The organism is Geobacillus sp. E263 (assembly GCF_007197795.1).
Classification (GTDB): Bacteria; Bacillota; Bacilli; order Bacillales; family Anoxybacillaceae; genus Parageobacillus_B; species Parageobacillus_B toebii.
On the sequence record NZ_CP041632.1, the window covers coordinates 2190991 to 2306333 of the forward strand.

Annotated in this window: 110 protein-coding genes and 6 pseudogenes (2 of these 116 only partly in view); 3 read left to right on the forward strand and 113 right to left on the reverse strand. The window is 42.2% G+C overall.

Annotated features, from left to right (window positions below; translation table 11 throughout):
- Positions 1–84: the final stretch of a glycine betaine uptake BCCT transporter gene (locus FNL97_RS11215; RefSeq protein WP_143415818.1), read on the forward strand. 1428 nt of this gene lie to the left of the window's left edge; the window shows 84 of its 1512 coding nt (coding positions 1429–1512); the start codon falls outside the window, past its left edge; it ends in the stop codon at positions 82–84.
- Between the two features lie 53 nt (positions 85–137).
- On the opposite strand, the gene FNL97_RS11220 is transcribed toward FNL97_RS11215, so the two are convergent.
- The 6 genes from FNL97_RS11220 to FNL97_RS11245 form a co-directional block, all read right to left on the reverse strand.
- Entirely contained in the window at positions 138–368 is a 231-nt protein-coding gene (locus tag FNL97_RS11220) for a hypothetical protein (protein ID WP_041269619.1), read from the reverse strand.
- A gap of 54 nt (positions 369–422) precedes the next feature.
- A complete protein-coding gene (locus FNL97_RS11225; RefSeq protein WP_143415819.1) occupies positions 423–911 on the reverse strand; it encodes a bactofilin in 489 nt (162 codons plus the stop codon).
- Positions 912–1042: 131 nt separating this feature from the next.
- Positions 1043–1741 carry an ABC transporter ATP-binding protein gene (locus FNL97_RS11230; protein WP_097354355.1) on the reverse strand — a complete coding sequence of 233 codons (699 nt, stop codon included), beginning with the start codon at positions 1739–1741 and terminating at the stop codon, positions 1043–1045.
- Entirely contained in the window at positions 1738–2550 is an 813-nt protein-coding gene (locus FNL97_RS11235; protein ID WP_015863542.1) for an ABC transporter permease, read from the reverse strand. The genes FNL97_RS11230 and FNL97_RS11235 overlap by 4 nt, the downstream gene beginning before the upstream one ends.
- Before the next feature lie 51 nt (positions 2551–2601).
- On the reverse strand, positions 2602–3120 hold the full coding sequence (locus tag FNL97_RS11240; protein WP_015863541.1) for a nitrous oxide reductase accessory protein NosL: 519 nt from the start codon (positions 3118–3120) through the stop codon (positions 2602–2604).
- The gene (locus FNL97_RS11245; protein WP_015863540.1) at positions 3117–4394 is read right to left on the reverse strand and encodes a right-handed parallel beta-helix repeat-containing protein; all 1278 of its coding nucleotides are present in this window, start codon (positions 4392–4394) and stop codon (positions 3117–3119) included. Before FNL97_RS11245 ends, FNL97_RS11240 begins: the two co-directional genes overlap by 4 nt.
- A gap of 413 nt (positions 4395–4807) precedes the next feature.
- Here FNL97_RS11245 and FNL97_RS18740 point away from each other — a divergent pair.
- A pseudogene (locus tag FNL97_RS18740) lies at positions 4808–5046 on the forward strand (GMC oxidoreductase); the annotation flags it as partial.
- Between the two features lie 382 nt (positions 5047–5428).
- Here FNL97_RS18740 and FNL97_RS11255 read toward each other — a convergent pair.
- The 4 genes and pseudogenes from FNL97_RS11255 to FNL97_RS11270 all read right to left on the reverse strand — a co-directional run.
- Complete coding sequence (locus tag FNL97_RS11255; protein WP_143415820.1) at positions 5429–6445, reverse strand: C40 family peptidase; 1017 nt, start codon at positions 6443–6445, stop codon at positions 5429–5431.
- 302 nt (positions 6446–6747) lie between these two features.
- Positions 6748–8571, reverse strand: coding sequence for a potassium transporter KimA (kimA, locus tag FNL97_RS11260; protein WP_143415821.1), 1824 nt, complete (start codon positions 8569–8571; stop codon positions 6748–6750).
- A gap of 803 nt (positions 8572–9374) precedes the next feature.
- On the reverse strand, positions 9375–10259 hold the full coding sequence (locus FNL97_RS11265) for a YitT family protein (protein ID WP_062678177.1): 885 nt from the start codon (positions 10257–10259) through the stop codon (positions 9375–9377).
- A gap of 153 nt (positions 10260–10412) precedes the next feature.
- A pseudogene (locus tag FNL97_RS11270) lies at positions 10413–10541 on the reverse strand (ISNCY family transposase); the annotation flags it as partial.
- A gap of 69 nt (positions 10542–10610) precedes the next feature.
- On the opposite strand from FNL97_RS11270, the gene FNL97_RS11275 reads away from it, so the two are divergent.
- Complete coding sequence (locus FNL97_RS11275; protein ID WP_073967901.1) at positions 10611–10775, forward strand: helix-turn-helix domain-containing protein; 165 nt, start codon at positions 10611–10613, stop codon at positions 10773–10775.
- Positions 10776–10835: 60 nt separating this feature from the next.
- Here the strand turns inward: FNL97_RS11275 and FNL97_RS11280 are convergent.
- From FNL97_RS11280 to dprA, 103 genes and pseudogenes are all read right to left on the reverse strand, one after another.
- Positions 10836–11072: pseudogene (locus tag FNL97_RS11280) on the reverse strand (site-specific integrase); the annotation flags it as partial.
- 116 nt (positions 11073–11188) lie between these two features.
- Positions 11189–13048: a DNA mismatch repair endonuclease MutL gene (mutL, locus tag FNL97_RS11285; protein ID WP_143415822.1), complete on the reverse strand. Its 1860-nt coding sequence runs from the start codon at positions 13046–13048 to the stop codon at positions 11189–11191.
- 13 nt (positions 13049–13061) lie between these two features.
- Positions 13062–15644 carry a DNA mismatch repair protein MutS gene (gene mutS / locus FNL97_RS11290; protein WP_143415823.1) on the reverse strand — a complete coding sequence of 861 codons (2583 nt, stop codon included), beginning with the start codon at positions 15642–15644 and terminating at the stop codon, positions 13062–13064.
- 385 nt (positions 15645–16029) lie between these two features.
- Entirely contained in the window at positions 16030–16458 is a 429-nt protein-coding gene (locus tag FNL97_RS11295; RefSeq protein ID WP_286173366.1) for an acetone carboxylase subunit gamma, read from the reverse strand.
- Between the two features lie 140 nt (positions 16459–16598).
- Positions 16599–16826: pseudogene (locus tag FNL97_RS11300) on the reverse strand (transposase); the annotation flags it as partial.
- Between the two features lie 140 nt (positions 16827–16966).
- Positions 16967–17515, reverse strand: coding sequence for an outer spore coat protein CotE (locus FNL97_RS11305; protein ID WP_015863531.1), 549 nt, complete (start codon positions 17513–17515; stop codon positions 16967–16969).
- Positions 17516–17693: 178 nt separating this feature from the next.
- Positions 17694–18131 carry a YlbF/YmcA family competence regulator gene (locus FNL97_RS11310; RefSeq protein ID WP_015863530.1) on the reverse strand — a complete coding sequence of 146 codons (438 nt, stop codon included), beginning with the start codon at positions 18129–18131 and terminating at the stop codon, positions 17694–17696.
- 1 nt (position 18132) lies between these two features.
- Positions 18133–19704, reverse strand: coding sequence for a tRNA (N6-isopentenyl adenosine(37)-C2)-methylthiotransferase MiaB (miaB, locus tag FNL97_RS11315; RefSeq protein ID WP_062678182.1), 1572 nt, complete (start codon positions 19702–19704; stop codon positions 18133–18135).
- Between the two features lie 184 nt (positions 19705–19888).
- Positions 19889–20755, reverse strand: coding sequence for a 2-oxoacid:ferredoxin oxidoreductase subunit beta (locus FNL97_RS11320; RefSeq protein ID WP_143415825.1), 867 nt, complete (start codon positions 20753–20755; stop codon positions 19889–19891).
- Between the two features lie 2 nt (positions 20756–20757).
- On the reverse strand, positions 20758–22494 hold the full coding sequence (locus tag FNL97_RS11325; protein ID WP_143415826.1) for a 2-oxoacid:acceptor oxidoreductase subunit alpha: 1737 nt from the start codon (positions 22492–22494) through the stop codon (positions 20758–20760).
- A 201-nt stretch (positions 22495–22695) separates the two neighbouring features.
- A complete protein-coding gene (locus FNL97_RS11330; RefSeq protein ID WP_143415827.1) occupies positions 22696–23619 on the reverse strand; it encodes a dipeptidase in 924 nt (307 codons plus the stop codon).
- Positions 23620–23711: 92 nt separating this feature from the next.
- Positions 23712–23972, reverse strand: a complete 261-nt coding sequence (gene spoVS, locus FNL97_RS11335) for a stage V sporulation protein SpoVS (RefSeq protein WP_015863525.1) — start codon at positions 23970–23972, stop codon at positions 23712–23714.
- Positions 23973–24085: 113 nt separating this feature from the next.
- Entirely contained in the window at positions 24086–24880 is a 795-nt protein-coding gene (locus FNL97_RS11340) for a TIGR00282 family metallophosphoesterase (protein WP_015863524.1), read from the reverse strand.
- A gap of 83 nt (positions 24881–24963) precedes the next feature.
- Positions 24964–26520 (reverse strand): ribonuclease Y, encoded by a 1557-nt coding sequence (gene rny / locus FNL97_RS11345; RefSeq protein ID WP_015863523.1) that lies wholly within the window; start codon positions 26518–26520, stop codon positions 24964–24966.
- A gap of 460 nt (positions 26521–26980) precedes the next feature.
- Positions 26981–27745 (reverse strand): annotated as a pseudogene (gene recA / locus FNL97_RS11350) (recombinase RecA); the annotation flags it as partial.
- Between the two features lie 130 nt (positions 27746–27875).
- The gene (gene ltrA, locus FNL97_RS11355) at positions 27876–29693 is read right to left on the reverse strand and encodes a group II intron reverse transcriptase/maturase (RefSeq protein ID WP_143415828.1); all 1818 of its coding nucleotides are present in this window, start codon (positions 29691–29693) and stop codon (positions 27876–27878) included.
- A gap of 841 nt (positions 29694–30534) precedes the next feature.
- A pseudogene (locus tag FNL97_RS11360) lies at positions 30535–30822 on the reverse strand (recombinase RecA); the annotation flags it as partial.
- Positions 30823–30985: 163 nt separating this feature from the next.
- Positions 30986–32236 carry a competence/damage-inducible protein A gene (locus tag FNL97_RS11365; RefSeq protein ID WP_062678187.1) on the reverse strand — a complete coding sequence of 417 codons (1251 nt, stop codon included), beginning with the start codon at positions 32234–32236 and terminating at the stop codon, positions 30986–30988.
- 36 nt (positions 32237–32272) lie between these two features.
- A complete protein-coding gene (gene pgsA / locus FNL97_RS11370; RefSeq protein ID WP_015863518.1) occupies positions 32273–32851 on the reverse strand; it encodes a CDP-diacylglycerol--glycerol-3-phosphate 3-phosphatidyltransferase in 579 nt (192 codons plus the stop codon).
- A gap of 56 nt (positions 32852–32907) precedes the next feature.
- On the reverse strand, positions 32908–33792 hold the full coding sequence (locus FNL97_RS11375) for a helix-turn-helix domain-containing protein (protein WP_081188547.1): 885 nt from the start codon (positions 33790–33792) through the stop codon (positions 32908–32910).
- A 24-nt stretch (positions 33793–33816) separates the two neighbouring features.
- The gene (locus tag FNL97_RS11380) at positions 33817–34608 is read right to left on the reverse strand and encodes a DUF3388 domain-containing protein (protein ID WP_015863516.1); all 792 of its coding nucleotides are present in this window, start codon (positions 34606–34608) and stop codon (positions 33817–33819) included.
- A gap of 132 nt (positions 34609–34740) precedes the next feature.
- Positions 34741–34989 (reverse strand): DUF3243 domain-containing protein, encoded by a 249-nt coding sequence (locus FNL97_RS11385; protein WP_062678189.1) that lies wholly within the window; start codon positions 34987–34989, stop codon positions 34741–34743.
- 61 nt (positions 34990–35050) lie between these two features.
- Entirely contained in the window at positions 35051–35767 is a 717-nt protein-coding gene (ymfI, locus tag FNL97_RS11390; protein ID WP_015863514.1) for an elongation factor P 5-aminopentanone reductase, read from the reverse strand.
- Positions 35768–35807: 40 nt separating this feature from the next.
- Positions 35808–37100 (reverse strand): EF-P 5-aminopentanol modification-associated protein YfmH, encoded by a 1293-nt coding sequence (yfmH, locus tag FNL97_RS11395; RefSeq protein WP_015863513.1) that lies wholly within the window; start codon positions 37098–37100, stop codon positions 35808–35810.
- Between the two features lie 2 nt (positions 37101–37102).
- Positions 37103–38383: an EF-P 5-aminopentanol modification-associated protein YfmF gene (gene yfmF / locus FNL97_RS11400; protein ID WP_143415829.1), complete on the reverse strand. Its 1281-nt coding sequence runs from the start codon at positions 38381–38383 to the stop codon at positions 37103–37105.
- 153 nt (positions 38384–38536) lie between these two features.
- Positions 38537–39496, reverse strand: a complete 960-nt coding sequence (locus tag FNL97_RS11405; protein ID WP_143415830.1) for an ABC transporter permease — start codon at positions 39494–39496, stop codon at positions 38537–38539.
- Entirely contained in the window at positions 39497–40567 is a 1071-nt protein-coding gene (locus FNL97_RS11410; RefSeq protein ID WP_062753333.1) for an ABC transporter permease, read from the reverse strand.
- Positions 40564–42093, reverse strand: a complete 1530-nt coding sequence (locus tag FNL97_RS11415; protein ID WP_062678192.1) for an ABC transporter ATP-binding protein — start codon at positions 42091–42093, stop codon at positions 40564–40566. Before FNL97_RS11415 ends, FNL97_RS11410 begins: the two co-directional genes overlap by 4 nt.
- Before the next feature lie 129 nt (positions 42094–42222).
- A complete protein-coding gene (locus FNL97_RS11420; RefSeq protein ID WP_143415831.1) occupies positions 42223–43314 on the reverse strand; it encodes a BMP family lipoprotein in 1092 nt (363 codons plus the stop codon).
- A gap of 90 nt (positions 43315–43404) precedes the next feature.
- A complete protein-coding gene (locus tag FNL97_RS11425; RefSeq protein WP_143415832.1) occupies positions 43405–44136 on the reverse strand; it encodes a GntR family transcriptional regulator in 732 nt (243 codons plus the stop codon).
- Positions 44137–44337: 201 nt separating this feature from the next.
- A complete protein-coding gene (locus FNL97_RS11430; protein ID WP_062678194.1) occupies positions 44338–46638 on the reverse strand; it encodes a DNA translocase FtsK in 2301 nt (766 codons plus the stop codon).
- Positions 46639–46745: 107 nt separating this feature from the next.
- Positions 46746–46970: a YlzJ-like family protein gene (locus FNL97_RS11435; protein ID WP_015863505.1), complete on the reverse strand. Its 225-nt coding sequence runs from the start codon at positions 46968–46970 to the stop codon at positions 46746–46748.
- Positions 46967–47704 (reverse strand): ClpP family protease, encoded by a 738-nt coding sequence (locus FNL97_RS11440; protein WP_015863504.1) that lies wholly within the window; start codon positions 47702–47704, stop codon positions 46967–46969. Before FNL97_RS11440 ends, FNL97_RS11435 begins: the two co-directional genes overlap by 4 nt.
- A gap of 109 nt (positions 47705–47813) precedes the next feature.
- On the reverse strand, positions 47814–49481 hold the full coding sequence (locus tag FNL97_RS11445; protein ID WP_015863503.1) for a ribonuclease J: 1668 nt from the start codon (positions 49479–49481) through the stop codon (positions 47814–47816).
- A 151-nt stretch (positions 49482–49632) separates the two neighbouring features.
- Positions 49633–50505, reverse strand: a complete 873-nt coding sequence (gene dapA / locus FNL97_RS11450) for a 4-hydroxy-tetrahydrodipicolinate synthase (protein ID WP_015863502.1) — start codon at positions 50503–50505, stop codon at positions 49633–49635.
- A gap of 12 nt (positions 50506–50517) precedes the next feature.
- Positions 50518–51765 carry an aspartate kinase gene (dapG, locus tag FNL97_RS11455; RefSeq protein WP_062678196.1) on the reverse strand — a complete coding sequence of 416 codons (1248 nt, stop codon included), beginning with the start codon at positions 51763–51765 and terminating at the stop codon, positions 50518–50520.
- A gap of 31 nt (positions 51766–51796) precedes the next feature.
- Entirely contained in the window at positions 51797–52843 is a 1047-nt protein-coding gene (asd, locus tag FNL97_RS11460) for an aspartate-semialdehyde dehydrogenase (RefSeq protein WP_062678197.1), read from the reverse strand.
- A 124-nt stretch (positions 52844–52967) separates the two neighbouring features.
- A complete protein-coding gene (locus FNL97_RS11465; protein ID WP_015863498.1) occupies positions 52968–53564 on the reverse strand; it encodes a dipicolinate synthase subunit B in 597 nt (198 codons plus the stop codon).
- Positions 53565–54467 (reverse strand): dipicolinic acid synthetase subunit A, encoded by a 903-nt coding sequence (dpaA, locus tag FNL97_RS11470; RefSeq protein WP_062753339.1) that lies wholly within the window; start codon positions 54465–54467, stop codon positions 53565–53567. It abuts the gene before it with no gap.
- A gap of 140 nt (positions 54468–54607) precedes the next feature.
- Complete coding sequence (locus FNL97_RS11475) at positions 54608–54847, reverse strand: YlmC/YmxH family sporulation protein (RefSeq protein ID WP_015863496.1); 240 nt, start codon at positions 54845–54847, stop codon at positions 54608–54610.
- Between the two features lie 107 nt (positions 54848–54954).
- Complete coding sequence (locus tag FNL97_RS11480) at positions 54955–56196, reverse strand: M16 family metallopeptidase (protein ID WP_143416323.1); 1242 nt, start codon at positions 56194–56196, stop codon at positions 54955–54957.
- 13 nt (positions 56197–56209) lie between these two features.
- On the reverse strand, positions 56210–57175 hold the full coding sequence (locus FNL97_RS11485) for a polysaccharide deacetylase family protein (protein WP_143415833.1): 966 nt from the start codon (positions 57173–57175) through the stop codon (positions 56210–56212).
- An 89-nt stretch (positions 57176–57264) separates the two neighbouring features.
- Entirely contained in the window at positions 57265–59403 is a 2139-nt protein-coding gene (gene pnp / locus FNL97_RS11490) for a polyribonucleotide nucleotidyltransferase (RefSeq protein ID WP_062678200.1), read from the reverse strand.
- 158 nt (positions 59404–59561) lie between these two features.
- A complete protein-coding gene (rpsO, locus tag FNL97_RS11495) occupies positions 59562–59831 on the reverse strand; it encodes a 30S ribosomal protein S15 (protein ID WP_015863492.1) in 270 nt (89 codons plus the stop codon).
- A gap of 90 nt (positions 59832–59921) precedes the next feature.
- The gene (gene ribF / locus FNL97_RS11500; RefSeq protein WP_143415834.1) at positions 59922–60905 is read right to left on the reverse strand and encodes a bifunctional riboflavin kinase/FAD synthetase; all 984 of its coding nucleotides are present in this window, start codon (positions 60903–60905) and stop codon (positions 59922–59924) included.
- A 39-nt stretch (positions 60906–60944) separates the two neighbouring features.
- Complete coding sequence (gene truB / locus FNL97_RS11505; protein WP_143415835.1) at positions 60945–61853, reverse strand: tRNA pseudouridine(55) synthase TruB; 909 nt, start codon at positions 61851–61853, stop codon at positions 60945–60947.
- Positions 61854–61928: 75 nt separating this feature from the next.
- Positions 61929–62309: a 30S ribosome-binding factor RbfA gene (gene rbfA, locus FNL97_RS11510; RefSeq protein ID WP_015863489.1), complete on the reverse strand. Its 381-nt coding sequence runs from the start codon at positions 62307–62309 to the stop codon at positions 61929–61931.
- 15 nt (positions 62310–62324) lie between these two features.
- Positions 62325–62603, reverse strand: a complete 279-nt coding sequence (locus FNL97_RS11515; protein WP_015863488.1) for a DUF503 domain-containing protein — start codon at positions 62601–62603, stop codon at positions 62325–62327.
- Complete coding sequence (gene infB / locus FNL97_RS11520; protein ID WP_015863487.1) at positions 62600–64798, reverse strand: translation initiation factor IF-2; 2199 nt, start codon at positions 64796–64798, stop codon at positions 62600–62602. The genes FNL97_RS11515 and infB overlap by 4 nt, the downstream gene beginning before the upstream one ends.
- A 19-nt stretch (positions 64799–64817) precedes the next feature.
- The gene (locus FNL97_RS11525; RefSeq protein ID WP_062678203.1) at positions 64818–65120 is read right to left on the reverse strand and encodes a YlxQ family RNA-binding protein; all 303 of its coding nucleotides are present in this window, start codon (positions 65118–65120) and stop codon (positions 64818–64820) included.
- Positions 65110–65400, reverse strand: a complete 291-nt coding sequence (gene rnpM, locus FNL97_RS11530) for an RNase P modulator RnpM (protein ID WP_015863485.1) — start codon at positions 65398–65400, stop codon at positions 65110–65112. The genes FNL97_RS11525 and rnpM overlap by 11 nt, the downstream gene beginning before the upstream one ends.
- 12 nt (positions 65401–65412) lie before the next feature.
- Positions 65413–66561, reverse strand: coding sequence for a transcription termination factor NusA (gene nusA / locus FNL97_RS11535; protein WP_015863484.1), 1149 nt, complete (start codon positions 66559–66561; stop codon positions 65413–65415).
- 24 nt (positions 66562–66585) lie between these two features.
- The gene (gene rimP / locus FNL97_RS11540; RefSeq protein WP_015863483.1) at positions 66586–67059 is read right to left on the reverse strand and encodes a ribosome maturation factor RimP; all 474 of its coding nucleotides are present in this window, start codon (positions 67057–67059) and stop codon (positions 66586–66588) included.
- Between the two features lie 330 nt (positions 67060–67389).
- On the reverse strand, positions 67390–71697 hold the full coding sequence (locus tag FNL97_RS11545; protein WP_143415836.1) for a PolC-type DNA polymerase III: 4308 nt from the start codon (positions 71695–71697) through the stop codon (positions 67390–67392).
- A 118-nt stretch (positions 71698–71815) separates the two neighbouring features.
- Positions 71816–73519 carry a proline--tRNA ligase gene (locus FNL97_RS11550; protein WP_015863481.1) on the reverse strand — a complete coding sequence of 568 codons (1704 nt, stop codon included), beginning with the start codon at positions 73517–73519 and terminating at the stop codon, positions 71816–71818.
- A gap of 76 nt (positions 73520–73595) precedes the next feature.
- Positions 73596–74855: an RIP metalloprotease RseP gene (rseP, locus tag FNL97_RS11555; protein ID WP_015863480.1), complete on the reverse strand. Its 1260-nt coding sequence runs from the start codon at positions 74853–74855 to the stop codon at positions 73596–73598.
- Positions 74856–74873: 18 nt separating this feature from the next.
- A complete protein-coding gene (gene dxr, locus FNL97_RS11560) occupies positions 74874–76019 on the reverse strand; it encodes a 1-deoxy-D-xylulose-5-phosphate reductoisomerase (protein ID WP_015863479.1) in 1146 nt (381 codons plus the stop codon).
- Between the two features lie 20 nt (positions 76020–76039).
- On the reverse strand, positions 76040–76834 hold the full coding sequence (locus tag FNL97_RS11565) for a phosphatidate cytidylyltransferase (RefSeq protein WP_062678206.1): 795 nt from the start codon (positions 76832–76834) through the stop codon (positions 76040–76042).
- Positions 76835–76839: 5 nt separating this feature from the next.
- Entirely contained in the window at positions 76840–77616 is a 777-nt protein-coding gene (uppS, locus tag FNL97_RS11570; RefSeq protein ID WP_062678207.1) for an undecaprenyl pyrophosphate synthase, read from the reverse strand.
- 143 nt (positions 77617–77759) lie between these two features.
- A complete protein-coding gene (gene frr / locus FNL97_RS11575) occupies positions 77760–78317 on the reverse strand; it encodes a ribosome recycling factor (protein ID WP_015863476.1) in 558 nt (185 codons plus the stop codon).
- Positions 78318–78319: 2 nt separating this feature from the next.
- Positions 78320–79042: a UMP kinase gene (pyrH, locus tag FNL97_RS11580; RefSeq protein ID WP_115657214.1), complete on the reverse strand. Its 723-nt coding sequence runs from the start codon at positions 79040–79042 to the stop codon at positions 78320–78322.
- Between the two features lie 88 nt (positions 79043–79130).
- On the reverse strand, positions 79131–80015 hold the full coding sequence (gene tsf, locus FNL97_RS11585) for a translation elongation factor Ts (RefSeq protein WP_143415837.1): 885 nt from the start codon (positions 80013–80015) through the stop codon (positions 79131–79133).
- A gap of 168 nt (positions 80016–80183) precedes the next feature.
- Positions 80184–80891: a 30S ribosomal protein S2 gene (rpsB, locus tag FNL97_RS11590; RefSeq protein WP_143415838.1), complete on the reverse strand. Its 708-nt coding sequence runs from the start codon at positions 80889–80891 to the stop codon at positions 80184–80186.
- 159 nt (positions 80892–81050) lie between these two features.
- Positions 81051–81521, reverse strand: a complete 471-nt coding sequence (locus tag FNL97_RS11595) for a hypothetical protein (RefSeq protein ID WP_143415839.1) — start codon at positions 81519–81521, stop codon at positions 81051–81053.
- A 9-nt stretch (positions 81522–81530) separates the two neighbouring features.
- Entirely contained in the window at positions 81531–81776 is a 246-nt protein-coding gene (locus FNL97_RS11600) for a hypothetical protein (protein ID WP_015863471.1), read from the reverse strand.
- A gap of 21 nt (positions 81777–81797) precedes the next feature.
- Complete coding sequence (locus FNL97_RS11605) at positions 81798–82562, reverse strand: FliA/WhiG family RNA polymerase sigma factor (protein ID WP_015863470.1); 765 nt, start codon at positions 82560–82562, stop codon at positions 81798–81800.
- 43 nt (positions 82563–82605) lie between these two features.
- Complete coding sequence (locus FNL97_RS11610; RefSeq protein WP_198008024.1) at positions 82606–83064, reverse strand: chemotaxis protein CheD; 459 nt, start codon at positions 83062–83064, stop codon at positions 82606–82608.
- 38 nt (positions 83065–83102) lie between these two features.
- Positions 83103–83735, reverse strand: coding sequence for a chemotaxis protein CheC (locus tag FNL97_RS11615; protein ID WP_041269852.1), 633 nt, complete (start codon positions 83733–83735; stop codon positions 83103–83105).
- 48 nt (positions 83736–83783) lie between these two features.
- Positions 83784–84221 (reverse strand): chemotaxis protein CheW, encoded by a 438-nt coding sequence (locus FNL97_RS11620; protein WP_015863467.1) that lies wholly within the window; start codon positions 84219–84221, stop codon positions 83784–83786.
- A gap of 31 nt (positions 84222–84252) precedes the next feature.
- Positions 84253–86280 carry a chemotaxis protein CheA gene (locus FNL97_RS11625; RefSeq protein WP_062678211.1) on the reverse strand — a complete coding sequence of 676 codons (2028 nt, stop codon included), beginning with the start codon at positions 86278–86280 and terminating at the stop codon, positions 84253–84255.
- Positions 86246–87343: a protein-glutamate methylesterase/protein-glutamine glutaminase gene (locus FNL97_RS11630; RefSeq protein WP_015863465.1), complete on the reverse strand. Its 1098-nt coding sequence runs from the start codon at positions 87341–87343 to the stop codon at positions 86246–86248. The genes FNL97_RS11625 and FNL97_RS11630 overlap by 35 nt, the downstream gene beginning before the upstream one ends.
- A gap of 7 nt (positions 87344–87350) precedes the next feature.
- On the reverse strand, positions 87351–88220 hold the full coding sequence (locus tag FNL97_RS11635; RefSeq protein ID WP_015863464.1) for a MinD/ParA family protein: 870 nt from the start codon (positions 88218–88220) through the stop codon (positions 87351–87353).
- Positions 88217–89335 (reverse strand): flagellar biosynthesis GTPase FlhF, encoded by a 1119-nt coding sequence (gene flhF, locus FNL97_RS11640; RefSeq protein ID WP_015863463.1) that lies wholly within the window; start codon positions 89333–89335, stop codon positions 88217–88219. The genes FNL97_RS11635 and flhF overlap by 4 nt, the downstream gene beginning before the upstream one ends.
- A complete protein-coding gene (gene flhA, locus FNL97_RS11645) occupies positions 89332–91371 on the reverse strand; it encodes a flagellar biosynthesis protein FlhA (RefSeq protein WP_015863462.1) in 2040 nt (679 codons plus the stop codon). The genes flhF and flhA overlap by 4 nt, the downstream gene beginning before the upstream one ends.
- A gap of 19 nt (positions 91372–91390) precedes the next feature.
- Entirely contained in the window at positions 91391–92473 is a 1083-nt protein-coding gene (gene flhB / locus FNL97_RS11650; RefSeq protein ID WP_143415840.1) for a flagellar biosynthesis protein FlhB, read from the reverse strand.
- On the reverse strand, positions 92474–93247 hold the full coding sequence (fliR, locus tag FNL97_RS11655; RefSeq protein WP_015863460.1) for a flagellar biosynthetic protein FliR: 774 nt from the start codon (positions 93245–93247) through the stop codon (positions 92474–92476).
- A 6-nt stretch (positions 93248–93253) separates the two neighbouring features.
- Entirely contained in the window at positions 93254–93523 is a 270-nt protein-coding gene (gene fliQ, locus FNL97_RS11660) for a flagellar biosynthesis protein FliQ (protein WP_015863459.1), read from the reverse strand.
- 14 nt (positions 93524–93537) lie between these two features.
- Positions 93538–94206 carry a flagellar type III secretion system pore protein FliP gene (gene fliP, locus FNL97_RS11665; RefSeq protein ID WP_015863458.1) on the reverse strand — a complete coding sequence of 223 codons (669 nt, stop codon included), beginning with the start codon at positions 94204–94206 and terminating at the stop codon, positions 93538–93540.
- Positions 94199–94864, reverse strand: a complete 666-nt coding sequence (gene fliZ, locus FNL97_RS11670) for a flagella biosynthesis regulatory protein FliZ (protein WP_015863457.1) — start codon at positions 94862–94864, stop codon at positions 94199–94201. Before fliZ ends, fliP begins: the two co-directional genes overlap by 8 nt.
- 20 nt (positions 94865–94884) lie before the next feature.
- Entirely contained in the window at positions 94885–95244 is a 360-nt protein-coding gene (locus tag FNL97_RS11675; RefSeq protein WP_013401257.1) for a response regulator, read from the reverse strand.
- 22 nt (positions 95245–95266) lie between these two features.
- The gene (fliY, locus tag FNL97_RS11680) at positions 95267–96472 is read right to left on the reverse strand and encodes a flagellar motor switch phosphatase FliY (RefSeq protein WP_143415841.1); all 1206 of its coding nucleotides are present in this window, start codon (positions 96470–96472) and stop codon (positions 95267–95269) included.
- Positions 96462–97466: a flagellar motor switch protein FliM gene (gene fliM / locus FNL97_RS11685; protein ID WP_062678219.1), complete on the reverse strand. Its 1005-nt coding sequence runs from the start codon at positions 97464–97466 to the stop codon at positions 96462–96464. The genes fliY and fliM overlap by 11 nt, the downstream gene beginning before the upstream one ends.
- A 30-nt stretch (positions 97467–97496) precedes the next feature.
- The gene (gene fliL / locus FNL97_RS11690) at positions 97497–97922 is read right to left on the reverse strand and encodes a flagellar basal body-associated protein FliL (protein ID WP_097354733.1); all 426 of its coding nucleotides are present in this window, start codon (positions 97920–97922) and stop codon (positions 97497–97499) included.
- Positions 97919–98137, reverse strand: a complete 219-nt coding sequence (locus FNL97_RS11695) for a flagellar FlbD family protein (protein ID WP_062753388.1) — start codon at positions 98135–98137, stop codon at positions 97919–97921. Before FNL97_RS11695 ends, fliL begins: the two co-directional genes overlap by 4 nt.
- A 45-nt stretch (positions 98138–98182) precedes the next feature.
- Positions 98183–98992 carry a flagellar basal body rod protein FlgG gene (gene flgG / locus FNL97_RS11700; protein WP_143415842.1) on the reverse strand — a complete coding sequence of 270 codons (810 nt, stop codon included), beginning with the start codon at positions 98990–98992 and terminating at the stop codon, positions 98183–98185.
- Positions 98993–99014: 22 nt separating this feature from the next.
- Positions 99015–99437, reverse strand: coding sequence for a flagellar hook assembly protein FlgD (gene flgD, locus FNL97_RS11705; protein ID WP_062753391.1), 423 nt, complete (start codon positions 99435–99437; stop codon positions 99015–99017).
- An 11-nt stretch (positions 99438–99448) separates the two neighbouring features.
- Positions 99449–100672, reverse strand: coding sequence for a flagellar hook-length control protein FliK (locus tag FNL97_RS11710; protein ID WP_143415843.1), 1224 nt, complete (start codon positions 100670–100672; stop codon positions 99449–99451).
- Positions 100669–101322 carry a MotE family protein gene (locus FNL97_RS11715; protein WP_143415844.1) on the reverse strand — a complete coding sequence of 218 codons (654 nt, stop codon included), beginning with the start codon at positions 101320–101322 and terminating at the stop codon, positions 100669–100671. The genes FNL97_RS11710 and FNL97_RS11715 overlap by 4 nt, the downstream gene beginning before the upstream one ends.
- A gap of 3 nt (positions 101323–101325) precedes the next feature.
- A complete protein-coding gene (fliJ, locus tag FNL97_RS11720; RefSeq protein WP_015863448.1) occupies positions 101326–101769 on the reverse strand; it encodes a flagellar export protein FliJ in 444 nt (147 codons plus the stop codon).
- 5 nt (positions 101770–101774) lie between these two features.
- Positions 101775–103055 (reverse strand): flagellar protein export ATPase FliI, encoded by a 1281-nt coding sequence (gene fliI, locus FNL97_RS11725; protein WP_062753396.1) that lies wholly within the window; start codon positions 103053–103055, stop codon positions 101775–101777.
- 10 nt (positions 103056–103065) lie between these two features.
- Positions 103066–103854, reverse strand: a complete 789-nt coding sequence (gene fliH, locus FNL97_RS11730) for a flagellar assembly protein FliH (RefSeq protein WP_015863446.1) — start codon at positions 103852–103854, stop codon at positions 103066–103068.
- A complete protein-coding gene (gene fliG, locus FNL97_RS11735) occupies positions 103838–104857 on the reverse strand; it encodes a flagellar motor switch protein FliG (RefSeq protein ID WP_015863445.1) in 1020 nt (339 codons plus the stop codon). The genes fliH and fliG overlap by 17 nt, the downstream gene beginning before the upstream one ends.
- A 12-nt stretch (positions 104858–104869) precedes the next feature.
- Positions 104870–106453 (reverse strand): flagellar basal-body MS-ring/collar protein FliF, encoded by a 1584-nt coding sequence (gene fliF, locus FNL97_RS11740; RefSeq protein ID WP_143415845.1) that lies wholly within the window; start codon positions 106451–106453, stop codon positions 104870–104872.
- 32 nt (positions 106454–106485) lie between these two features.
- Positions 106486–106785, reverse strand: a complete 300-nt coding sequence (fliE, locus tag FNL97_RS11745; protein ID WP_041269615.1) for a flagellar hook-basal body complex protein FliE — start codon at positions 106783–106785, stop codon at positions 106486–106488.
- Between the two features lie 22 nt (positions 106786–106807).
- Complete coding sequence (gene flgC, locus FNL97_RS11750) at positions 106808–107260, reverse strand: flagellar basal body rod protein FlgC (protein WP_062753402.1); 453 nt, start codon at positions 107258–107260, stop codon at positions 106808–106810.
- Positions 107261–107262: 2 nt separating this feature from the next.
- Positions 107263–107655 carry a flagellar basal body rod protein FlgB gene (gene flgB / locus FNL97_RS11755; RefSeq protein WP_143415846.1) on the reverse strand — a complete coding sequence of 131 codons (393 nt, stop codon included), beginning with the start codon at positions 107653–107655 and terminating at the stop codon, positions 107263–107265.
- Positions 107656–107908: 253 nt separating this feature from the next.
- Positions 107909–108688, reverse strand: a complete 780-nt coding sequence (codY, locus tag FNL97_RS11760; protein WP_143415847.1) for a GTP-sensing pleiotropic transcriptional regulator CodY — start codon at positions 108686–108688, stop codon at positions 107909–107911.
- Between the two features lie 28 nt (positions 108689–108716).
- Entirely contained in the window at positions 108717–110114 is a 1398-nt protein-coding gene (hslU, locus tag FNL97_RS11765; RefSeq protein ID WP_062678229.1) for an ATP-dependent protease ATPase subunit HslU, read from the reverse strand.
- A gap of 19 nt (positions 110115–110133) precedes the next feature.
- Positions 110134–110676, reverse strand: coding sequence for an ATP-dependent protease subunit HslV (gene hslV, locus FNL97_RS11770; protein WP_015863438.1), 543 nt, complete (start codon positions 110674–110676; stop codon positions 110134–110136).
- A gap of 33 nt (positions 110677–110709) precedes the next feature.
- Positions 110710–111612: a tyrosine recombinase XerC gene (gene xerC / locus FNL97_RS11775; protein WP_015863437.1), complete on the reverse strand. Its 903-nt coding sequence runs from the start codon at positions 111610–111612 to the stop codon at positions 110710–110712.
- A gap of 39 nt (positions 111613–111651) precedes the next feature.
- Positions 111652–112974: an FADH(2)-oxidizing methylenetetrahydrofolate--tRNA-(uracil(54)-C(5))-methyltransferase TrmFO gene (trmFO, locus tag FNL97_RS11780; protein WP_143415848.1), complete on the reverse strand. Its 1323-nt coding sequence runs from the start codon at positions 112972–112974 to the stop codon at positions 111652–111654.
- Positions 112975–112992: 18 nt separating this feature from the next.
- Positions 112993–115068, reverse strand: coding sequence for a type I DNA topoisomerase (gene topA / locus FNL97_RS11785; protein WP_015863435.1), 2076 nt, complete (start codon positions 115066–115068; stop codon positions 112993–112995).
- A gap of 100 nt (positions 115069–115168) precedes the next feature.
- Positions 115169–115343, reverse strand: the end of a protein-coding gene (dprA, locus tag FNL97_RS11790) for a DNA-processing protein DprA (protein WP_143416324.1). It continues 710 nt past the right edge of the window; only the last 175 of its 885 coding nucleotides appear in the window; its start codon lies beyond the right edge, outside the window — the gene reads right to left on this strand; the stop codon is at positions 115169–115171.

Genomic DNA, 115343 nt, shown 5'->3' on the forward strand with positions numbered 1-115343 from the left:
CCGTTTGCGATCATTATGATTTTGATCGTCATCTCATTAATTCGTTCGTTTCAAAAAGAACCGATTGCCAAAAAAAGAGTATAAATAAAAAGCGGATGCCGTGTATTGCCGGCATTCGCTTTTTCATTACGCGAAATTTATTCCTTCCCGACCTGCACCTTGCCGCTTTGTGCGGCATGCATCGATGCGAACCGATCGTTTGGCATGAAAAAGACGAACAGAAGTGTCAGCGCTGCGGGAATTAGGCTCCATAAGAACGTATGCGCGATGGAAGAAGCCAACGCGGCCGTTATTTTTTCGAGTATAGACGCTGGGATATGGGCGCGCGCTTCCGGCGAAAGAATCGCATGAAGGGCATGAATGCTCATGGACGGAACCCTGTTTGCCATTCCGTGAAACGCTTCTTTTAATCGATCCGTAAATTATGATCTTCTTTTTGCTTTCACGGTCGCTTTTTCGTCTTGTTGAAAGCTTGTGTGATACTCAACAAGATCAATGTTGCAGCCTGGACCAATGATGATGCGGTCGCCTCTGACAATTTTGGCGTCAGTGTGTTCTAAATAAATGCCATTCCCTTCAATCGTTTCCACTTTTAACTTTGCCGAATCGGGAGCAAATCGTTTTAAAAAGTGAAGAATACTCAATGCTTTACTCCGTTTGACTTGAATCGTTTTCCCGCCAATTTCGGCGATGCGGCTATCCGCAAAATGGAGGTACAATTCGACCTGCTCGGCGTTTAAGGTGCCGCCAACCTCCACCACACCTTTGACAGAAAAAACGTCCGCCTCACAATCGCGGAACACTTTCATTTCTCCGTAACCATGAATTGTTCCTCCTGTTACATCACCATCCACATGGGCGGCGCCGCGGAGATGAAAATCGTATGCCGAAGCATTTCCGCGTAGATTCATTTCCCCCCAATAGCTTGATCGTCCCTCCCTCTATAAAAATATCGATTTTCTCATTTTTTAATCCTTACTTCTGGACTAAGTAACAGTCTTTTAAAGGGAAAGATTACTACGGCTGAGAACTCTCAACAGCCTCATATTTGACGATGCAGCTGCAGCAACTGCAAGGTTGTCTCTTCCTTATTACCTGTATTTCTTATACGCTTGACCACGGATCCGTCTCTCATGAATAGAATATGGTCCCCCACCTCGGCGGCAACATCCATCATATGGGTTGAAAAAATAATAATGGTTCCGCTTTCTTTCATTTCTTTGAGCAGATTCACAAATATGTTGACCCAGAATGGATCCAGACCGTTTGTCGGTTCATCCAGTAACAGCAGTGCAGGTTCACCCAACAATGCTTGCCCGAATAAAAGCCGCTGACGCATTCCTTTCGATAAATTTTTCACCAGTTCTCGCTTTTTCTCCGCTAGGCCTATCCTCTCGAGGATTTCCTGTACTTTTGACTTTCTCGTTTTCCGCAACGCAGCATAAAAGGAAAGGAACTCTTGGACGGTCATCATTTGCTGAGCATAAAATTCATCCGGCATGTAACCGATCTGTGAGACATATGCATTTCTATTTTTCTGTAAACTGATATCGTTTAACATTACTGTCCCGGACGTCGGCGCCAAAATACCTGCTAAAATATGAAGAAGCGTGCTTTTTCCGGCACCATTCCCGCCGCATAAGACTATGCATTCTCCTTTTTTTGCTTTCAATGAAAATGCGGAAAGAGCAACTTTTGTTTTATATGTTTTTGAAACCTCCGAAACCTGCAATGAGGTCATTGCACTTTTCTCCTTTCAAGCTTCCATGCGGAAAGAATGAACAAAAAAGATGTGTAAATGAACACATATAAACCTAGTATTCCCCATGCCGCTCCTTTCTGCAAAAATGTGACAAGCCCATCGTAGGATTGCCCAAAAACGGCTCCTCCGCCAAGTTGAACCACAAATACAATACGCAGCAATTCTGCTGGATTACAAAACAGAGCAATTTTTAGAAGCGGCACAATCATTGGATAAGGCACCAAGCCAAGAATAGCGATAAGGGCGGACGGCCATATCATAATCAAGAAGAACCAAACTCCAACAGAAAGTGTTAAAGCTTGCCACCTTGTCGCAACGAACACACCTAGGGCCAAACCGATCACAAGAAAGAAAAAAATTAATGATATAGCAAATATATAGAGAGCCAGCACCCATTTTACAGACAAAACACTTCCGCTAATCAGACCGACTGCAAGGCTCGTACCAAAGCTTAACGTAAATACAACAGCTTGTGCTGTAAATTGTCCTGCAAGTTTTCCTATTAAATAGGAAGAAGTCGACAATGGATACGTGCATAGCAGACGCCACTGTCCATTTTCCATCTCGTTTGCGATAGTAAATGAACCGCTGATAAGCATAAACAACGGCACAATATATAGCACCAAATTCGCGATGGTTCCTGTCATGTTTGTATATCCAGTTAAAGCAGGCGTATTCCGTTCCAACAGAAATATGAGAGACAAAACACCTACCCAGAGCAATACAAGCATGTAGGAAGAACGCTGTCTTATCGTCATGCGCCACTCAGAGTACCAAATGTTCCACATACGATCCCTCTTTCCTGTGAAAAAGGACAATCAGAACGATTGTCCTCTCTATTAATGCGAATGGTTCATATCCATATTCTTGCCATGCTCTTTTTTCATCTTCATCATCATTTCTTTGTTTCTTTTCCATTTATGATCTTCTAACTCTTTATATGTTAATACTGTACCTTTGTTTTTAGATACAAAATTTTCTGCATCTTTTTTATCTTTGAAAGAAATCACGTTGTAAGCCATAGGGGTCCGAATAGACTTATTGTATACATAAGTAGCTTTGTCCGCCTTAATCCAATCTTTTGTATTATAATCACGAACAAACATTTCTTGTAATTTTTCATCCTTATGCTCGCTTATCCATTTATACATACAGCCGATATCATCGAATACAAGAGCTTTTCCATTCTCAAGAATGACTTCAGTAGCAAACTGATTATCCATCACTGCCATATTACAAACTGCGCATTTATCATTTTTCTCATCAATGGATATTGGCTTAACTTCCTTTTTGCCGCAACCAGCTGCCGCTAATATCAAAACTGCTAACATGGTAATCAATATACCTTTCCACTTCATCTTCTTTTCCTCCCAATTATAAATAAACTCATACTTCCCACAAACATACTGGCACTCACCGCACCCAGCAGCATTTTGGATGGCGCATTTATCCTTCCATCATATACAACCGGTTTCATAAGAGGCGCGTCATCTGTCATGACCTCATTATCCGGGCTCTTCAACAATTTTTGCAACACAATCATGCCCGGCGCTTGGAAAAACAGCTGATATTCTGGTACATCATTCGTCAGCGTCAAGAAAAACGGATCAGCTCTATACGGTATGGCACTAACCCCTGATCCAGTTGCATCAAGCTTTAAAGACGCATCCCAATAATTATGCACAATCGCATTTTCAGAGCTTTTTATCGCCTGTGCCTCATTCACATTTCCAATAAATGTATTATCAGATACGGTATTTGCGTTCGCATTTTTGAATTGTATGCCAATGAAATTGCCTCTAACTTCATTGGCTAAAATGCGGTTATTTCTAGCATTCTCCGCATAAACACCAATCCGATTATAAGAAATCTTGTTACGAATAGCTTCTGTTTCCGATGCATCATACAGCAACAGCCCCTGCGCATTTACGTTCCGGTTGTTGAATATTAACTCATTCTCCTCAATTTTTGTTCTCTTCGTTCCCATAACCATGGCACCTGTAATATTGTCTCTAGAAACGTTATTCTTCACAGTTACGTTATCAGAAAACATAATATGTATGCCGTAACGTGAATGTCGGATAGAGTTTTGAGTTATCTGGTTGAAGTTGCTGTTTTCCATGTAAATCCCGTCTCTTACTTTATCAATACGGACATCATGGATCATATTCCAATCTGAATCCCATAAATCAATCCCGTTTCCTTTCTGCTCGCCTTTAACAGAACATCCTTCAATAACTGTATTGCTAGCTTGGTCAAGCTTTATGCCAAACTGCTTCGTCCTGATATGAAGATTTTCTAATCTATGGCCCTTGCCTGTAACATAGATTGCTTCCGTATCCTCCGCGTTGCTGCATTGTTCCACATTTATATTTCTCAATGTAACGTGTTGACCATGTATCGTGATAACAGGTTCTTTACTGCAAGAACGAATAGTAACTTGTCCTATACCTTCCAAAGTAACAGGCTTGGAGAGGACAATCGTTTCATTATACACGCCGCTTGGCAACTTCGCAACTCCATGCGCAGGGGCTTTATCAATTAGAGACTGCAAATTGCCTTCTGCATAGCTGGTCAGCGGTAGAGTCCATAAAACAATAAAAAAGAGAAAAGAACGATAATACTTTTTCATAGACTGATCCCTTTTTCTCATAATCTGTATTTTCAAGATGAAGCATAACAAATAATTATGTGAGATTTATGAAATATTTATGTATATTTTCTGACAGGATGCATTTATAATCGAAAAATGTTAAATGTTTTTAAAGGGGAAGACGGAGGAGGCGCCGCCTTCAATTATTTGGACTCCCAACACCATCGTTTGTCCCTATTCAAGATGTCATTATTAATAATTGGGATTTTGATCCGAAAAAATCAAGTAATATAATGAGTATTGGAATTTTCGACATTAATCCTAAAAGCAGGGGCACGATTATGGTCGCCCATAGCGATCCTGAGGCTTATCCATCCGTTGATCTTAATCCGCTGTGAAATCCTGATGACTTAGATTTTATGGTGGATCAGTATATTCAGGTTTTCAATATTATGAAGAGAGCTCGTAAACTAGATCCGGACGGCATTTATAAGGTTGTATACCCTCCTGGAAATATATTCCATTTAACTAATGAGGTAGAAAAGCGAAACTTGCTTGCTAATTATGTCAAGGCCTCTTATCATAATCTCGCACATTTTGGTGGGCAATGTAGAATGGGTAGGAATGTTCAAGAAGGAGTTGTTGATGGATTCCTGAATGTCTTTGGTACCAAAACCTTAAAGTCGCTGATCTTTCCATCTTCCCTATTTTACCAGATGGTAACACTTCCATGCCTGCCCAGATGATCGGTTTAAATGCGGTACGATTTATTCGAGAGGATCCTGACCCATATGTGGTGGATGATGAGGAATTGGAAGATGTTGAATGATAAGAATGAAGATGATAATAGAAAAGAAGCTCTTTCTGTTTTGGAAAGAGCTTCTTTTCTTGTTGAGAAAAATTATCTCAACGGCTGTTGACATAAGACTTGTCAGAAGAAATCAGTATCACAAAAAAACTCCTGTCATCCAAGCGGGATCGACTTGTCCGATTTTACTGTTTATACATTGTTGATACATCAAAAAATCGAGTGTAAAACCTATGCGATTTTACACTCGATTGCTTTTCATAGATTAATTGATTACACGGACTGCCTTCACAAAACGTTCTTGCCAATAAGAAGAATTAATCGATGCATAAGAAACGCCTTTAGAAGTTGAAGCATTTAACATTTGGCCGTTACCCGCATAAATTCCAACGTGATTGATCGTTCCATCGAAGTCTGTATCAAAGAAGACTAAATCTCCTTTTTGAAGCTGATTGAAAGAAACCGTCGTGCCTGCTTGTGATTGTGCTGTCGAAGTGCGTGGCAAAGAAATTCCAGCTTCACCAAACACCCGCATAGTAAAAGATGAGCAATCAAATGCATCTGTGCGAGATGGGCTGGCACCATATAAATATTTAGCACCTAAATATTTTTCTCCAATTTGAATGATTCGATCGGCCAAAGAAGAATTCACAGCTTTTGTGCTATTGGAAGGAGTGGTAGACATCGAACCCGGGGAAGATTTAGAAATTTTTTGATTGGAAGATTGAGCAGGAGCTTTTTCTCCAGCAACTTTAATAGATTGTCCCGCTCGAATAAAATTAGGATTTGTAATTTCCGGGTTTAAAGCGAGCAATGAACGAACTGTTGTATGAAACATTTTAGCGATGCCAGAAAGAGTATCTCCTTCTTTAACGATGTAATAACCGCTAGCACCTGATTCCTTAGTAGAAGGAACTGAAGCTGATCCTGACAAACGAATAGTTTGGCCTGCCTTAATAAAATTTGGATTAGAAATTTCGGGATTCATCTTTAATAACGCAGCAACAGTCGTATTAAATTGCTTTGCAATTTTACTTAAGGTGTCGCCAGCCTTCACTACATATGTATCTTCTTTTTCGTTAACTTTTAATATTTGGCCAGGGAAAATAAAATCAGAAGTTAAATGATTCATTTGTTTTAATGTTTCTACAGTAGTGTTGTATTTTTTCGATATTCCCCAAAGCGTATCGCCTTTTTGGACGGTATAATTACTAGCGAAAGCAGTTTGGCCCGCTAATAAAGAACTTATGATTGTACCTGTAAGAATAAATGATTTTTTCATTTTGCGCTCCCCCACAGATGTATTTTTGGTATTCGTTTCTATGACGTCAATCATTATATTTAAAAAAAGTTGCTAATCTATAACAAAAAGAATAAGAAGTGGTTACAAATCTATTACAGTTACATTACAGGTTAAAAATATCATTTTGTTTTCAGTATCTTTTTCCTAGTAATTATTATTTTTGGATTAAATAGAAGTTTTATCATTTTAACCAAGAATACTTCCGTCTCTGAACGAAGCCATTAATAAAAACGGGGATGATCATTCAGCAATCATCCCCGCATGCAATCGAATATGAACTTCTACTTATAAAGCCGATAAGGAACTGTGGAGACAATCACATTTTTCTTATATAGAAGGTACAATCTCAACAAAACGCTGGATTGGTTATGCAAAAAGTTATGCCACCCTTTTTTCGGTATAAATTGAGGAATCAAAACCGTTACTGTATAATTTCTTTCCTCTGCCTTGCTTTCAATCGTATCCACTAGCTTGGAAATTGGCGTGATAAGATCGCGATAATAAGAAATTAGTGTAACAAGGCGAACGTCTGGCCTCCATTTCTTCCATTTCTCTTCCATTCGAAGCATGCTTTCCCGGTCAAATCCCACATATACAGCCAATACATAATCCCCAATGGCTTGGGCGTAATTTAACGATTGCTCTACTACCTTTGTGATTCCCGCAACAGGTACAATGACGACATTTCCTTCTATTTTATCCGGAATCTCATTTGGATTGACCCGCAGTTGTTCTGCCACAGCATCATAGTGCTTATGGATTCGGTGAAAAACAAATACGATTATCGGAAGAAATACAAGCACAGACCATACTTGAGCAAATTTTGTGATAAAGAAAATGCACAGTACAGTTAGTGTAATGATCGCTCCCAGCAAGTTCACAAGCAGCTTCGGGACCCACCCCGCCGGTTTTTCGCGCACCCATTTGACAATCATTCCTGTTTGCGACAAAGTGAAAGGAATGAATACGCCAACCGCATACAAAGGAATGAGCTGTTCCGTTTGCCCTTTAAAAACGATAATCAGCAAAATAGAAGCAAGACCAAGCGTGATGATTCCATTTGAATATCCTAAGCGGTCGCCGCGGATAAGATACATTCTTGGCATGTATTTATCGGATGCCAGATTATATGCCAGCAGCGGAAATGCGGAAAACCCGGTATTTGCAGCCAAGACTAAAATAAGGGCAGTTGTTCCTTGGATAAAGTAATACATAAAGCCTCTTCCAAACACTTCGGAAGCGAGTTGGGAGACAACCGTCTCTTCCGCTTTCGGAGCAATTCCATACCAGTATGCTAAAAAAGTGACTCCTACAAATAGAAAAGCGAGAATGAACCCCATCATCACTAACGTTTTAGCAGCGTTTTTTGCCGCCGGTTCCTTGAAATTTGGAACGGCGTTGGAGATCGCTTCTACCCCTGTCAACGCAGAGCAACCAGATGCAAACGCCCGAAGCAACAAGAATAATGTAATTCCAGGCACCGCAGTACCGATCGGCGTATGTAAGGTAGACGGTGCTTGTCCATTTATAATATGAAAAATCCCAACAATAATGAGAATTACGAGCGCCAACACAAACAAATAAACGGGATATGCCAAAACGGAAGCGGATTCGGTTACGCCTCTCAGATTAAGAATAGTGATAAACACAACCAGTGCGACAGCAATTCCTACTGTGTGTTGATGCAAAACTGGAAACGCGGATGTAATGGCATCCGTTCCTGCAGACAAGCTTACTGCCACGGTTAGAATATAGTCGACCAATAAAGAGCCTCCAGCAATGAGCCCCGGATTTATGCCTAGGTTCGTTTTGGAAACGACGTAAGCCCCTCCTCCATGCGGATAAGAGTAAATGATTTGGCGATACGATAAAATAAGCGCCACCAATAGAATAAGAACTCCAATCGCAATAGGAATGGAATACCAAAATGCAATAGCTCCAATCGACGCAAGAACAAGCAAAATCTGTTCCGTACCGTACGCAACCGAAGATAGAGCATCAGAAGATAAGACAGCCAATGCCTTTAATTTGTTCAGCTTTTGTTCTCCTAGTTCGGTTGATTTCAACGGTCTGCCAATTAAAAATCGTTTTAACGACGAAAACATATATGCACCACCAGTATGTAGAATTTCCATAAGAATATTATCATTTTTCTCAGAAAATGAATAGCCTTGGCTTCATTATTTTCGATCATCTATAGAACGATGGTAGATTACTTAAATTAGTAAATTAAGATAACCGGAAGACTCTCCCCAGTAAATATTTGGATCATTTTCGTCCTGCATATATCCTGTTTGATAGATTCTAAATATTCTCTCGGGGAAGAGCCTTTAGCAATTTCTTGAAACTTAATTTTTCTCATCCTGTTCCCTCCTCGGATTTTTAATTTTTCCATACTTATCACCCTTAATTAACAAAAAATTGCTATTATGTTTTTTCTTTCATATATTTTCCAACAACATTTAATAAAACACGAAATGACTGAATAATATCCAGTGATGGATCGCTTGCTTCACCATTTTTTATCCATACAAATATTTTTGCCTTTTCAAGTTTGCCATAATACTCTTCACTAAGTTTGGACTTATTCTTTTTTAGCCAGTTTATTCAGAAAACTCCATTTCGTTCGCTCCTTTATAAAACTCCATGCTTTATCCTAAAAATAAAAGCGCCGCCCCGATCGGAGCGACGCCCTGCTTCAAACAAAATATCCACTAAAAGTCTGCGTTTTTCTACCAATTAACAAGAAGCTTTAATATAGCCTTTTATTAATGACTCGCTTAGCACCTATATATCGGTCTTTCCAATATTTATCACTCATTTTAACAACTTTTACACCTTTTGATGTTGCACCAATAAACGTACCGTTTCCGTAATTTTGTTCGATTACATTTTAGAAAAAGACACCTTAATGAATATCTCTTTTCTTAAAACGTCCACCGCGTACTTCAGCCATATCTGCTATAGCTAAAAAAGCATTTGGGTCATTTTCTTCGACAATTTCTTTAAGTTTGGCCTCCTCAAGACGGGTAATCACACAAAATATCACTTTTTTACCGTCACCAGAGAATGCTCCTTCTCCGCTTAAATATGTAACACCGCGCCCTAATCGGTTCATGATAGCATTCCCAATGGCTACAGGATTATCACTAATAATCCATGCCGACTTCGATTCATCTAATCCTTTAATGACAACATCAATCGTTTTAAAAGCAATCACATAGGCTAAAATTGAATACATTGCTCTATCCCAAGTGTAAACAAACCCAGCAGCACCAAGAATAAAAATATTAAAAAACATGATGATCTCGCCAACAGAGAAAGGGAGTTTTTTGTTCATGAGTATAGCGAGTATTTCTGTGCCATCCAAAGCGCCGCCATAACGAATGACAAGCCCTACGCCCGTACCTAGAATCATTCCGCCAAAAATGGTAGCTAATAAAAGGTCGTCTGTGAAGGCTGGAATAGGATGAAACAGAGAAGTAAAAATGGATAAAACGATAATCCCAAACAATGAGGAGATAGCAAAAGTTTTTCCAATTTGTTTATAACCCATAAAAAAGAACGGAAGGTTTAAAAGAAAAATAAAAATTCCAAGACGAAAACCCGTAATATGTGAAAGCATAATTGAAATGCCTGTTATGCCTCCATCGATAATGTTATTAGGGACTAAAAAGATTTCAAGTCCTACTGCCATTAAAACAGCCCCGATGAAAATAGCAGTTGCTCTTTTAGCGATTTTAGCTTTAGATAACCGTTGATGTTGAATCTGCACCTTGCTCAATTCAGTCATGTTTTTCCTCCTTTTTCTATAAAATGGATCTGTACATTTTTTTATTATAACAAAAACAGATAGTTCGTTAAATTCATGATTGCGCATATTATGTTCCTTCTCCCCTTGCGCAACAAATTTTACTAAACTGTTTAACTATTATAATTATCCAAACACTGGCGTCCTTCCTGTCACATGCGGTGTTTCTGGCAACGACAGAGAGTCAATATATCGAAATAAGGATGCTAAAAGTGGATCCATTTCGTAAGACCATGCATGTTCGTTGTTTAAATGGAAAATCATGATAGTGCCCACCTCTTGGAGAGTTGTTTTTTGGCTACTGTATATGATTTCCAAGGTGGTGGATTTTTTATGTGCATTTATGCATTCGTTATGCGTTTTGCAACACGTTCTATATTGAAAAATGGAAAGGCAAAAGCGATTCGATTATCAACTTTAGATGCGATTTGTAAGGCTTTAGAATGTCAGCCTGGAGATATTTTAGAATACAAAAGCGACGAAGACACTCAAGGATAATAAAGAGGCACAAATCATGAGAGCCCTAAAACAACTCGTTCGTTCGCACAACCAACTTTGTTAAAATTTCAGCAACGCCTCCACCGCATCCGCCAAATCACTATAGCTGTCTTTTAAGTATCGAGATGTCGTGGCGATATTGCTATGGCCGGCAAGCCGCCGTACTTTCTCAATGTCATTGTTCGTGACCTTCAGCATTCACTGCCAAAACGTATAGAGCGTAAGTTTTTTATTCGGCAGGCTGTAGCTTTCAATCATTCGCTGGATGCCCCGTACCGAAAATTTACTGTATTTTTGCTTGCATACACAATTCCCCAGAAAGCAATCCGTAAAGTAATTTGTGCTTACAAGCAGGGCAAACGGAAAAATAAAGCGCAACACCTTGATGGAACAAGGATGTTGCGCTTTTATGTTTACATTACCCGCTTAAACATTTTCTCCAGCTCATACGTGGAAAAATGGATGATGATTGGGCGGCCGTGCGGGCAGGTGAATGGATCAGTCGTTTTGCGCAGTGATTCCAAGAGTGCGAAGATTTCGTCATCGCGCAAATACTCGTTCGCTTTAATCGAACGTTTGCAGCTCATTAAAATCGCTGCTTTTTCACGAAGCTGCTTAATATCGACTTTTTTCATATCGATCACTTGCTGGATCATTTCTTCAATAATCGCCGCTTCTTCCCCTTTTGGAAACCACGATGGGTGGGAGCGGACGATGAACGTATTGTGCCCGAACGGTTCTAAAAAGACGCCGCATTTCGCCAATTCTTCACGATGTGCGTCAATTAGCACATATTCATCTGTCGGATAATGAAACGTAAGCGGAACAAGCAATTCCTGCACTTCGTTTATTACTTCGCCAACTTTTTCGCGAAAATATTCATACTTAATGCGCTCTTGGGCGGCATGCTGGTCAATGATGTAAAGCCCTCTCTCATTTTGCGCCAAAATGTACGTTCCGTGCATTTGCCCGATTGGATAAAGCGGCGGAAGCCGGTCATTCACATGCTCTTGTTCGTCTGATGATTCCGTTTGCTCGTCCATTTCGACTAGTTCATCATCGACATCATTTTGTTTTGATTCTACTGTCGGCAAAAACGAAGGGATTTCCTCCTTTGGTTCTTGCACTGGACTTGATTGCTTTGGCTCATCTACTTGTTTTGGTTCATCTACATGAACGAGTGGAGAAACAAATGGTTCTTTAACGACATGTTCAAACGTCCAAGCCGTTTGTTCTGCTTTTGGTTTTGGAATTTCTTTTTGCTTGATCGTCATCTCAGGAATAAGCGTCCGCGCTTGAAGCGCCTGGCGAATCGCTTGGGTGACGAGCTCGTTTAATTCCGCTTCTTTGCTGAAACGTACTTCTAATTTTGCCGGGTGGACATTGACATCGACTAAAATCGGATCCATCGCAATCGATAAAAATACAATCGGATAGCGGCCGATCGGCAACAGTGTATGATATCCCGCTTCGATCGCTTTTGCGAGCGGAATGTTGCGCACATATCGCCCGTTGACGATCGTGGAAATGTAATTTCGCGAAGCGCGCGTCACTTCTGGAAGCGAAATGTAGCCTTGAACAGTAAAATCGAGCGATTCCGCTTGAATTGGAATCATCTTTTTCGCGACATCCATGCCGTAAATCGCGGCAAGCACATGGCGCACATCGCCGTTGCCGCTCGTGTAAAGCAGCTGCTTCCCGTGATGGCGCAGCCGAAACGAAATATCAGGATGTGCCATGGCAAGGCGATTGACGACATCGGTGACATGACCAAGCTCAGTATGAATCGTTTTCATATATTTTAAACGGGCCGGGGTGTTGAAAAACAAGTTAGATACGGTAATATCGGTTCCCTTGCGGCTTGTTGTCCGTTCGTGTACAACGAGTTTTCCACCTTTTAGAACCACTTTCGTCCCTGGACCGTCTCCCGTGCTTGTTTTCATCTCAACTTCCGAGACGGAGGCGATGCTCGGCAGCGCTTCGCCGCGAAAGCCAAGCGTGCGGATGCGAAACAAATCGTGCTCATCTTTAATTTTGCTTGTCGCATGTCTTTCAAAAGCAACGAGGCAATCATCTCCTTCCATTCCGTCCCCATTATCGATGACGCGAATTTTCGCTAGTCCTGCTTCTTCTAATTCAATTTCAATAATGGTGCTATTGGCGTCAATCGCGTTTTCAACGAGCTCTTTAACGACGGAGGCAGGACGCTCGACGACTTCCCCTGCGGCGATTTTATTGGACAATTGGTCATCGAGCTTACGAATTTTTCCCATCGCTATGCCTCCTTTACTTTAATAGTTTTTGAATTTCGTATAATTTGTTTAACGCTTCAAGCGGCGTTGTTTCCAACAAATTGACTGATTTTAATGCCTCAAGCGCCTTTTTCTCTTTTTTCGATAGATGGGATTCTTCTTTTGAAGGCTGCTCTTCGGCAAACATGCTGAGCTGTTCGAAGACCGCCTCGTTCTTGCCGCTTGGCTGTTCTTTTCGCTGTTCTTGCTGCTCAAGCTCGGCTAAAATTTCTTTGGCGCGCTGAATGAGAGAAGCCGGAAGCTCAGCAAGCTCGGCGACATGAATACCGTAACTTTGGTCGGCTGGTCCTTCTTCAATTTTATGAAGAAACACGACTTTTCCATTTTCCTCAACGGCTCTCACATGAACGTTTTTCAGCTTGGCAAGCGATTGCTCCAGATCCGTTAATTCATGATAATGTGTGCTAAATAACGTTTTCGCGCCAATATGATCATGAATGTATTCGATGATCGCTTGCGCCAATGCCATCCCATCGTACGTGGACGTGCCGCGTCCGATTTCATCAAACAAAATTAAGCTGTTTTGTGTCGCGTGAACGATCGCATTGCGCGCTTCGAGCATTTCGACCATAAACGTACTTTGCCCAGATACTAAATCATCCGCCGCACCAATTCTCGTAAACACTTGGTCAAAAATTGGGAGGACTGCTTTCTCTGCCGGTACAAAGCAGCCAATTTGCGCCATAATGGCAGTAAGGGCAATTTGCCGCATGTACGTGCTTTTTCCGGACATATTCGGTCCCGTAATTAACAACAGTTCCCGCTCTTTATTCATATAACAATCGTTCGGTACATACGTTTGCGCCCCAAGCACTTTTTCCACTACTGGATGGCGGCCCGCTTGAATGATCAGCTCACGATTATCGGAAAACTGCGGTTTTACGTAATGACGCTCTTCGCTTACAGTCGCAAACGACTGCAAGACATCGAGTTCGCTAATCGTTTTCGCTAATGATTGCAAACGCGGAATATATTGTTTTACGCGTTCGCGAATGTCCACAAACAATTCGTATTCTAGTTCGATGCTTTTTTCTTCCGCTTCTAAAATGAGCGCTTCTTTTTCTTTTAATTCCTGGGTAATAAAACGTTCAGCGTTTGCTAGTGTTTGTTTTCGCTCATAACGTCCCTTTGGCAACAAATGAAGATTCGCCTTCGTCACTTCAATGTAATAGCCGAACACGCGGTTATAGCCAATTTTTAATGATTTAATCCCGGTTAATTCCCGTTCTTTGCTTTCTAGCTGGGCAATCCATGCTTTCCCATTGCGGCTTGCATCGCGATAACGATCAAGCGTTTCGTTATATCCGTCTTTAATGATGTTTCCTTCTTTGACGGACAATGGCGGATTTTCTTGAATCGACCGCTCTAATAGATCGACAAGTTCCGAACATGGATCGAGTTTGTCGGCAAGCTGCTTCGCTTCATCATCTGAAAGGTTTTCAACAATATCTTTTAACGCCGGGATTTGCTGAAGCGATTTTTTCAGTTGAATTAAATCGCGCGCGTTTACGTTTCCGTAGGCAACACGGCCAGCGAGGCGCTCGACGTCGTACACTTCGCGAAGACGTTCGCGCAGCTCCTGCCGTTCAAAATAATGATGGATCAGTGTTTCGACCATATGTAAGCGCCGTTCGATTTGTTTGCGATCCAAAAGCGGGCGATCAAGCCATTGTTTCAGCAACCGTCCGCCCATTGCCGTCACTGTTTCATCAAGAAGCCACAACAGCGAACCTTTCCGCCCTTTGGAGCGAATTGTCTCGGTTAATTCCAAATTTCGCTTCGAATACAAATCGATTTTCATATAATGATCGACTTGATACACTTGAACAGACTGCATATGATCGAGGCGCCGTTTTTGTGTGCGAATAATGTAATGAAGCAGACGGCCGAATGTTATTTTTAGCTTATCTTGCTGAAGCGCTTCGACGATCGACGTAAATCCTTCAGGAATCACTGTCTCATCCTCGTATGAAATCGTCACATCATAGCGTTCCTTTAATAGCTGCTGATACTGTTCTGGGAATTGAGAAGAAATGACAATTTCTTTCGTACCGATCGCATATAGCTCATTCATCACATCATCCAATGAAGCAAGAAGCGTTATGCGATTTTCCCCTGTTGATAAATCCGTATAAGCAAAACCATACGTACCATCATCAAACATGGTCACCGTCGCCAAGTAGTTGTTTTCTTTATCTAACAGCCCTTTCCCTTCCATCACTGTTCCAGGGGTAATGAGCTGAACGACTTCGCGGCGGACGACCCCTTTTGCCGTTTTTGGATCTTCGACTTGTTCGCAAATCGCGACTTTATATCCTTTTGAAATCAACTGTTCAATATATCCTTGCGCCGAATGATACGGGACGCCGCACATCGGCACCCGTTCTTCGCCGCCGCCATCACGGCTTGTCAGCGTAATTTCCAGTTCCTGCGCCGCTTTGATCGCGTCGTCAAAAAACATTTCGTAAAAATCGCCAAGGCGAAAAAATAAAAAGGCATCTGGATATTGTGCCTTAATGTCCAAGTATTGCTGAATCATCGGCGTATATGTAGCCATCGTTCTCCTCCAACCTTGCAAATTTACGTTTTACCAATAAAATTAGCGGCCACCCTGTCATTTTGGCGTTTCCATCCGTGTATCGCCATCAACATAAAGCCGCTTAATTCCGCGAAATCTTGTTTTCTATGTATCTAGTTTCGAACCAATATGGAGATTTTTTTGAATACATTAATGCATCTGCGTTTCAACACGTTTCATTATAACATATTTTAAAGAAGAAAAAGAGAAAGTTCAAATTCTGGCATCGCTAAAGCGTTAAGCAGTCCGGCAGCTCCTATGTCCACCTTTCTAATAATGAGCTTCTCCCTTGCATTTCATTTCAGAAAATTGCAATGCATAAAAACAGACGGCAGCTTTTCGCCGCCGTCTCTGTTTTTTATTTTTATTTCGCCTGCGGAAGCGGGCGCTTTAACCATTCTTTATAGAATGTATCGATATCAGGCTCGAAGTCTTTGATGACCGGATACCACGGTGTCACCGCTTCTACCTCAAGCTGTGTTGCGCAGCCAGGGCAATAGTACTCGCGAAGCACCTGCCATTCCGGATCTGGCGCCATCAATTTCGGATACAGTTCCGCCATTTTTTCTACTGTATCACGAACATAGATGAGCGCATGAAGCTTCCAGTTGTCGCTTGCCTCGCAAAATTCATATCCACAATCACATTTTACGATGCGCCGGCCATCCGGCTTTTGCACAATATAGAGATGAAGGCCGGCCGGAAGCAAAATCGGATCATCCCACGGCACCCTTTCTTGAAGGATGCTAATATATTTGTCAAATCGGTCAGTGTCTTTATAATTGGAGAGCATTTCTTTTAATTTGACAAAATCTATCGTACCGTCGATTAATTCCTCTATCGTCTTGCGATCGTATTTATCGTATTTTTCCGTATTTTCACTTCATTTCAACTTATTAGGTTCATCACCAAAAGATGTACTTGATTTTTACGTTAAAATGTGATAGAGGTCTCTAGACGGACACGCAAAGTAAAACGCTGGATATTTCGATACCCATATCCTCGCCTTTTGATCAATTTTATTTTGTTGTTGATTCCTTCCATTGGACCATTTGAGTAAGAAAAAAAGATGCAAGAAAGCACTGCGTCTCTTCGGGTGATGAGTGCCTTGGCAATACTGCGTACGGCGGCACAGTCGCTAAAAAGGTACCGGTCAAACCATGGTTGATGGTTTGGTCACCTTTACCATACAGGAAATTTCGCATTTTTTGTACCCTTGATCAGAAAACAACCTGATTGTCAAGTACATTTTGTGGTGAAGAGCCCAAAAAAAAAAACTAGGAAGATCTTTCTTCCTAGTTTTACTCTTCATCGCCGAGAAGCAAATCTGGGCTTAAATCTTCTAGTTCTTCATCTAGGTCACCGTAGTCAAAATCATCGTCATCATTGCCGCAGCCGTCTGGATGGATCGCGACACATATTTTCGTTTCCCCAATGACTTCGGAAATAAATTCGCGTTCTACATCGACCACAATTTTATTTCCGTTTGGCGAAATGGTGCATTCTAGGCAGTTCGGCTGCTGAATGACGCGAACGATAATGTCTGTATCATCGCTAATAATATCATCATCGTCACGGTATTTTAATTTCACCACATCCGCATATGTTACTGTTTCTGTGACAACTTCTGTTTTTGTATTGTTGTCGTATGAATACCAAACGTTAACGTCATATTTCCCATGGATTTCTACTGTCTTGTCACATTTTTTCGCATCGTAACGATGGTTAATAATCCAGCATCCTAAAATGCTTGATGGACGATTCGGAGCAGTAATCGTATGAGTAGATTGCGTAAATTTACGACCTTTCCCGACGACCGCCTTTGTAATAATTTCTCTGTATTCAGACATATAAGAAACCCTCCTCAAATGAATCTTCATTTCATCCTATGCATGATTTCGCCTAATGTGCACATAAGTTTATAAATTATTCCTTATAGTTCATTGTATGCAGGGGCCCCGTATGATGTGCCTACTTTTTCCGCAATAAAAAAAAACGCCCTTGAAAACCAAGGACGTCAGTCAAATTTTAATGACAGCCGCAGCCGCCGTTTCCACTACAGCGTATTTGCGCACCTGTCTCCCCGCGCAACACGTTGCCGCCTGTTGATGCGATAATCTCATCGGTCACGGTATTGGAGATGGTAGAAGCGACTAATTGGAGCAGATCATTCACTTCCGTTTGTGATTGCTGGAATTCGCTAACGATCGGAATTTGCGAAAGCTCTTCGTAAATCGCGTCAATTTGTGCTTCTACTTTTTTCAGCGCTTCATATTTCCCGTAATGTTTTAAGTTGACTGCTTGTTTTTGCAATGATTTAATTTGCTCGATCATCGCGCGCACTTTTTCGTTTTGGTGTATTTTTTCTTCCGCGCGTTTAAAAAAATCAACTTCTTCTGTCTCGGCAATCATTTTGGCGAGTTCTTTCGCCTGGGCTAAAATCTCGTCACGTGTATATTTTGCCATCTCATTTCACCTCGATCGCTTCTTCTACCATTTCCCCGTTTAATGTCCATGTTTTCGCTTCGGTAATCCGCACTTTGACAAGTTTGCCAATCGCCGATTTCGGACCGATGAAGTTGACAAGCTTGTTTTTCCGCGTGTATCCAGCAAGGACATCCGGGTTGTTTTTGCTCTCGCCTTCAACTAATACTTCGACAACTTTCCCTTCATATTCCTTCATTTTTCGCGCTGAAATTTCATTGACAAGCGCGTTTAGCCGCTGCAAGCGTTCTTTTTTCACTTCCATCGGTACATTATCAACCATTTTTGCCGCCGGTGTGCCTTCACGTGGTGAATAAATGAACGTGTATGCAGAATCAAATTCGACTTCGCGGTAGAGCGACAGCGTTTCTTCAAACTGCTCTTCCGTCTCGTTCGGGAAGCCGACAATAATATCCGTTGTTAACGCAACGTCTGGAATCGCTTCTTTAATTTTGCGAACAAGCTCTAAATATTCCTCACGCGTATATTTCCGGCCCATCAATTTCAATATTTCCGTGCTGCCGGATTGCACTGGCAGGTGAATATGCTCGACTAGATTGCCGCGTTTGGCGAGCACTTCGATTAAACGATCGTCAAAATCGCGCGGATGGCTAGTCGTAAAGCGAATGCGCGGAATATCAATTTTACGAAGTTCGTCCATCAAGTCGCCAAGACCGTATTTCATATCGGTGAAATCTTTCCCGTAGGCGTTGACGTTTTGGCCAAGAAGCGTAATTTCTTTATATCCTTGGGCGGCGAGATGGCGCACTTCTTGAATAATGTCTTCCGGACGACGGCTTCGTTCTTTCCCGCGCGTATACGGAACGATACAGTACGTACAGAACTTATCGCAGCCGTACATAATGTTTACCCATGCTTTAATGTTGCCTCTGCGCGCTTTTGGAAGATTTTCGATCACATCGCCTTCTTTTGACCAAACTTCCACAACCATTTCTTTTGACATGTATGCTTCATGTAAAATGTATGGAAGGCGATGAATGTTATGCGTACCGAAAATCATGTCAACGTATTGATATTGTTTCAAAATTTTATTGACGACCGATTCTTCTTGCGACATACAGCCGCATACCCCAAGAAGCAAATCCGGATTGTTTTGCTTCAGTGGCTTTAAGTGGCCGAGCTCGCCGAACACTTTGTTTTCCGCGTTTTCGCGGATCGCGCACGTATTCAATAAAATGACATTCGCATCTTCTGGGCGGTCAGTCGGCTCATATCCGAGCGCCATAAAAATTCCTGCCATTACTTCAGTGTCATGTTCGTTCATTTGACAGCCATACGTGCGAATATAAAACTTGCGGCCTTCGCCCATGCCGCGGAATTGCTCCGGTATAGTGAAGTCTTTAACATATTTTACTTCTTCTTTTCCGCGTTTTTTCGCTTCTTTTAAATTTGGCGGAATAAATACGCTAGTAAAATATTTTTCGTAATCTTTGCTCGTTTTTTTCTTTAACGCATCCAAAGCGGATTTTTTGTCCGTTGGATGATCAGCTGTTTGAATTTGTCCTGTTTGTTCTAAACGTTGTTTTTCGTTCATAATAATCTCCTTTCTATAGCTATAGAAAACAATTGTTTCCTTTTCATCATACACATTATCATAGTATATAATTGATCACAAATTTAAACAATACTTTTCTTATTCAGCTTAACACTGAACAAATTATCATAACAAAATCACTCCCAACTAGGCAATACCTAATTGGGAGTGAATCATTTCCAAATTACATAAATTCAGAAATTAATTCATCGAATTTTTCTTTGCTTAGTTGAAGATCTGCCTTCGTAAGCGGTGTTTCGCTATAACCGTGAAGCAGTTCTTGATACGATTTTTGTTCTTTATTTTGATAAATCAGCCCTGTTACTAATCCTTTATATTTCATTACCGTTTGCATTGCCATGATGCGGTCCGATGGATCATACCCCTCAATCTCGCTTACTTTCACAAGGTTTTCTTTAAACCAGTCATATGTGTTTACCTTATTATAGGTAACACATGGACTGAATACGTTAATAAGCGAGAACCCTTTATGTTTAATCCCCTCTTCAATTAAGCTCGTTAATTCTTTTAAATCGCTCGAGAAGCTTTGCGCTACGAACGTTGCGCCAGCGCTTAGCGCGATTTCCATAATCGAAAGAGCCGGTTCGACCGAACCTTGCGGAGTGCTTTTTGTTTTAAATCCAACATCGCTTCTTGGTGATGTTTGCCCTTTTGTTAAGCCGTAAATTTGGTTGTCCATCACAATGTAGGTAATATCGATGTTGCGGCGAATCGCATGAATCGTATGCCCCATCCCAATGGCAAATCCGTCACCGTCACCGCCGGCAGCAATGACCGTTAAATTGCGGTTCGCCATTTTCACACCCTGAGCAAGCGGTAAAGCCCGGCCGTGAGTACCGTGAAATCCGTATGAATGAATGTATCCGGAAATACGACCGGAGCAGCCGATTCCAGAAATAACTGCTAATTGATGAGGTTCAAGCCCGACGTTTGCCGCGGCGCGCTGAATGGCAGCTTGAACGGAGAAATCGCCACACCCTGGACACCAGTTCGGTTTTACATCGTTACGAAAGTCTTTAAACGTCGCCATATTTATAACAACTCCTTGCATTTTGTATAAACTTCGTTCGGCAAAAATGGATTACCGTCATATTTCAATACACTAGAAATTTTTTCAGCATGTCCAACATTCATTTTAAGAATGTTTGCAAGTTGGCCTGTTGCATTTTGCTCAACGACGACGACTTTTTTCGCTGATTCGACAAGCGGCAACACTTCCTCCGTTGGGAACGGATGAAGAAGACGAATGTGCGCGTGATTGACTTTCACGCCGTCTTGCTCAAGACGGTCGATCGCTTCTTCGATCGCACCGCGCGTAGAGATAAAACCAACAACTAATAAATCCGCTTCATCGTGTTTAATATTTTTATGAACTGGTGTATTGAATTTAATATGTTTTAATTTGCGCAAACGCTTATCCATCTGTGCTTTCCGGTTTGCCGCAACTTCAGACGGTCTTCCTGTTTCCGCATGTTCTACTCCTGTTACATGGTGGATGCCGTTTGGCGTCCCAGGAAGTACACGTGGAGAAATGCCATCTTCGGTAATTTCGTAACGTTTAAAATTATCTTTTTTCTCTAACGGCGGAAGTTCTTCTTTTACTAGTTTGCCACGGCGAATTTCAATTTTATCGTACTCTAACGGTTCAACCGTTTGTTTGCCAAGGGAGAGTTGCAAATCAGATAAAACGATCACCGGACATTGATATTCTTCGGCAAGGTTGAACGCTTCCACCATATCGTAAAACGCTTCTTGCACTGTGCTTGGCGCCATGACGATTTTTGGAATTTCACCGTGCGTTCCGTAAATCATGGCCATTAAGTCAGATTGTTCTTGTTTTGTCGGCAATCCTGTACTTGGACCGCCACGTTGTGTATCAACGATGACAAGCGGTGTTTCGGTCATTCCAGCAAGCCCGATCGACTCCATCATAAGAGAAAGACCTGGACCTGCTGATGCGGTGAATGCCCGCACGCCAGCATAGTTGGCACCAATCGCCATCGTACATGCGGCGATTTCATCTTCCGTTTGAATGACAGCTCCTCCTAGTTCCGGAAGTTTTTTAATTAAATATTCCATAATTTCTGAAGCCGGAGTAATCGGATATGCCGCCATAAAACGCGCACCGCCGGCTAATGCGCCCAATGCAAGCGCGTCGTTGCCGATCATGAACATCCGCTTTTTCCCATCCGCTTTTTCTAATTTCATTGTTTGAACATGATCACCGAGCTGTTCTTTCATATACTGAGCCCCTGCTCGGATCGCTTCCATGTTCTTTTCGACAACTTGCTGGCCTTTTCTTCCGAAAATTTCTTGTACCACTTCTTGATATACGTTAATATCAAGGCCAAGAACTGCGCTTGACGCACCAACAGCGACCATGTTTTTCATAAGCGATGTTCCTAAATTTGTCGCGATATCTGTAAACGGAACTGCATATAACGTTACATTTTGACCTTCCGGAATCGTTGGGTTAAACTTCGCATCAGCGATCACGATGCCGCCATCACGAAGTTCATGAAAATTAAAGTCAATCGATTCTTGGTCAAACGCCACTAATATATCAAGATCATCGGCAATCGAACGAATTGGTGTTGTACTTACACGAATTTTATTATTCGTATGACCGCCTTTAATCCGTGAAGAAAAATGACGATACCCATATAAATAATAGCCTAGGCGATTTAACGCAATGGAGAAGATTTCACCGGTACTTTCAATTCCTTCTCCCTGCTGTCCTCCAACTTTCCATGAAAGTTGACTAATCATTTCTTACACCCCTTTAAGTTCGGTCAAAATTACAATTATAAGTGTAGCACTTTTCCAATAAAATCACTAGACTTGCAGGCAATGATTTTCACAAAAATTTAAACATATAAAAATATATCAAATGATTTCATTCTAGGCCTATATGAAAAAAATGCAACCTTACTTATAAAAACTCTTTTCTATTGCCATCAATCTCTTATTTTACTGCGGCAAATGGTCATAAAAATTGCGAAATAAAAACCGTTCTACCTCATCTTCTGAGTAGTGCTTTTGCAGCTCGTTGACTAAATTTGTATAGCACCGCACATTTTCGAGTCCTTTTGCCGTTTCTTCCATTCCGTCAAAATCAGAGCCAAACCCAACGTGCCTTGCTCCCCCGAGTGAACAAATGTGTTCCAAATGGCGGAGAACGTCAGAAATCGCCGCTTTTTCTTTTTCTTTCGTTAAAAAGTACGGAACGAACGTAATTCCAATCATCCCATTTTTCTCAATCAACGCGCGAATTTGCTCATCTCGCAAATTACGCGGATGTGGACAAAAGCGATATGTATTAGAATGAGAAGCAATCGGAAATTGCGCGATTTCCATCACGTCCCAAAATGCTTTTTCCGATAAGTGGGAAACATCGACCCAACGTTTTGCCTCGTTAAGATGCCGCACCACTTGTTTTCCGAATTCCGTTAATCCGGCACCGCGCACTTCCCAAGAACCATCTGCTACAGCATTGGACCAATTCCATGTAAGTCCAACGGACGAGACACCAAGGCGAAGCAATGTTTTTAATTTTACAAGGCTTGTCCCAATCGCATCGCATCCTTCAAGCGTTAACATCGCCCCAATTTCATTTTCTTCCAATGCGTCAATATCGCGTTTCGAACAAACAAATTTCAACATTGGAAATCGCTCAATCATTTGTTCAAAAAAAATGTCTATCATTTCTAGCGCAACCGTAAAACGGGCTTCTTCCGGAACAGTTTCCGGTATGTAAATGGCAAAACATTGAACTTTTATTTTCGCCTCTAGAAGTGATGGGAAGGTGACATGAAGACTTTTGCCATCTTGGAACGATAAAGACCGATCCATCCATAATTTCATCAGTGCGTCACAATGCGCATCGAAAATCATACATATCCCCCTTTATAAAGTAAAATAACCTGCCTGCCTTCCAATAGAAGGCACAAACAGGTTATGTTTCTATCATAAAAGCGTTACTACTATTAACGAGGTTCTACAATTAATTTAATCGCCGTACGTTCTTCCCCATCAATAATAATATCCGTAAATGCAGGAATACAAATAAGGTCCATGCCGCTCGGTGCCACAAATCCTCGTGCAATAGCTACTGCCTTAACGGCTTGGTTTAATGCACCTGCGCCGATTGCTTGAATTTCTGCTGATCCGCGTTCGCGCAATACCCCGGCAAGTGCACCAGCTACAGAGTTAGGATTCGACTTTGCTGAAACTTTTAATATTTCCATTTCTAGCTCCTCCCTCATTTCCTCAAAAATAGTTCTACTGTTACTATATTCACTGTTTTAGCGAGTATTCCTGCTAAGTTTATAAGTATTTTTAAAAATTCCTAAAACAATGACTATTCTAAATAAGGATTGTCATCATTTATCACAATTCTTTCGATCTTATTTGCTCGTCCCGTTTTCTCATCAATATCAATGAGCACAGCGTTTAATTGGCTTCTCCCCTCTTTTACCTCAAAACGAACGGGTAATGAGGTTAAAAATTTCCGCAACACCGCCTCACGATCCACTCCTAAAATTCCATCATACGGACCGGTCATCCCAACATCAGTAATATACGCCGTTCCTTTCGGTAAAATACGAGCGTCGGCAGTTTGAACGTGCGTATGTGTACCAACAACTGCAGAAACACGTCCATCCAAATACCAACCCATCGCTTGCTTTTCACTTGTTGCCTCCGCGTGAAAATCAATCAAAATCATCGGCGTGCGCCTGGTTGCTTCTTCAATTAGCTCATCTGCTTTTTTAAATGGACAATCGATGGCGGGCAAAAACGTTCTCCCTTGCAAGTTAATAACAGCTACTTCCATTTGCTCTACTTGTACATATACAATCCCTTTTCCTGGGACACCTTCCGGAAAATTAGCCGGCCGTATTAATGACTTTGCATCATCGATAAATTCAAATATATCGCGTTGATCCCATGCGTGATTGCCAAGCGTGACGACATGGGCGCCTTGCTCAAGAAACGTACGATAAATTTTTTCCGTAATTCCTTTTCCGCCTGCGGCATTTTCCCCATTAATGACAATGATGTTCGGTTTATGTTTTTCTTTTAACTTTGGCAAATATTGTTCTATCATTTTTCTTCCCGGTGAACCGACAACGTCGCCAATAAACAAAAATTTCATTGTATATCCCTTTCTAAGCTGAAATCTAACTAGTTCAAGTTTGGCACAAAATATAAAAAAAATAAAGTGGCAATATCGCCACTTTATTTTGCATATTCTACCGCTCTTGTTTCACGAATAACGGTAACCTTAATGTGTCCCGGATAATCGAGTTCCTCCTCGATCCGTTTACGAATTTCCCGCGCCAATCGATGCGCTTCTAAATCATCAATCATATCCGGCTTCACCATAATACGCACTTCTCGACCTGCTTGAATCGCATATGATTTCTCCACACCTTCGTACGATTCAGCGATTTCCTCCAATTTTTCGAGGCGGCGAATATAGTTTTCCAATGTTTCACTGCGCGCTCCCGGTCTTGCCGCAGAAAGTGCATCAGCCGCTGCAACGAGCACGGCAATGACGGAAGTTGGCTCCGTATCACCATGATGGGAAGCGATGCTGTTAATGACAACCGGGTGTTCTTTATATTTTGTCGCCAATTCTACACCGATTTCAACATGGCTTCCTTCCACTTCATGGTCAATCGCCTTGCCAATATCGTGCAGGAGGCCAGCACGTCTTGCTAACATTTCATCTTCGCCAAGTTCCGCCGCCATCAACCCGGCTAAAAACGCCACTTCAATTGAATGCTTCAAGACGTTTTGCCCGTAGCTTGTCCGGAATTTGAGGCGTCCTAAAATTTTTATTAAATCCGGATGTAACCCGTGAACGCCAACTTCAAAGGTGGTTTGTTCGCCGACTTCACGAATATGCTCATCCACTTCACGTCTTGCTTTTTCGACCATTTCCTCAATTCTTGCCGGGTGAATGCGTCCATCTTGAACAAGTTTGTCTAAAGCAATTCTAGCCGTTTCACGGCGGATTGGATCAAATCCCGATAAAATAACTGCCTCCGGCGTATCATCGATAATTAAATCAATACCGGTGAGCGTTTCAAGCGTACGAATATTCCGTCCTTCACGACCAATGATCCGGCCTTTCATTTCATCGTTTGGCAAATTAACGACAGATACGGTCGTTTCGGCGACATGGTCAGCCGCACAGCGCTGAATCGCCAGCGATAAAATTGCTTTTGCTCTTTTATCCGCCTCTTCTTTCGCGCGGGTCTCGGCTTCTTTCACCATCATTGCAATTTCATGAGATAGCTCTTTTTCGACACGCTCCAAAATAACTTGGCGTGCTTCTTCGCGTGTTAGACCAGAAATTCGTTCCAATTCCATTTGTTCCTTTTGAACGAGCTCTTCCACTTTGCTTTCCATCTGTTCAATATGTTGTTGTCTTTGATTCAGTGCTTCCTCTTTCGATTCTAAGAGCGCTTCTCGTTTATTCAGCGCCTCATCTTTTCGGTCAAGATTTTCTTCTTTTTGCAGCAATCGGTTTTCTTGTTTTTGCAACTCGCTTCTTCGATCGCGAATTTCACGTTCAACCTCTGTACGAAGTTTATGAATTTCATCCTTTGCTTCAAGAAGCGCTTCCTTTTTCAGCGCATCAGCTTCTCGTTTCGCATCTTCAATGATTTGGTTTGCAGCTGCTTGTGCACCGCCAATTTTCGCTTCTGCAATGGATTTTCGAATAAAAAAGCCGACAACGGCACCGACAACTAAGGCAAGCAAAGCGGAGATGATGATTGACCCCATTTTTTTCACCTCCTCTTGCTATAAAATTATTTCGAAATAACTGTCGGCATGTACGTTGTTACAAACGTTTCAACATACAGTACCATACTTACTGACATCGAAATCAGCAACACATATATCCGCCCATTAGCCGAACGTATGCGCCGCTAAAGCCGATCAAGCGAGAACTTTCTTTCCATTTTTCATGCGGACGCGCTCCAGTTTCTGCTAAATGTTTACAGACAATAAAAAAACATCATTAGTGTTTTTATACAGTTGGCTCAATCCAAAATACATTCATGTTTTGTGCATGAGCCACTTTCATTTAGCCGGAGTCACGGACTTTCGTGGCTGATTCTTTGTATAAAATATACATGTTAATTTTAAAGGTGGCAAAATTTATTGTCAAGATATAGAAGTTTCTCCCTGTCACAAATCAGAAAAAATAAAAAAGAGAGGAAACAGCATTTCCTCCCTAGGTTTAGTCTTCTAAAAATCCAAGCTCCTCTTGTTGCGTCTCGTTTGCGTTGTTCGAAACAGAAGGCGATTCAATTCCGTAATGTCTACGGATTTCTTGTGCAATTTCTTCAGCGATATGCGGATTTTCTTTTAAAAACTGTTTTGCATTTTCACGTCCTTGACCTAGACGCTCGTCTTTATACGAATACCAAGAACCGCTTTTTTGCACGATATCCAGCTCTGATGCCATATCGATGATTTCGCCTTCTCGGGAAATTCCCTCTCCGTACATAATATCTACATCAGCCGTTTTAAATGGAGGGGCAACTTTATTTTTTACTACTTTAATTTTTGTTTTATTTCCAACCATGTCATTGCCCTGTTTAATTTGTTCGGCACGGCGCACTTCTAAACGGACCGAAGCATAAAATTTTAGAGCTCGGCCGCCTGGTGTCGTCTCCGGATTTCCAAACATCACTCCGACTTTTTCGCGAATTTGGTTGATGAAAATAGCGATTGCCTTTGATTTATTAATCGCTCCGGATAATTTGCGCAATGCTTGTGACATAAGACGCGCTTGCAAACCAACGTGGGCATCGCCCATTTCTCCTTCAATTTCCGCTTTCGGTACAAGCGCCGCAACAGAGTCAATAACGATAATATCAACCGCGCCGCTTCTTACTAATGCCTCGGCAATCTCCAATGCCTGTTCTCCTGTATCCGGCTGGGAAAGCAACAACTCATCGATGTTTACGCCTAGCTTTTGTGCATAAACTGGATCAAGCGATAGCGATAGGTAATAGTCACCCTCGGCATTACCCGGAGGGGCTATTTTCCCCCGCTTCACACCGTGCGTGCGAGTTTCCCCGCACACGGCGTTCCATCGAGTACCCCGGTTACTAATTACACCCAAGACTTCACCCGTGTATATACTTCCTATACTTTTCTAATTTCTTTATCGCACTAGCCTTTAGGTGGCTAATGTCTGATTTATCTATGTCCTTTTTGTGGATTAGTGTATGGCATTTGTCGCAGACCGTTGCGAGGTTGCTTACTTTGTTTATCTCGTCCAGCGAAAGTCTGTTGTTTATGTGGTGTGTTCTAGTATTGAAAGGTTGTAGGATATCGCCACATATCTTACATTTTCCTTTGTCTCTATTAAAGGCATAACATCGGTTCATAAAGAATTCGAAGTTGTAAAGTTGGCTGGACTTAACTCCTTGAATTAGGTTAAGATACCCACTGTCTAATAGCCATTGTGCTCTGACTGCAAGTGGTTTCTTGCCTGTGTTTTGGAGTCGAATCTTTCTGCCTTCCGCTGTGTAAGGTGTTTCTTTTTGATTCTTTTGATTTGCTTTAATCCAAGTTGCGAATCCGATACTCATTATACCGAGCCATTTCCCTTTTATTTTGATTGCGGGTACTTGTTCGGTTCTGTCTGGGTACAAAGGTGCTAAGTTATAGCACTCATTGGCAGGTATCCATTTTGCTCCGTATTTCTTAATTGCTTTGTAAGACGTATATTTAAGGATTTCCCTGAACTGTCTTACGTCTCTGTTAATACTGGGAGCACTTGAGTAGTAATTGATGATTCCTCTAATTTTACTATTTATTCGGTTGATGTCTGTCACGAGCCACTCTTGATTGCTGACGAATTTTAATTCGCGCAGATCTTTCTTGATCTGCTCAACTTTTCTCTTAACCTTTTCTGTGTCTGCACTCGCATATCCGACGTATTTTCCATTCTTACCGTGAGGTAACATTTTGATTTTGAAACCTAGGAATTTCATAGGTTTCTTTTTGATGTTAGTTATGAGTGTTTTGTCGTCAGATAGCTCAAGTTTTAGGTTTTCCTTCAGGTACTTCTTGATTCGATATTTCCACTTTTCTGCGTTTTCCCTGCTGTCAGTGAATAGTACCCAGTCATCAGCGTATCTTACATAAAACTCGGGTCTGGTTATGGTTGAATGGTTCCTGAGTGAATTGAACTTTGATGTGCGAATGGCGGTGCCATTTCGCATTTTCTTTTCTTCCCACTCTCTAGTTATCCATTGGTCGAGTTTATGAAGATACACGTTAGCTAATAGAGGGGAGATTATTCCACCTTGCGGCGTACCTATTTCATTTACTTTGGTTTCTTTCATAACCCCTGCTTTAAGCATTGCTTTGATGATCATAAGCATACGTCTGTCCCGTATACCCATATGCCAAAGTTGCTTGATCAGGATCGTGTGATTTACATTGTCGAAGAAACCTTTAATATCTCCCTCTATTACCCAGTTGTACCCTATGCGATTGCATATAAACACGCATCTTTCAATAGCTTGTTTCGTATCTCTGTAGGGTCTGAACCCGTATGAGTGTTGAAAGAATTGTGCTTCAAGGATTGGCTCGATTGTCATCCTTACGCATTCTTGGATTGTTCGGTCTGCGATTGTTGGAATGCCTAGGGGTCTCTTTTTCTTTTTCCCGGGTTTTGGAATGTACACCCTTCTGATTAATTTGGGTTTGTAATTCTTGAAGCATCTTTTGACGAAGTTTATAACTTCGTCGTAGTTTTGCGTTAGTATGTCGTTGATGGTTTGTCCATCTGTACCCGCTGTTTTACTTCCTTGGTTTGCTTTGATTTTATGGATTGCGGATACGATTACGACATCACTACTCGCTATTTCGACTAACCCTTTGAACCTCGGGATATCCCCTTTTTCTAAGCATTCCTTTGTGATTGCGTACATCTTATCTTGTAGGTCACGGAACTCCTGTTCCGACCTCGGGCTGATTAGTTCTTGAAACGTGTGTTTGATAGTATCAAATCCTTTCCGTCAGGATTTGTACCATACACGTTGTTAATCAGTTTTGCTCATCGAAATCCTTGCGGATTTCCTCACGGCTTCCTAATCGACGTCTGGGGTTAGTAACCAAAAGGTACTCGACTATGCCCCTTCGCTCCGCAGGCATTACCCTGCTTCATCACTACTACGGGCTGCTGCCCCACCCCTTCAGCAGTCATTTCCTACTGCTTAGTGGCATCGGGGTGCGCACCCCTTAACATCCACTGGGGTGGTTCACCTGTACCGCACCACCTATCCTTACATACTCCCTTAGGCCCCGCCTCTGACCCGTCAGCCACCTTTTCGTCCACGGTTGGAGGACTCAAGGCAAAGATCCTCTGTGGGATCAATCCAGATCGAGCAAACACGAATACTCGATCCGGGGCTGAGCCTCTCTAAGGAGGTGAGCACCTTCTTTATTCGGTGCTCCATGCCTTACGAGCCGTACTTCCGGCGGTTCGTTCCAACGCACTCTGCGTTCTCTGGCCATAGGAGTTTTATGGACCCCCGGCTACTTCGCTAACCACTTCTCAGGTCTGCTTTTCGCCGTCCTCTCCGAGCTTCGCACGGTAATGTTGCGCACCATTACCGCACGTCGGGGTATTAGGGCAGGAATGCCAACCTTCATTCCTGTCTCGGACTTTCACCGAGCTCTCGGTGGTGCAGTTAGGACCTACTATAATTCGGTCCCGCTAACTTTTCGTATGGTGTTTCCACCATACTTGGGTTAGCAACAGGTCGCACCGTGCTCCGCATCAATAAACGCAGCTTGTCCCCCCTGTTTTTGCACTTCGGCAATCGCATGAAGCGCAACTGTTGTCTTCCCGGAAGATTCAGGCCCATATATTTCAACAATGCGTCCACGCGGATATCCGCCGACTCCTAAAGCGATATCCAGTGCAAGCGATCCACTTGATATAGTGGAAATTTTCCGGTCTGTTTGTTCTCCAAGTCTCATGATCGAGCCTTTTCCAAATTGCTTTTCGATCTGTTTTAACGCCTGTTCTAAGGCGGCTTGACGATCTTGATTCACTAACAAACTCCTCCTTTTTCTCAACTACTTATACTATACCGTTTTTTAGGGCTGTTGCCAAGAAAAAAATCGAACGTCCATTCGTTTTTCTTGTGGAGAAAATAGAAACATTCTCCATTTGTGATGAAATAAAAAGCGGGGGAACATCAAAGAGGAAAGGCAGCTACCCTTCATATGCAGCCGCCAATTTTTTTAATATAATGGAGCAACCATATTTCGCGGTACGAATTCGAATCGCATCACGCTGACCGGGTAATGCAAGGGCATAGACTTCTGTCTCGTTTTCAGGGGTGGAAATGCCAATATATACAGTGCCGACTGGCTTTCCTTCAAGCGGGTCTGGTCCTGCTACGCCTGTAAAACTGATGCCAATATCAGCATGACAAAGTGTGCGGACATTTTCCGCTAATAGCTGCGCACAACGTTCGCTTACTGCTCCATCTGTTGTCAAAACAGAAGCAGGAACGTGAAGAACTTTCTCTTTTACTTCATTGGCATAGCAGACAACTCCGCCGCGGACAACTTGAGAAGCGCCGGGAATGGCCGTTAATTCGGTTAAGAAAAGTCCGCCTGTGAGGCTTTCTGCCGCCGCGATCGTTTTCTTTTTTTCCTTCAACATCTTCACGGTCTTTTTAAACAACGTTTCGTCATTATAGCCATAAAAATAGCGGCCGACGCGCTCTAAAATCGCTTGTTCCGTTTTATCTAAAAGTTTTTTTGCTTCGATTTCGGAATGGTGTTTCGCGGTCAAGCGCAACGCTACTTCTCCGTCACCAGCAAGCGGAGCAATCGTCGGGTTTGATTGTTGATCAATAAGATCTTCAATGTCTGTTTCCAGCTGCGACTCACCGATTCCGAAAAAGCGTAATACACGCGATTCAATGCGCTCATGACGGCCAAGCTGTTCCATTAAAAACGGTCGGCCATATTTGAGAAACATCGGCTGCATTTCTTTTGGAGGGCCGGGAAGAAGCATATACGTAATTGAATTCAGCGTAATTGCCATTCCAGGTGCCATTCCGTGTTCGTTTTTCAATATAGTAGATCCTTGTAATACAAGCGCCTGTTTTTTATTATTTTCTGTCATGGTCCGGTTTGTGCGGGCAAAATATGCTTCAATGGAACGAAGCGCTTCCTCATCGATCACAAGCTCGCGCCCTAACAGGCGGGCGATCGTTTCTTTCGTTAAATCATCTTTCGTCGGCCCAAGCCCGCCAGTAAAAATAATGAGTTCGGCACGCGCCTGCGCCACTCTTACCGCCTGTTCGAGCCGGCCGGCATTGTCGCCTACAACGGTATGAAAATAGACATTGATTCCAAGTTCAGCGAGCTTTTCAGATAAAAACTGTGCATTCGTGTTGGCAATCTGCCCAAGCAATAACTCAGAGCCGACAGCAATAATCTCCGCATTCAATGAAAATGCCCCCTTTGTTTGACTGCATACATCTTTCTACTTTGAATGCAAAAAAGCATGTTTATTTTTCGCAAAGTAATCCCATCCGGACCAAATCGTAAAAATGACTGCAACCCAAAGCGCTAAATCGGCAAACGGAAATGAAATAAGAGAAAAAGGGAAATTATGTAAAAGAAGGGCGGAAATGGCGACAATCTGCGTCCATGTTTTAATTTTACCAAGCATGTTGGCAGCCATTACTTCCCCTTCTCCTGCAAGCACAAGCCGAAGCCCCGTAACCGCAAATTCACGGCTAATGATGATGATCACCATCCATGAAGGAGCGGCCTTTAGCTCAACAAGTACAATGAGCGCTGCCGATACAAGCAGTTTATCCGCAAGCGGATCTAAAAACTTTCCTAAATTAGTTACTAGCTGATATTTACGGGCATAATATCCGTCAATCCAGTCAGTTGTCGAGGCAATAATGAAAATAAGCGCACCAATCAGATGGGCAATTGGCAGCGTGTCTGTTCCTATTTTCACGCTGCCCCATCCAAACGGAACTAACATGACAATCAAAAATAACGGTATTAGCATAATTCTTGCTACTGTTATTTTATTAGGTAAATTCACTCTGAATACCTCCGCTAGCAAACATGTGAAAAGAGCCATCTACAGGAAAGATGACTTTATGATTTTTTAAAGATAAATTTCATTTTTTGATATACTTCGTCTTTTGGGTCCATTGGATAGGTGAAAGGTTGTCCATTTACTTTTATGTCAACATCGAGCGTTCTCCCGATTTTTACAAACACTTCCGCCTCTGCTGATAAGTCAAACGTTTGCGTTTGCCCGTTCGTTAAATTTCCTTTGAAAAAGGAGTGGCCTTTTGTATTATATACCTCTACCCAAGAGTTTCCTTTTGACGTCAATTCAATAACAAATTCGTTTGTATTTGTTAATTCGATTGTCGATAAATTACCGCGTGTTTCGACAACAGTAAGCGTCGCAGCTGAAGAAGGTGATTTTTCCGTTTCTTTTTCCGCTTTTGGTTGTTTGTCCTCAGCTTCTTGTTTTTTCTCTTTTTCTTCTTTTTTCGCTTTTTCAAGCGGTGAATTTTTCGAGCGTTCTACCTCCGTCGTCTCCCCGGCAATTTGATTTTGCGGTTTGTCCTCTGCGTTATTTTGTTGCAAAAACAGCCAAATCACAACAGCAATGCCGACAATCCCTGCAGCAATAAGCAATTTTGGAAGCAAATCTAACCATTTCGTGCTGTTCGGTGAAATTTGTTGCCGCGTTTTTACTCGCGATAATTGCTGAGGGATTTCTTCATCATATGATTGTGGAATATCTTGTTTGTACTGTTCAAATATTTCGTCCGGGTCAAGCCCAACTGCTTCGGCGTATTGCCTAATGAACGCCCGAACATAAAAATTCCCCGGCATAATCGCATAATTTCCTTCTTCAATACCGATTAAATAGCGCTTTTGAATTTTCGTCATCTCTTGCAACTCGTCCAAACTAATGTTTTTCGCTTCTCTTGCTTCCTTCAAACGTTTACCTAGTTCCGTCAACGACAAACACCTTCCATTTTTTGATTAAAAATCAAATTCTGAAAAAACATCGTTTCCAAACAGTGACGGCTGATCAATGACATCGTACGTAATCTCTTCATTTGGATCATGGCGCAACTCAATAATATAGTCAAAATCATCAAGAGTGTATTCAGTATGGCGGACAAAAATATCTGGGTGTTCCACCACTTTTGTCGCCTCAAGGCGCATCAGTTCGCGAATCAGTTGCCAATGTCTCTCATTTGCCCGCCGAGTAGACACGATGGCGTCAATAATAAAAATATTATCTTCGCTATATTCGCCTTCGATCAGCTGGCTGCGCACCGTCTGCTTAATCAGCGTTGAGGATACAAAAAGCCATCGTTTATTCGCACAAACACTTGCCGCAACGATCGACTCGGTTTTGCCGACGCGCGGCATTCCGCGGATGCCAATAAGTTTATGGCCTTTCTCTTTAAAAATTTCCGCCATAAAATCAACAAGCAGCCCGAGCTCGTCACGAACAAAGCGGAACGTTTTTTTGTCATCGGCATCCCGCTGAATGTAGCGGCCGTGGCGGACGGCAAGGCGATCAAGCAGTTTTGGCTGGCGCAGCTTCGTCACTGTAATATTATCCATCGTTTGCAAAATGGTAGACAATCGTTCGATTTGTTCGTTATTATCACAAAGTAGAAGCATGCCGCGCCGCGAATCGCGGACACCGTTAATCGTAACGATATTAATAGACAGCATTCCTAATAATGAAGCAACATCGCCTAACAAACCCGGGCGATTAATATGTATCTCATATTCCAAATACCACTCTTGCTTCCCCATCCCGTCTTTCCTCCCTCATCCTTAATGCCCGCACAAACTCCCTATGATAAATTCATACTACTATAATATCGAATGGAAAAGCAACAGAAAAGGGACTGGAATGAAAAAAGAGAGGGAACCCCTCTCTACACGTTATTGTTGTTGCACTAATTTTACCATCATGTTGGCGATAGCATGCTGCTCTTGTTCGTCTGCAACCTTCCAAAGGTCCGCAAGCAACCGTTCTTCCGGGTTTTTTGGATCTACTTGTTTTGCTAGGTAATCACCGATTTGATAAGCGATGTCTGAAATCACTTGTTGGCTTAATCCTTGTTGCTGCGCTTGTTCAAGACGATTTGCCAGGAAGTCTTTCCATTGTTCAAAGTTATCTAATACAGACATATGTTTAACCTCCTTCATCTTCGTTTCAAGGATAGTTTGCCTGCTTTTTGATAAAATATACTTAACAGTACCAACCGCCATTGACGGAAATAATTTGTCCCGTTATGTATGAAGCAGCATCGGAAAGCAAAAATGACACTGTTTTCGCAACCTCATCGGGTGTGCCAATACGCCCGATCGGAATATCGTCCGCAATGGATTGCAATTCCTCATCACTGAACCGGCGCAACATATCTGTATCAATGGCCCCTGGAGCGACGGCATTCACACGAATTCCGCTGGGCGCCACTTCTTTTGCGAGCGCTTTTACAAACGCATTTTGTCCGCCTTTGACCATGGAATAGACGACTTCGCAAGAAGCACCTGTAAGTCCCCAAATCGAAGAAATAACAACGATGTTTCCCCGCTTATTCGCAATCATCCGCGGCAGTAGTTTTTTCGTCAATAAAATCGGACTTGTCACATGAAGCTGAACCATTTTCCTAACAAGCTCATCGCTCATATCCGTAATGAGACCGTAATAGCTGTTTCCGCTATTATGAATAATGACATCGATGGGACGATTGATTTGAGAAAGAAGCATGCTTGCTCCATTTTCATCCGAAAGATCCGCTTGGACAGGAATGACATGGACATTTGCTAACTCGTTTTTCAGTTTTTCTACTCGTTCATACCGGCGATGATAATGCAAAAAAAGCCCGTAACCATCAGAAGCAAGTTGGCGGGCGATGCTTGTCCCAATTCCTCCGCTTGCTCCAGTAATAAGCGCATATTTCATGATAATCCCCCTAAAAAAGCACCCTCCATAATGAAGGATGCTACTTTCTTTCTTTTGGAACAACTTGGCATACCGCAATTTGGGATTCGCGGAAACATTGTTTTGCAATTTGATCCATCTGTTCGATCGTTAATGATTGTAATACTGGAATAACATCAAACAAGCTTACTTCGTTAAATGCGTATCGCGTAAACTGGTTGGCGATATATTCTGGAGAGTTAAGCGAGCGTAAAAACGCACCGATTTTTTTCTTTTTCACTCTCTCTAATTCTGATTCTGTCATGGAATCACCGGAAAACGACAACAATATTTGTTTCACTTCTTCGCTAAGCCGATCTGGATCGCTCGTATCCCCGCCGACCATGGCAAAGCCAAATTCCCGCTCTTCTGTATAATCGTACATAAATGTTTCATCAATAAGCCCAAGCTGATACAACCGTTCATAATGCGGCGAACTTTTTCCGAATAAATAATCTAACAAAACATTGAACGCTAACTCATGAATTAATTTTTCTTTACCGGCTGGGTGAACAGTTGGCGCCTTGATTCCGACAAGACATTTACTCGTTTGCACGTGCATCGGAATGACTTTCTTTTCTTCCGCTCTCTCTTTCGGTTCATCGTACACAAAGCGCTGAATCTCACTAGCTTGCGGAAACGATTTTTTTGCTTGGTTATCGCGAATTTGCTGCATTATTTTTTGTTCATCGACCGGCCCGACGATAAAAAGCAGCATATTGCTCGGATGGTAAAACGTTTCGTAACATTCATATAACAATTCTTTCGTAATATGAGAAATGGATTCCACCGTACCGGCAATATCAATTTTCACCGGATGGTTTTGATACAAGCTTTCAATGACGCCGAAATAAACGCGCCAGTCCGGATTGTCATCATACATGCGAATTTCTTGGCCGATAATTCCTTTTTCTTTTTCTACCGTTTGATCGGAAAAATATGGGCTTTGCACAAAATCGATGAGCGTTTCTAAATTTTTTTCCACATTTGCTGTACTCGAAAACAAGTAGGCCGTACGCGTAAACGTGGTGAAGGCGTTTGCGGATGCTCCTTGTTTACTGAACTGCTGGAACACATCGCCATCTTCTTTTTCAAACAGTTTATGCTCTAAAAAGTGAGCGATTCCATCCGGCACCTGCTTCATCTCGGTCTTTCCGAGCGGAACGAATTGATTGTCGACCGATCCATATTTGGTCGTAAACGTTGCGTACGTTTTATGAAACCCCTTTTTTGGCAAAATGTACACATCTAAACCGTTTTCCATTTTTTCATAAAACAGTTGTTCTTGCAGCTGTTCGTATACAATTTTCTCCATAATTATTCCGCTCCCTCCATTCCGGTCAGGAAGTAAATCGTGTCGAGCTCGACCTTGCCCGCAACGCGCACGATTTCCTCCCGCGATACGCGATCTGCACCTGATAGCCATTCTTCAATTGGCCGTTTCCGCTTTGAGACAACGTTATGGTAAAGCACTTCCACCAATCCGCGCGGCGTATCGATCGTTTCTAATAATTGATTGCGAATAACCGCTTTTGTTTGCGTGATTTCTTCATCGGTAAAATCGCCGTTTTTCATCGCTTCCATTTGTTTTTCAATAATTTGCAACGCTTTTTGATAATTGGACGGTGCGATGCCGGACATCACCATTAATAACCCTTTATGGCTTTCTAAACGCGAAGCGGCGTAATACGCTAAACTTGCTTTTTCACGAACATTGATAAACAATTTCGAATGAGAAAAACCGCCAAAAATGCCATTAAACATTTGGAGCGCGTAATAGTCATCGTCTTCATACGTGACATTCGTCCGATAACCGATGTTCAATTTTCCTTGTTTGACATCTTGTTTTTCGATCACTTCATTTACTTTATCACGCGTTTTAGTTGAAACTATTTCTCTCACAGATGCGCGAACCGTGCGGTTTGGCAGTGAAAAATGCGATGCAACTGCTTCCAATACGGTCTCTTCTTGTACATCACCAATGACGTATAAATCGATTTCGTCTTCTTCCAGCGTTTTTTTATAATATTGAAACAGCTGCTCTGCAGTAATGCGATCCACATCGTCTAGCTCGCCATTCGCGTGCAGGGCATACGGTTCTCCTTTGCACATTTCCTGAATAAGCCGCAAGTTGGCATACCGCATTTTATCGTCGTACACGGCTTGAATACGCTGCTTAAGCGCTCGCTTTTCTTGCGCGACAATGTGATCGACAAACCGGCCGTCTTGCAAAGCGGGACGAAGAACAACATCGCTTAACAGCTTGAGCGCTTTGCGAAGAAGCGGAATTTTCTCTTGTAAAAACACTTCGTTTGCCACATCGATTCGAATCGTAATAATATGGCTTTCGCCTTTTTTCGATAAATCCACATTTAATGTTGCGCCATACAGTTCATCTAAATATGTGCGCAATTGTTTCACACTTGGGTACTCCGCCGTGCCGCTTTGAAGCACATACGGCAAAAGCGCGCGTAACGTAACCGTTTCTTTTGTAAGCGGTGCTTTCATTTTCCATACAAGTGTATTTGTTTTATATTTATCGGTCGGAATTGTATGGACGTTCATGTTTTGGATTGTCGTTATTTTTTCATTGATCAATCGAACTCCTCCTTTGTAAACTTATCGATATTTTTATTGTTGTGTTCATCATATCAACAATATACCTTTCACAAAACATAAAATGCAAATAAAAGCAAAAAAGAACTCGAACTTTACGATCGAGTTCTTTTTTCACGATTTTCATTACGTCTTTTACCGTTTTCCTTTAATATAAGGCGTACCTAAAGCTTTCGGTGCTTCCGCGCGCCCGATAAAGCCGGCAAGCGCTAAAATCGTTAGCACATATGGAGCAATCAGCAAATAAACCGTTGGTACATCTTTTAAAAATGGAAGCGTTTTTCCAACTATACTTAAACTTTGTGCCAAACCAAAGAACAACGCCGCTCCCATCGCCCCAATCGGATGCCATTTTCCGAAAATCATCGCCGCAAGCGCCATAAAGCCGTGCCCGGAAATCGTCGCATGGCTGAAATCGCGCGAAATGATCATCGCATACACCGCACCGCCAAGCCCACCTAACGCTCCGCTGATCATAACGGCAATATAGCGCATTTTCGTCACATTAATTCCCATCGTATCCGCTGCCATCGGATGTTCACCGACTGCGCGAAGACGAAGGCCAAACGGCGTTTTGTAAATGACATACCATACGACAAACGCCAAAATAATCGCCAAATATGATGGAATGTACATATTGGAGAAAAAGAGCGGCCCGATCACCGGAATATCACTTAATACCGGAATGTCTATTTTATCAAATCCAACTTGAATCTGATCGGTTTGCCCTTTTCCGTATATTTTTTTGACTAAAAAGAGCGACAATCCAAGTGCTAAAAAGTTAATCGCCACACCGCTAACCACTTGATCAGCGCGAAACGAAATAGATGCAACGGCATGAAACAGCGAAAAAATAGTGCCGACAACCATCGCAACGAGTAAAGCGAGCCATGGGGTAAGCGCTCCAAATTTATCAGCAAACGTTAAATTGAAAACAATGCCAATAAATGCTCCAATGGTCATTAACCCTTCTAAACCAATATTCACAACGCCTGATCGTTCGCTAAATACGCCGCCAAGCGCTGTAAAAATAAGGGGAGCAGCAAAGAAAATGGAAGAAGGAATAATTACTTGCAATACTTCATAGACGCTCACTTATTCCGCCCCCTTTTTCAAACGAGATAGTAATAAACGAATGACATAACTTGACGCGACAAAGAAAATAATGAGTGCAATAATAATATCCACTAGTTCTGTTGGCACACCAGCGCTTGACGGCATTTCAAGCGCCCCAACTTTCAACGCGCCAAATAATAATGCTGATAGCAATATTCCAAATGCGTTGTTTCCGCCAATCAGCGCCACAGCAATTCCATCAAATCCTACACCGGTAAAACCGGCTTTCACGGAAATATTTCCGAAAGTGCCGAGACCTTCCATCGCCCCAGCGATTCCAGCGAATGCTCCAGAAATGATCATGGATAAAATAATATTTGCTTTTACATTCATTCCTGCATATTGAGAAGCATGCTGGTTAAACCCAACAGCGCGCAGTTCAAATCCTTTTGTCGTTTTTTCAAGAAGAAACCACATAACGACCGCACCGATGATCGCGAAAATAATGCCATAATGTACGGAAGAGTGATATGTAATGGATTCTAAAAACTCCGAACGAAGCGATGCGCTTTCATGCACAGGCTTTGATTTAAACCCTTCATCCGATAAAACAGAGCGAATAATAGCGTTTGTCACATGAAGGGCAATATAGTTCATCATAATGGTAACAATCACTTCATGGACTCTTAAATACGCCTTTAAAATCCCTGGAATGAGCGCCCATATCGCTCCTGCCAGTGCTGCCGCTAAAATCGCCATCGGCAGGTGAATGACCTTTGGAAGTTCAAACGATACACCGACCCATACCGCCGCAAGCCAGCCAACAATAAGCTGACCTTCTACACCGATGTTAAACAAACCGGTACGGAAGGCAAAAGCAACTGCAAGACCTGCTAAAATATAAGGTGTCGTTTGTCGAATCGTTTCTCCAATGTAATATGGATCGCCAAATGCACCGTATAGAAGAGACGAATATCCGGCGAGCGGATTATAACCGCTTGCGATCATTACAACTGCACCGACAATCATCCCTAACAATACGGCCAATACAGGAACAACAAAGGCAGACGATGTGGAAACAAAAAATTTTTTAAGTTCACTCAACTTCATGAAGACACACCTGCTTCCTTCCGTTTACTTCCCGCCATTAATAATCCGAGTTCTTGCTCTGTCGTCTCTTTCGGATCAACGATGGCAACAATTTTTCCTTCGTAAATAACAGCAATACGGTCACTTACATTCATGACTTCATCTAGCTCAAATGAAACAAGAAGCACCGCTTTTCCTTGATCACGCTGTTCAATTAAACGTTTATGAATAAATTCAATTGCCCCAACATCCAGACCGCGTGTTGGCTGTGCGGCAATAAGCAAATCTGGATTTCGATCTACTTCCCGGCCGATAATCGCTTTTTGTTGGTTCCCGCCAGACAGGGCGCGCGCTTTCGTAAATTCGTCCGGCGTGCGCACATCGAATTCGGCAATAAGCTGACGCGCTTTGTCGTAAATCGCTTTAAAATTTAAAATTCCGCGTTTCGAATATGGGGATTTGTAATATGTTTGCAGCACCATATTTTCCCCAATTGGAAAGTCCAGAACAAGGCCATGTTTATGGCGATCCTGCGGGATATGGCCGACGCCTGCTTCGGTAATTTTTCGCGGCGGAAGGTTCGTAATATCGCGGCCGTTCAACAAAATCGATCCCGATTCCACCTTAACAAGCCCTGTAAGCGCCTCAATCAGTTCTGTCTGCCCGTTGCCGTCTACCCCTGCAATACCCACAATTTCTCCAGCATGCACCGTTAAGTCTAAATGATTGACGGCAGCCACGCCGCGCGCGTCTTTTACGACTAAATCTTTAATTTCCAGCACTGGTTTGCCTGGCTGTGCTGGTTTTTTTTCTGTTTTAAACTGCACTTCGCGGCCGACCATAAGAGAGGCAAGCTCATTTGGATTTGTTTCTGAAACATTTAAAGTAGCGATTCCTTTTCCGCGGCGAATAACGGTGACACGATCGCATACTTCCATTATTTCCTTTAACTTATGGGTAATTAAAATAATCGATTTTCCTTCTTTCACCAACTTTTTCATAATTTGAATCAGTTCATGTATTTCCTGCGGAGTCAACACTGCCGTTGGTTCGTCAAAAATTAAAATGTCCGCCCCGCGATATAGCGTTTTTAAAATCTCGACGCGCTGCTGCATGCCAACCGAAATATCAGCGATTTTCGCCGTCGGGTCTACCGCAAGACCGTACCGTTCCGACAGTTCGCGTACTTCTTGTTCTGCGCGCTTTATATCAATGATTCCGCCTTTTTTCGGTTCACTGCCTAAAATAATGTTTTCCGTGACTGTAAACGTATCAACAAGCATAAAATGTTGATGCACCATGCCAATCCCAAGTTCATTCGCAACGTTTGGATCAGTAATGTTTACCTTTTGGCCCTTTACGCGAATCTCGCCGCCATCCGGCTGATAAAGGCCAAACAGCACGTTCATGAGCGTCGATTTTCCTGCTCCGTTTTCCCCTAAGAGCGCATGAATTTCCCCCTTTTTTAACTGCAATGTAATGTTGTCGTTTGCGACAAAATTGCCAAACACCTTTCGAATGTTCAACATTTCAATAACATATTCCAAATAAATTCACTCCTTACTTAAGCAAGGTAAAATCATAAAATGGAAGGATGCAATATCCGATTGCAGCCTTTCATTTTATGATTTTTGGCGAATAAAAAGGCTAGCGTAACCACTAGCCTTTTTATTCAATTATTTTAAGGATGCTTCAAACTGTTTGTATTCTTTGCGAGTCATTGGAACTTTTACTTCGCCTTTGATGATTTTTTGCTTCCATTCATCAACTGCTTTTAACACTTCCGGCTTAATGTTGTCTTGTGTAGGCGCAATGCCAACCCCGTCTTCTTGAAGACCATATTCAAGCGTTTTTCCGCCAGGGAAATCGCCTTCTTTTGCTCGTTTTGCCAAGTCATATACAGCCACATCAACTCGTTTCACCATGGATGTTAATGTAACGTTATATGTTTTTCCGTTTACTTTCACAACACCTTCTGGAGATTGGTCTTTATCCACACCGATTACCCAAATTTCACGGTTCGGGTCTTTCTTTTTCAAGTCTTTTGCTTCAGAGAACAAACCATTTCCTGTTCCGCCAGCGGCATGATAAATTACGTCAATGCCGGAAGCATACATGCTAGATGCAATCGCTTTTCCTTTATCCGCTTGGTCAAATGCACCGGCATATTGCACTTCGACTTTCGCTTTCGGATTAACAGCTTTTACTCCTGCAAGGAATCCGCTTTCAAACTTCTCAATTAATGGAATTTCCATGCCGCCGATAAATCCGATTTTGTTCGTTTTTGTTGTTAAGCCGGCAACGACACCAACAAGGAATGAACCTTCATGCTCTTTGAACGTAATGCTAGCTACGTTTGGTTGTTCAACAACCGTGTCAACGATCGCAAAATGCTTTTTCGGGTTTTGTTCAGCAACTTCTTTTACTGCATCTCCCATTAAATATCCAATTCCATAAATCAAATCAAAGTCGCTGCGCACAAGCTTATTTAAGTTTGTCGGATAGTCAGTATCGCTTGATGATTGTAAATAATCATAACCGCCTCGGCCTTTTTTCAAGCCATTCTCTTTTCCAAATTTTTGCAAACCTTCCCAAGCAGATTGGTTGAAAGATTTGTCATCAATACCGCCAACGTCTGTTACCATCGCAACACTAAACGTGTCTTTGCCTTTGTCACCAGCATTATCCCCCCCTTGTCCACCGCATGCACTTAACAGTGTACCTGCTGCTAAAACAAGGGAAAGGGCGAGTCCAAATCGTTTTTTCATTACAATACCCCCTAATCCATAAAAAAATTGTTGTGCTTTCTGACTTATTATAAAATCATCCCTATATTTCTATGTATGGATGTCACCTCCTTAAAAACTAAGGCGTTTTCGAAGTACATGAAAGCTGATTTTGTCAGAACGGAAATAGTTGATGGAATAAAAAATCGGCTCATCATTTTTATCAAAATGCATTTGCTTTAACACAAGAAGCGCAGTTTCTGGCTCACATTGCAAAATCGGCGACACTTTCTCATGGTAACCGAGCGGTTCAATGCGAGCTACAGCATAAGCAATATCGCGATTCGCCTGATTGTGTAAGTTTTCAAAAAGGGATTCTTGCTCATAGGAAATTCCTTTTGGTAAATATTTACATAAAATTTTGTCTATACAATATACAACAGGCTCCCCGTCAGCTGTACGGACACGTTCAATCAAAAGAATGTCATCGTCCGCCGAACATTGAAATCTCCGGATGTCATCTTCCGTCGGCTGTTGAATGGAAGAAGATAAAAAAATCGTTCCAGGTTTTCGACCTGCCTGCCGAATCATATCAGTAACGCTGCTTAACTGCTCGATCCCCGATGTAAACAGCGGTCTTGCATTGACGAACGTTCCAACACCATGCCGGCGAATAATCACGTTTTCTTCCTCTAAAACACGCAATGCCTCACGCAATGTTGCACGGCTGACACCTAGTTGTTTCGCTAATTCAAATTCCGATGGGAGCTTTTGTTTTTCTTTATACACGCCTGTTTGAATATCACGCTTAATTCGATCAATCACTTGTAAATATAGGTGACGGTTGTCTGACTTGATGGACATGAAAAAATCCCCCATTTTTCATTTCAACAGATATCAGACCTCTGACGTTAGACATGTAGACTCTTCGAGATTACTATACCATTTTTTTTGGGATAAATAAATAGTAAATAAAAATTTTGTCGAAAAAAGCAAAAAACGATTGATAACGTTTTCAATGTGATATATTTTTTAAAAGAGCAGGCAACAAGTTTGCCTGCTCCCCTATGATGTTTTTACATTTTCTTTTGGAATAAGTACAGCGCGAGGTTTACTTCCTTCATAGGGGCCAACAACTCCACGTGCCTCCATCGCATCTATGAGACGAGCCGCACGATTATAACCGATGCGAAAGCGCCGTTGCAGCATGGAAACCGAAGCACTTTGCATCTCTACAACAAGCCGAACCGCTTCATCATACAATTCATCGTCAAATTCCTCGCTCTCACCATTCTCTTCGCTGACCATCATCTCTTCATAATATTGTGCTTTTTGCTGGGAAATAACAAAATCGACAACCTCTTCGACTTCTTCATCGGAAACAAACGCTCCTTGGACACGAATCGGTTTGGAAGCACCCATCGGCAAAAACAGCATATCGCCACGGCCCAGCAGTTTTTCCGCTCCCCCCATATCCAAAATAGTCCGCGAATCGGTTTGGGAAGAAACGCTAAAAGCGATCCGTGACGGAATGTTTGCTTTAATGACACCTGTAATGACGTCAACCGAAGGCCGCTGCGTTGCAATAATTAAATGAATTCCTGCCGCGCGCGCCATTTGCGCCAAGCGCGTAATCGAATCCTCTACATCGGAAGAAGCAACCATCATTAAATCTGCCAGCTCATCAATAATAACGACAATATAAGGAAGAAGCGGCTGTTTTCCTTCCGATTCTTGATTATGGCGCTGCACGTATTCATTATACCCTTCGATATTTCGTGTGCCTGTATGTGAAAATAATTCATATCTTCTTTCCATTTCTTGAACAACCTTTTTTAACGCTTGTGACGCTTTTTTCGGATTCGTCACAACCGGAGCCAACAAATGCGGTATTCCGTTATACACGCTTAATTCTACCATTTTCGGGTCAATCATCATTAATTTTACTTCATGCGGCTTTGTACGCATAAGCAAGCTTACGATAATTCCATTAATGCACACACTTTTCCCGCTTCCCGTTGCCCCGGCAATTAATAAATGCGGCATTTTGTTAAGCTCAGCTGCAACGACTTCGCCAGAGATGTCACGGCCTAGCGGAATTAATAGTTTCGCTTCATGTTTGTAATGATCGATCGCTTCTAACACTTCTCTTAAAGAAACGGTCGCAATTTCTTCATTTGGAACTTCAATGCCGATCGCGGATTTTCCGGGAATCGGCGCTTCAATACGAATGTCTTTTGCAGCTAGCGCAAGGGCAAGGTCGTCGCTCAAACTAACAATTTTGCTTACCTTCACCCCTACGTCCGGATATACTTCATATTTCGTTACTGCAGGGCCAAGATGAACTTGGGTTACTTTCGCCTTTACACCGAAGCTTTGAAATGTTTTTTCCAGCTTGCGCGCATTTGCATAAATGTTTGCATGATCTTTCGCTTGGTTTGATTGTTTTGGAAGATGGAGCAGTTCAAGAGGCGGAAGTTGATAATCAATATTTTCCATTTCCGAAAACGCTAACGGCCCAGACGCCTCTTCCTCGATGTCTTCTGCGTTTTCCTGCTCTCGTTCTTGTTCTATCTCATTCGAACGCGCGGCAGTAAAATCAGAAATAATCGGCGGAGGAGAGAGCGTTTCTCCTTCTTGTATGATCGGCTCCTCTTCTGTGCTGTCATGTTGCTTGTCGGGTTGTGGAGTTCTTGTTTTTTGCCGTTTTCGTCCCTGCTTTTTACCGCCCCACTGTTTTATATCCGCAACAAACGCCAGCCATTGCTCCTTGAGAAAAGAAGCGATTATGATCACCACTTTTCCCACTGTTTCACTCAATGATTTTCCGGTAATGAAAACAGCCCCGATGATAAAAAGAAAAAAACAAATCCATTTTGTTCCAAGTTCATCAAATAATTGATAGCTTGCCGCGAAGAAAAACGCCCCGACCATCCCGCCGCCTAAATCAGTATTCGCCGATTCTCCCCGCACTTCGTTCCAAAACAACTCCCATGTTGTTCGAATGATGCTAGGGTCAAATTGCCCGCGTCGGGACAACAAATCGAATAACGTTTCGTGACTTAGTAATAAAAGCGCGGAAACGATAATATATAAACCGAGAAGAATGCGATGAGTAAACGAAGGCCATGCACGCTTCCAAATGATATAAAACGACAATATAAATAAGGCTACAAACAGCAGCATATACCATTCTCCAAAGAAAAAACGCGCAATAAATACGAGCGTCTTTCCAACTAGCCCAAGACGCGCCATCGCGATGACGGAAATCGCTAACATCGTAAGACCAAGCAATTCAAATTGAAATGCTTCTTTCCAATGTTGCTTTGACCGTCTTGATTTTTTCTGTCGTTTCCGTTTTGCCACAACTATTCACTCCAATAAACAAACTGAAAGATTGGAAAAAAGCAGCCATACTTGGCTGCTTTTTTCCGTTTGTTTATTAATTATATCACGAATGAACATGGAATTCATTACGATGTTGTGGAAGAAATCGTAAATCTCGTTCCTGGTGCATATTTTTGTTCTAAAAAATGAAGCGGATTCGTACTTAAATTTTGAACAATTTCATATTCATTGGTTTCCGTTTTTTGTACAAGAAATGGAATTCCATCATAGTATACCATTGTTCGTTTTTCGTATTCTTCCTTGGCAGTTTGGAAGATAAGATGTTCCGGCATGATCGTATATAAAATCATTGGACAATCTTCCTTTCCCCTGATTTGTTCAGTTCAATTAATTCGCGCAATTTGTTCATCGCTTGAGCAACACCGCCGACTTCATCAATAAGTCCGTATTTTACCGCATCAGGGCCGACAACATTGGTGCCGATATCACGCGTTAAATTCCCTTTGGAAAACATAAGTTCCTTAAATTTTTCTTCCGTAATTTTGGAATGTTTTGTAACAAAGCGAACAACTCGCTCTTGCATTTTATCCAAATATTCAAATGTTTGCGGAACGCCAATGACCAGCCCAGTCAATCGAACAGGGTGAATCGTCATCGTTGCCGTTTCGGTAATAAATGAATAATCACAAGAAACCGCAATCGGCACACCAATCGAATGACCGCCTCCTAATACGATAGAAACGGTCGGTTTCGATAAGGACGCAAGCATTTCCGCAATCGCTAATCCTGCTTCTACATCTCCGCCTACCGTATTTAAAATAACGAGCAGGCCTTCAATATTTTGATTTTGTTCAATGGCGACAATTTGTGGAATAACATGTTCGTACTTCGTCGCTTTATTTTGCGGTGGAAGTTGAATATGTCCCTCAATTTGCCCGACAATCGTTAAACAATGAATGTTTGTATCCGGCGTCATTTGCGGAATGTTTGTTTGACCTAACTGTTGAATCGCCGCTGTTACTTGTTCCTCTTTCGTTTCTTGGTTTTCTTCTGATTCCGATTGTATGTAACGCTCTTTTTCCATGCATATTCTCCTTTCTTTCCGTCATACATATAGTATGCTCGAGTTGGAAAAGAAAAATGCCGATAGGAATTTCCTATCGGCATGTTCGTTGACTTTGAGCATGATTGTATTATACTTCCATAATAATTGGTAAAATCATCGGTTTTCGTTTTGTTTTTTCAAATAAAAATTGGCTCAATGCTTCGCGAATGTTTGATTTTAATGACGACCATTCGATCATATAGGTTTGCAAGCATTTATTCACAATATTTGCAACGATTTTTGTTGCTTCATCAAGCAATGATTCTGATTCTCTGACATAGACAAAACCACGCGAAATAATTTCCGGTCCAGCGATAATTTTTTTTGACTCTTTGCTCAATGTAACGACAACAATTAAAATCCCATCTTGCGAAAGAAGACGCCGGTCTCTTAAAACAATGTTGCCAACATCGCCTATGCCAAGACCATCAATCAAAATGTTGCCGTACGGAACTTTTCCTCCAGGACGCGCTACTCCATTGCGAAATTCAATGACATCACCTTTGTCAATCAAAAACGTCCTATCTTCAGAGATGCCAACCGCTTTTGCAAGATTAGCGTGTGCTTTTTGCATACGATATTCGCCATGAACAGGAATAAAATATTTCGGTTTCATTAAATTAAGCATTAGCTTCAATTCTTCTTGGCATGCGTGTCCAGACACGTGCACTTTTCTCTCGCGGTAAATGACGTTCGCTCCGGCACGATACAGTGCATCAATGGTTTTTGAAAATACTAATTCATATCCAGGCATCACCGATGCCGCAACAATGACAGTATCTCCTTCTTTTATGTTGACCTGCTTGTGTACTTGTTTAGCCATACGGGCCAATGCGCTCATCGGTTGGCCATGCCCGCCTGTTGTTAAAATAATAAGTTCCTTGTCATCATAGCGGTCAATGTCATGGATGGAAATAGTCACTTTTTCCGGAAGATGTAAATATCCAAGCCGAACAGCAATATCCATCACTTTATGCAACGTTTTCCCTACAACCGCTACCTTCCGTCCGTACATTTTTGCCGCATGTAATACTTGTTGAATTCTGGTGATGTTCGACGCATAGCAAGCAACAAAAACCCGACCATTCGCGTTATAAATAACATCGGCAATTTCCTGGGCTACAAGCGTGTCCGATCCCGTATAACCCGGTCTTTCCGCATTCGTACTATCGGATAATAGGCAAAGCACTCCTTGTTCGCCAATCTGCGCCATTTTCCCTAAATCGGCTCGATTTTTGCCATATGGAGTCTGGTCAAATTTAAAGTCGCTCGTATAGACAATGGCGCCTTGGGATGTATGAATGCTAATCCCAACCGAATCAGGGATGCTATGAATCGTTCGGAAAAACGTCACTTTTGCTTTATCAAACAAAATTTCCGAATCGGAGCGAATTTCGATTAGTTTTGCGTTTGTAATCCCCTGTTCCTTCAAAATCGATTCTGCCAATCCTAACGTAAGCTTTGTTCCGTACACCGGCACCGCCGTAATCTTTTTCAACACGTAAGCAATGGCTCCAATATGTTCCTCATGCCCATGGGTTAAAAAAATTGCTTTAATGCGATCTTGGCGTTCAATGAGATAGCTAATGTCAGGAATCACTTTGTCAATCCCAAGCATCTCGTCCTCAGGAAACATGACGCCGGCGTCGATCACAAAAATGTCGTCATCCAGCTCGACCACATACATGTTTTTACCGATTTCCCCGACTCCCCCAAGGGAAAAAATCCTTATTTTCTCTACTTGTTTCGTTTTCAATGTCACGTCCTCCTATGATGATACTAACCCGCTCAAAGTCACTTGATTTTATTATAACTGATGGGAGATTTTGAATACAAGATGATTTATGAAGCGCTTTATAACAGCAAAAAACCAATCCGCCTATGCGGATTGGTTTTCCTTTTGGCTTTTATAATGTATTTAATAAATTCATTAGCTCGATGCGCTCTTGTTCGGTAAGCGGGACAAGCGGCAGACGAACAGAACCAACGTCTAATCCTTTTAACTGCAGCGCCGTTTTTACCGGTACAGGATTTGGCGCTGCAAATAACCCTTTCATAATTGGCAACAGCTTTTGATGCAGTTTTGCCGCTTTGGCAAGTTCCCCTGCTTCGAAAGCAGCAATCATTTGTTGCATTTCATTGCCAATAATATGAGAGGCAACAGACACAACGCCGGCACCGCCAATCGCCAATACCGGAAGGGTGATGTTATCGTCACCGCTGTAAAGCAGAAAATCCTCTCTCGTCCGGGCGATTATTTCCGTCATCGTATCTAAATTGCCGCTCGCATCTTTTATAGCAACGATGTTTGGAATTTCCGATAAACGAACAACCGTGTCAACAGACATGTTCACAACAGAACGTCCAGGAATATTATAGAGCATCACCGGAAGCGACGTGCTTTCGGCAATCGCTTTGAAGTGTTGATATAACCCTTCTTGATTCGGTTTATTATAATACGGCGCTACTAACATTACCGCGTCGACGCCAGCTTCTTCCGCTTTCTTCGTCAACTCAATCGATGCGTGTGTATTGTTGCTTCCAGTCCCAGCAATAACTGGAACTCTCCCGTTCACAACCGAAACAACGTGACGGAATAAAGCAACTTTTTCTTCCGTCGTTAATGTTGGCGATTCGCCTGTCGTTCCGGCAACAACGAGGGAATCTGTTCCGTTTTCGAGCAAATAATCGACAAGCTTGGTCGTTTTTGCAAAATCGATATTTCCTTTATGATCAAACGGCGTTACCATTGCTGTCACGATTTTGCCAAATTGGATCAATACCCTCACTCCTCACTCCAATTTTAAATCGTACTCTTCCGCCGATTCCTCGGAAAGATGGAATGCATCATGCAACGCGTTCACCGCTTTTTTCATATCTTCCTCTTTCACTAATACCCAAATGGTCGTATGGCTATCGGCTGATTGTAAAATTTGAATTCCTTGCTCAGAAAGAGCCGTAACGATTTTTGCCGTCACTCCAGGGACTCCAGCAATCCCTGCTCCGACTGTAGATACTTTCGCACATCCTGTTGTAACGATCGGTTCATAACCAATACGGCGAAGGGCAGCGACCGCTCGCTCTGTCATTTCACCAGAAACCGTATAAACAACACCGTTTGGCGAGATGTTAATGAAGTCGACGCTAATTCCTTCATTCGCCATCGCCTTAAAAACATCGGACTGCAATTCATAATGTCCCTCTTTCGCCTGTACTTTAATTTGCGTAATATTGGAAACATAAGTAATGCCAGTGACTAACCGCTCTTTTACATCGCTTCCTTTTTTCGAACGAATAGCAGATGTAACAAGCGTTCCTAAAGAATCGGAATACGTTGAACGAACGCGCAACGGCACTTTTGCCTGCATCGCAATTTCAACAGCGCGTGGATGAATCACTTTTGCCCCTTGATAGGCCATATTGCAAATTTCCGTATACGTGACGACATCGAGCGGACGGGCGTTCTCGACAATGCGCGGGTCTGCAGTCATCACCCCTTCGACATCGGTAAAAATATCGACCCATTCGGCGTTTAACGCCGCACCAAGCGCCGCCGCAGACGTATCGCTTCCGCCGCGCCCAAGCGTTGTAATATCGCCATTTTCTGTCGCGCCTTGAAAGCCAGCAACGACAACGACATCGTATTCGTTCAATGCTTCAAGCAGGCGTTCGCACCGCATTTCGATAATTTTCGCATTCGTATAATCATCGTTCGTTCGGAAACCTGCTTGCGCGCCAGTAAACGCAGTTGCTTTTATTCCATGCTTATTTAATAGATTCGTAAAAACAACGCTAGAAATAATTTCACCGCACGCCATTAGCATATCTTGTTCGCGCTTCGTGACATAATTGTTAGCCCCGCCGATGAGGCTAAGGAGCGTATCCGTCGCATACGGTTCTCCTTTTCGCCCCATCGCCGAGACGACAACAACTACTTTATAGCCGTCTTCAAGCGCTTTTTCAATATGCTTGCGTGCAAAATCACGCCCGCGTTCGTCACGAACGGATGTGCCGCCAAACTTCTGAACAATGATTTTCATGTTAACACCTCGATGTAATTCGCTTCTCTATTTATTTTACAATCCCTAGTTTAATTAAACTTTCCGCAATTTGCACGGAATTCCATGCCGCGCCTTTTAGTAAATTATCAGATACGACCCATAAATGGAACGCCCGGTCATGATCTAAATCCTTGCGAATTCGTCCGACAAACACATCGTATTTGCCAACACAATCAACTGGCATTGGATATACTTGTTCGCTTGGGTCATCTTGTAAAATGACACCTGGAGCATCTTTTAATACCGCTTTAATGTCGTCTGCACTGACTCCATCTTTTTCAATTTCAATATATACGGATTCCGAATGGCCGCTAATGACCGGGATGCGCACACATGTTGCTGCCACTTGCAGCTCCGGCATATGCATAATTTTTTTCGTTTCATTGATCATTTTCATTTCTTCAAATGTAAAGCCGTTTTCTTGGAATTTATCAATCTGCGGGATGGCATTAAAAGCAATTTGATAATGTTTACGGTCCGATTTTACTGGCAGAATTTCCGGTGTCACCGGCTCACCGTTTAACACCGCTTTCGATTGCGCCTTTAACTCCTCAATCGCCTGCGCCCCGGCGCCGGATACAGCTTGATACGTGGAAACGATCACTTTTTTTAGACCGAACGCTTGGCGAATCGGTTCAAGCGCAACGACCATTTGGATCGTTGAACAGTTCGGATTGGCGATAATGCCATTATGCCATGTTAAATCATTTTCGTTCACTTCAGGGACAACGAGCGGGACGTTTTCTTCCATACGAAACGCGCTCGTGTTATCGATCACGATTGCCCCGCGTTTGACCGCTTCCGGTGCCAATGCTTTGGAGACAGATCCGCCTGCGCTAAACAGGGCGATATCCACCCCTTCAAAGCTTTCCGGTTTTGCGGCTTGCACTTCGATTTCTTCGCCGCGAAAGCGCATTTTTTTTCCTGCTGAACGTTCTGATGATAATAATGTCAGCTTTCCGACTGGGAAATTTCTATTTTCGAGCGTTTGCACCATTTGTTGGCCAACTGCGCCAGTTGCTCCTACGACTGCAACATGAAAACGTCTTTGTTCCATGAACCATTCTCCTTCCGCATAGTCACTCAATCACATTGGTAAATTTATAGTTTTTATTTTACCATATTCCACTTTATAAGGAGTGAAAATTTTTATGCATAGGAGTGAGTTTTCTATCGATTGCTTATTGATCCCGGAATTTTTCAATAATGACCGGCTGAAGCTGTCTTCCTTCTAATGCGGCGAGGACCGTATCACGCAACAGCGACATTTTTGCCACCATCGAATTCGGTTTTGTATGCGGGGCGTCTTGGCCAAACGGAATAAAATAAATATTTTTCGCCGCCATTAGGCGCATTAAGTTTACCCCATTTAATCCTAACGCATCATTCGTGGAAATGCCAAGAACAACCGGGCGGTGATTACGCATCGTTGCCTTTGCTGCCATTAATACAGGCGAATCTGTCATCGCGTTAGCAAGTTTGCTCATCGAGTTTCCTGTCAGTGGGGCAATAACCATACAATCAAGCGGAATTTTCGGACCGAGCGGCTCTGCTTTGACAATCGTATCAATCACTTCGTTTCCTGTTATTTCTTCTAGCTTCTTCACCCATTCTTCTCCTTCGCCAAAGCGAGTGTTTGTCGTTTTTACCGTATACGTAACAATTGGCAATACTTCCGCTCCTTCGTTTACTAATTTTTCAATTTCCGGCATGACCGCATCATACGTGCAATGAGAACCTGTCAACCCAAATCCGATTCGCTTTCCTTTTAAACTCATTTACACATTCCCCTTTCTTTTTTCTAAATCTGTATATAATAGTTGTGAAAGAACATTTGCGATAATTTGCCCTGCTGTTTTTGGCGCAACAACTCCCGGCAGCCCTGGTGCGAGGATCGCTTTTACTCCACGCTTTTCGGCGTAACGAAAATCGGTGCCGCCAGGCTTTGAAGCTAAATCAACGATAAGCGTATGCGCCGGCATTTTTGCGATGACACTTGCCGTTACGATTAAATGCGGAACGGTATTAATGCAAATATCGATATCCTGCACTTCTTTTTCTAAATCATTGAGATGAAACGGGGTAAGACCCATTTCTGTAATGCGGGCCAGATGCTCCGAGCGGCGTGCCCCTACTTTCACTTTTGCACCAAGTGCAGCAAATGTACGTGCAACCGTCATGCCGACGCGCCCAAGCCCAAGGACCGCTACGCGAGAACCATGAATCGTAAAATCGGTATGCTGAATGACAATCATGATCGTTCCCTCTGCGGTTGGAATCGAGTTATAAATCGCTACATCGTCGCGTTCAAATAATTGAACATATTTGCGGTCGACGGTTTTCATTAAATTGTCCAAGTAGCTATTACTAATCCCGGAATAGACCGTGCAATGCTTCGGTGTTTTTAACATCATTTCTTCTGTAAAGGGAATTGGTTCATGCGAAAACACGGTATTTACTTTTCCATCCGGAGTTGTTCCGTGAACCGGCAAAATAATCGCATCTAAATCGGCGAAATCGACTTCATCTATTCTCAACTTTGTCGCTCCCGTAAAATGATGCGCTAATTGATCAAAGCCAACTAAAGACAATTTCGCATCTAGCTCAATTAATTTGCGTATGACTTCTAATTGCCTTGCGTCCCCACCTATAATGGCAATATGCATGCCTGTTAGCATCATCGTGTATGCTCACCTTCTTTATGCGAAACTTATATTTTAGCTTTATTTCTTTTCACATCTTATGTAAAAAAGGAATTGTAGGTGAATATCTCCAGTTTAAAAAAAAAGTGACCGCCTTTGGCGATCACATGCACTCTTGATCATTCATCCGGAAAATCGATAATAATCATATCCGTACCAACTTTTTTTATATATTTCCACGGAACGCGAATTTCGCTCCCCTCTTTCCGAAATCCAAACCATTTTCCTGTCGGAATGAGCAATGCTTGAATTTGCCCAGTTTGCTCATTGATTTCCAAATCCGTCTGTCCTAGCACCCCGAGCCGTTCGGCGCGTCTTGCATCCACAATTTCTTTGCCGCTTAACTCGCTTAACCTCACCGCGTTCTCCTCCTTTCTTTTCTTTCTATTATTGTAAGATGAGGAAAATAAAAAAATGCCTGCATTTTAGCAGGCATTTTCGCACAACGATGTTGCTATCAACTTGCTTACGAACTGATTCGGTTCGGTAATTGACCGCTTGGACTAATTAAGGCAAGCGCATAATCTTCATTAAAAATACAACGTGCAAGTTCATTCACTTTTTCCACTGTTACGCTATTAATTTCCTCAATAATTTCATCAAGAGAACGATGGCGCCCAAGCAACAATTCGTTTTTGCCGTTGCGGCTCATCCGGCTATTTGTGCTTTCTAAACCTAACATTAAACTTCCTTTCATTTGTTCTTTACTGTTTTTTAGTTCTTTTTCAGTAATTCCATCTTCTTTTAATGCATCGATCGTTTCTTGTATCGTTTCAAATAACAAATCAAGCTGATTGTTGCCTGTTCCGGCATAAATCGCTAGTAATCCACTATCTTGGTAAGAAGAGTGATAAGAAAAGACCGAGTATGCTAAACCGCGCTGTTCACGGACCTCTTGGAAAAGACGGCTGCTCATGCTGCCCCCTAAAATATTATTTAAAATAATTAATGTGTAAATATCTGGGTGGCCGACAGGAAGCCCGTTGAATCCGATACATAAATGCGCCTGTTCCGTATCTTTTTGCCGCACTAATTTTTGCGGCTGAAATAACGGCGCTTGCGATTCGCTAGCTTTTTGTTTTGCCGTGAAAGAACCGAAATAGCTTTCCACTTGCTGAATAAAACTTTCATCAACATTTCCAGCAATAGAAATGACAACACGGTCTGGAGTATAATAATCAGCCATATATCCGCGCAGCGAATCGCCCGTAAACGTGCGCAATGTTTCTTCTGTTCCTAAAATTGGATAGCCAAGCGGATGGTTCGCATAGCAAGCTTTGCTTAATAAATCATGAACAATATCATCCGGTGTATCTTCATACATTTTAATTTCTTCTAGTACGACATTTCTCTCTTTTTGCAATTCCTCATCAACAAATGTAGAATGGAAAAACATATCTGCTAACATTTCAAGAGCAAATGGTGCATGTTCATCTAATACTTTGGCATAATAGCAAGTATATTCTTTAGAAGTAAACGCATTTACTTGACCGCCAATACTGTCAAACGCTTCGGCAATCTCTCTTGCCGTGCGCGTTTTTGTCCCTTTAAAGAACATATGTTCTAAAAAGTGTGAAATTCCATTATTTTGCTCCGTCTCATTGCGTGAACCTGTTCCAATCCATATCCCGATCGCGACAGAACGCACTGTCGGAATTTGTTCTAGCACGATTCGTACTCCGTTTTTGCAAGTATATTTATTAATCAACATCACGTTCCTCCTATTTTTGTACAATTCTCTTTTCGTCTAATAATGTAGACACATTACCAATTTCATATTCTTTTTGCTGAATCGAAATAATAAGCGGCTCAAGCGCCTCGGCAGTTGATAGCGTTGGATGCATCAAAATCATTGCACCGGGATGAACTTTGGACATTACCCGTCTCACTATAACAGATGGAGACGGTTTTTGCCAATCAATTGTATCGACGCTCCACATAATTGTTTTCATATCTAAATCAGCGGCGATTTTCACGACATCATCACGATAGCTCCCGCTTGGAGGAGCAAACCATTTGCATTTCACCCCGGTTGTCGCTTCGATGATTTCGTTCGTTTTGACTAGTTCCTTGCGGATTTTTTCATTATTTAGCGACTTAAAGTCAGGATGGCTATATGAATGATTTCCTATTTCGTGACCAGCATCTACAATCATTTTTGCCATATCAGGATGATTTTTTACCCAACGTCCTTCCAAAAAAAACGTTGCCTTCACGTTATGCTTTTTTAAAATATCGAGCATTTTCGGAATATACTCATTTCCCCATGCCACATTGATGAGAAATGCGACCATCGGTTTATCCGGATGTCCCCGATAAATCGGTGCTGGCGGCAAATCTCCTAAATGAACACGTGGAGGAACTTGTTTGTACACAAGCTTCCGTTCATCAAACTTTCCTTCCTTTTTCATATTTTCATACGAAGCTTGCACATCGATTTTTAATCCGTTATAACCAGGCGTTGCTTTCCATACTCGATCGATGACCGCATCTTGTGGGGGAATTTCATACTGTTTTGCTTTTTCTACAATTTCTGCATAGAGCTTATCGGCTCCTTTCATAGCCATAATATTCTCTTTTTGTAAAAAAACAGTAATATATTGGCTCACTGGTGGCTGATTGATGATGACCCAAACAAAGAAAAACATAATCGCCACCGATAAATAGCGGGTATAATTTCTGTTCACATCTGTCCCTCCTTTTATACTACAAATATGTGAAGAAGGGACAAGATAGAACTTTCCCCCACAACAAAGAAGCCTTAAGGAGCGAAATCCTAAGGCTTCATTCTATGCCGTTCCGGACGTTTGCCTTTTTTTTCCTTTTTCTCGCGCAATACTGCTTTTCGCGATAAATTAACGCGTCCTTGTTTATCAATTTCCATTACTTTTACTAAAATTTCATCGCCGATCGAAACGACATCTTCCACTCTTCCGACACGCTCTTCCGCTAATTCGGAAATATGAACGAGACCGTCTTTGCCGTTGAACAATTCAACAAATGCCCCAAATTTCTCAATGCGCTTCACTTTACCCAAATAAATTTGCCCGACTTCGACTTCGCGAACGATATCTTCGATAATCTGCTTCGCCTTTTGGTTCATCGCTTCGTTGACAGACGAGATGAAAATTGTTCCATCTTGTTCGATATCAATTTTTACGCCGGTTTCATCAATAATTTTATTAATTTGTTTTCCGCTTGGGCCGATGACTTCGCGAATTTTTTCTGGATTAATTTGCATCGTTAAAATTTTCGGAGCGTATTTCGACAACTCTTTGCGCGGCTCGCGGATCGTTTGCATCATATGTTCTAAAATTTCCATACGACCTTTTTTCGCTTGCTGGAGCGCTTCTTCTAATATTTTACGAGATAAGCCTTTAATTTTAATATCCATCTGCAAAGCGGTGACGCCTTTTGCCGTACCCGCTACTTTAAAATCCATATCTCCGAGATGGTCTTCAATGCCTTGAATATCTGTCAAAATCGTATAATTGTCATCGTTTTTCACAAGTCCCATCGCGATTCCCGCTACCGGTGCTTTAATCGGGACACCTGCATCCATCATCGCGAGCGTGCTTGCACAAATGCTAGCTTGAGATGTCGAACCGTTCGATTCTAGCACTTCGGAAACAAGGCGAATGGTATATGGAAATTCTTTTTCAGATGGAACGACCGGTTCTAACGCTCGTTCTCCAAGCGCTCCGTGTCCAATTTCACGGCGGCCTGGACCGCGCATCGGTCCTGTTTCGCCAACCGAAAATGGCGGGAAGTTATAGTGGTGCATAAACCGTTTCGTTTCTTCAATACCAAGCCCGTCCAATATTTGTACATCGCCAAGCGCTCCTAACGTACAAACACTAAGCACTTGCGTCTGTCCGCGCGTAAACAGCCCTGAACCGTGCGTGCGCGGCAATACGCCGACTTCAGAGGAGAGAGGCCGAATTTCGTCAATCTTACGGCCGTCCGGACGTATTTTTTCTTCGGTAATAAGCCGCCGCACTTCTTCTTTAACAAGTTTATGCAAAATTTCATTTACTTGTTTTAATGTTTCTTCATCTGCTTCTTGTTCTTCGTATTTTGCGATGACACTAGCTTTTACTTCCTCAATTGCTGCATCACGCGCCAATTTTTCTGGCACTTGAACAGCTCGTTTAATATCCTCTTCCGCCAGTTGGCGAATTTCTGCTTCTAGTTGAGGATCAAGCTCATAAAGAACTACTTCCATTTTTTCTTTGCCTACTTGGGCGGCGATTTCCTCTTGGAAAGCGATCAGCCGTTTTACTTCTTCATGTCCGAACATAATCGCTTCTAAAATCACTTCTTCCGGCACTTCGTCCGCTCCAGCTTCGACCATATTAATCGCGTCTTTCGTGCCGGCAACAACAAGATGAATATCGCTTTTTTCCGATTGTTCGACAGTCGGATTAATCACAAACTCTCCATCCACACGGCCGACTGTAACACCGGCAATCGGTCCCTCAAACGGAATATCCGAAATCGTTAAGGCAAGTGACGCACCGAATAACGCCGCCATTTCCGGAGAACAATCTTGGTCTACACTCATGACCATCGAAACGATTTGCACTTCATTGCGGAATCCTTCCGCAAACAATGGACGAATTGGCCGGTCAATTAAACGGCTTGCTAAAATCGCTTTTTCACTAGGACGTCCTTCCCGCTTAATAAATCCTCCCGGAATTTTACCAACCGCATAAAGACGCTCCTCATAGTTGACCGTTAGTGGAAAAAAGTCGACGTTTTTTGCTTCTTTTGATGCCGTTGCTGTGTTTAATACCACTGTGTCGCCATAACGGACTAATACCGCTCCATTCGCTTGTTTCGCTAATTGGCCAATTTCCACGACAAGCGGCCGTCCAGCCCAGTCTATGGAAAAAATGCGTTTTTCTTGCTCCATATAAACGAGTACTCCTCTCTATGTACAAATCGAAAATAAACGAATGTATATACTGTTAGTATGGACGAATCATTGGCAATGTATCAGTTCCTATTTATTAATCATAGCGAAAAATCGCTTATATAACTAGCAAAAAAGCGGGAATGCTCCCGCTTTTTTTATCGACGTAATCCAAGTTTGTTAATCAACTCACGATAGCGCGCAATGTCTTTATTGCGTAAATAAGTCAATAAGTTACGGCGTTTACCGACCATTTTCAGCAATCCGCGACGTGAATGATGGTCTTTCTTATGAACGCGTAAATGTTCATTTAAATTGTTGATTTGCTCTGTAAGGATAGCAATTTGCACTTCCGGAGAACCTGTATCGTTCTCATGAATTTTAAACTGCTCGATAATTTCTCTTTTACGCTCTTGTGATAATGCCATCCTTATTCACCTCCTCGTTTATAAACCCCAATTACCTAGCAAGCGGCGGTGACTCGACTTGCCAAGCAATGGTTATTTTACATACATTCATTAGAATACCTCTTTTTGCGATAAAATGCAAGTGTTTTCGGTGAAATTGCGAAAGTATGCTTGCGCTTTTTCTTTATCCCGCTGAATTTGCGCAACCAATTCATCCACGCTTGCAAATTTTTGTTCACTTCTTAAGCGCACATGCCACTCAATCGTCATCGTTTCCCCATAAATGTCTTTCGCAAAATCGAAAATATGCACCTCGATATTCGGCATTCCTTCACGGGTGGAATGAAAAGTCGGTTTATATCCAACATTGCACACTCCTTCAAATACGGCCGTCCCGATTTTTACTTTCACGGCATATACACCAACGGCCGGCAATAAATAATCATCATTTAACGCAATATTTGCCGTTGGAAATCCAATTGTTCTTCCGCGGCGTTCGCCGTTAACAACCGTTCCTTCCACTTCATAAAAGCGGCCGAGCAAACGCGGCAGTTGCTCTACCTCTCCGTTTTTCAGCAACTTTCGAACATAAGTGGAGCTTATTTTCTCTCCGGCAATGCTCAATTTTGGAACCACCGTCTGCGTAAATTGATCACGCGAATGAAATGGCAATGTCTCCATCGTTCCTTTTCCAAGACGCCCGTAAGTAAAATCAAAGCCAGCAACAACGTGTTTCACATGAAAACCGATAATATACTGATCCACAAATTGTTGCGGAAACAGTTGTGCAAACGCAGGAGTAAACTCAACAATATATAAAAAATCGACGCCAAGTTGGGCAATTAGCTGTTCTTTTTTCTTTAACGGCGTAATGAAATGGGTATGCTGCTCTTTTTTTCCAAGCACAACGGAAGGATGTGGATGAAACGTCATTACTGCGCTTTTATATCCTTTCTCCGCCGCAATGTTCACCGCCGTACGGATCACTTCCTGATGCCCAAGATGAATGCCGTCAAAATAGCCAAGCGCCATAACAGTAGGGGGTAGCTTTTCTTTTTTCATATGATGGGGATGCGAAATAAACAATGTTTTCATTTTCTTTAATCACCTTCTGTTTTTTTGCAACTTTCCTTATCATCGAAGTACTTTTAACGGTTTCATTAAGTGAGGTTTAGTAGGATGTTTTATATAAAGGGCAAGTGCCTCTCTTTGCTTGCTTATCATTAATACCGGTCCCTCGAGCGACTGTAAAAAAGCTGGAAGCGGCAATATTGCTCCGTTTTTTACTTTCTCTGCTACTTTATCATTTATTTCATATTTCGGCAAATGAAAAAGTGCTTTGCCAATCGGCAGTAAAATCGACTTCAGTTGGCCGCTCTCTATGTACTGCTCTAATTGTTCAAATGTGACACAATCTTGCAAGGAAAATGGACCGGATGCGGTACGAACAAGGTCGGACATATGGGCTGGGTAGCCAAGACGTTCGCCGATCATCACTGCTAATGTACGAATATATGTACCTTTGCTGCAAGTGACACGAAAACGAAACGAAACGATGTCTCCTGCAAACGCGTCTCTTTCATCAAGCAATGTTAGTTCATGGATCGTCACAATGCGAGTCGGCCGCTCGACTTCAATGCCCGCACGCGCATATTCGTATAGTTTCTTTCCTTTCACTTTTACCGCGGAATACATTGGCGGCGTTTGCGCAACTTCTCCCGTCAATTGACGGAACACCGCTTCGATTTCATCGCGTGGAATAACACGGTCTACCTTTTGTTTTGCGATGATTTCACCTGTGCTGTCTTCCGTTGTCGTAGCAATCCCTAGTGTAACCTCCCCCTCATATGTTTTCGTAGCCCCTGTTAAAAACTCAGCGATGCGCGTCGCTTTGCCAATGCAAATCGGCAATACTCCCGATACATTTGGATCAAGCGTCCCTGTATGCCCTACCTTTTTTATTTGCAGCATCCGGCGAATGCGTGCAACACAGTCATGTGATGTCATTCCAAGCGGTTTATGCAATAGTAATACTCCGTCCATTTGCGCACCCTTTCTTAGTAAAATAACTTATGTATTATGTACATAATGGAAATGGATAGACAAATTGTCTATCCATTATTCCTCTTTGTTTTCCTCTTCTTTTTTCCCGCCTTCGTGCTCAGTGGAAATTTGGCGGATTAATTGCTCAATGCGATTGCCGTATTCGATTGATTCATCAATTTCGAAAAATATTTCTGGTGTTTTCCGCAAGCGAATGCGCTGCCCAATTTCGGAGCGGATAAATCCTTTTGCTTTTTCCAGCCCTTTTAAAGTGTTTTGGCGTTGTTCTTCATCACCTAACACGCTTATATACACTTTTGCTTGTTGTAAGTCGCCTGTGACGCGCACATCAGTAACAGTGACAAAACCGATACGTGGATCTTTTAATTTGCGACCAATAATATCGCTTAATTCTTTTTTCATTTGTTCACCGACACGTGTAGCCCGTAAATTCATTGCCAATCACCTCGATTAAAACCACTCAAATGTCGTAACCGTTCTTTCCAATTCCGGAAAGGAATCGATCAAAGCAAGCGCTCGCTGCAGCTCCCGCTCGGTTGTCACCCGATTGGACGTAATCGCGACAATCCCGAGCGTAGTCCGCTGCCATACGTTTTGGTGATCGATTTCGGCTATAGATATATTATACTTTTGTTTTAACCGTGTCATTATTCGTTGTAACACAGCACGTTTTTCTTTTAATGATTGCGCATCATAAATTACACATTCACAGGCGACAAAGCCGATCATTTTCTTTCCACTTCCTGCATAATGTACGCTTCAATAACGTCTCCTTCTTTAATATCGTTGAAGTTTTTAATCGTCAAACCGCATTCATATCCTTGCATCACTTCTTTGACATCGTCTTTGAAGCGCTTCAAGGAATCGATTTCTCCTTCGTAAACGACAATGCCTTGACGGATCAGGCGCACTTTGCTGTCACGCGTAATTTTTCCATCTGTCACATAGCATCCGGCAATCGTTCCAACTTTCGATACTTTAAACGTTTGACGAACTTCCGCTTGACCGATGACTTTTTCTTCATATTCCGGATCAAGCATTCCTTTCATCGCTGCTTCAATTTCTTCAATAACCTTATAGATGATGCGGTGCAGACGAATGTCGACTTTTTCGGATTCGGCGACGCGTTTTGCATTGGCGTCCGGACGGACATTAAAGCCGATGACAATGGCATTTGAGGTCGTTGCTAAAAGAATGTCCGATTCGGTAATCGCGCCAACAGCGGCATGGATAATTTTGACGCGCACTCCTTCGACTTCGATTTTTTGCAGGGCAGCAACCAGCGCTTCAACCGATCCTTGAACATCCGCTTTGACAATAATATTTAATTCTTTCATTTCACCTTGTTTAATTTGTTCAAAGAGGTCATCTAGGCTAACGCGAGCTTTCATGTTGCGTTGTTCCATTAATTGTTTTTGTGCGCGCGCTTCTCCGATTTGCCGCGCTTTCTTCTCATCTTCAAACACCATGAAACGGTCTCCGGCTTGCGGTACTTCGTGAAGACCAGTGATTTCCACCGGTGTCGAAGGACCTGCTTCTTTCACACGACGCCCTGTATCGTTGACCATCGCCCGCACGCGGCCGTATGTGCAGCCAACAACAATCGGGTCGCCGACATGCAACGTTCCTGCTTGAACAAGCAACGTTGCCACTGGTCCACGGCCTTTATCCAGTTTTGCCTCGATAACAGTTCCGGTTGCACGACGATTTGGATTTGCTTTTAATTCTTCCATTTCGCTAACAAGCAAAATCATTTCCAATAAATTGTCAATACCTTCTCCTGTTTTTGCTGACAGTTTACAGAAGATCGTATCTCCGCCCCATTCTTCCGGAATAAGATTATACTCCATTAATTCTTGCATCACGCGATCTGGATTGGCATCCGGCTTATCCATTTTGTTGATGGCAACAATAATTGGGACATTTGCCGCTTTCGCATGGTTAATTGCTTCTACTGTTTGCGGCATCACCCCATCATCCGCAGCAACAACGAGGACAACAATATCGGTTACTTGCGCTCCTCTTGCCCGCATTGTTGTAAACGCCTCATGTCCTGGCGTATCAAGGAACGTAATTTTTTTATCGTTCACTGTCACTTGATATGCACCAATATGTTGCGTAATACCCCCTGCTTCTTGCTCCGTCACTTTGGAGTGACGAATCGAATCCAATAGCGTCGTTTTCCCATGGTCAACGTGCCCCATAATCGTGACGACCGGCGGACGTTCCACTAAATCTTCAGGATCATCGACAATTTCGATCGATTCAAAATTCGTTTCATCAATGACTACTTTTTCTTCGACTTCTACTCCGTAATCGGAACAAATAAGTTCGATCGCATCTTTATCTAACTCTTGATTGATCGTTGCCATAACGCCGAGCATAAATAGCTTTTTAATAATTTCTGAAGGTTCGCGCCCAAGTTTTTTCGCTAGTTCGGCAACCGTTAATGTTCCTTCAAACGTAATCTTCTTAGGAAGCTCTTTTTCTTTTTTCATTGGCTGCTCTTGTTGTACAGGCTGCTGTTCTTTCGCTTTTGCCTTCCCTTTAATTTTCTTTTTCTGTTGATGGAAAATTTTCTTTTCTTGCTGCTGTAATTGCAAATCGTGTTTTTTTCCCTCTTTCTTTTTGTTTGCCGATTTTTTCTTCGGAACTTTTGTTTTCACTACTTCTTCATCTTCGTCATCAAAATCATCGACATAATTTTTCGGTTTTACTGGCGCCTTTTGTTTTTCCTTTGGAGCAGAAGCTTGCGGCCGCTCATTTTTTTTGTTGTACGTATGATCAAGCTTTTCGACAACTTCTGGTTCCAACGTTGCCATATGATTGGTAACTTCAATATTCATTTCTTTCAATTTATGAATGACGTCTTTACTCGGTACATTGTTTTTTTTCGCGTACTCATATACACGCATTTTAGACATAGATTCACCCCCATAAAGATCAATCGAGTATCGTCAGTAGTTTGTTAGCAAACCCTTCATCTATAATCGCAACAACGACGCGGGCATCTTTTCCAATCGCATGCCCGAGCGTATAACGGTCAGACACTTTACGGAGCGGAACGCCATAGGAAGAGCATTTATCTTTGATTTTTTTCATTGTATTTTCTGACGCATCCTCCGCTAAAAGTACGAGTTTTGCTTTGCCGCTGCGAATTTCTTTGACCGTCAGCTCCTCACCCGAAGTTACTTTCCGTGCTCGATTCGCTAATCCCAATAATGATGCCCATCGGTTATTGCTCATTTCCAGCAGCAGTCTCCTTTTCTGCCAACTGAAGCAACTCATCATACAGCGCATCAGGAATTTCCGTTTTTAAATGATGGGCTAAAATATTTTTCTTTTTTGCTAGTAAAATGCATTCTTTATCTAGTGTAATGTACGCGCCACGACCAGCCTTTTTTCCTGTCGGATCAATGGAAACTTCCCCATCTTTTGAGCGGACGATGCGCATCATTTCTTTTTTTGGCTTCATTTCACCAGTCACAACGCATTTTCGCAACGGAACTTTCTTTTGACCAGCCATCTCGCTCCCCCCTCACTCGATTTTCTCTTCTTGTAAATCGAATGATTGGTTGCTGTCATTTTCATTATTGACCGATGTCTCTTCTGAATCAAGAAAAGTGGATTGCGCATATGGATCGATTCCTAATTCTCTCGCTTCCGATTCGCTTTTAATATCAATTTTCCAGTTTGTCAGCTTTGCTGCTAGCCGAGCGTTTTGCCCGCGTTTGCCGATTGCTAATGACAGCTGATAATCCGGCACGATTACGGTCGTTGCTTTTTGTTCTTCATTGACGATTACACGCAACACTTTTGCCGGACTTAATGCGTTTGCGACAAACTCAACAGGATCTGCAGACCAGCGGACGATATCAATTTTTTCCCCGTTTAATTCCTCCACAACCGCTTGAACCCGCTGCCCTTTTGGACCGACGCACGCGCCGACCGGATCCACTTCCGGATTGTCGGAATGCACCGAAATTTTCGAGCGGTCTCCCGCCTCACGGGCAATGGATTTAATTTCTACTGTTCCATCATAAATTTCTGGGACTTCCAGTTCAAAAAGACGCTTAAGCAATCCCGGATGGGTGCGTGAAACAAAAATTTGTGGTCCTTTTGTTGTCTTTTCCACTTTTGTAATATACACTTTAATGCGGTCGTGCGGTTTGTATGTTTCGTTCGGCATTTGTTCGCTAGCCGGCAGCAACGCTTCTGTTTTACCGAGACTGACATAAACAAAACGAGGATCTACACGTTGTACGATCCCTGTCATGATATCTTCTTCACGGTCAACAAACTCAGCATAAATAACGCTTCTCTCTGCTTCGCGCACCCGTTGTGTAACAACTTGTTTCGCTGTTTGTGCCGCAATGCGGCCAAAATCTTTCGGCGTTACTTCTAACTCGAGAACATCGCCGATTTGATAATTCGGATTGATTCGTTGTGCTTCTTCTAAAGAAATTTCGAGGCGCGGATCATTTACTTCATCAACCACTTCTTTACGCGCAAATACACGGATCGTTCCTGTTTCTGTATTTAAATCAACCCGTACGTTTTGCGCCTGGCCGAAATTGCGTTTATACGCAGAAATGATCGCCGCTTCAATCGCTTCCATCACAACTTCTTTGCTAATGCCTTTTTCACGGATAATATCCGCTAGGGCATCGAGTAATTGTGTATTCATGAAACGAAAATCCCCCTTTTACCATTAAAAAAAGATAACAGCAAGTCTTGCGCTCGCCACTTTTTCATACGGAATATCGATTGTTTTTTTGCGAGTTTTGTCTTTAACCGTAACAGACACTGTTGTTCCATCAAAACCGATAAGTTCGCCTTCAAACTCCTTTTCTCCTTCAATTGGTTCATATGTTTTGATATATACATTTTTCCCAATCGCTTTTGTAAAGTCCTTCGGCTTTTTTAACGGTCGTTCCGCCCCAGGTGAAGAAACTTCAAGAAAATAGTTGTGTGGAATTGGATCGACTTCATCTAGTTTTTCACTTAACTTTTCGCTCACCATGCCGCATTGTTCAATATCAACACCATTATCGGAATCAATAAAGACACGCAAAAACCAATTTTTTCCCTCTTTTACATACTCGATATCCACAAGTTCTAAATCCATGTCGGCAAGAATTGGAGTGACTAGTTCTTCTACTATATTCGTCACTTTTTTGCTCATTCTTTTCCTCCTAACATAGAGAAACTGCATCCATTCGTTATAACGAGAAAATCCCCTGCAAATCTGCGGGGAATGAAAAGCAATTGGCATCCATTCAAGACGAAAGAGTGGGTTTCCCCACTCTTTCCTTACCCATTATCTTTACCATTTCCACTAAAACTATAACATATTGGAAAATATATTGCAATGGGAAAACAAAACGAGATCCTATTTGTCAAGGATTTTTTAAGGTCCGGCTGAAAATGGGACATCGGTTTTGCGCTATATGCCGTTACAAACGAAAAGCCTATTTGCTAATCTGTTTAGCGCTGACAACGCGATAAGATGACTTTAAAATAAGGAAAGCTGGTTATGGTCTGGCAACGAATCAAGACAACCGCGGCTCTCTAAATATTCGATGAGCGTCTTTGAAAGTTTTCCGCGCTGCTGTAAATCTTCTTTTGATAAAAATTCTCCTTCTTCGCGAGCACGGACGATGTTGAGCGCCACGTTTGTCCCAAGACCCGGAATGGCGTTAAATGGCGGAATAAGCGAATTGCCGTCAATGACGAATTCGGTCGCCTGTGAACGGTAAAGGTCGATGTTTTTAAACGAGAATCCGCGTTCACACATTTCTAAAGCGACCTCTAATACCGTCAACAAGCTTTTTTCTTTTGCCGTCGCGTTCAATCCTTTCGCATTAATTTCTTCGATGCGTTTGCGAATCGCCGCAGAACCTTTAATCATCGCGTCCAAATCAAAGTCTTCCGCACGCACTGTAAAATAAGAAGCATAGTACAAAAGCGGATGATGCACTTTAAAGTAAGCAATGCGAACCGCCATTAATACGTACGCGGCAGCGTGCGCTTTCGGAAACATATATTTAATCTTTTTACATGATTCAATATACCATTCCGGCACATCATGTTTGCGCATTTCTTCTTCGAATTCCGGCGTTAGCCCTTTTCCTTTCCGCACCGATTCCATAATTTTAAAGGCAAGCGACGGCTCAAGCCCGCGATAAATTAAATAAACCATAATGTCGTCGCGGCAGCCAATTACTTCAGAAAGGGTGCAAGTGCCGTTTTGAATTAACTCTTGAGCGTTTCCAAGCCAGACGTCCGTTCCATGGGAAAGGCCGGAAATTTGCACCAGCTCGGAAAATGTCTTTGGCTTCGTTTCTTCAAGCATCTGCCGGACAAAGCGCGTTCCGAATTCTGGAATACCGAGCGTGCCGACATTGCACATAATTTGTTCCGGAGTGACGCCAAGTGATTCAGTACTGCTGAAAATTTTCATCACTTCCGGATCGTCCGTCGGAATCGTTTTTGGATCAATGCCGCTTAAATCTTGGAGCATACGAATTACCGTCGGATCGTCGTGCCCAAGAATATCTAGCTTCAGAAGATTGTCATGAATCGAATGGAAATCAAAATGCGTCGTGCGCCATTCGGAACTCGTATCGTCAGCTGGATATTGAATTGGCGTAAAATCGTAAATATCCATATAATCCGGAACGACGATAATGCCTCCTGGATGCTGCCCGGTTGTCCGTTTTACTCCGGTACATCCCGCGGCAAGACGGTCGATTTCCGCACTGCGCAGCTGCAAATTCAAATCGCTCGCATACCCTTTGACAAAACCGTAAGCCGTTTTATCAGCCACCGTACCGATCGTTCCTGCGCGATATACGTTATCTTCTCCGAACAATACTTTCGTATAGTTATGGGCGCGCGGCTGATATTCCCCGGAGAAGTTCAAGTCGATATCCGGAACTTTATCCCCTTTAAAGCCAAGGAATGTTTCAAACGGAATATCATGCCCATCTTTTTTATATTTTGTGCCGCATTTTGGACAATTTTTATCCGGCAAGTCAAATCCTGAACCGACCGAACCGTCATTGAAAAATTCCGAGTGCTTGCAATTCGGACAAACATAGTGCGGCGGCAGCGGATTTACTTCTGTAATTTCTGTCATCGTCGCGACAAAAGAGGAGCCGACAGATCCGCGCGAACCGACAAGGTAGCCGTCATCAAGCGATTTTTTTACGAGTTTATGGGAAATTAAATAAATGACGGCAAAGCCGTGTCCGATAATGCTTTTTAACTCTTTCTCCAAGCGCTGTTCAACAATTTCCGGCAGCGGATCACCGTAAATTTCTTTGGCGCGCCGATAACTCATTTCGCGAATTTCCTCTTCCGCCCCTTCAATGCGCGGCGTATACAGCTTATCTTTAATCGGCTTTACCTCGCCAATAAGATCAGCGATTTTTTGCGTATTCATAACGACGATTTCTTTTGCTTTTTCTTCTCCTAAAAAAGAGAAGCACTTGAGCATTTCGTCCGTCGTCCGAAAATATACATCCGGCAGCTCATAACGGTTGAGCGGATTTGCTCCGCCTTGGGAGTGAATCAAAATTTTTCGGTAAATTTTATCTTCTGGATTTAAATAATGAACGTTTCCAGTTGCAACGACAGGAATGTTTAATTTTTCCCCGAGCATCACGATCTTGCGGATAATTTCCTTGATCATATTTTCATCTTTTACGTAATCTATTTCAATCAGCGGTTTGTACACTTCCGGCGGATGCACCTCGAGAAAATCGTAAAATTTCGCGATTTCTTCGACTTCTTCCGGCGCTTTTTGAATCATATTGTCAAATACTTCTCCTTTATCACAGCCGGAACCGACTAAAATTCCTTCACGATGCTGCTGAAGCACTGAGCGAGGAATGCGCGGGACCCGGTAAAAATATTTCACATGTGATAAAGAAACGAGTTTGAATAAATTTTTTAATCCAATGTCATTTTGCGCAAGCAATGTCACATGGAACGGACGGGATCGTTGATACGACACTTCTTCCTTCGAACGTTCATTTAATTCGTCATGATATAAAATTCCTCGTTCTTGCGCGTCTTTTAATAGGCGCATAAGCAAATATCCAGTCGCTTCTGCATCGTAAATCGCTCGGTGATGCTGGGTTAGCTCGATATCAAATTTTTTACATAGCGTGTTTAAACGGTGATTTTTCAATTCTGGATATAAAAACCGCGCTAATTCAAGTGTATCAATAACCGGATTCGTCACTTTACCAAGACCGAGTTTCGTAAAGCCGACATTTAAAAATCCAATGTCAAAGCTAGCATTATGTGCGACAAGGATGCTATCGCCCATCCAGTCGTAAAACTGGCGCAGCACTTCTTCGACATCTGGGGCATCTTTCAACATGTCATCGGTAATGCCTGTCAGCTCGATCGTTGTAATCGATAACGGATGATGCGGGTTGGCAAATGAAGTAAAGCGGTCGATAATTTCTCCGTCCTTCACTTTCACAGCGGCAAGTTCAATAATCGTATTATACACCGCCGATAGACCGGTCGTTTCCACGTCAAAGACGACGTACGTGTCCTCGGAAAGCAAGCGGTGCGCTTCGTTATAGGCGATCGGCACGCCGTCATCGACAATGTTTGCTTCGACGCCGTACAATACTTTCATATCGTATTTTTTTGCGGCACTGTACGCTTCTGGAAATGACTGCACAACAGCATGGTCCGTAACAGCGATCGCTGGGTGGCCCCATTTTTTCGCCTGTTCAATGAGCTTCGTAACGGAAGTAACCGCATCCATTTGGCTCATCGGCGTGTGCAAATGAAGTTCCACCCGTTTTTCTCCTTCCGGAGCGGTATCTTGGCGTTCTTTCGCCTTTATTTCGTTTATATCGTTGGCGATTAACACAAGGTCACGGACGAACGTATCATTTTGCACACTCCCTCTTACCTTTACCCACATTCCTTTTTTTACATCCGCCATCAGTGCGGCATCTTCTTTATCGCGTGAAAACATTTTTACTAAAATCGAGTTTGTATAATCGGTAATTTTTAGTGTTAATAACGTCCGTCCGCTTTTTAACTCATTGATCTCCGCGTCAAACACATATCCTTGTACAACGACGCGGCGTTCTTCTTCGACGATGCTGTCTAGCGTGCGAATTTCCTCTTCTTCTCTAATTGGATAACCGATAATAAGCGGCCCTGCCGGCGCATTGCCCGCTGTTTCCGATTTCGTTTCTTTCGTCATCTCCGTTAATGCCGCTAAGGCACGTTCCGCATCTTCTTGCTGTTTTTGCGCTATAAATTGCTCAAAATCTTTTTCTGACTGTTTGACTTCTATTTCCAGCTGCAAAAGCGGAAAACCAAACGATTGATATACTTCAGCTATTTTTTTGGCGAAGCGGCGCTTCACCGCCATTGCTTCTGCATCATTGCGAGCAGTAACATATAGTTTATTTCCTTTTACAGTCGGAACTTGCTCATGAAGCAACGATAAAAGCGGCGAGACCCCTTCTTGCAACTCTTGCAAACAGAGCGTCCAATAGTCACGCACATCCGATTCCGTAAAATGGGAATCGATCGTTTGTATTGTATATTTCACATTTGCGATATGATGGAACGCATGAACAAGCTTTTGTGTAAACAGTTGATAAACCTGATAAGGCAAAATTTTCGGCAGCAAAAAATAGAAATGCCAACATTTTTTCTCCTTTTCAATGACAAGCTTTTGAATGCCTGCCTCAGAGAAATACGGAACAAATTCGTCAGACGTCAATTCAAGCTGCTGCAACAACACTTGAAATCGCTCTTTTTGCTCGTTCGTTAACATGACGTCGATCCTTTCCCCTCTCAAAATGATTACACATCTCTCCTAATATAATAACAGAAGGGCTGTCTGAAAAGTAACATTTCTACTTTTCACCAGCACAGCCCTTCAAAATCTATATTTATTGTTGTAAAAGACGTCGAATCGTGTCGATCAGTTCGTCTACAGACACTTCCATTGACTCGCCTGTTTGGCGCACTTTTATTTCCACAATTCCTTCATTAGCGCGCTTTCCAACTGTCACCCGAATCGGAATTCCGATTAAATCGCTGTCGGCAAATTTGACGCCAGCGCGCTCCGGACGGTCATCATATAATACTTCAAAGCCGGCTTGTCCAAGCTTTTCATACCATTCGTCAGCAAGCTGACGCTGCTCCTCATTTTTTGCATTCACCGAAATAAGATGGACGTGGAAAGGAGCAACTGATGCCGGCCACACAAGACCGTTTTCGTCGGCAAATTGCTCGGCAATCGCAGCCACTAACCGGGAAACGCCGATGCCGTAGCAGCCCATAATCATCGTTTGTGAACGTCCATTTTCATCTAAATAAGTCGCGTTCATCGCTTTGCTGTAACGCGTGCCCAATTTAAACACGTGGCCAACTTCAATGCCGCGGGCAAAGCGAATCGTGCCTTTTCCATCTGGAGACGGATCTCCTTCTTGAATAAAACGTAAATCTGCATATTCAGAAATGGTAAAATCACGCTCTGGATTGACGCCAATATAATGATATCCTTCCTCATTCGCCCCACATACACCATTGACAATTGCTTTTACCGCGTGATCGGCAACGATGGTAACAGATTCGCTAACACCGATTGGACCGAGCGAACCGACCTCACAGTTCATTGCTTGCTTCGTTTCTTCCGGTGTTGCCAGCTCTACGACCGATGCGTCAAATAAGTTTTTCACTTTTACATCGTTTGCTTCATGGTCGCCGCGGACAAGTACAAGTACGTAACGGTCGTCCACTTTAAAGAGCAATGACTTGATGCATTTTTCTGGCGTCACCTGTAAATAGGAAGCTACTTCTTCTATTGTTTTTTGCCCCGGTGTATGCACTTTTTCCAATTTGCGAAGCGGCTCATCGCTTTTTTCATATGTAGTAATAACAGGGGCCATTTCGATATTTGCCGCGTAATCAGAAGCATCGGAATAGGCGATCGTATCTTCACCGATTTCCGATAATACCATAAATTCATGCGTATCTTTTCCGCCAATCGCTCCGGAATCAGCAATGACGGCGCGGAAATTTAAACCACAGCGGCGGAAGATGTTCGAATACGCTTCATACATTTTATTGTATGTTTCATCCAAACTTTCTTGTGACGTATGGAACGAATAGGCGTCTTTCATAATAAATTCACGGCCGCGTAATAAACCGAAGCGCGGGCGTTTTTCATCACGGAATTTTACTTGAATTTGATAAAGCGTAAGCGGCAGGCGCTTATATGTTTTCACTTCGTCACGCACAAGCGCCGTAATTATTTCCTCATGCGTCGGTCCAAGCGCAAAATCGCGTTCATGACGGTCTTTCAGGCGCATAAGCTCCGGACCGTACGAATACCAGCGGCCGGATTGCTGCCATAATTCCGCTGGCTGCAGCGCCGGCATGAGCAATTCGATCGCTCCGGCACGATTCATTTCCTCACGAATGATCGCCTCTACTTTTTGCAATACGCGCTGGCCAAGCGGTAAAAACGTATATACACCGCTTGCGCTTTGTCGAATAAATCCAGCGCGCAACAACAGCTGATGGCTTTTCACTTCTGCGTCTGCAGGCACTTCACGCAATGTTGGGATAAATGACTGACTTTGTCTCATCTTCTCGCACCTCTTTTTCTCTATCTCTTTTGTTCAAGGAAAGAAGGAAGAAGACTTCCCATCTTTCCTTCACTTTTCATAGGAAAAACTTTTGAATGTCATTCCATGTAACAACAAGCATTAATAGCATTAAAAGGGCAAAACCGATAAAATGAACCATTCCTTCTTTTTGGCGGTCAATCGGTTTGCCGCGCAGCGCTTCGATGGCGAAAAAGAGCAATCGCCCACCATCAAGCGCAGGAAGCGGCAATAAGTTGACAATACCAAGGTTAATGCTTAAAATCGCTCCCCACTTCATTAAATAGTAAATTCCCGATTCTGCCACTTTTCCAGTTGAAACGGCAATGCCAACCGGTCCCGATAGCATATCGAGCTTAAATTGACCAGTAACTAACTGTCCGAGACCAACAAGAATTTCTTTCGTCCAATAATACGTTTCAATGACTCCTTGTTTTAATGAGCCGAAAACCGATTTTTCCATAGGCCCGTACACACCAATAAGACCAATCGTTTCTCCTTGTACTGTTTTCGCGTCAGGCGTTACCGTAATATCCATAATTTTTCCATTCCGTTGTATTTTAAAAAGCAATTCCTCTTCTGGATGGGCACGAATAATATCAACGACTTGCGTCCACGTCTTGACCGGTTCGTCATCGATCGAAAGAACGATGTCACCTTGCCTGAGGCCCGCTTCTTTTGCCGCGCCGTCTTTTGTCAGTTCGCCGATTATCGGTTTGTCAACCGGATATCCTTGAAGCAATCCGATTAACAAAAATACAACAAATGCCAACACAAAATTCATAAGCGGTCCTGCTAAAATCGCCATCGTCCGTTGCCCTAACGTTTTCGCGGCAAATTGACGATGATACGGAGCAATTTGAATTTCTTGATGGTCGACGACGAAAAAGGCTGGCTCGTTCACGGAAAATCGTTCGAGGCGATCTTCATTTTGATCCACATAGCCGGTAATGTACATCTGATGTTCTAAATCTGCTTGTTCTACTTCAATTATTTTCGCATTTGGATAGTCGTCTTTATGGTTGACAATAATTTTGTCAACGTTGCCATCGCGATCTAGTTCTAATCCGACGACTTGCCCAGGTTTAATTTCGATCATTTCCGGGTCTTCACCGGCCATGCGGACAAAACCACCTAATGGGAGCAAACGAATCGTATATACGGTTTCGTTTTTCTTAAATGAAAATACTTTTGGACCGAAGCCGATGGCAAATTCACGGCATAAAATTCCCGCGCGCTTAGCGAAAATCAAATGGCCAAGTTCGTGGAAAAACACAAGCGCACCGAAAATCACAATAAACGCAATGATCGTTTCCAATGTTTCAACCACCTTTTTTTATAGTAGTGACCGAACGTACCGGCGGGTTTCCGCATCAATTTCACGAATCTCCTCCAGCGATGGTTCATTTACGAATTCATGCCGCTCTAGTGCACGTTCAATATATTCCTCAATAGTTAAAAATGCGATACGGCCTTGCAAAAAGGCGGAAACTGCCTCTTCATTCGCTGCGTTCAACACCGTTGGCAACGACCCGCCCGCTTTTCCTGCTTCATATGCTAATTGTAAACAACGAAAACGCTCAAAGTCTACCCGCTCAAAGTGTAATGTGCTAATTTCTGCTAAGTCAAGCGGTTTCGCATTGGCTAGCGGCAAGCGTTCAGGGTATGTTAAAGCATATTGAATCGGTACGTGCATATCTGGCGTTCCGAGCTGGGCGATCACGCTTGTATCACGGAATTGAACGAGCGAATGAATGATGCTTTCACGATGTAATAACACATCAATTTGCTCATATGGCAACTCGAAAAGCCAATGCGCCTCAATAACTTCTAACCCTTTGTTCATCATTGTCGCCGAGTCAATCGTAATTTTTGCTCCCATCGACCAGTTCGGATGGCGCAACGCTTCTTCCACTGTTACGTTTTTTAATTCTTCCCTTGTTTTATCACGGAAGCTGCCGCCGGAGGCTGTTAAAATAATTTTTTCCACACGGTTTCGTTTTTCTCCTTGTAAACATTGAAAAATTGCCGAGTGTTCGCTGTCAACTGGCAATAAAGAAACGCCGTGTTTTTTAGCGGCTGCTGTTACAATATGCCCTGCTGTTACAAGTGTTTCTTTGTTCGCTAATGCAATCGTTTTGCCTGCTTCAATAGCTCTTAGTGTCGGAACAAGACCTACGCTTCCAACAACGGCTGTCACAACGATATCCGTCTCTGGGAAAGCCGCTGCTTCAATTAATCCCTCCTCGCCAAACACGATTTTCACTTTTCCTGCGTATTCGCTGCGAAGCTTCTCATAAGCGTCCGCCTCAGCAACAGCGACAAGCCGAGGAGCAAACTCTTCAATAATCGCTCGCGCCATGTCCACATTTTTTCCAATCGATATTGCTGTCAATTGAAACTCATCTGGATGGGAACGAATAATATCCAACGTCTGGGTGCCGATGGAACCACTCGCCCCTAATATACTAATATATTTCAATTCCTTCACTCCTAACTCCCTTATAACGCTGCATTGATGAAAAAGTGTAAAATCGGCAAAATGAATAATAAACTATCAAAGCGGTCCAAAATACCGCCATGACCCGGCAAAATATTTCCTGAATCTTTCACGCCATAATGCCGTTTAAATGCGGATTCGACTAAATCCCCTAATTGACCAAATATGGAAAGAACAATCGTCATCACAATTAAAAGGGCAAAACTGTCAAAAAGATTTGTACATAGTTGATATATAATGGCAACAACAACCGCACAAACAATTCCGCCAATCGAGCCTTCTACGGTTTTATTCGGGCTAATTTCCGGCCAAAGCTTGCGTTTTCCCCATGCTCGACCGATAAAATACGCTCCCGTATCTGTCGCCCATATGGTAAATAAAGCATAAACCATATACGCTAAACCAATAAAGCGGGTTTCCATGAAATAATAAAACCCGAAGCCAACATAAAGAATGGATAAACATATAAATCCTGCTTCTTCAAATGTAAATGCGTTTTTTGTCACCACCGTATATATAAGCAACAATAATACGGCAACTACTAATAATTCGACTTTCGTTATATTGAAGGACTCGAGCCAATTGGTGTAGGCTTTTGGAATAAGAAGCCCCCATAAAATCAGGAAACCAATGATTCCTTCTTTAGAAAACACGCGAAGACGTTTCATGCGCAATAATTCAAACAGCCCAATCGTTGCCAATATATATGTTACTATTATAAACGGAAATCCGCCAAAAATAACAATCGGTAAAAACAGTGCAGCGGCAATGACTCCAGTAATGATCCGTTGCTTCATCTTGTTTAAACTCCTCCAAACCGGCGATTACGCTTTTGAAAAGCAGCAATCGCTTCTAATAAATGTTGCTCTGTAAAATCTGGCCATAACACATCGGTAAACCAAAATTCAGTGTAAGCGAGCTGCCATAACATAAAATTGCTTAAACGTATTTCTCCGCTTGTACGGATGAGTAAATCCGGATCTGTTAAATCCTTTGTCATTAAATAGGAAGACACTAATTCTTCCGTAATTTCCTCTGGAGATAACCAGCCTTTTTGCACTTCTTTGGCAATTTGTTGCATCGCATATGTAATTTCCGCACGGCTTCCGTAGTTTAAAGCAAAATTAAGAATCAACCCTGTATTTTCCTTTGTTTCGTCAATGGCTCTTTCTACCGCCCGCCGTGTATGCTCTGGAAGCCGTTCGATATGGCCAATCACGCGAACATTGACATTCTCCTCCACTAATTCAGGAAGAAATGTCGTTAAAAATTGCTCTGGAAGCTTCATTAAATAATCTACTTCGCTTTTCGGACGCTTCCAATTTTCTGTTGAAAATGCATATAATGATAATATTTTAATGCCAAGTTCGTTGGCAAAACGAGTAATTTTGCGAACGACTTGCATGCCTTCATAATGGCCTGCCGCCCGCGGCAATGCGCGTTTTTTCGCCCATCGCCCGTTTCCATCCATAATGATGGCGACATGTTTCGGGATCGGATTTTGCATTATTTCTTCTTTTGTGTAAACAAGAGAAGAGGACGACACATCCTCCTTATTTTTCCAAATTTTATTAAACATACTAGTCCTCCGTATTGATTTTTATTATTAATGTGCCATGCGGCTAGCTAGTTTCAAAACAGCTATTTTAACTCTCTGTCTCATTTGCTTTTTCATTATAACAAAAAAACCCTCCATGTATATAGAGGGTCTTTCCTGTTTCATTACACTTCCATAACTTCTTTTTCTTTCTCTTTCGTAATCGCATCAATCTTTGCGATATGGTCATCGGTAAGCTTTTGAACATCATCTGTATAACCGCGCAATTCGTCTTCAGTAATTTCCCCGTTTTTCTCAAGCTTTTTCAACTCATCATTTGCATCACGGCGGATGTTACGAACAGCAACTTTCGCATCTTCCGAATATTTTTTGACAAGCTTCACTAGCTCGCGGCGACGTTCTTCTGTTAATGGCGGAATGGTGATGCGAATGACTGACCCATCGTTGGATGGCGTTAATCCTAAATCAGAAGATAAAATGGCTTTTTCGATATCTTTGATCACCGATTTATCATACGGCTGAATGACAAGCAGCCGCGCTTCCGGAACACTGATGCTTGCCAGCTGGATAATTGGTGTAGGCATGCCGTAATAATCAACTGTTACTTTTTCTAATAAACTCGGGTTTGCTCTTCCTGCACGAATGGTCGCAAGCTCACGAGTGAACGCTTGAACAGCTTTGTCCATTTTTTCCTTTGCAGTATTGATAATTTGTTGTACCATATTTATTTCCCCCTTACGATTGTTCCTATATTTTCACCAAGAACGGCACGTTTTATATTGCCTTCTTCCATAATGGAGAAAACAATCAACGGAATATCGTTATCCATACATAACGATGAAGCAGTGGAGTCCATCACGCCTAATCCTTGTTTAATAACCTCTAAATAGGATACTTCATCATATTTTACCGCGTTTTCATCGATTTTCGGATCAGCGCTATATACACCGTCAACGTTATTTTTTGCCATTAAAATAACGTCTGCTTCAATTTCAGCAGCACGTAATGCGGCAGTCGTATCGGTTGAAAAATATGGATTTCCTGTTCCTGCCGCAAAAATAACGACACGTTTTTTCTCCAAATGACGGATCGCTCTTCTTCGTATGTAAGGTTCAGCCACTTGCCGCATCTCAATCGATGTTTGCACTCTCGTTTCAACACCGAGATTTTCAAGGCTATCTTGGAGAGCAAGCGAATTCATCACTGTTGCAAGCATTCCCATATAGTCCGCTGTGGCGCGATCCATTCCCATCTCGCTTCCCGTTTTTCCGCGCCATATATTGCCGCCGCCGACAACAATTGCAATTTCGACGCCAAGTTCAGCAACTTCTTTCACTTGTTTCGCAATCGATTGAATAATCGCAGGATTAATGCCAAAACCTTGTTCACCAGCTAATGCTTCACCGCTTAACTTCAACACAACACGCTTATACTTTGGCTTTTCCATGTCAAACCTCCATGCAGCTAATTCGAAAAGCGAAAAACAGCTATTTTTAAAAATAGGGAACACGGCGTGTGTTCCCTATGGACTTCATTCATTGCTTTCTCATTTGATTCATTACTTCTTCAGCAAAGTTATCTTGGCGTTTTTCCATACCTTCGCCAACTTCATAACGGATAAATGTTTTCACTGTCGCGCCGTTAGATTCAACATATTGACGGACTTTTACATCTGGGTTTTTCACAAATGCTTGTTCTAGCAAGCAAATATCTTCATAAAATTTATTTAAACGGCCTTCTACCATTTTTTCAACGATATGTTCCGGTTTTCCTTCATTTAATGCTTGCTGTTTCAATACTTCGCGTTCGCGATTAATTTCTTCTTGCGGCACTTGGTCGCGAGAAACGTATTTCGGATGCAATGCGGCGATATGCATTGCCACATCTTTCGCTACTTCTTGGTTTGCCGAACCTGCTAATAATGTTAATACGCCGATGCGGCCTCCCATGTGCAAATACGCACCGAAAACATCATTTTCTCCTTTTTCCACAATTTCAAAACGACGCAACGTGATTTTTTCACCAATTTTTGCGATTGCAGCATTAATATGTTCTTGAACTGTTGCCCCGTTATCCATTGTTTGCCCAAGCGCTTCTTCCAACGTAGCTGGTTTATGTTTTAACAAGTGTGCAGCAAGTTCTTTTACTAACGTTTGGAACGCTTCGTTTTTCGCAACAAAGTCCGTTTCAGAGTTCACTTCTAAAATAACAGCCGTGTTGCCGTCGATTTCGACCAGCGTCATTCCTTCCGCAGCGATGCGATCCGCTTTTTTCGCCGCTTTGGCGATCCCTTTCTCACGAAGCCAATCGATCGCTTTTTCCATATCGCCATTTGTTTCAGTGAGCGCTTTTTTGCAATCCATCATCCCTGCGCCCGTTTTTTCACGCAATTCTTTTACCATTTGTGCTGTAATCGCCATAAATAAAAATCCTCCTTTAAATTCGCATGTATGTACATTTAAGCAAAATCAGCTTCCGCTAATTTTACTCTCTTCCGTACTCATTAGTATAGCCAACAACCGCCATTTTCTGTCTCAAAAAAAGGTGATAAAAGGCTTTTCCCCTCTTATCACCTTTCCCAAAACACATTACTCAGCAGCAACAACTGCTTCTTCGCCTTGTTTTCCTTCTAACACCGCATCAGCGATTTTCGAAGTAAGAAGTTTTACCGCGCGAATCGCATCGTCGTTTGCTGGAATGACATAGTCAATTTCATCCGGATCGCAGTTTGTATCAACGATACCGATAATCGGGATGTTTAATTTGCGCGCTTCCGCAACAGCAATGCGCTCTTTGCGCGGATCGATTACGAACAATGCGTCCGGCAATTCTTTCATTTCTTTAATGCCGCCTAAAAATTTCTCTAAACGTTCTTGTTCTTTCTTTAAACGAATGACTTCTTTTTTCGGAAGTACGTCAAAGATGCCGTCTTCCGCCATTTTTTCAATTTCTTTTAAACGTTTAATACGTTTTTGAATCGTTGCAAAGTTTGTTAATGTACCACCTAACCAACGTTGATTCACATAGAACATGCCGCAACGTTCTGCTTCTTCTTTCACAGACTCTTGCGCTTGTTTTTTCGTACCGACAAACAAAATTTTACCGCCGTTTGCTACTAATTCTTTTACGAAATTATATGCTTCTTCCATTTTTTTGACGGTTTTTTGTAAGTCGATAATATAAATGCCGTTGCGTTCTGTGAAAATATATTTTTTCATTTTTGGATTCCAACGGCGAGTTTGATGTCCGAAATGAACACCAGCTTCAAGCAATTGTTTCATAGAAATAACTGACATTGCAAGATCCTCCTATTTGCTTGGTTTTTATTCCTCCGCCCACGTCATTTTTAAGCAAGACTGACAGCGTCAGCACCGTTGCTTAAATCGATGGGCGTGTGTATTCACACCATGTAAAAATATATCATAACTGCATGTGACAATCAAGCAATTGTTAGCCTACTTTTGGCGAAATTTTAATAATAACTCGATTTCCGTTTTTCCTTTTTTTAGAATTTTAGCGATTTCTTCAATCGTTTTTCCTTGTTCGAAAAGCTGCCATGCCTCTTCGACAAGCGAAGGCATAGCTTGATGACGTATATCAACGATGTCTTTCACATCGTCAACGTTTGGAAAATAGTTAGGCAGCGCTTCTTCTTTTGTCGATGTTGCATCGGCTTTGGAAGAAGATTGCTTTCTATCATCCTTAGTGCGATTGGTCAGCATGTCGGTCAGCTCTTTTAGAAAACGCTCGTTTTCTTCCTTCCACTCTAATAAATATGCAGAAAACGTTTGTTCCATCTCCTCAGCCATTTGTTGCTGACGTTTTTCTGTTTCTTTCACTTTCGATAATTGTAAATAAAGCAAAATAATAACGAACAATGAAAGCGCATGAAGAATAAAACTGACAACAAGTAAAAATGCAATCATCGCATCCCTCTATCCTATCATATCAATGATTTTTCCTTTATATGGATGGATATTTTTATTGTTTTGTTCCCGGCAAATATTGGCGCTTGTTCGCTTTTCTGTCACTTGCCTCCGCGCTCGCTCCTCTTGTTTTTTTGTCGCTTCAGCAAGCTTCGATTGCACAAGCTGTGCGTGATGATGCAAAGCATTTTGAATTTTTCCAGCATCGTACGTTTTTGGGAACGCTATTTGTAATTCGATTAATTTGATATCCATATGTCCCCACTTCCTTTTAAGCTAAAGCGCTTGTTCTAGAATTTTGCGCAGCTTAAAAATGGCTTTTGAATGAAGCTGGGAAATTCTTGATGTGGAAAGTCCTAAAATTTCTCCAATTTCGGTAAAAGTAAGTTCTTCTTTATAAAACAAACTAATAACAAGCTGCTCTTTTTCACTTAGCTGCTGGATTACTTCTGCCAATTTCTCATACAATTCCTGCTTTAAAACTTCTTCCTCCGGAGAAGGTGTTTTTTCATCACGAATGGCTAGAAGCGCGTTTTCTTCTTCCTTGTTTTCCGTAATAACATGTTGAAAAGATAAGACGTTGGCAAAAAAGTTCTCATTTACTGCCATATATACTTCCTCTTCTGTGATCCCTAGTTCATCGGCAACTTCTTTTGCTGTAACAGACCGCATATACCGCTGCTCCAGCTTTTCGATCGTTTCCTCAATTTTTTTCGCCTTTTCCCTTACGCTGCGCGGAAGCCAATCTTCTTTGCGCAGCCCATCGAAAATGGCGCCGCGAATCCGAAATGAGGCGTACGTATCAAATTTTAAATCACGGGAGGGATCAAACTTTTCGAGCGCGTCGTAAAGCCCCATTAATCCAAGACTTATTAATTCTTGTTTACTTATAGTTTTTGGCAACGACGCGGCTATTCGTTGAACATGATAATGAACAAGCGGCATATATGTTTGCACGAGCTTATCTCCGGCTTGCGGGTCACGGTGATATATCCAACGATCCCAATATTTGCGTTCTTCGCTCGTTAAAACGTTCGCCATGTGATTCCACCTCATCTTTTTCAAAATGCCGCTGTTATTTCTCTCATATTTCTTTCATCCCTTGATTCACTGTACGAATCGATAAAATGGCCGTTTTCGGATTAAATTCGATCGTTCGTCCGCTGTTGCCGCCAACATCTTCGGCAACGATCGGAATATGAAACCGGTTCAACTGCTGCCTAACTGCTTCGACATTCCTTGCTCCAATTCGCATCATATCCGTACTTTTGGAAGGAAAAGAAAACATTTGCGCTCCACCGGCCATTTTTGCTTTTAGCATCCCTTTTCTTCCTCCCGCCTGAACAACGAGTTCTATTAACGCTTCGATCGCTGTATCTGCATATTTCGCTACGTTCATTGTTTCCGATCTCGAAAGCGAAGAATCAGGAAGCATCACATGCGCAAGTCCCGCCACTTCCTTCCATTGGTCAAAAATGACAACGCCGACACATGATCCTAATCCAGATGTTCGAATTAAATTTGGCGCATGAACCACCTTCATATCGGCAATGCCAACTTTTACTACATGAATGGTTTCGCTCACGGAAGATCCACACCTAATGCGCGAAAAATGGAAGCGAACGAATCTGGATCAGGAAGCAAGAAGAAATGCCCATTGACACTATCTTCTGGACGGCGTTCATCATACAAAGCGGTATCAATAAGAATCGCATAATCACCAACGCGAGACAATTCCAATAACCCATATTGCAAAATAGCGCCAATCATATCAACGGTTAGCATCGGAACAGATGGATAAAATGCCAAATTAGTAAAGTCAGCCAGTGCCGAAAGATAGGAACCGGCAAGTATATTTCCTAGCTCTTGCAGCGCTGATTGTCCTAGTTCTGATGGATGTGAATCAAACGTAAACGTCTCATCCCCCGTCATTTGACGTATAAACCGCTCTGCCTGTGCCAATGAAAGTACAAAAAACATATTTCCCGGAGCATCTCCTTCAATCCTCAAATACACACATGCTACTACTTGTTCCGCACCGCCAATAAGCTCCATTACTTCATCAAATGTAGCAATTTGAACATATGGAACAGCCATTTCAATTTTTTTATTTAATAGTTTTGATAAGGCTGTTGCTGCATTCCCTGCTCCGATATTGCCGATTTCTTTTAAAATATCAATATGGGTGCCACTTAATTTGTTGATATGTTCCATCATTTTGTAACTCCTCTCGATAAAAGCAAAGCTTTCCCGACAATGGCATTATGTTTCCAACGCTTTCTCTAAATTGAGCAAAATAAGCAATCTTTTTCCTACCTTTGCTACCCCATGAATATAATCCACTTCCACAGCACCAATCGCTTCTGGAGGCGGTTCGATGCTTGACGCGGGTATATCAAGCACATCGTTAGCAGCATCGACAATCAATCCAACTTCTATATCTTGAAGCGCAACAATAATAATGCGCGTTTGTTCGGAATAAGGGGAAGAAGGAAAACCAAATCGTTCTCTCAAGTCAATAATCGGTGTTACTACACCACGTAAATTAATAACTCCTTTCACATAATGCGCCGTACGCGGAACTCGAGTAATATGTTGAATTTTTTCGATGGAACGAACGTATTGAACAGGGAGTGCATATTCTTCATTTTTTAGTTGAAAAACAATCACTTTCCATTCCGACTCTTGAACGTCAACCATCTTACATTCCTCCTTCCAATTAAAACCACTATTATTTAATTAACACATTGCAGTCGATAATAAGCGCTACTTGCCCATCCCCTAATATGGTGGCACCGGAAATAGCAAATACAGAAGTTAAATAGTTTCCTAATGATTTTAAAACGACTTCCTGTTGCCCAATAAAGGAATCAACAACAAGGCCCGCCATTTTTTCCCCTTTGCGAACGATGACCACGGAAACAAATTCTTTCTCTTCCGATATAGTTGGTACTTCAAAAATTTCTTTTAAGAATACAAGCGGGACAACTTTTCCACGGAAATCAATGACTCGCTGATTATGCGCATGGAAAATATCTTCCTTTTTAATGATTGCTGTTTCAATAATGGATGATAATGGAATAGCATATTTTTCTTGTTGAATTTCAACAAGCAGCACTGAAATAATGGACAATGTTAACGGCAGTTGAATCGAAAAAATGGATCCTTTTCCTTCCTCGGAATCCACTGTCACCGCACCGCCAAGCGATTCGATCGTGCTTTTGACAACATCAAGCCCAACTCCGCGTCCGGAAATATCAGAGATTTTGTCCGCTGTGGAAAAACCGGGGGCAAAAATAAGCTCATACACTTGCCTATCCGTTAAATTAGCGGCGTTTTGCTGGGAAATAATTCCCTTATCCATCGCTTTTTGCAACACTTTATCACGATTAATGCCGGCACCATCGTCCTCTATTTCAATAAACACATGATTACCGCTATGATACGCTTTTAATTTTACCGTTCCTTCTTCCGGTTTGCCGTTTGCCCGACGCACATCTGGTGTTTCAATGCCATGGTCAATTGCATTGCGGAGAAGGTGAACAAGCGGATCACCGATTTCATCAATAACCGTGCGATCAAGCTCTGTTTCCGCCCCGATGATTTCTAGCTTTACTTTTTTCCCTAATTCACGCGCCAACTGACGAACCATGCGCGGGAAGCGGTTAAAGACCGTTTCTACCGGCACCATGCGCATATTTAAAATAATGTTTTGTAAATCGCTTGAAATGCGCGACATTCGTTCCACCGTTTCATGAAGTTCCGGATGATTTAATTCGCGGGAAATTTGCTCCAAACGCCCGCGGTCAATGACAAGCTCCTCAAATAAATTCATTAAAATATCGAGTCGTTCGATATTAACGCGGATCGTTTTATTTGCTGGTATCGATTGCTTTGTCGCTGCATTTGCCTCAACACTTTTCGGACGCTGTTCTTTCTCGACGGTTGCTGCTTGTTGTTGCATTGTTTCTTCCTGAACAACTTCGACATCGTTTGTTTTCTTCCGCTCATCTATATCGAATAGTGCTACGTCCACTTCTTCCACTTCGGAAACTTTCATTATCCGCTCATATAATTCTTCTGCTGATTTTTTCGTTACAACGGTGACAATGAATTCCCGATCAAACTTCTCCTCCTCAAGCATCTCTACAGGAGGGTTCGATTTAATCACTTCGCCTGCTTCGTTTAATGCTTCAAATATCATAAACACGCGTGCAGATTTTAATAAACAGTCAGCTCGTAATTTAACGCGTATTTCATACGCAAAAAAGCCTTGCTCTTTTGATTGTTGCAGCACATTGTACTCAAATTCTCCGTAAGTTTGGGTAAGTGATATATTAGAAGAACTAGTCTGTTCCGTTCCTAATTTAGTCGGTGACTCTCCTTGTTCAATACGTTTTAATTGATCGACTACTTCTTTTACATCACGCTTGCCATCGCCGCCTTCCGCAATGGACATAATCATCGCTTCTAAATGATCCACTGCCTGAAAAACAACATCTAATATTTCTGGGGTAACGGTAATTTTATGGTTGCGAATGCCGTCAAGCACATTTTCCATTTGATGGGTCAAATTTGCTAAATCTTCAAACCCCATCGTTGCAGACATTCCTTTCAACGTATGTGCTGAACGGAAAATCTCGTTTACAATCGACATGTCTTCAGGTGCTTTTTCCAATTCTAGCAACTGTTCATTGATTGCTTGTAAATGCTCTTTACTTTCTTCAATGAACACTTCCAAATATTGGCTCATGTCCATCGCCTTTTCCCCCTTGCCCTTCTACATATTTGACAATCATTTCTGCAATTTGTTCTAAAGGCACGATCGAATCTACTACATTTGCTTGAATCGCTGCTCTCGGCATCCCGAACACGACCGCTGTTTCCTGTGCTTCAGCGATTACTTTGGTGTTTCCATTTTCTTTTAATTTTTTTAATCCTGCTGTTCCGTCTGAACCCATTCCTGTCATAATGACTGCAATTTTTTCATAGCCCGTTAATGCGCTTATCGATTCAAACAGCACATCAACAGATGGACGATGGCCATTTCGTGGCGGCGACTGTTCCACGCATGCCGTAAGCGACCCATTTGATTCACGTACTAATAAATGAAACCCGCCAGGCGCAATATAAGCAGTGCCATTTTGCAACGTTTCCCCATCTTCTGCCTCTTTTACGGTAATTTGTGAAAGTGAATCAAGCCTTTGTGCCAATGATTTTGTAAATCCTTTTGGCATATGTTGAACGATCATAATTGGTGCAGCAATATTTTCTGGCAATCTCGTTAACACTTGCTGTAAAGCGCGGGGGCCTCCCGTTGATGTCCCAATACAAACGATTTTTTTGCGCTGATGTGCCCGCTTGTCATACATCGGATTCATTATTATTTCACTGGCATTGTCTTTGGATATTACCCGTACATTGGCACGACTTGCTAGCAGCACTTTGTTTATTAGTTCTTCTTTCACTTTATATAAATCAAGCGAAATCTCCCCGGACGGTTTTGCAACAAAGTCGATCGCCCCATATTGCATGGCGATAATCGTATTTTTTGCACCTTCTGTCGTCGTGCTGGATAACATTACAACAGGAAGCGGATGTTCTTTCATTATTTGTTTAAGCGCATCAATCCCATTCATAATCGGCATTTCGACATCTAATGTAACGACATCCGGATTTAGCAGAGAAACCTTTTTTAGTGCTTCTTTGCCGTTTCTAGCCGCTCCTACTACTTCGATTTGCGGGTTTTCGGAAAGAAGATCGGTAATAAACTTTCGCATAAAAGCCGAGTCATCTACAACGAGCACTTTCACTTTGTTCATGTATTCTCTACCTTTCTAAAAGGAAATGCCGCAATCTAGCAAAGAAGTTAAACGATCGCTGGACTCTTTCTTCATCCATTGCCCGCGCTGACAAATAACGATCCGTTAGCATATACATTGCACGGCTAATTTTCGAAGCCGGGTCGAACAGTAAAAACGGTGTTTGCCGCACTACTGCCTTATAGACAGAGCGGTCTTCCGGCAAAACGCCCAACGGAATAATATCCTTATTAAGAAATTGTTTTGCCACACTTTTTAATCGACGCAACGTATCTCGTCCTTCTTGATCGGTCTGGGCTCGATTCACAATGACATAAAACGGAATATTCTTTTCTTGCATATGAACATACTTCATCATCGCATACGCATCTGTCATCGCTGTCGGCTCCGGTGTCGTGACGATAAAAATTTCATGGACCGCCTTTAAAAGACGAAGACGATCTTCGGAAATCCCCGCTCCCATATCGAAAATAAGATAGTCGTATTGTTCCGACACCAATTGCAGCTGCGTTAAAAAGAAATCTACTTTTTCTTCGTCCATTGTAAATATGTTTGCTAGTCCTGTTCCTCCAGCAATAAACGAAATATTTTCCGGACCATTTTTAATCAGCTCATATAACGAAAACCGCTCATAAAACAAGTCAATTACCGTCGCATGAGACGATTGACCGAGCAAAATATCGATGTTTCCCATTCCAATGTCCATGTCAAGCAACAATACCCGAAAGCCTCGTTTGGATAACATAATCGAAAAGTTGAGTGAGACGTTGGATTTACCGACCCCACCTTTCCCGCTAGTGATTGCAATCGCTTTTGTCGCACTTTGTTCATTTCGTCTATTTAATCGCAACCGTAAGCTTTCTGCTTGATCTCTCATGTTCGTTCGACTCCAAACAACATATTCATCATTTGTTCAACCGATGCTTCCATCATATCGTCAGGAACGTTTTGGCCATTTGTTAAATAAGCAGCTCCTACTTTATATTCCATCATTAAATTAAACATCGCACCGTAATGAGTTGTTTCATCTAACTTTGTAAAGATGAAGCGATCAATCGGAATGAGAGAAAACTGTTCATAAATCGTTTTCATATCCTCGTATTTTGCCGTTAGCGCAAATACGAGAAACGTTTCCATTTCTTCATTAAAATCGATCATATTTCGCAAATCTTTTACATATTGTAAATGACGGAAATTTCGTCCCGCTGTATCAATAAATACTACATCGCGATCGGACAGTTTTTTCTTTGCTTCGTGAAAATCTTGCAAATTATAGCAAACTTCAAGAGGTACATTTAAAATGTTGGCATACGTTTTCAGTTGATCGATGGCTGCAATCCGATACGTGTCTGTCGTAATAAATGCAATGTTTTTTCCATGCTCCAAAACGCAGCGCGCCGCAATTTTGGCTAATGTCGTCGTTTTTCCTACCCCTGTTGGCCCAACAACATTAATATATTTTTTCTGAAAGGAAATTCCGCCGAACGGAAGCGGCGACAATTTTTCCTTCACGATTTCTTTGGCCCAGGCAAACACCTGCTTTTCTGCCGCTTTTCCGCCACTTTTATACCATTTCTCAAGCAAATCAGCCATGATTTCTTGCGCAAGCGGAGCAGAAATTTCTTGTCGTACTAGCCGGTAATGCACTTCTCTAAGCGGTTTCGGATAATGGGAAAATCCGGTGGTGACGTTTGTCGAGAGCTGTTTTAACATCGTTTTTAACTCTTTTAGTTCATGAAGCAACTCCGCATCTTTGTTCTGTTTTTTCTCGGCAAGAAACGGAGCCGTTTCTTTTTTTCTTTCTAATCTTTGGCGAACAGGCTGCGAGTCGACAGCGGCAATCACCTCGATATTTTTTTTTGTAAATAACCCCAAAAATCCGCCTTTACGAACCACTTTTGAATTTAAAATCACCGCATCGCTCCCAAGTTCCGCACGAATCATTTTCATTGCTTCCGGCATCGACGGTGCAACAAATTTCTTTACTTTCATGCTATATCCACCATCCCAACGCTTTGAACTTCCACATTTGCTTCAAGCTCGTTGTAAGATAAAATCGGCAAGTTTGGAAAATATCGTTCCGTCAATTGCCGCACATACATACGAACAGCAGGGGAACAAAGCAAAATCGGCGTCTGATTCGCAAACGGATGCTGTTCAAGCTGTGCGGCAATCGCTTCAATAATCGACTGCGACCTTTCCGGATCCAGCGATAGATAGCTTCCATGTTCAGTCTGTTGTACCGCATCGGCAATCGTTTTTTCTACTTTTCCTGATAATGTAATTACTTTTAACGGCTCTCCCGGAATGACATATTGATTCGTAATTTGCCTTGCTAACGCTTGCCTCACATATTCGGTTAATATGTCTGTATCCGTTGTCATGCGGGCAAAATCTGCCAGTGTTTCAAAAATGAGCGGCAAATTGCGAATCGATACTTTTTCTTTTAATAGTTTCGCTAGTACTTTTTGCACTTCACCGATCGAAAGTGGATTCGGCGTCACTTCTTCCACTAATACCGGATACGATTCTTTCAAATGATCGATAAGCTGCTTCGTTTCCTGACGCCCTAACAATTCATAAGCATGGGCTTTTAACACTTCTGTAATATGTGTAGAAACGACAGACGGCGGATCAACGACCGTATAGCCCAACATTTCCGCCCGATCTTTCATCTCTTCGGAAATCCATTTGGCAGGAAGTCCAAATGCCGGCTCCACAGTGTCAATTCCCTCAATGGAATCATCTTCGATTCCTGGGCTCATCGCTAAATAATGATCTAAGAGCAGTTCACCGCGCGCCACTTCATTCCCTTTAATTTTTAAACGATACTCATTTGGCTGAAGTTGAATATTATCACGTATACGAACAACTGGAATGACTAACCCTAGCTCTAGGGCTAGCTGCCGGCGAATCATGACAATCCGATCAAGCAGATCCCCGCCTTGATTCGCATCGGCAAGCGGAATAAGGGCATAACCAAACTCAAACTCAATCGGATCCACATTCAGTAGGCTAATAACACTTTCCGGACTTTTTAATTCGTCCATTTCCGTTTCTTTCGTTTCTTCTTGCGAAGGCGCTGCTTCTTGACGGGCCGTCTGTGTGGAAAAACGATATCCGCCAAGCGCAAGCAGACCGGCAATCGGAATCGTAAGCACATCATTAATCGGTGTGAACAGGCCTAACAAGAAAATCGTTCCCGCCGTCACATATAACATTTTTGGAAACGCAAACAACTGCTTCATAATGTCGCCGCCGAGATTGCTATCGGATGCGGCTCTTGTCACGACAATTCCCGTAGCTGTTGAAATTAATAATGCCGGAATTTGACTAACAATTCCATCCCCAACGGTTAATAACGTGTAGCGCTGTGCCGCCTCAGAAACATCAAGCCCCTGCTGAACAACGCCAATCACCATGCCAAAAAGCATATTAACGACCACAATAATCATCCCGGCAATAGCATCGCCTTTTACAAATTTGCTCGCTCCATCCATCGCCCCATAAAAGTCCGCTTCCTGAGCAATTTTTTCACGGCGCTGCCGCGCTTCTTGTTCCGAAATCATTCCTGCATTTAAATCAGCGTCAATGCTCATTTGTTTCCCAGGCATCGCATCGAGCGTAAAGCGTGCCGCTACTTCTGATACACGTTCAGCGCCTTTTGTAATGACGACAAACTGGATAATAATTAAAATCAAAAACACAACGAAGCCGACGACCACATTGCCGCCAACAACAAACGTACCAAACGTTTCCACAACCCCGCCTGCTTCTCCTTTACTTAAAATCGAACGTGTCGTAGAAACGTTTAACCCTAACCGAAATAGTGTAAGAAGTAATAAAAGGGACGGAAAAATCGAAAATTGCAACGGCTCTTTCATATTCATCGCCGTAAGGAGAACTAATAGCGCAAGCGAAATATTAATAATAATTAATACACTTAACAGCCATGACGGCAGCGGGATAATGAGCATTGCTACAATTAAAACAACCATCAATAATACCGATAAATCTCTTGCTTGCATACACGTTCTCTCCTTACTGCTAAACTTTTCGTTTCAAGCGGTACACGTACGCTAAAATTTCGGCTACCGCTTTAAAAAACTCTTCCGGAATCATATCGCCAACTTCCGTTTGCCGATAAAGCGCCTGGGCAAGCGGACGATCTTCTACCGTCACGACATCATGCTCTTTTGCTAGTTGCTTGATTTTTAGCGCAACATAATCGACACCTTTTGCCACAACCATCGGCGCATCCATTTTTCCGTCCTCGTACTTTAGTGCTACCGCATAATGCGTTGGGTTCGTTATGACAACATCGGCTTTCGGAACCTCTTGCATCATCCGCCTCATCGCCATTTCCCGCTGTTTTTGCTTGATCTTTGATTTAATTAATGGATCGCCTTCTGTTTTTTTGTATTCGTCTTTAATATCTTGTTTTGACATTCGAATATTTTTTTCAAAGTCAAAACGTTGATATAAATAATCAAAAATGGCGAGAAACAACAGCGCTGAAGAAGCATAAAGCCCCATTTTTGCCGTTAAACTAGCTAACGAGCTTAATGTCGTGCTTATTGATTTCGTTGTTAACGACAAAATATGATCAATCTGAAACCATAACAATGCAAACGTAACAAGTCCGACAACACTGATTTTTAAAATCGATTTTAAGAGTTCTACAATCGCTCGCAGCGATATCATTCGCTTAAACCCTTGAACGGGATCAAGCCTATTCCATTTCATTTTCAACGGTTCTGTCGTAAACAAAAAACCGACTTGCAAAAAATTGGCTAAACAAGCGGCGATGACTGCCGCGAAAAAAATGGGTGCAACGAGCATCGCCATATTTTTCAGCCAAGTGATAGAAAGACGGTGAACCGAGTCAATGGTTAAATCAACTCGTGCATATTGTTCGAAAGATTGATACATGAAGTGCAAAAGCTTTTCTTTATAAAAAGTTCCTAAGAAGTACAAAACAAGAAAAACAATAAGCATCACAATCGCGGTATTGATATCGGCACTTTTGGCAACTTGTCCTTTTTCTCGCACTTCTTGCCGCTTTCTAGGCGTCGCTTTCTCCGTTTTTTCGCCGGCGAAAAATTGTAAATCAAGGCGCAACTCATTCATTTATGTGCCTCCTAAAAGCTTCATCAGCTCACGCATCGCCAAAAACATCATGTCGAACAAATGGCGGACAGCGATAAACAGCGTTGCCATCGTTACAATCAATAATATAAACGCCGCCGCAATCTTTACTGGAAAACCGACAACGAAAATATTAAGCTGCGGTACGGTGCGGGCAACAATTCCAAGCGCAACATCGACTAAAAATAAGGAGCCAACAAGTGGAACCGACATTTGAAAAGCAATAATAAACATCGTGCTAAACGATTTGACAATGTATTTAGCGACATGGCCGTGGTCAAAATGCGGCCAATGATCAAGCGGGATAAAACGATAACTGTAAAATACTCCATCTAGCAGCAAATGATGTCCATCGACTGAGAGCAACAACAATAAAGCAAACGTATAAAGATATTGCCCCACTAGCGGGCTTTGCGCACCCGTTTGCGGATCGATGACATTGGCAATGGCAAACCCCATTTGAAAATCAATCAGCCCGCCAACGATTTGAATCGCCGACACAATCATATAGGCAAATAGACCTATAAAAAGACCGACAAGCACTTCTTTAACTACTAGCAGCACATACATTCCGTCTAAGGGGATTGCCGGTTTAGAAATGGAAAAAAACATCATCCAACTTAGAAAAAAGGATAGCCCGATTTTATGTACCGCTGGAATCGTTCGATACGAAAACAGCGGCAATGTCGCAAAAAAGGAAGCGACCCGCGCAAAAACGAGCAAAAATGCTGGAAAATGTAATAATAATTGCTCCATCACTCATCAGCCTATAAATTTTGTTAAGTTATTAAAAATCTCATATGCATAGGACACCATTCTCGATAACATCCAAGGCCCGAAAAAAATAAGTCCGATTAATACCGCAACAATTTTGGGCACAAAGGCAAGCGTCTGCTCTTGAATTTGCGTCATTGCTTGAAAAATGCTGACAATCAGTCCAACGGCAAGAGCCAATAAGAGAAGCGGACCGCACACGATTAAAATCATATACACTCCCCGCTCCGCCATATGAATGACAAAATCGGCACTCATTTTTGCCACCTACTTTACTGAAAGCTTTCTAACAAAGATTTCACGACTAAATACCATCCATCAACAAGGACAAACAATAAAATTTTAAACGGCAATGAAATCATCACAGGCGGCAGCATCATCATTCCCATCGACATCAAGACACTTGCAACGATCATATCGATGACAAGAAACGGAATAAAAATCATAAATCCCATTTGAAACGCCGTTTTTATTTCGCTGATCGCAAATGCCGGAACAAGCGTCGTAAGCGGGATATCTTGTACGGATTTCGGTTTTTCTGCACCGCTATAGGACAAAAATAAAGCCAAATCTTTTTGCCGTGTATGTTTGCTCATAAACTCTTTTATCGGTACAGAAGCACGTTCATACGCTTGCTCTAAACTAATTTTTTCTGAAAACAATGGTTGCAACGCTTGGTCGTTTATCTCTTTAAAAGTCGGGGCCATAATGAAAAACGTTAAAAATAGCGCTAAACCGACCAGCACTTGGTTTGGCGGCATTTGCTGCGTTCCAAGCGATGTGCGAACGAACGATAAAACGATAACGATGCGTGTAAAGCATGTCATCATAATTAAAATGCCAGGAGCGATGGACAATACAGTTAATAATAATAATAGTTTTACAGACATAGAGACATTTTCAGGAGCGACTTGGTTAAACATTTGCACAAATTCATTCATCGGATGTCGTTCCTTTCCGTTTGACCTGCTTCAATAATTCTTTCCGCTTGACTGACAGCTCCTGCATTTCTTTTAAAAACATATCGCGAAACGAATCATGACGATCACTTGTCTGTTTTCGTTTCTCTGTTAAGTAATCGCGCAGACGAGCACCCCATTTGCTTGGTTCTAACATTTGCTGCAATCGTTCATGATGCAGCGCCAAAATTTCTTCTATCTCTTTTTCATCATCGATTTCTCGCAATAGTTGAATCGATTCGCCAACTCCAATCACAAGAATGCGATTTCCTACTTTTATTAATTGGACCGAACGATTTGTTCCAACGCTTGTCCCACCAAGATGCTCAATAACTCCTTTTTTTCCAGTAAACAACTGGCCGCGATGATGGAGAAATTTTAGCAATCCATAAATTAATAAAAGTACAAACACTGTTGCCCCAATAAGTTTAATGACATCCCAAACGGATAAAGGCGAACCTTGCTCTTTTTGAGTTGATGTAACTTTTTTATGCAAATCTGTTTGTTGTTCGCACAAGTCAGGATGCTGCAAACATTCATTCACCGTTGGCGATTGCTCCGCAAAAACAGGAAAGCCTGTTTGCGCAGCAATCGTGATGACGATACATAAAAATAATGGAATGATTCGTAACCGAAACAAACTTGTTCCACCTCTTATATTTATCCAAGCGTTTTATTAATCGCCTCAATGACACGGTCAGCTTGGAATGGTTTTACAACAAAATCCTTTGCTCCCGCTTGAATAGCATCAATCACCATTGCTTGCTGCCCCATCGCTGAACACATAATGACTTTTGCATTGCTGTCAATTTTCTTAATTTCTTTTAATGCAGTAATACCATCCATCTCCGGCATGGTAATGTCCATCGTTACGATATCTGGACGGGTTTCCTTATATTTTTCAATCGCTTGCAAGCCATCGGCTGCTTCTGCCACTACTTCGTGTCCGTTTTTTGTTAAAATATCTTTAATCATCATTCTCATAAACGCTGCATCATCAACAACCAATATTCTTGCCATTGTCTATCAACCTCCTAAATGATTATTTTAGTCTTTTTAGGCGATCACTTTGACTGATAATATCGGTGACGCGTACACCGAAATTTTCATCAATCACAACTACTTCTCCTTTAGCAATTAACTTATTGTTCACCAATATATCAACAGGCTCTCCCGCTAATTTATCCAATTCGATAATAGAGCCTGATGACAAACTTAAAATTTCCTGAACAGAACGTTTCGTACGACCAAGTTCGACGGTTACTTGAAGCGGAACATCAAGAAGAAGCGATAAATTTTTCACTTCTGCATCCGCTGGCGGGGATGGTTCAAATTCAGCAAAATCAACCGATTGAATTTGTCGTTCTCCCGCTCTAGCATACGTCCCAAAATGATTTGTATCGCGATGAGAAGGAGCTGTTTCATGTGTAACATAATTTTCCGTTTTAGGAAGTTCGTAAGACGGCGATGTATCAATTGTTTCAGCCGTTACTGATTGCTTAGAAAGCGCCGCTTCTTGCATAACGGTTTCTTTCCCTGCTTCTTTCACACCGCTAGAAGAGTCTGTTTCACTAGTTGAATGAAGCAGCTGCTGCACAAGTTCTTTCGCAAAATCAACTGGCAATAATTGCATAATATTTGAATCAATTAAATTGCCAATTTTCAACCGAAAAGAAACTTTAATAAATACGTCTTCATCCGGCAAATATTCAATTCCTTCCCCTTCTTTGACATCTAGCAAGTGAACGGTTGGGGGAGAAATATCGACACGTTTTCCGAAAATAGTGGACATCGATGTCGCTGCTGACCCCATCATTTGATTCATTGCTTCCTGTACAGCGCTTAATTGAATCTCTCCTAATAAATCAGCCGCACTTTTTCCATCTCCACCTAGCATTAAATCCGCAATAATAGCTGCATCTTCTTGTTTAATAACAAGCAGATTCGTTCCTAAAAGTCCATCTGTATAATTTACTTGAATCGCTACATACGGTAATGGAAACTCGTCAGCTACATTTTTTCGTTCAATGACCGAAACGCTTGGGGTCGTAATTTCCACTTTTTGATTCAGCAACATCGACAGCGTTGTTGCTGAGCTCCCAAACGAAATATTGCCAATTTCCCCTAGCGCATCTTGCTCAAGCGGCGACAATACATCATCTATTTTTGGAATTTCCTCATCATTTTCGTCTAATCCACGCAGCAGCGCATCGATTTCATCTTGGGATAACATATCATCATTCATCATTGTAATCTTCTTCCCCCTTAAACGCATCTAAAATTTGTACCGCCAACCTTTTGTTTCGTTTTCCGGGCTGACCAATAAATTTTGGAATATCCCCTACTTTAATCAGAAGCGGTTGTTGAATGGATTGGTCGAGCTCAATAACATCACCGACTTCGAGCTGCAAAAATTCTTGAATGGTAATTGTTGCAGTGCCAAGCTCAGCAATAATAGGCAGTTTGGCAAAGCGAATTCGTCTTTCGATCGCTTCTGTTTCTTCCGGTGAACTTTCTTTTTTTTGCGCCTGCATCCAATAATGGACGGAGAGCTTTGGTATAATCGGCTCTAGCACAACATGTGGTATACAAATATTAATCATTCCGCTCGTTTCACCGACTTTTGTGTTTAGTGAAATAACGACAACCGTATCATTTGGTGATATCACTTGCAAAAACTGCGGATTTACTTCAAAATCGGTGAAAATAGGATCAATCTCTGCCACCGATTCCCATGCATCACGCAAATTGGAAAAAGCTTTATCAAATAAATTGGACATAATTTTTGTTTCAATTTCTGTTAAATTATCTACTTTATTCATACTTGTTCCTCTTCCGCCCATTACACGATCAAGCATCGCATAGGCGATATTTGGATTCACTTCTATTAATATATGGCCATTGAGCGGTGGTACTTCAAAGATGTTTAAAATCGTCATTTTCGGAATGGAACGAATAAACTCTTCATACGGAATTTGGTCGGCAGATGCCACCGATATTTGCACATATGTACGCAATTGCGCCGAGAAAAAGGTAGTTAATAATCTTGCAAAATTTTCATGAATGCGCGTTAGACTGCGAATTTGATCTTTCGAAAAACGAAGCGCCCGCTTAAAATCATATACTTTAACGCGCTTTCCCTCTTCTTCTTTTTTTAATTCTTCCGCGCTCATTTCTCCCGCGGACAGCGCCGCTAACAGCGCGTCTATTTCGCTTTGTGATAATACTTCACCGGTCGTCATGTGCTCGTTTTCCCCCTTTTTAAGTACAAGCTATTGGAGGATAAAGGAGGTAATATATACTTGCTCCACTCTTCCTTCTTGCATAATTTGGTTAATTTGTTGTTTTAAACGTTCTTCTAAATCAGTCATGCCTTTTTTTCCTTTAAAATTTTCCGCTTTCATTTCAGAAAGCTCTTCGATAATAATATTTTTAATTTGAAAATCGCGTTTTGCCGCTTCTTCTTTTCCTTCTTCACTGTTTGCTTGAATTTTAAAGGAAACTTTCACATAACGTCCATCTGCTAAATTTGTTGTTATTTCTGGGATATCGATCGAGCACGCCACGATTTCATCGGCACTTGGCGCGCTGTGATCTTTTTCTTCGGTTAGTTTCATCACAGCAATTAAAGCTACGGTGCCAATGAGAGCAATAATAACAAGTATAATTACCATCGTTTTTATTACATTACTTTTCACGTTTCCGATCCTCCTAAACCTTCCGGTAAGCGCACCACTGCAACTTGTCGATAAAAATCGTTCGCCAATCGAATAACCTCTTGTACGGATTCACGTACGACAAACTTTTTTCCGTTTGTTAACGTAATCGTTGTATCGGGAAATGCTTCCACTTGTTCAATATAAATCGCATTTAACACAAACTTTTTTCCATTTAGCCGTGTTAATGTAATCATGTATGCACAGGGTACTAGACGGCAGCTAGTACCCTCCCCCCTTTACTATTTCTTCAAGTTGACAAGCTCTTGCAAAATTTCATCCGATGTTGTAATAATGCGCGTATTCGCTTGGAAGCCGCGCTGCGCGACAATCATTTCCGTAAACTCTTCCGCAAGATCGACGTTGGACATTTCCAGCGTACCAGCGACAATAGTGCCAGTTCCATTAGCACCAGGGGCGCCTGTAGTTGCTGTACCAGAGTTAGCTGTTTGTCTGAAAAGATTGTCTCCTGCCTTTTCTAATCCGTCATTATTAGGAAATTTCGCTAATTGGATGGTGCCAGCGGTCTGTAATTGCCCACTTGCATTTACGTAGCTTACAGTTCCATCTGCACCGATACTAATGCTTTGTGCAGTTTTAGGAATTCTGATACGCTCACCACTTGTGTTGAGTAAATAGCGTCCGTCAGCGCTGACGATATATCTGTAATCATCATCTCCGGAATCTAAGTAAAAATTTCCTGTTCTTGTGTATACTAGATTACTTCCATTTGCATCTCCCAAGACGAAAAATCCATCTCCAGAAATCGCTAAATCAAGCGGACGTCCTGTCGTTTGCAAGCTTCCTTGCGTATGGACGGTATCAATCGCTGCCAGTTGGGATCCTAGACCAACTTGTTTTGGGTTTACGCCGCCGCGGTTTGCTGTCGGACCGCTTGCCCCTGCAATTTGCTGGCTTACTAAATCTTTAAAAATCGTTCTTCCTTTTTTAAATCCATATGTATTGACGTTGGCGATGTTATTCCCAATGACATCCAGCTTTGTTTGGAAATTTCTCATTGCGCCAATTCCCGAATACATAGAACGAAGCATTGTGTTTCCTCTCCCTTTTTCTTTATTTAGATTCCACTTTCACCACAAGACTCGCTTTGATCGTTGTGCCATTATCAAGTTCTAGAAAAATTTGCTGATCTTTTTGTGACACCGATTGAACGATCCCGCTTTTTGTGTTTTCATCCTCTTGCCAATAAACGTTTTTGCCAATCCATTCGCTGTAACGAAGCAGGGCATGATCATGTTGTGTTTTTATAAATTGTTCGAGCATGCTTGAAATATTGATCATTTGTTCTAAAGAAGAAAAGCTCGCCATTTGCGCAATAAACTCTTTATCTTCCATCGGATTTAACGGATCTTGGTTTTGCAATTGAACAAGCAAAATTTTTAAAAAATCATCTTTTCCTAATATTTGATTTCCCGTTTTCCGCTCGGGCGGCTTATAGTTGTCTAACAGCAAACTTGAATCAATTCCATTTGTCACGCTTTTCCCTCCTATACTTTCCTATCGATCATTTCTGACATCAACGTATGGAAAGGAGGCTGCTTTTTCGCTTTCTCTTCTTTTCGCTGCTGCCGTTCTTTTTGTTCATGCCCGCGTTCTTCTTGGTAAAATGCAGGCGCATGGCGATCTTGCGTCAATACGTTCCATTTTTCCACCGTTACATTTTCCGTCGACAAAACTTGCTGAAGTTGCGATAAATTTGCATCTAAAAGTTCTTTCGCCGAATCCGTCGACGCGATTAGCTTTGCTGTTAATGTCCCATGTTCCCGTACAATCTTTATGGTCAATGTTCCCAAATGTTCAGGATAAAGGCGAATGACAAATTGCGCATTTCCGTTTTTGAAACGAGTAAATCGGCCTGATTGGATAATATTTGTAAATTGTTGAAGAAGTGCCTCATTTGCCTTTTGTTCTGACAACGTTTGATCAACGGCAATAATCGGTACGTTCTCTTTCGACATCATGATATTTCCATTTGGCAACAACCTATTAAACGGTTGTATAAGGGATTCTTTCTGTCTCTCTGCGTTTTCAGCAGCCGCTTTGTCTCCTAATGTGGAATCAAAGCTTTTACTAAAAGCAGATGAAAGTGAAAACCGATTTTGCAACATCGATCTTTCTGTTTTTTTACTTTTCTCTTCTTGCTTATCCAATCTTGTCAGCACTTCTCGCAAAAACGCTTGTATATCGATCTGTTTTTCACTTTCTTTCATGATGCTGTTTTGCTGCAAAGGCTGTATATCGTTATCAAAAAAGGAATACAAACGGGACGCGGCTTCGTCATTTATAACATTGCTTATTTGTTCTACTGATATATCTTTATCCGCAACATTGCTTATTTGCTGGATTAACTGTATGATCGCTTCTTTATCTACTACATTATTTAACTGTTCGATTGAACGGTTGGGAAAAATAGAATGAAAATTCGTTTGACCGGTATCTATCATGTTGTTCAACAGGAAAAGAAGAAAAGAAAACGATTCTTCTATCCTAAATTCGCCGGTTACGTCTTCCTGTTCTTTCGATGGCGTGGAAAAACGCTCATTAGAAACAAGAACGTTTCCTTCTTCATTTTTTGCATCCGTTTCGATCATCGCCAGCAGCTGCTGAAACGGACTGCATTCCTCTTTTTCCCCTGCTAGCTTAAGAGTTGATTTTTTTGGCGGTCCTACTATTGGTTGACCGAACTGTTGATAGCTAGTTCCAATTTTCACCTTGCCGCCTCCTCAACGGGTGGATTTTCTTCAGCGCGTTTTGCCAGCATCGACGTATATTTTGCTGCATCATCTGGCGGCATTTTCTCTAAAATGGCCGCCGCTTTATCACTGTCTAGTGAGGATAAGATCGTCAGTACATCGCTTTCCGGCATTTTTGTTAAAATCATTGCAGCGTTTTTCTCTGACATCGTTTCATACATGCTCGCAATGTCTTCCATCGTTGTGTTGTTCGTTGTGTTCATCGTTGCGGTTTTGTCTTCAGGTAGTTCCTCTTTGTTTGCTTCCATCAATGATAATTGTTCTTCTAAATGTTCCTTCTCTTTTTTCAGCCTGTCCACTTCTTGTTGTTTTGCCGATAATTCATTTTCTAGCTCGTTAATTTGTTTCTTTTGTTGCTCGATCACTTCGTTTTGCTTTTCAATCATTGTTTCTAGCTTTCTTTGTATTTTGTGCACATCTACCAATTGCGAGATAATCGGAATATTTTTGCTGAATGTTTTTACCGTATCAAGAACGTTAACTCCCGCAATGGTCATAATGACAAGAGCTAATGCCGCCGCAAACAACGATGGAATGACAATGATAAATAAAAACCATTGGAGTTTGCTTTCTTTTTCTTCTCTCTCCATTTCTTGATTTTGTGCCATCTTCTAATCTCCCCGATGTACAAAACGTTGAATCGAAATTTCATCCATCCATTTATTTTCTGCGGTTCTTTCCACATCGAAAGCAGCTTGTATATATTTTTCTTTCATTTTTTCATATTTTTTTACTTCTATATTAAGCTCTGTTAATTTCATTTGCTTCCGGTGCATTTGTTCTCTTGCTTGCATCACTAGAAGCTGATAATGGTGGATCGTTCGTTCAAGATTGGAAATAAACTGCTGGAAGTGGCGAATTTCTTGAATGGACAATCCTGATTGAAGTTTTTGTTTATGGATTTCTTCATATTGTTCTTTTTGCTTAAGAAAGTGGTATAATTTTTCCGCCACTTCCTCAAAGCGCCGTACGGCTTCATTGTATTCTCCTGCTGCTTGATGTTTCTCATTTTCTTTCATTGTTAAAACTTTTTGCAGCTTAAATGCGTATCCCATTTTTTTCACCCTGCATGGATTAGGTCAATTAGCATTTCAATGCTTTTGTCTTTTGTTATTTTTTCATGAATATCTTGTTTGCAAAAAGAAATGATTTTTGGATAATAACGAATCGCTTCATCAATTTCGTTTGACGATCCTCGTTTGTACGCCCCTATATTGATTAAGTCTTCCGAATTAATATAAGTGGATAGAAGCTGGCGCAGTTTATCTGCCGCTTGCCGATGTTCTGGTGTAATAATATGATTCATTACGCGGCTAACGCTTTTCAATACGTTAATGGCTGGATACTGTCCCCTATTGGCTAAGCTTCGTTCAAGGATGAAATGCCCATCCAAAATGCCGCGTACCGTATCAGCAATCGGCTCGTTCATGTCATCTCCGTCCACAAGTACGGTATAAAATGCGGTAATAGTGCCGTAAGCGCTCGTCCCTGTACGCTCTAATAATTTTGGTAAGATAGCAAACACGGACGGAGTATACCCTTTTGTTGTCGGCGGCTCGCCGATGGCTAGTCCAATTTCTCGCTGCGCCATGGCAACGCGTGTGACAGAGTCCATCATAAACATCACATCCATCCCTTGGTCGCGGAAATATTCCGCAATCGCCGTGGCGGTATACGCTCCTTTTACACGCATGAGCGCAGGCTGATCAGAAGTGGCAACGACAACGATAGAACGGGCCAAACCTTCCGGACCGAGGTCCCGTTCAATAAATTCACGGACTTCACGTCCGCGCTCACCAATTAATGCGATAACATTTATATCCGCATTCGTGTGACGGGCAATCATCCCCATTAACGTGCTTTTTCCAACTCCCGAACCGGCAAAAATTCCGACGCGCTGCCCTTTGCCAACCGTTAACAAGCTGTCAATGATCCGAACCCCAACTTCGATCGGTTCGTTGATCGGCGGTCTTGCAAGTGGATTGGGCGGATTGCGCTCAATCGAAATAGGATGCAATCCCTTCGGCAATGGGCTGCCATCTAGTGGATAGCCGAGAGGGTCAAGCACTTGCCCGATTAATGGCGAGCCAACGTGAATTTGCAACGGTTTTCCAGTTGCTTCAACAATACATCCTGGTGAAATATGCTGAACAGTCGAAAACGGCATTAACAATACATGTTGCTCTTTAAATCCAACTACTTCTGCCGCAATCAATTGTTTTTGCCTGCCGCTTCTAGTGTGAATATAGCAAATGTCGCCGACTGAGCTTTCCGGTCCTTTCGCTTCAATCATTAAGCCAATGACCCGTGAAACTTTGCCAAACCGTTTATAAGTGTCCATCTCGTCGATTTCATCGAGCAGAGCTTGCCAATTCAGTGGATACCCCCTCCTTCATTCGTTCGAACAGCTTCTCTTTTATTTGCTCAAGCTGTGTATCAACGCTTGCATCGATGCGTCCGAACGGGGTTTCAATGATGCAGCTATATTCCGCAAGCTGCAAATCTGGATGAATGAACACATCCGCTTCATGGTGAAATAACGCTTTTAATTCTTCTTTTTGTTGCACGACCGTTTCATAAGAAAGCGGATGGACGTAAATCGTTACTTCCGTTTGTTCCCGAACTTCTTTAATCGCCCGCTTTACTAGTGATAAAAAATAGTCGTGATTTTCCGCTAATTTTTCACCGATAATACGCTCTGCTACTTTCATTCCAATGCGGAGGATCGTTTCTGCGGATGCATTGATTTGTTCATAAAATTGAACATTTGCTTTTTCTGTAATTTGTCTCGCCTGTTCAATCAGCTCGCGATAACGATGCAGCGCTTCTTCTTTTCCTTGATGAAATCCGTCTTGATATCCTTCTTCACGCGCTAATTGGATAAGCTGCTCCTTTTCTATATGCCAGGCTTCTTGTTCTTTCAACAATTGCTGCCGAATAGATTCATAATATTGTTCTGCTTCCCGTCTGATTTGTTCTGCCTCATACTTGGCATGTTCCATCATCATTTCGTGATTTTCTTGCTGTTTTTCTGTTATATTTTGCTGTTCGAGAAAAAGTCGTTTAATTTCAATCGTTTTTTTAGCAGTACGATTTGTTTTTGTAAAAGGAGCTTTAATGACGTTAGACAATAATATCATCTCCCCCACCGCGTGCAATCACAATTTCCCCTGCTTCTTCCAGGCGGCGAATCACTGCGACAATCCGTGACTGCGCTTCTTCAACATCACGTAAACGGACAGGACCCATAAATTCCATTTCTTCCTTAAATGTCTCTGCCATGCGCGTGGACATGTTGCGAAACACAATCTCTTTTACTTCATCGCTTGCCACTTTGAGCGCTAGCATTAAATCATTGTTATCCACTTCACGAATCACGCGCTGGATTGCGCGATTATCAAGAGTGACGATATCTTCAAAGACAAACATTCGTTTCTTAATTTCTTCGGCAAGTTCAGGATCTTGAATTTCAAGGGCATCGAGAATCGTCCGTTCTGTGCTGCGGTCCACCTGATTTAACACTTCCACTACCGCTTCGATGCCGCCGGCTTGTGTATAATCTTGCACAACCGTTGTCGATAGTTTTCGTTCTAAAATTTGCTCCACTTCATTAATAATGTCAGGAGATGTGCTATCCATTAACGCGATGCGTCGCGCAATATCCGCCTGCATTTCTTGCGGCAGTGCCGATAAAATTTGTCCTGCTTGCGCCGGTTCAAGATAAGAAAGAATAAGGGCAATCGTTTGTGGATGTTCGTTTTGAATAAAATTTAATAGTTGCGTTGGATCCGCTTTACGGGCGAAATCAAACGGCCGCACCATCAAGGCGGACGTTAACCGGTTAATAATATTCATCGCTTTTTCCGGACCGAGCGCCTTTTCCAGCACTTCTTTTGCATAAGCGATCCCGCCTTGTGCAATATAATCTTGTGCCAGTGCAATTTGATGAAATTCTTCCAGCACTTCTTCCTTTGCGTCTGCTGTCACTTGCCGCATATTCGAAATTTCTAACGTTAGTTTTTCAATTTCTTCTTCTGACAAATGTTTATAAACGGAGGCGGACACATCTGGACCAAGGGAAATGAGAAGGATCGCTGCTTTTTGTCTCCCTGTTAACCCTCCTTTTTTGTCGCGCTTTGCCATTTTCCGTTCCTCCTACTCTTCCGATAGCCATGTTCGCAACAGCTTTGCAAATTCGTCTGGCTTTTCTTTCGCTAATTTTTCTAGTTGCTTACGGCGCATCGTCGATTCCGTTTCGTTCTCTTCATGGATATCTGGAATTTCTTGAACCATAGGCTCCAGAATATCTTCCTCTTCTTCCTCTTCTTCCTCTTTACGTCTGCGCCACAATAAGATGAGCAATGCAATAAGAAGAACAAGGCCAATTCCACCGACGATGTATACCCACATTGGAATCGTCTGTTTTGGTTCCGTAAATGTTGGTTTTCCGTTAAATTTCTGAACAGAAACAACGATGCGATTTTGAATATCCTGATCGGTTAATGTTTGGCCATCTTGCTTATTAATCGATGTTCTGACAATCGTTCCTAATATTTTTTGAATATCGTCGATCGTTTGCTGTGGCAAAGAGTTTGGATTTTTCGGATTTGGCGGCTCAACCATTACTTGAATGCCTAAATCACGAATTTTATATGGACTTTCGACGATATGTTTTTTGATCTTATTCACTTCGTTATTAATCGTTTCCTCGGTTCGCTCATAATCTCCATTTGTCTCGCTTGCTCCAGCCTGATAGCTTGGCACTTCGTTTTCTCCCGTACCGGCCACGCCGCCCGGCTGCGCGCCTTTCCCAGAGTATGTCTCTTTAATACGTTGCACGCTGACGGCAATGCCTTCGTTATTTTTTTCATCAACCGGAGCAACAAGGTTTTCTTCCCGGTTTTCCTGCGTAAAGTCCACATCAGCCGTTACGGATACAACGACTTTATCCTGCCCCATCATTGTTCCTAACATTTGCTGTACTTGCCGTTGAATATCCCGTTCAATTTGTTTTTTAATTTCTTGCTGTGTGGCAAACGTTGTGCCTGTCGAAAAATTTTCGTTATTTTTCAAATCAAAATACTCAAAAAACTGATTCATAATGACGATATTATCTGTAGGAAGGTTAGGAACACTTTTAGAAACAAGATGGTACAACGCCCTAATTTGCTGATCGCTAAATTGATATCCCGGTTTTGTTTTTAACACGATCGAAGCCGATGCCTCGCCTTGGTCATCGGAAGCAAACACGCTCGGCTGTGGAAGATTAATCATTACTTTTGCGTCTTCTACACCATCGATGCTTTTAATTAAATTTGCCAGCTCATTTTGCATTGCTTCGAGTTTGACAACATTAAACTCGTTATCCGTCATTCCGAAGCTTGCATTTTTTCCAAAATAAGAATAATCAATGGTGCCGCTGTTTGGAATTCCTTCTGCCGCTAAATCAACTTTTAACGAGTTTACTAACTCTTTTGGCACTTTAATCGTGGTGCCGTTATCCGCTACTTCCGATTTGATTCCCCGCTGGTCGAGCGTTGCTTTAATTTGCCCCGCTTCCTGTGGCGTTAAGTTGCTATATAACGGCGCAAACTCTGTTCTTGTCGCAAAATATATAGCTACGCCGGTTATAAGCAAGAAAAGAGCGAGGCTGGCAATGGCGATCCATTTTTGTTTTTTTGTTCTCTCTTTCCAAAATAAGGTGAATCGGCTCAGCCATTCTTTTAATTTGTTGCTCATACTATTCCCCCGATTATTTCACAATCCATATGCTATATTTGCATTCTCATCATTTCTTGATATGCCTCAATCACTTTGTTGCGCACTTCTAATGTAAGTTGTAAGGAAATGCTCGCTTTTTGCGAAGCGATCATCACCTTGTGTAAATCAACGTTTTCCCCTTTTACAAGCTTCTCTGTTAATTGGGAAGCTTGCAATTGCTCGTCATTCACTTTATTCAGCGCATCTTTCAAAAAAGTGGAAAACGCCTTTTGCGCATCAGCTGGTTTTGTCGCTTGTGAAGCAACGTTTGTCGCCTCTGAAAACAAAGAGCGATGAATTCCTTGTATCATCATCTATATCCCCTTTATTTTTTTACTTTCCGATTTCTAATGCTTTCATTAACATTCCCTTCGTCGCATTAAAAACCGTTACATTTGCTTCATATGACCGTGTTGCACTCATTAAATCGACCATTTCTTTTAACGGATCAACGTTAGGAAGGCGAACATATCCGTTAGGGTCTGCGTCAGGATGAGAAGGATCGTAAACGAGTTTAAAAGGAGTTTGATCCTCCATAATTTTTGTTACTTTCACTCCGTTACCAACAGATGAGCGGCTATTCATCGCAGCTTGCAAATATGTAGAAAATCCTTCTTGACGCGGTTCCATCACAACGAATTTGCGTCGATACGGTTCCCATTGTCCATTAACCAATCGAGCGTGAGTCGTGTCGACATTAGCCATATTGGAGGAAATTACATCCATGCGTAACCGTTGAGCCGTAAGCGCAGACGCTGTTATATCTAAACTTTGAAAAATAGACATAATTATTTTCCTCCCTTAATGACCGTTTTTAACGTTGTGAACTTTCCGTTCAATTGCTCGACTAAAGCGTTGTAATAAATTTGATTTTCTGCCAAATGTGACATTTCTTGATCAATATCGACATTATTTCCATTATGATTGTATACTACATTGGTCCTTGACGTCACGAGAAATTTGTTTGTCATTGGACGGGTAAACGGAAGATGCTTCGGATTTGTTCGCTTTGCTTCTAGCGGTTGAAGCGCTCGGTTTAGTTCTGCCCGAAACCGCACTTCTTTTGCCTTATAATTGGGCGTGTCTACATTGGCGATATTGTTTGCAATCACTTTTTCCCTTAATGACGCATAATCCAGCCCTTGCTCTAGCATCATAAACGTACGCGAAAACAGTGACAAAGGTATCCCCTCTTTTATCCTATTTTTTCGACAATATATGCTAATATTCATTTTACGAGAATGAAAAAATATTGTATAGCCGGAAGATTGTACTATTTTTTTCATCCTAAATAGAAAAAAAAGACGAAATTTGTCTATGTCTGTCGTTTTTATATTATTGTAAATGTACTAAAATCGCTGGCCAAACAAAGTTTTGACATATAAAAAACCGGCCTAAAAGCAAGTCTGCTTTTAAGCCAGTTTTCTTATTTTATTAACTGGATTTTAATTTCTCTAGTTCTGTTAAAAACTTATCATTTAACACTTTAATATATGTTCCCTTCATACCAAGCGAACGTGATTCAATCACTCCAGCGCTTTCTAGTTTACGAAGGGCATTCACGATAACGGAACGAGTAATGCCGACACGGTCAGCAATTTTGCTTGCGACAAGCAACCCTTCTGTACCTTCCAACTCTTCAAAAATATGTTCGATCGCTTCTAGTTCGCTATAAGAAAGCGAGCTGATTGCCATTTGTACGACCGCTTTGCTGCGTGCTTCTTCTTCAATTTCCTCCGCTTTCTCACGCAAAATTTCCATGCCGACAACGGTTGCGCCATACTCTGCTAGAATAAGATCATCATCATTAAATTCACGATCCAATCGCGATAAAATAAGTGTTCCGAGCCGCTCGCCGCCACCGTTGATCGGAACAATCGTCGTCAAACCAGTTTTAAATAAGTCGCGATTTTCCACTGGAAATGCTGTATATTCGCTATTAATATCAATGTTAGGGGACGTTTCTGTGATGTTAAATAATTTTTTCGTATATTCTTCTGGAAATTGACGTTCTTCTAACATTTTTTTCATTCTCTCATTTTCAATCGATTGTTTAATCGCAAAACCGAGCAATTTACCGCGACGGCTCACAACGAATACGTTTGCTTCAATTACTTCGCAAAGCGTTTCTGCCATTTCTTTAAAGTTTACCGGTTTTCCCGCTGCTTTTTGCAGCATTGCGTTAATCTTTCTTGTTTTTTGTAATAAATTCATATGTTCATTCTCCTCCTCATTTAATTTGTTACAAAATGAATTCACTTAAATCTTTGTTTTTGACAATGTTGCCTAGTTTTTGTTCGACATACTGAGGTGTAATGACTACTTTATCTAGCGTAATATCCGGAGCTTCAAACAATAAATCTTCAAGCAGCTTTTCCATGATCGTATGAAGGCGTCTTGCTCCGATATTATCGGTTGTCTGATTCACTTCAAAGGCGACTTCGGCAATCTTACGAATAGCATCGTCAGAAAATTCAAGATTTATACCTTCCGTCGCAAGAAGCGCCTTATATTGTTTAATAAGAGCATTATCAGGCTCTACTAATATTTTTACGAAATCGTCAACTGAAAGTTTCGTTAGCTCGACACGAATCGGAAACCGGCCTTGCAACTCCGGGATTAAGTCGGACGGTTTTGCCATATGAAATGCTCCGGCAGCGATAAACAATATATGATCTGTCTTAACAGGGCCGTATTTCGTCATAACGGTGGAGCCTTCAACAATTGGCAAAATGTCGCGTTGCACTCCTTCTCTCGATACATCCGCTGAAGAAGCGGCTTGCCCGCTGCGCGCAATTTTATCGATTTCATCGATAAAAATGATGCCAGACTGTTCTGCAAGACGTATTGCTTCCTGTGTTACTTCATCCATGTCGATTAACTTCTGTGCTTCCTCATTCGTAAGCACTTTACGTGCTTCTCTTACTTTTAATTTGCGTTTTTTGCGGCGCTTCGGAATGAGGCTGCTTAGCGCGTCTTGCATATTCATTCCCATTTGCTCAATGCCGGCCCCTTGCAAAAAGTCAAAAAACATCGGCTGTTGTTCTTCTACTTCGATTGTCACCATTTCATCTTCCAGCTGACCGTTCGCCAGCTGCCAAGCGACTTGTCTCCGTTTTTGTTCGATGTGATCGTCTTCATACGTTTGATATGTATCTTGCTGCGATGTTTGCGCTCCACCGAATAATAGTTCAAGAGGGTTTTTCATCGTTTGTTTTTGCTTTCCCGGCACTAATAACTCAACAAGCCGTTTATTCGCTTGCTGTTCAGCGCGATCTTTCACTTCGTTCATTTTCCGTTCTTTTACTAATCGAACGGACGTTTCCACAAGATCGCGCACCATCGATTCGACATCGCGGCCGACATATCCAACTTCCGTAAACTTTGTTGCCTCCACTTTGACAAACGGAGCGCCAACCAACTTCGCCAACCGTCTGGCGATTTCCGTTTTTCCGACCCCTGTCGGACCGATCATTAAAATATTTTTCGGGACAACTTCATCCCGTAATTTTTCATCAAGCAAACTGCGGCGATAACGATTTCTTAGCGCAATCGCAACTGCTTTCTTCGCTTCCTTTTGCCCAACGATAAATTGATCAAGCTTTTCGACAATTTGCCGAGGCGTTAATGCTTCTGACACCGCTGTCCCTCCTCTCTTTTTATAGTTCTTCCACAATAATATGGTCATTCGTATACACACAAATATTTGCGGCTATTTCTAGCGCCGCTTTGGCAATCTCTTTGGCCGATAGCTGATCTCCTGCGTATTGTTTTAATGCACGTCCTGCCGCTAGCGCGTAATTTCCGCCAGAACCGATCGCTAATATTCCGTCATCCGGTTCAATGACTTCACCAGTTCCTGATACGAGAAGCAAATGGCGTTCATCCATCACGATTAGCATTGCCTCTAAGCGCCGCAATACTTTATCGCTGCGCCATTCTTTTGCTAATTCCACAGCGGCGCGCGGCAAGTTCCCATTAAATTCTTCTAGCTTTCCTTCGAACATCTCAAATAATGTAAACGCATCTGCGACCGATCCGGCAAATCCTGCTAACACTTTTCCTTGAAATAATCTCCGTACTTTTTTCGCTGTATGTTTCATCACCACTGCATTGCCAAACGTTACTTGACCGTCTCCTGCCATCGCAGCCTTTCCATTATGATGAATCGCAAAAATCGTCGTCGCGTGGAACTGTTCCATCGCTATCCATCCTCCTTTTTGCTCGCGGCAGAGTTATGCTCGCGGATGCGTATGTAAATAAATATGGCGCAGCCGGTCTTTCGTTACATGGGTATACACTTGTGTTGATGAAAGATGCGCATGTCCAAGCAATTCTTGAACTGTACGCATATCGGCCCCTTCATTTAATAAATGAGTCGCAAACGTATGTCTCAGCACGTGTGGGCTAATATTTTGAGTAAGCGCCGCTTTTTTTACTATTTCATCCAAAATATAACGCACTCCCCGAGGTGTTAACGGATTGCCGCGGGCGTTGACAAACAAATAAGCATGAGCGCTTTTTGCTTTTTGCAAAAGCTCACGCCGTCCATGATGAATGTAACGCTCCAATGCTTCTTTGGCAAAACGGCCAAACGGGACATAGCGCTGTTTATTTCCTTTACCATGAATCAAAATAGTTGAAACAGAAAAATCGATATCAGAAAGTTGAATGTGACAACATTCACTAACACGGACGCCCGTCGCGTAGAGAAGCTCAAGAATCGCTTGATTGCGTTGGCCGATCGCTGTATTAACATCATTGACATAAAAAAGTTTTTCTAATTCCTGCTCATATAAAAAATTAGGAATTTTTTGTTCTTTTTTCGGAAGTGCAGCGAGCGCAAACGGATTTTCTTTTACCTTTTTTTCCCGCAGCAAAAACTTATAGAAGCTTCGCAAACTAGAAATTTTCCGTGAAATGGAACGGCTTGACTGTTTTTGTTCATACAGCTTCGTCAAATAGAGACGAACATCATTATACGTTACTTCATGCAGATGATGAATCCCTTGTTCATTCATAAACTCGAAAAACTGCTCTACATCTCGTTGGTAACACACAATAGTATATTGTGAATAATTTTTCTCGACTTGTAAATATTCTATGAACAATTTTAACGCAATTTTCGAATTTTCCATTTTTCACACCTCACAAAGGCTACTAAATATTAACATATATTAATAGCCCTTGCAATCTTTTTTAATAAAATTCTGAATTGTATCCAATGCCCGTTGCGCGTATCGTTCATTGCGGCGCTGTTTATCTTTGATTTTTTCTTCTAGAGGTGCAAACAAACCGAAATTAGCATTCATCGGCTGAAAATGATTTGGATTCGTTGACGTAATGTAATGCGCCATGCTGCCAATTGCTGTTTCACGCGGAAAAACAACAAGTTCTTGCCCTAATACAAGCCGTGCTGCGTTAATTCCTGCGACAAGCCCCGATGCTGCTGATTCCACATACCCTTCGACACCGGTCATTTGTCCAGCAAAAAATAAATCGTCACGTTCTTTATATTGATACGTTGGCCGCAATAATTTTGGCGAGTTGATAAACGTATTGCGATGCATCACGCCATAGCGGACAATTTCTGCATTTTCTAGCCCCGGAATAAGGCGAATTACTTCTTTTTGCGGGCCCCATTTCAAATGTGTCTGGAATCCGACAATATTGTAAAGCGTACCTGCCGCATCATCTTGCCGAAGCTGAACAACCGCGTATGGACGCTTTCCGGTACGCGGGTCTTCCAAACCAACCGGTTTCATCGGCCCAAATAGAAGCGTCTTTTTCCCTCGCCGCGCCATTACTTCAATCGGCATGCAGCCTTCAAAATAAATTTCTTTTTCAAACTCTTTTAATGGAACCGTTTCTGCGGAAATGAGCGCTTCGTAAAAGCGGTCGAATTCTTCTTCTGTCATCGGGCAGTTGATATACGCAGCTTCGCCTTTATCATAACGTGATTTGACATATACTTTATCCATATTAATGCTTTCTTTTTCGATGATTGGAGCAGCGGCATCGTAAAAATATAAATATTCTTCTCCCGTTAGCTCTTTTAGCCGCTCGGATAATGCTTTAGACGTTAATGGCCCTGTTGCGATAATCGTTGGGCCAGACGGAATTTCTGTCACTTCTTCACGAATAACGGTCACATTCGGATGCCCTTGGACAAGATTGGTTACACGCGCGGCAAACTCATGCCGGTCTACAGCAAGCGCACTTCCCGCCGGAACAGAGCATTCATCTGCTGCCTTCATAATGACAGAATTCAAGCGGCGCATTTCTTCTTTTAATACGCCGACTGCATTTGTTAATGAATTAGCACGCAACGAGTTGCTGCAAACAAGTTCCGCAAATTTATCTGTATGGTGAGCAGGCGTTTGCTTCACCGGTCTCATTTCGTAAAGGCGGACATGGATGCCGTGGTTGGCAAGCTGCCATGCCGCCTCACTGCCTGCCAAACCTGCGCCAATGACATTTACCGTTCGTTCGTTCACCATATATTCCTCCTTTATTTGTCAAGATTGTGGTGCTTCTTCGTAATCACATGCCGTACATTGCACTTGCACGCCTTTTTTCAGTTTCTTTTCCACTAGCAAGCCGCCGCATTTCGGGCAAGGGCGGGCAAGCGGTTTATCCCACGAGACGAAATCGCATTGTGGAAAACGGTCGCAGCCATAAAAAATCCGCTTTTTCTTACTGCTGCGCTCCACAATATTTCCTTCGCGGCATTTCGGACATTTTACCCCGATTTCCTTAACGATCGGCTTTGTATTGCGGCATTCCGGGAAATTGGAGCAGGCGACAAATTTGCCGAATCGCCCCATTTTATATACCATTGGGCTTCCGCACACTTCGCAGTCGACTCCTGCCGGCTCGTCTTTAATCTCGACTTCTTTCATTTCCTTTTCCGCGGTTTGCAGCCGCTTTTCAAATTCCTGGTAAAATTCGTCGACCACTTTCACCCATTCTACTTTTCCTTCCTCGATTTCATCCAAATTTTTCTCCATTTTCGCTGTAAACTCCACGTCAATGATTTCTGGGAAAAACTCTAACATTAGTTCTAACACGATTTCTCCAAGTTCTGTTGGAACAAAACGTTTATTTTCTAGCACGACATAGTTTCGTTTTTGAATCGTATCAAGCGTCGGCGCGTACGTAGACGGCCGGCCGATGCCAAGCTCTTCTAGCGTTTTCACAAGCCGCGCTTCCGTATAGCGAGGAGGCGGCTGAGTAAAATGCTGCTTTGGTTCAATATCTTTGCTGAAAACAGTTTCCCCTTCCTGCAAATCCGGAAGAAGGCGATCTTGTTCATCCGTTTGGTCATCCGTTCCCTCTACATATACTTTCATAAAACCAGGAAATTTTACTTTCGAGCCGCTTGCTCGAAAGATCACCCCTTCATTTTCAAGTTCAATGCTCATCGTATCTAACAGTGCGGCTGCCATTTGGCTTGCGATAAAACGTTCCCAAATTAACTTATACAACCGAAATTGATCGCGGGTTAAATATGGCTTTACCTTTTCCGGCTCGCGAAATGCAGATGTCGGACGAATCGCTTCATGCGCATCTTGCGCATTGGCATTTTTCTTTTCTTTTCGCTTTTCTTGTGCGACAAATTCTTTTCCAAACGTCGCTTCTATATAAGATAGTGCCTCTTGCCGTGCGCTTTCTGATACTCTTGTCGAGTCTGTACGCATATAGGTAATTAAGCCGACCGTTCCTTCACTGCCAAGATCGATTCCTTCATATAGCTGCTGGGCGATCATCATCGTTTTCTTCGTTCGAAAATTAAGCTTGCGCGCTGCTTCTTGCTGCAAGGAAGACGTCGTAAACGGCGGCACTGGATTTCGTTTCCGCTCCTTTTTTGCCACCGATGTCACCGTAAAGTGGTTGCCGTTTATGCGTTGTAAAATCGCGGCAACGTCTGCTTCCTTTTTTAATTCAAGCTTTTGCCCATCCACTCCGTAAAAAGAAGCAGTAAACGTTTCATTTCCTTTTACAAATTCGGCTTGAATCGTCCAATACTCTTCCGGCTGAAATTGTTTAATTTCTTTTTCGCGGTCGATGATCAAACGCAGCGCTACAGATTGAACACGCCCCGCGCTCAATCCTTTCTTCACCTTTTTCCAAAGAAGCGGGCTAATGTTGTATCCAACCAGCCGGTCCAACACTCGGCGCGCTTGCTGCGCGTCAACAAGATTCATATTGATCGGACGTGGATGTTGAAATGACTCTTTAACCGCATCCTTCGTAATCTCGTTAAATACAACGCGGCAGTCGGAATGAATATCAAGGTCGAGCATATTGGCTAAATGCCAAGCAATCGCTTCTCCTTCGCGGTCCGGGTCCGCGGCAAGAAACACTTTTTTTGCTTTTTTCGCTGCTGTTTTTAATTCTTTAATGATTGGCCCTTTACCGCGAATCGTAATATACTTTGGCTCATAGCCGTTATTTATATCAACGCCCATTTGGCTTTTTGGCAGATCGCGAACATGTCCCATCGAAGCTTTTACTTTATATTTTTTTCCTAAATATCGTTCGATCGTCTTCGCTTTCGCTGGCGATTCCACGATGACAAGATAGTCTGACATCAAACTTCCTCCCCTAACGAGGTAAATTTAAAATCTTCATTATTATTAATGATTCTTATGATATTTGTCAAACAAGATATGAAAAATTCTTGCATTGCTTTTATCGAATGTAGGAAAATTCCTCGAATATATCGGTTGCCGAATGAACTAATTTTGCTCCTTGCTGTATTAACATGTTTGGCCCTTTTGATTGTTCCAAAAAAATTGGACCAGGAACGGCAAACACCTCTCTTCCTTGCTCAAGCGCTAATAGAGCAGTAATTAATGAGCCGCTT

Excerpts from the sequence above, each read along its gene's own strand:
- FNL97_RS11220 (WP_041269619.1), bottom strand. The coding sequence starts at position 368 with ATGAGCATTCATGCCCTTCATGCGATTCTTTCGCCGGAAGCGCGCGCC.
- FNL97_RS11225 (WP_143415819.1), bottom strand. The coding sequence starts at position 911 with ATGAATCTACGCGGAAATGCTTCGGCATACGATTTTCATCTCCGCGGC.
- FNL97_RS11230 (WP_097354355.1), bottom strand. The coding sequence starts at position 1,741 with ATGACCTCATTGCAGGTTTCGGAGGTTTCAAAAACATATAAAACAAAA.
- FNL97_RS11235 (WP_015863542.1), bottom strand. The coding sequence starts at position 2,550 with ATGTGGAACATTTGGTACTCTGAGTGGCGCATGACGATAAGACAGCGT.
- FNL97_RS11240 (WP_015863541.1), bottom strand. The coding sequence starts at position 3,120 with ATGAAGTGGAAAGGTATATTGATTACCATGTTAGCAGTTTTGATATTA.
- FNL97_RS11245 (WP_015863540.1), bottom strand. The coding sequence starts at position 4,394 with ATGAAAAAGTATTATCGTTCTTTTCTCTTTTTTATTGTTTTATGGACT.
- FNL97_RS11255 (WP_143415820.1), bottom strand. The coding sequence starts at position 6,445 with ATGAAAAAATCATTTATTCTTACAGGTACAATCATAAGTTCTTTATTA.
- kimA (WP_143415821.1), bottom strand. The coding sequence starts at position 8,571 with ATGTTTTCGTCGTTAAAACGATTTTTAATTGGCAGACCGTTGAAATCA.
- FNL97_RS11265 (WP_062678177.1), bottom strand. The coding sequence starts at position 10,259 with ATGACTGAATTGAGCAAGGTGCAGATTCAACATCAACGGTTATCTAAA.
- FNL97_RS11275 (WP_073967901.1), top strand. The coding sequence starts at position 10,611 with ATGTGCATTTATGCATTCGTTATGCGTTTTGCAACACGTTCTATATTG.
- mutL (WP_143415822.1), bottom strand. The coding sequence starts at position 13,048 with ATGGGAAAAATTCGTAAGCTCGATGACCAATTGTCCAATAAAATCGCC.
- mutS (WP_143415823.1), bottom strand. The coding sequence starts at position 15,644 with ATGGCTACATATACGCCGATGATTCAGCAATACTTGGACATTAAGGCA.
- FNL97_RS11295 (WP_286173366.1), bottom strand. The coding sequence starts at position 16,458 with ATGCTCTCCAATTATAAAGACACTGACCGATTTGACAAATATATTAGC.
- FNL97_RS11305 (WP_015863531.1), bottom strand. The coding sequence starts at position 17,515 with ATGTCTGAATACAGAGAAATTATTACAAAGGCGGTCGTCGGGAAAGGT.
- FNL97_RS11310 (WP_015863530.1), bottom strand. The coding sequence starts at position 18,131 with ATGGCAAAATATACACGTGACGAGATTTTAGCCCAGGCGAAAGAACTC.
- miaB (WP_062678182.1), bottom strand. The coding sequence starts at position 19,704 with ATGAACGAAAAACAACGTTTAGAACAAACAGGACAAATTCAAACAGCT.
- FNL97_RS11320 (WP_143415825.1), bottom strand. The coding sequence starts at position 20,755 with ATGGCGACGTTTAAAGACTTTCGTAACGATGTAAAACCGAACTGGTGT.
- FNL97_RS11325 (WP_143415826.1), bottom strand. The coding sequence starts at position 22,494 with ATGATTAGTCAACTTTCATGGAAAGTTGGAGGACAGCAGGGAGAAGGA.
- FNL97_RS11330 (WP_143415827.1), bottom strand. The coding sequence starts at position 23,619 with ATGATTTTCGATGCGCATTGTGACGCACTGATGAAATTATGGATGGAT.
- spoVS (WP_015863525.1), bottom strand. The coding sequence starts at position 23,972 with ATGGAAATATTAAAAGTTTCAGCAAAGTCGAATCCTAACTCTGTAGCT.
- FNL97_RS11340 (WP_015863524.1), bottom strand. The coding sequence starts at position 24,880 with ATGAAATTTTTGTTTATTGGCGACGTTGTCGGTTCACCGGGAAGAAAA.
- rny (WP_015863523.1), bottom strand. The coding sequence starts at position 26,520 with ATGGGGTCAATCATCATCTCCGCTTTGCTTGCCTTAGTTGTCGGTGCC.
- ltrA (WP_143415828.1), bottom strand. The coding sequence starts at position 29,693 with ATGTACGCAATCACAAAGGAATGCTTAGAAAAAGGGGATATCCCGAGG.
- FNL97_RS11380 (WP_015863516.1), bottom strand. The coding sequence starts at position 34,608 with ATGGGGAAGCAAGAGTGGTATTTGGAATATGAGATACATATTAATCGC.
- FNL97_RS11385 (WP_062678189.1), bottom strand. The coding sequence starts at position 34,989 with ATGTCTGTATTAGATAACTTTGAACAATGGAAAGACTTCCTGGCAAAT.
- ymfI (WP_015863514.1), bottom strand. The coding sequence starts at position 35,767 with ATGAAATATGCGCTTATTACTGGAGCAAGCGGAGGAATTGGGACAAGC.
- yfmH (WP_015863513.1), bottom strand. The coding sequence starts at position 37,100 with ATGGAGAAAATTGTATACGAACAGCTGCAAGAACAACTGTTTTATGAA.
- FNL97_RS11410 (WP_062753333.1), bottom strand. The coding sequence starts at position 40,567 with ATGAAGTTGAGTGAACTTAAAAAATTTTTTGTTTCCACATCGTCTGCC.
- FNL97_RS11420 (WP_143415831.1), bottom strand. The coding sequence starts at position 43,314 with ATGAAAAAACGATTTGGACTCGCCCTTTCCCTTGTTTTAGCAGCAGGT.
- FNL97_RS11425 (WP_143415832.1), bottom strand. The coding sequence starts at position 44,136 with ATGTCCATCAAGTCAGACAACCGTCACCTATATTTACAAGTGATTGAT.
- FNL97_RS11435 (WP_015863505.1), bottom strand. The coding sequence starts at position 46,970 with ATGATTTTATATACGATCATGCCGGAACATCTTATCTTCCAAACTGCC.
- FNL97_RS11440 (WP_015863504.1), bottom strand. The coding sequence starts at position 47,704 with ATGGAAAAAGAGCGTTACATACAATCGGAATCAGAAGAAAACCAAGAA.
- dapG (WP_062678196.1), bottom strand. The coding sequence starts at position 51,765 with ATGAAAATCATTGTTCAGAAGTTTGGCGGCACATCCGTTCGTGACGAA.
- asd (WP_062678197.1), bottom strand. The coding sequence starts at position 52,843 with ATGGAACAAAGACGTTTTCATGTTGCAGTCGTAGGAGCAACTGGCGCA.
- FNL97_RS11465 (WP_015863498.1), bottom strand. The coding sequence starts at position 53,564 with ATGAGTTTAAAAGGAAAGCGAATCGGATTTGGGTTGACAGGTTCTCAT.
- dpaA (WP_062753339.1), bottom strand. The coding sequence starts at position 54,467 with ATGATGCTAACAGGCATGCATATTGCCATTATAGGTGGGGACGCAAGG.
- pnp (WP_062678200.1), bottom strand. The coding sequence starts at position 59,403 with ATGGAGCAAGAAAAACGCATTTTTTCCATAGACTGGGCTGGACGGCCG.
- rpsO (WP_015863492.1), bottom strand. The coding sequence starts at position 59,831 with ATGGCATTATCACAAGAGCGTAAAAGAGAAATTATCGAGCAGTTTAAA.
- ribF (WP_143415834.1), bottom strand. The coding sequence starts at position 60,905 with ATGAAAACATTGTTTATTTCGCATCCCCATCATATGAAAAAAGAAAAG.
- truB (WP_143415835.1), bottom strand. The coding sequence starts at position 61,853 with ATGGACGGAGTATTACTATTGCATAAACCGCTTGGAATGACATCACAT.
- rbfA (WP_015863489.1), bottom strand. The coding sequence starts at position 62,309 with ATGAATTTACGGGCTACACGTGTCGGTGAACAAATGAAAAAAGAATTA.
- FNL97_RS11515 (WP_015863488.1), bottom strand. The coding sequence starts at position 62,603 with ATGATCGGCTTTGTCGCCTGTGAATGTGTAATTTATGATGCGCAATCA.
- infB (WP_015863487.1), bottom strand. The coding sequence starts at position 64,798 with ATGTCTAAAATGCGTGTATATGAGTACGCGAAAAAAAACAATGTACCG.
- FNL97_RS11525 (WP_062678203.1), bottom strand. The coding sequence starts at position 65,120 with ATGAGCAATAACCGATGGGCATCATTATTGGGATTAGCGAATCGAGCA.
- rnpM (WP_015863485.1), bottom strand. The coding sequence starts at position 65,400 with ATGGCTGGTCAAAAGAAAGTTCCGTTGCGAAAATGCGTTGTGACTGGT.
- nusA (WP_015863484.1), bottom strand. The coding sequence starts at position 66,561 with ATGAATACACAATTACTCGATGCCCTAGCGGATATTATCCGTGAAAAA.
- rimP (WP_015863483.1), bottom strand. The coding sequence starts at position 67,059 with ATGAGCAAAAAAGTGACGAATATAGTAGAAGAACTAGTCACTCCAATT.
- FNL97_RS11545 (WP_143415836.1), bottom strand. The coding sequence starts at position 71,697 with ATGTTAACGAACGAGCAAAAAGAGCGATTTCAAGTGTTGTTGCAGCAG.
- FNL97_RS11550 (WP_015863481.1), bottom strand. The coding sequence starts at position 73,519 with ATGAGACAAAGTCAGTCATTTATCCCAACATTGCGTGAAGTGCCTGCA.
- FNL97_RS11565 (WP_062678206.1), bottom strand. The coding sequence starts at position 76,834 with ATGAAGCAACGGATCATTACTGGAGTCATTGCCGCTGCACTGTTTTTA.
- uppS (WP_062678207.1), bottom strand. The coding sequence starts at position 77,616 with ATGTTTAATAAAATTTGGAAAAATAAGGAGGATGTGTCGTCCTCTTCT.
- frr (WP_015863476.1), bottom strand. The coding sequence starts at position 78,317 with ATGGTACAACAAATTATCAATACTGCAAAGGAAAAAATGGACAAAGCT.
- pyrH (WP_115657214.1), bottom strand. The coding sequence starts at position 79,042 with ATGGAAAAGCCAAAGTATAAGCGTGTTGTGTTGAAGTTAAGCGGTGAA.
- tsf (WP_143415837.1), bottom strand. The coding sequence starts at position 80,015 with ATGGCGATTACAGCACAAATGGTAAAAGAATTGCGTGAAAAAACGGGC.
- rpsB (WP_143415838.1), bottom strand. The coding sequence starts at position 80,891 with ATGTCAGTTATTTCTATGAAACAATTGCTTGAAGCTGGTGTTCATTTC.
- FNL97_RS11595 (WP_143415839.1), bottom strand. The coding sequence starts at position 81,521 with ATGATTGCATTTTTACTTGTTGTCAGTTTTATTCTTCATGCGCTTTCA.
- FNL97_RS11600 (WP_015863471.1), bottom strand. The coding sequence starts at position 81,776 with ATGGATATCAAATTAATCGAATTACAAATAGCGTTCCCAAAAACGTAC.
- FNL97_RS11605 (WP_015863470.1), bottom strand. The coding sequence starts at position 82,562 with ATGGCGAACGTTTTAACGAGCGAAGAACGCAAATATTGGGATCGTTGG.
- FNL97_RS11610 (WP_198008024.1), bottom strand. The coding sequence starts at position 83,064 with ATGAAGGTGGTTCATGCGCCAAATTTAATTCGAACATCTGGATTAGGA.
- FNL97_RS11615 (WP_041269852.1), bottom strand. The coding sequence starts at position 83,735 with ATGGAACATATCAACAAATTAAGTGGCACCCATATTGATATTTTAAAA.
- FNL97_RS11620 (WP_015863467.1), bottom strand. The coding sequence starts at position 84,221 with ATGGTTGACGTTCAAGAGTCGGAATGGAAAGTGATTGTTTTTCAACTA.
- FNL97_RS11625 (WP_062678211.1), bottom strand. The coding sequence starts at position 86,280 with ATGGACATGAGCCAATATTTGGAAGTGTTCATTGAAGAAAGTAAAGAG.
- FNL97_RS11630 (WP_015863465.1), bottom strand. The coding sequence starts at position 87,343 with ATGAACAAAGTGAAAGTGCTCGTTGTAGATGACTCGGCTTTTATGCGA.
- FNL97_RS11635 (WP_015863464.1), bottom strand. The coding sequence starts at position 88,220 with ATGAGAGATCAAGCAGAAAGCTTACGGTTGCGATTAAATAGACGAAAT.
- flhF (WP_015863463.1), bottom strand. The coding sequence starts at position 89,335 with ATGAAAGTAAAGAAATTTGTTGCACCGTCGATGCCGGAAGCAATGAAA.
- flhA (WP_015863462.1), bottom strand. The coding sequence starts at position 91,371 with ATGCAAGCAAGAGATTTATCGGTATTATTGATGGTTGTTTTAATTGTA.
- flhB (WP_143415840.1), bottom strand. The coding sequence starts at position 92,473 with ATGAATGAGTTGCGCCTTGATTTACAATTTTTCGCCGGCGAAAAAACG.
- fliR (WP_015863460.1), bottom strand. The coding sequence starts at position 93,247 with ATGGAGCAATTATTATTACATTTTCCAGCATTTTTGCTCGTTTTTGCG.
- fliQ (WP_015863459.1), bottom strand. The coding sequence starts at position 93,523 with ATGAGTGCCGATTTTGTCATTCATATGGCGGAGCGGGGAGTGTATATG.
- fliP (WP_015863458.1), bottom strand. The coding sequence starts at position 94,206 with ATGAATGAATTTGTGCAAATGTTTAACCAAGTCGCTCCTGAAAATGTC.
- FNL97_RS11675 (WP_013401257.1), bottom strand. The coding sequence starts at position 95,244 with ATGGCAAGAATATTGGTTGTTGATGATGCAGCGTTTATGAGAATGATG.
- fliY (WP_143415841.1), bottom strand. The coding sequence starts at position 96,472 with ATGATGAATGATGATATGTTATCCCAAGATGAAATCGATGCGCTGCTG.
- fliM (WP_062678219.1), bottom strand. The coding sequence starts at position 97,466 with ATGACGACCGGTGAAGTATTATCACAAAGCGAAATAGACGCGCTGTTA.
- FNL97_RS11695 (WP_062753388.1), bottom strand. The coding sequence starts at position 98,137 with ATGATTACATTAACACGGCTAAATGGAAAAAAGTTTGTGTTAAATGCG.
- flgG (WP_143415842.1), bottom strand. The coding sequence starts at position 98,992 with ATGCTTCGTTCTATGTATTCGGGAATTGGCGCAATGAGAAATTTCCAA.
- FNL97_RS11715 (WP_143415844.1), bottom strand. The coding sequence starts at position 101,322 with ATGGCACAAAATCAAGAAATGGAGAGAGAAGAAAAAGAAAGCAAACTC.
- fliJ (WP_015863448.1), bottom strand. The coding sequence starts at position 101,769 with ATGGGATACGCATTTAAGCTGCAAAAAGTTTTAACAATGAAAGAAAAT.
- fliI (WP_062753396.1), bottom strand. The coding sequence starts at position 103,055 with ATGGACACTTATAAACGGTTTGGCAAAGTTTCACGGGTCATTGGCTTA.
- fliH (WP_015863446.1), bottom strand. The coding sequence starts at position 103,854 with ATGATATTATTGTCTAACGTCATTAAAGCTCCTTTTACAAAAACAAAT.
- fliG (WP_015863445.1), bottom strand. The coding sequence starts at position 104,857 with ATGGCAAAGCGCGACAAAAAAGGAGGGTTAACAGGGAGACAAAAAGCA.
- fliF (WP_143415845.1), bottom strand. The coding sequence starts at position 106,453 with ATGAGCAACAAATTAAAAGAATGGCTGAGCCGATTCACCTTATTTTGG.
- fliE (WP_041269615.1), bottom strand. The coding sequence starts at position 106,785 with ATGATACAAGGAATTCATCGCTCTTTGTTTTCAGAGGCGACAAACGTT.
- flgC (WP_062753402.1), bottom strand. The coding sequence starts at position 107,260 with ATGTCTATTTTTCAAAGTTTAGATATAACAGCGTCTGCGCTTACGGCT.
- codY (WP_143415847.1), bottom strand. The coding sequence starts at position 108,688 with ATGAATTTATTACAAAAAACAAGAAAGATTAACGCAATGCTGCAAAAA.
- hslV (WP_015863438.1), bottom strand. The coding sequence starts at position 110,676 with ATGGAACAGTTCCACGCGACGACGATTTTTGCGATTCATCATAATGGA.
- xerC (WP_015863437.1), bottom strand. The coding sequence starts at position 111,612 with ATGGAAAATTCGAAAATTGCGTTAAAATTGTTCATAGAATATTTACAA.
- trmFO (WP_143415848.1), bottom strand. The coding sequence starts at position 112,974 with ATGGTGAACGAACGAACGGTAAATGTCATTGGCGCAGGTTTGGCAGGC.
- topA (WP_015863435.1), bottom strand. The coding sequence starts at position 115,068 with ATGTCAGACTATCTTGTCATCGTGGAATCGCCAGCGAAAGCGAAGACG.